This window comes from Nocardioides montaniterrae, assembly GCF_054782655.1.
Genome location: NZ_BAAGSB010000001.1, coordinates 168,478 through 275,786 on the forward strand (window position 1 = coordinate 168,478; position 107,309 = coordinate 275,786).

General features: G+C 69.6%; 131 protein-coding genes, 2 tRNA genes and 1 riboswitch (2 of these 134 only partly in view). Of the genes, 55 read left to right on the forward strand and 78 right to left on the reverse strand.

Going from position 1 to position 107,309, the window contains the following annotated elements:
* Positions 1-728: the 3' portion of a type IV toxin-antitoxin system AbiEi family antitoxin domain-containing protein gene (locus ACYVJ3_RS00805; RefSeq protein WP_460850578.1), read on the forward strand. The gene continues 232 nt to the left of window position 1, outside the view; only the last 728 of its 960 coding nucleotides appear in the window; its start codon lies beyond the left edge, outside the window; its stop codon occupies positions 726-728.
* A 61-nt stretch (positions 729-789) separates the two neighbouring features.
* On the opposite strand, the gene ACYVJ3_RS00810 is transcribed toward ACYVJ3_RS00805, so the two are convergent.
* From ACYVJ3_RS00810 to ACYVJ3_RS00825, 4 genes are read right to left on the reverse strand one after another with little or no spacing between them, the layout of a single operon-like run.
* Positions 790-1,935, reverse strand: a complete 1,146-nt coding sequence (locus ACYVJ3_RS00810) for an acyl-CoA dehydrogenase family protein (protein WP_460850579.1) — start codon at positions 1,933-1,935, stop codon at positions 790-792.
* A 20-nt stretch (positions 1,936-1,955) separates the two neighbouring features.
* Positions 1,956-2,408 (reverse strand): ribonuclease HI, encoded by a 453-nt coding sequence (gene rnhA / locus ACYVJ3_RS00815; RefSeq protein WP_460850580.1) that lies wholly within the window; start codon positions 2,406-2,408, stop codon positions 1,956-1,958.
* Complete coding sequence (locus tag ACYVJ3_RS00820; protein WP_460850581.1) at positions 2,405-3,025, reverse strand: VOC family protein; 621 nt, start codon at positions 3,023-3,025, stop codon at positions 2,405-2,407. The genes rnhA and ACYVJ3_RS00820 overlap by 4 nt, the downstream gene beginning before the upstream one ends.
* Before the next feature lie 18 nt (positions 3,026-3,043).
* A complete protein-coding gene (locus ACYVJ3_RS00825; protein ID WP_460850582.1) occupies positions 3,044-3,415 on the reverse strand; it encodes a cupredoxin domain-containing protein in 372 nt (123 codons plus the stop codon).
* A gap of 66 nt (positions 3,416-3,481) precedes the next feature.
* On the opposite strand from ACYVJ3_RS00825, the gene ACYVJ3_RS00830 reads away from it, so the two are divergent.
* Positions 3,482-5,281, forward strand: a complete 1,800-nt coding sequence (locus tag ACYVJ3_RS00830) for a glycoside hydrolase family 15 protein (protein WP_460850583.1) — start codon at positions 3,482-3,484, stop codon at positions 5,279-5,281.
* Here the strand turns inward: ACYVJ3_RS00830 and ACYVJ3_RS00835 are convergent.
* The 3 genes from ACYVJ3_RS00835 to ACYVJ3_RS00845 form a co-directional block, all read right to left on the reverse strand.
* Positions 5,226-5,684: a vitamin K epoxide reductase family protein gene (locus ACYVJ3_RS00835; RefSeq protein WP_460850584.1), complete on the reverse strand. Its 459-nt coding sequence runs from the start codon at positions 5,682-5,684 to the stop codon at positions 5,226-5,228. The genes ACYVJ3_RS00830 and ACYVJ3_RS00835 overlap by 56 nt on opposite strands.
* Positions 5,685-5,687: 3 nt before the next feature.
* Positions 5,688-6,728, reverse strand: coding sequence for an SDR family oxidoreductase (locus ACYVJ3_RS00840; RefSeq protein WP_460850585.1), 1,041 nt, complete (start codon positions 6,726-6,728; stop codon positions 5,688-5,690).
* A 91-nt stretch (positions 6,729-6,819) separates the two neighbouring features.
* A complete protein-coding gene (locus tag ACYVJ3_RS00845) occupies positions 6,820-7,251 on the reverse strand; it encodes a type II toxin-antitoxin system Rv0910 family toxin (protein WP_460850586.1) in 432 nt (143 codons plus the stop codon).
* Between the two features lie 146 nt (positions 7,252-7,397).
* Between ACYVJ3_RS00845 and ACYVJ3_RS00850 the strand changes: the two genes are divergently transcribed.
* Positions 7,398-8,168 carry a hypothetical protein gene (locus ACYVJ3_RS00850; RefSeq protein WP_460850587.1) on the forward strand — a complete coding sequence of 257 codons (771 nt, stop codon included), beginning with the start codon at positions 7,398-7,400 and terminating at the stop codon, positions 8,166-8,168.
* A 9-nt stretch (positions 8,169-8,177) separates the two neighbouring features.
* Positions 8,178-9,428 (forward strand): DUF6777 domain-containing protein, encoded by a 1,251-nt coding sequence (locus tag ACYVJ3_RS00855; protein ID WP_460850588.1) that lies wholly within the window; start codon positions 8,178-8,180, stop codon positions 9,426-9,428.
* A 12-nt stretch (positions 9,429-9,440) separates the two neighbouring features.
* Here the strand turns inward: ACYVJ3_RS00855 and rocD are convergent, their stop codons facing one another.
* The gene (gene rocD / locus ACYVJ3_RS00860; protein WP_460850589.1) at positions 9,441-10,700 is read right to left on the reverse strand and encodes an ornithine--oxo-acid transaminase; all 1,260 of its coding nucleotides are present in this window, start codon (positions 10,698-10,700) and stop codon (positions 9,441-9,443) included.
* A gap of 89 nt (positions 10,701-10,789) precedes the next feature.
* Between rocD and ACYVJ3_RS00865 the strand changes: the two genes are divergently transcribed.
* Positions 10,790-11,431: a dihydrofolate reductase family protein gene (locus ACYVJ3_RS00865; RefSeq protein WP_460850590.1), complete on the forward strand. Its 642-nt coding sequence runs from the start codon at positions 10,790-10,792 to the stop codon at positions 11,429-11,431.
* Between the two features lie 4 nt (positions 11,432-11,435).
* On the opposite strand, the gene ACYVJ3_RS00870 is transcribed toward ACYVJ3_RS00865, so the two are convergent.
* Both ACYVJ3_RS00870 and ACYVJ3_RS00875 read right to left on the reverse strand, forming a co-directional pair.
* Positions 11,436-11,723: a DUF1905 domain-containing protein gene (locus tag ACYVJ3_RS00870; RefSeq protein WP_460850591.1), complete on the reverse strand. Its 288-nt coding sequence runs from the start codon at positions 11,721-11,723 to the stop codon at positions 11,436-11,438.
* Positions 11,724-11,750: 27 nt separating this feature from the next.
* Positions 11,751-12,047: a hypothetical protein gene (locus ACYVJ3_RS00875; RefSeq protein WP_460850592.1), complete on the reverse strand. Its 297-nt coding sequence runs from the start codon at positions 12,045-12,047 to the stop codon at positions 11,751-11,753.
* A 130-nt stretch (positions 12,048-12,177) separates the two neighbouring features.
* Between ACYVJ3_RS00875 and ACYVJ3_RS00880 the strand changes: the two genes are divergently transcribed.
* Together ACYVJ3_RS00880 and ACYVJ3_RS00885 are read left to right on the forward strand one after the other, a co-directional pair.
* Positions 12,178-12,357 (forward strand): DUF1737 domain-containing protein, encoded by a 180-nt coding sequence (locus ACYVJ3_RS00880; RefSeq protein WP_460850593.1) that lies wholly within the window; start codon positions 12,178-12,180, stop codon positions 12,355-12,357.
* Positions 12,358-12,640: 283 nt separating this feature from the next.
* The gene (locus tag ACYVJ3_RS00885; RefSeq protein ID WP_460850594.1) at positions 12,641-13,591 is read left to right on the forward strand and encodes a hypothetical protein; all 951 of its coding nucleotides are present in this window, start codon (positions 12,641-12,643) and stop codon (positions 13,589-13,591) included.
* Between the two features lie 15 nt (positions 13,592-13,606).
* Here ACYVJ3_RS00885 and ychF read toward each other — a convergent pair whose 3' ends face one another.
* The 3 genes from ychF to ACYVJ3_RS00900 are packed head-to-tail and all read right to left on the reverse strand — an operon-like array spanning position 13,607 to position 16,112.
* A complete protein-coding gene (gene ychF / locus ACYVJ3_RS00890) occupies positions 13,607-14,680 on the reverse strand; it encodes a redox-regulated ATPase YchF (RefSeq protein ID WP_460850595.1) in 1,074 nt (357 codons plus the stop codon).
* Between the two features lie 51 nt (positions 14,681-14,731).
* On the reverse strand, positions 14,732-14,968 hold the full coding sequence (locus tag ACYVJ3_RS00895; protein ID WP_460850596.1) for a DUF6458 family protein: 237 nt from the start codon (positions 14,966-14,968) through the stop codon (positions 14,732-14,734).
* Positions 14,969-15,008: 40 nt separating this feature from the next.
* Positions 15,009-16,112, reverse strand: a complete 1,104-nt coding sequence (locus tag ACYVJ3_RS00900; RefSeq protein ID WP_460850597.1) for an oxygenase MpaB family protein — start codon at positions 16,110-16,112, stop codon at positions 15,009-15,011.
* A 111-nt stretch (positions 16,113-16,223) separates the two neighbouring features.
* Here ACYVJ3_RS00900 and ACYVJ3_RS00905 point away from each other — a divergent pair, with 111 nt between their 5' ends.
* The 4 genes from ACYVJ3_RS00905 to ACYVJ3_RS00920 all read left to right on the forward strand — a co-directional run bounded on the left by ACYVJ3_RS00905 (position 16,224) and on the right by ACYVJ3_RS00920 (position 18,531).
* Complete coding sequence (locus ACYVJ3_RS00905; protein ID WP_460850598.1) at positions 16,224-16,871, forward strand: TetR/AcrR family transcriptional regulator; 648 nt, start codon at positions 16,224-16,226, stop codon at positions 16,869-16,871.
* A 69-nt stretch (positions 16,872-16,940) separates the two neighbouring features.
* Positions 16,941-17,177 carry a hypothetical protein gene (locus ACYVJ3_RS00910; protein WP_460850599.1) on the forward strand — a complete coding sequence of 79 codons (237 nt, stop codon included), beginning with the start codon at positions 16,941-16,943 and terminating at the stop codon, positions 17,175-17,177.
* Positions 17,178-17,200: 23 nt separating this feature from the next.
* Entirely contained in the window at positions 17,201-17,977 is a 777-nt protein-coding gene (locus tag ACYVJ3_RS00915) for an exodeoxyribonuclease III (protein ID WP_460850600.1), read from the forward strand.
* A gap of 140 nt (positions 17,978-18,117) precedes the next feature.
* Positions 18,118-18,531, forward strand: a complete 414-nt coding sequence (locus ACYVJ3_RS00920; RefSeq protein ID WP_460850601.1) for a DUF6542 domain-containing protein — start codon at positions 18,118-18,120, stop codon at positions 18,529-18,531.
* A 130-nt stretch (positions 18,532-18,661) separates the two neighbouring features.
* Here ACYVJ3_RS00920 and ACYVJ3_RS00925 read toward each other — a convergent pair whose 3' ends face one another.
* The 36 genes from ACYVJ3_RS00925 to rpsJ form a co-directional block, all read right to left on the reverse strand.
* Positions 18,662-19,279 carry an L-threonylcarbamoyladenylate synthase gene (locus ACYVJ3_RS00925; protein WP_460850602.1) on the reverse strand — a complete coding sequence of 206 codons (618 nt, stop codon included), beginning with the start codon at positions 19,277-19,279 and terminating at the stop codon, positions 18,662-18,664.
* The gene (locus tag ACYVJ3_RS00930; RefSeq protein ID WP_460850603.1) at positions 19,279-20,271 is read right to left on the reverse strand and encodes a 4-hydroxy-3-methylbut-2-enyl diphosphate reductase; all 993 of its coding nucleotides are present in this window, start codon (positions 20,269-20,271) and stop codon (positions 19,279-19,281) included. Before ACYVJ3_RS00930 ends, ACYVJ3_RS00925 begins: the two co-directional genes overlap by 1 nt.
* A gap of 90 nt (positions 20,272-20,361) precedes the next feature.
* On the reverse strand, positions 20,362-20,907 hold the full coding sequence (gene rplQ, locus ACYVJ3_RS00935; protein WP_460850604.1) for a 50S ribosomal protein L17: 546 nt from the start codon (positions 20,905-20,907) through the stop codon (positions 20,362-20,364).
* 91 nt (positions 20,908-20,998) lie between these two features.
* Complete coding sequence (locus ACYVJ3_RS00940) at positions 20,999-22,024, reverse strand: DNA-directed RNA polymerase subunit alpha (protein ID WP_460850605.1); 1,026 nt, start codon at positions 22,022-22,024, stop codon at positions 20,999-21,001.
* 136 nt (positions 22,025-22,160) lie between these two features.
* Positions 22,161-22,769 (reverse strand): 30S ribosomal protein S4, encoded by a 609-nt coding sequence (gene rpsD, locus ACYVJ3_RS00945; protein WP_460850606.1) that lies wholly within the window; start codon positions 22,767-22,769, stop codon positions 22,161-22,163.
* A 23-nt stretch (positions 22,770-22,792) separates the two neighbouring features.
* On the reverse strand, positions 22,793-23,188 hold the full coding sequence (gene rpsK, locus ACYVJ3_RS00950; protein WP_460850607.1) for a 30S ribosomal protein S11: 396 nt from the start codon (positions 23,186-23,188) through the stop codon (positions 22,793-22,795).
* A gap of 5 nt (positions 23,189-23,193) precedes the next feature.
* Positions 23,194-23,568 carry a 30S ribosomal protein S13 gene (gene rpsM / locus ACYVJ3_RS00955; RefSeq protein ID WP_344772110.1) on the reverse strand — a complete coding sequence of 125 codons (375 nt, stop codon included), beginning with the start codon at positions 23,566-23,568 and terminating at the stop codon, positions 23,194-23,196.
* Between the two features lie 173 nt (positions 23,569-23,741).
* Positions 23,742-23,855: a 50S ribosomal protein L36 gene (gene rpmJ / locus ACYVJ3_RS00960; RefSeq protein WP_004008316.1), complete on the reverse strand. Its 114-nt coding sequence runs from the start codon at positions 23,853-23,855 to the stop codon at positions 23,742-23,744.
* A 39-nt stretch (positions 23,856-23,894) separates the two neighbouring features.
* On the reverse strand, positions 23,895-24,116 hold the full coding sequence (gene infA / locus ACYVJ3_RS00965) for a translation initiation factor IF-1 (protein ID WP_460851088.1): 222 nt from the start codon (positions 24,114-24,116) through the stop codon (positions 23,895-23,897).
* A 172-nt stretch (positions 24,117-24,288) separates the two neighbouring features.
* The gene (locus tag ACYVJ3_RS00970) at positions 24,289-25,335 is read right to left on the reverse strand and encodes an LLM class flavin-dependent oxidoreductase (RefSeq protein ID WP_460850608.1); all 1,047 of its coding nucleotides are present in this window, start codon (positions 25,333-25,335) and stop codon (positions 24,289-24,291) included.
* Positions 25,336-25,372: 37 nt separating this feature from the next.
* Positions 25,373-26,392, reverse strand: a complete 1,020-nt coding sequence (locus tag ACYVJ3_RS00975; protein WP_460850609.1) for a TerC/Alx family metal homeostasis membrane protein — start codon at positions 26,390-26,392, stop codon at positions 25,373-25,375.
* A gap of 165 nt (positions 26,393-26,557) precedes the next feature.
* On the reverse strand, positions 26,558-27,694 hold the full coding sequence (locus tag ACYVJ3_RS00980; RefSeq protein ID WP_460850610.1) for an isochorismate synthase: 1,137 nt from the start codon (positions 27,692-27,694) through the stop codon (positions 26,558-26,560).
* Positions 27,695-27,699: 5 nt separating this feature from the next.
* On the reverse strand, positions 27,700-28,527 hold the full coding sequence (gene map / locus ACYVJ3_RS00985) for a type I methionyl aminopeptidase (RefSeq protein ID WP_460850611.1): 828 nt from the start codon (positions 28,525-28,527) through the stop codon (positions 27,700-27,702).
* A gap of 16 nt (positions 28,528-28,543) precedes the next feature.
* Positions 28,544-29,119 (reverse strand): adenylate kinase, encoded by a 576-nt coding sequence (locus tag ACYVJ3_RS00990; RefSeq protein WP_460850612.1) that lies wholly within the window; start codon positions 29,117-29,119, stop codon positions 28,544-28,546.
* On the reverse strand, positions 29,116-30,423 hold the full coding sequence (gene secY / locus ACYVJ3_RS00995; RefSeq protein ID WP_460850613.1) for a preprotein translocase subunit SecY: 1,308 nt from the start codon (positions 30,421-30,423) through the stop codon (positions 29,116-29,118). Before secY ends, ACYVJ3_RS00990 begins: the two co-directional genes overlap by 4 nt.
* A gap of 117 nt (positions 30,424-30,540) precedes the next feature.
* Positions 30,541-30,981, reverse strand: a complete 441-nt coding sequence (gene rplO, locus ACYVJ3_RS01000) for a 50S ribosomal protein L15 (RefSeq protein ID WP_460850614.1) — start codon at positions 30,979-30,981, stop codon at positions 30,541-30,543.
* A gap of 2 nt (positions 30,982-30,983) precedes the next feature.
* Positions 30,984-31,172, reverse strand: a complete 189-nt coding sequence (rpmD, locus tag ACYVJ3_RS01005; protein WP_460850616.1) for a 50S ribosomal protein L30 — start codon at positions 31,170-31,172, stop codon at positions 30,984-30,986.
* A complete protein-coding gene (gene rpsE / locus ACYVJ3_RS01010) occupies positions 31,172-31,828 on the reverse strand; it encodes a 30S ribosomal protein S5 (RefSeq protein ID WP_460850617.1) in 657 nt (218 codons plus the stop codon). Before rpsE ends, rpmD begins: the two co-directional genes overlap by 1 nt.
* A gap of 25 nt (positions 31,829-31,853) precedes the next feature.
* Positions 31,854-32,237 (reverse strand): 50S ribosomal protein L18, encoded by a 384-nt coding sequence (gene rplR / locus ACYVJ3_RS01015; protein ID WP_460850618.1) that lies wholly within the window; start codon positions 32,235-32,237, stop codon positions 31,854-31,856.
* A gap of 2 nt (positions 32,238-32,239) precedes the next feature.
* On the reverse strand, positions 32,240-32,779 hold the full coding sequence (rplF, locus tag ACYVJ3_RS01020) for a 50S ribosomal protein L6 (protein WP_460850619.1): 540 nt from the start codon (positions 32,777-32,779) through the stop codon (positions 32,240-32,242).
* Between the two features lie 29 nt (positions 32,780-32,808).
* On the reverse strand, positions 32,809-33,213 hold the full coding sequence (gene rpsH / locus ACYVJ3_RS01025; RefSeq protein ID WP_460850620.1) for a 30S ribosomal protein S8: 405 nt from the start codon (positions 33,211-33,213) through the stop codon (positions 32,809-32,811).
* An 86-nt stretch (positions 33,214-33,299) separates the two neighbouring features.
* The gene (locus ACYVJ3_RS01030) at positions 33,300-33,485 is read right to left on the reverse strand and encodes a type Z 30S ribosomal protein S14 (protein ID WP_011757321.1); all 186 of its coding nucleotides are present in this window, start codon (positions 33,483-33,485) and stop codon (positions 33,300-33,302) included.
* Between the two features lie 9 nt (positions 33,486-33,494).
* Positions 33,495-34,070, reverse strand: a complete 576-nt coding sequence (gene rplE, locus ACYVJ3_RS01035) for a 50S ribosomal protein L5 (protein WP_460850621.1) — start codon at positions 34,068-34,070, stop codon at positions 33,495-33,497.
* Between the two features lie 2 nt (positions 34,071-34,072).
* Positions 34,073-34,435: a 50S ribosomal protein L24 gene (gene rplX, locus ACYVJ3_RS01040; RefSeq protein ID WP_460850622.1), complete on the reverse strand. Its 363-nt coding sequence runs from the start codon at positions 34,433-34,435 to the stop codon at positions 34,073-34,075.
* Positions 34,435-34,803: a 50S ribosomal protein L14 gene (gene rplN, locus ACYVJ3_RS01045; RefSeq protein ID WP_460850624.1), complete on the reverse strand. Its 369-nt coding sequence runs from the start codon at positions 34,801-34,803 to the stop codon at positions 34,435-34,437. Before rplN ends, rplX begins: the two co-directional genes overlap by 1 nt.
* A 65-nt stretch (positions 34,804-34,868) precedes the next feature.
* A complete protein-coding gene (gene rpsQ, locus ACYVJ3_RS01050; RefSeq protein ID WP_460850625.1) occupies positions 34,869-35,144 on the reverse strand; it encodes a 30S ribosomal protein S17 in 276 nt (91 codons plus the stop codon).
* The gene (rpmC, locus tag ACYVJ3_RS01055) at positions 35,144-35,377 is read right to left on the reverse strand and encodes a 50S ribosomal protein L29 (RefSeq protein WP_460850626.1); all 234 of its coding nucleotides are present in this window, start codon (positions 35,375-35,377) and stop codon (positions 35,144-35,146) included. Before rpmC ends, rpsQ begins: the two co-directional genes overlap by 1 nt.
* Positions 35,377-35,796 (reverse strand): 50S ribosomal protein L16, encoded by a 420-nt coding sequence (rplP, locus tag ACYVJ3_RS01060; protein WP_460850627.1) that lies wholly within the window; start codon positions 35,794-35,796, stop codon positions 35,377-35,379. Before rplP ends, rpmC begins: the two co-directional genes overlap by 1 nt.
* Before the next feature lie 3 nt (positions 35,797-35,799).
* Complete coding sequence (rpsC, locus tag ACYVJ3_RS01065) at positions 35,800-36,630, reverse strand: 30S ribosomal protein S3 (protein WP_460850628.1); 831 nt, start codon at positions 36,628-36,630, stop codon at positions 35,800-35,802.
* Entirely contained in the window at positions 36,630-37,037 is a 408-nt protein-coding gene (gene rplV, locus ACYVJ3_RS01070; protein WP_460850629.1) for a 50S ribosomal protein L22, read from the reverse strand. Before rplV ends, rpsC begins: the two co-directional genes overlap by 1 nt.
* Positions 37,034-37,315, reverse strand: a complete 282-nt coding sequence (gene rpsS, locus ACYVJ3_RS01075) for a 30S ribosomal protein S19 (protein ID WP_460850630.1) — start codon at positions 37,313-37,315, stop codon at positions 37,034-37,036. The genes rplV and rpsS overlap by 4 nt, the downstream gene beginning before the upstream one ends.
* Positions 37,316-37,320: 5 nt before the next feature.
* Positions 37,321-38,157 (reverse strand): 50S ribosomal protein L2, encoded by an 837-nt coding sequence (gene rplB, locus ACYVJ3_RS01080; RefSeq protein ID WP_460850631.1) that lies wholly within the window; start codon positions 38,155-38,157, stop codon positions 37,321-37,323.
* Positions 38,157-38,459: a 50S ribosomal protein L23 gene (gene rplW, locus ACYVJ3_RS01085; protein WP_460850632.1), complete on the reverse strand. Its 303-nt coding sequence runs from the start codon at positions 38,457-38,459 to the stop codon at positions 38,157-38,159. The genes rplB and rplW overlap by 1 nt, the downstream gene beginning before the upstream one ends.
* Positions 38,459-39,358: a 50S ribosomal protein L4, sunset domain variant gene (gene rplD, locus ACYVJ3_RS01090; protein WP_460850633.1), complete on the reverse strand. Its 900-nt coding sequence runs from the start codon at positions 39,356-39,358 to the stop codon at positions 38,459-38,461. The genes rplW and rplD overlap by 1 nt, the downstream gene beginning before the upstream one ends.
* Before the next feature lie 5 nt (positions 39,359-39,363).
* The gene (gene rplC, locus ACYVJ3_RS01095) at positions 39,364-40,014 is read right to left on the reverse strand and encodes a 50S ribosomal protein L3 (protein WP_460850634.1); all 651 of its coding nucleotides are present in this window, start codon (positions 40,012-40,014) and stop codon (positions 39,364-39,366) included.
* 19 nt (positions 40,015-40,033) lie between these two features.
* On the reverse strand, positions 40,034-40,342 hold the full coding sequence (rpsJ, locus tag ACYVJ3_RS01100; RefSeq protein WP_007078637.1) for a 30S ribosomal protein S10: 309 nt from the start codon (positions 40,340-40,342) through the stop codon (positions 40,034-40,036).
* 335 nt (positions 40,343-40,677) lie between these two features.
* Between rpsJ and ACYVJ3_RS01105 the strand changes: the two genes are divergently transcribed.
* From ACYVJ3_RS01105 to ACYVJ3_RS01130, 6 genes are read left to right on the forward strand one after another with little or no spacing between them, the layout of a single operon-like run.
* Complete coding sequence (locus tag ACYVJ3_RS01105) at positions 40,678-41,691, forward strand: AAA family ATPase (RefSeq protein ID WP_460850635.1); 1,014 nt, start codon at positions 40,678-40,680, stop codon at positions 41,689-41,691.
* 10 nt (positions 41,692-41,701) lie between these two features.
* Positions 41,702-42,598: a DUF58 domain-containing protein gene (locus tag ACYVJ3_RS01110; RefSeq protein WP_460850636.1), complete on the forward strand. Its 897-nt coding sequence runs from the start codon at positions 41,702-41,704 to the stop codon at positions 42,596-42,598.
* Positions 42,582-43,088, forward strand: coding sequence for a hypothetical protein (locus tag ACYVJ3_RS01115; RefSeq protein ID WP_460850637.1), 507 nt, complete (start codon positions 42,582-42,584; stop codon positions 43,086-43,088). Before ACYVJ3_RS01110 ends, ACYVJ3_RS01115 begins: the two co-directional genes overlap by 17 nt.
* Positions 43,076-44,110 (forward strand): VWA domain-containing protein, encoded by a 1,035-nt coding sequence (locus ACYVJ3_RS01120; protein WP_460850638.1) that lies wholly within the window; start codon positions 43,076-43,078, stop codon positions 44,108-44,110. The genes ACYVJ3_RS01115 and ACYVJ3_RS01120 overlap by 13 nt, the downstream gene beginning before the upstream one ends.
* Positions 44,107-44,979, forward strand: a complete 873-nt coding sequence (locus tag ACYVJ3_RS01125) for a vWA domain-containing protein (RefSeq protein WP_460850639.1) — start codon at positions 44,107-44,109, stop codon at positions 44,977-44,979. The genes ACYVJ3_RS01120 and ACYVJ3_RS01125 overlap by 4 nt, the downstream gene beginning before the upstream one ends.
* Positions 44,976-45,662: a hypothetical protein gene (locus ACYVJ3_RS01130; RefSeq protein ID WP_460850640.1), complete on the forward strand. Its 687-nt coding sequence runs from the start codon at positions 44,976-44,978 to the stop codon at positions 45,660-45,662. Before ACYVJ3_RS01125 ends, ACYVJ3_RS01130 begins: the two co-directional genes overlap by 4 nt.
* Positions 45,663-45,758: 96 nt before the next feature.
* Here ACYVJ3_RS01130 and groL read toward each other — a convergent pair whose 3' ends face one another.
* A complete protein-coding gene (gene groL / locus ACYVJ3_RS01135) occupies positions 45,759-47,393 on the reverse strand; it encodes a chaperonin GroEL (protein WP_460850641.1) in 1,635 nt (544 codons plus the stop codon).
* Positions 47,394-47,563: 170 nt separating this feature from the next.
* Here groL and ACYVJ3_RS01140 point away from each other — a divergent pair, with 170 nt between their 5' ends.
* Positions 47,564-48,133: a hypothetical protein gene (locus ACYVJ3_RS01140; protein WP_460850642.1), complete on the forward strand. Its 570-nt coding sequence runs from the start codon at positions 47,564-47,566 to the stop codon at positions 48,131-48,133.
* Here the strand turns inward: ACYVJ3_RS01140 and ACYVJ3_RS01145 are convergent.
* The 5 genes from ACYVJ3_RS01145 to ACYVJ3_RS01165 form a co-directional block, all read right to left on the reverse strand.
* Entirely contained in the window at positions 48,114-48,587 is a 474-nt protein-coding gene (locus ACYVJ3_RS01145) for an OsmC family protein (protein ID WP_460850643.1), read from the reverse strand. The genes ACYVJ3_RS01140 and ACYVJ3_RS01145 overlap by 20 nt on opposite strands.
* A gap of 4 nt (positions 48,588-48,591) precedes the next feature.
* Positions 48,592-49,848 (reverse strand): threonine synthase, encoded by a 1,257-nt coding sequence (gene thrC / locus ACYVJ3_RS01150; RefSeq protein ID WP_460850644.1) that lies wholly within the window; start codon positions 49,846-49,848, stop codon positions 48,592-48,594.
* An 11-nt stretch (positions 49,849-49,859) separates the two neighbouring features.
* Positions 49,860-49,988, reverse strand: a riboswitch (SAM riboswitch).
* Between the two features lie 77 nt (positions 49,989-50,065).
* Positions 50,066-50,923, reverse strand: coding sequence for a trehalose-phosphatase (gene otsB / locus ACYVJ3_RS01155; protein WP_460850645.1), 858 nt, complete (start codon positions 50,921-50,923; stop codon positions 50,066-50,068).
* 37 nt (positions 50,924-50,960) lie between these two features.
* Positions 50,961-51,488 carry a LytR C-terminal domain-containing protein gene (locus tag ACYVJ3_RS01160; RefSeq protein ID WP_460850646.1) on the reverse strand — a complete coding sequence of 176 codons (528 nt, stop codon included), beginning with the start codon at positions 51,486-51,488 and terminating at the stop codon, positions 50,961-50,963.
* 2 nt (positions 51,489-51,490) lie between these two features.
* Positions 51,491-51,784 (reverse strand): DUF3263 domain-containing protein, encoded by a 294-nt coding sequence (locus ACYVJ3_RS01165; RefSeq protein WP_460850647.1) that lies wholly within the window; start codon positions 51,782-51,784, stop codon positions 51,491-51,493.
* A gap of 93 nt (positions 51,785-51,877) precedes the next feature.
* Between ACYVJ3_RS01165 and ACYVJ3_RS01170 the strand changes: the two genes are divergently transcribed.
* The 5 genes from ACYVJ3_RS01170 (at position 51,878) to ACYVJ3_RS01190 (ending at position 57,311) form a co-directional block, all read left to right on the forward strand.
* Positions 51,878-52,876, forward strand: coding sequence for a Gfo/Idh/MocA family protein (locus tag ACYVJ3_RS01170; protein ID WP_460850649.1), 999 nt, complete (start codon positions 51,878-51,880; stop codon positions 52,874-52,876).
* A gap of 9 nt (positions 52,877-52,885) precedes the next feature.
* A complete protein-coding gene (locus tag ACYVJ3_RS01175) occupies positions 52,886-54,310 on the forward strand; it encodes an alpha,alpha-trehalose-phosphate synthase (UDP-forming) (protein WP_460850650.1) in 1,425 nt (474 codons plus the stop codon).
* 24 nt (positions 54,311-54,334) lie between these two features.
* The gene (locus ACYVJ3_RS01180) at positions 54,335-55,543 is read left to right on the forward strand and encodes an alpha/beta fold hydrolase (protein WP_460850651.1); all 1,209 of its coding nucleotides are present in this window, start codon (positions 54,335-54,337) and stop codon (positions 55,541-55,543) included.
* Between the two features lie 303 nt (positions 55,544-55,846).
* Positions 55,847-56,509 (forward strand): uracil-DNA glycosylase, encoded by a 663-nt coding sequence (locus ACYVJ3_RS01185; protein ID WP_460851089.1) that lies wholly within the window; start codon positions 55,847-55,849, stop codon positions 56,507-56,509.
* Positions 56,510-56,537: 28 nt separating this feature from the next.
* A complete protein-coding gene (locus ACYVJ3_RS01190) occupies positions 56,538-57,311 on the forward strand; it encodes a dioxygenase family protein (protein ID WP_460850652.1) in 774 nt (257 codons plus the stop codon).
* Here ACYVJ3_RS01190 and ACYVJ3_RS01195 read toward each other — a convergent pair.
* On the reverse strand, positions 57,299-57,571 hold the full coding sequence (locus ACYVJ3_RS01195; protein WP_460850653.1) for a MerR family transcriptional regulator: 273 nt from the start codon (positions 57,569-57,571) through the stop codon (positions 57,299-57,301). The genes ACYVJ3_RS01190 and ACYVJ3_RS01195 overlap by 13 nt on opposite strands.
* 112 nt (positions 57,572-57,683) lie before the next feature.
* Between ACYVJ3_RS01195 and ACYVJ3_RS01200 the strand changes: the two genes are divergently transcribed.
* The gene (locus tag ACYVJ3_RS01200) at positions 57,684-58,124 is read left to right on the forward strand and encodes an Hsp20/alpha crystallin family protein (RefSeq protein ID WP_460850654.1); all 441 of its coding nucleotides are present in this window, start codon (positions 57,684-57,686) and stop codon (positions 58,122-58,124) included.
* Positions 58,125-58,214: 90 nt separating this feature from the next.
* Here ACYVJ3_RS01200 and ACYVJ3_RS01205 read toward each other — a convergent pair whose 3' ends face one another.
* Both ACYVJ3_RS01205 and ACYVJ3_RS01210 read right to left on the reverse strand, forming a co-directional pair.
* Positions 58,215-59,777 carry a succinic semialdehyde dehydrogenase gene (locus ACYVJ3_RS01205; protein WP_460850655.1) on the reverse strand — a complete coding sequence of 521 codons (1,563 nt, stop codon included), beginning with the start codon at positions 59,775-59,777 and terminating at the stop codon, positions 58,215-58,217.
* On the reverse strand, positions 59,774-61,408 hold the full coding sequence (locus ACYVJ3_RS01210) for a GMC family oxidoreductase (protein WP_460850656.1): 1,635 nt from the start codon (positions 61,406-61,408) through the stop codon (positions 59,774-59,776). The genes ACYVJ3_RS01205 and ACYVJ3_RS01210 overlap by 4 nt, the downstream gene beginning before the upstream one ends.
* 114 nt (positions 61,409-61,522) lie before the next feature.
* On the opposite strand from ACYVJ3_RS01210, the gene ACYVJ3_RS01215 reads away from it, so the two are divergent.
* From ACYVJ3_RS01215 to ACYVJ3_RS01245, 7 genes are all read left to right on the forward strand, one after another.
* Positions 61,523-61,596: transfer RNA gene (locus ACYVJ3_RS01215), tRNA-Thr, on the forward strand.
* A 115-nt stretch (positions 61,597-61,711) separates the two neighbouring features.
* A complete protein-coding gene (locus ACYVJ3_RS01220) occupies positions 61,712-62,806 on the forward strand; it encodes a hypothetical protein (protein ID WP_460850657.1) in 1,095 nt (364 codons plus the stop codon).
* Positions 62,799-63,419: a class F sortase gene (locus ACYVJ3_RS01225; RefSeq protein WP_460850658.1), complete on the forward strand. Its 621-nt coding sequence runs from the start codon at positions 62,799-62,801 to the stop codon at positions 63,417-63,419. Before ACYVJ3_RS01220 ends, ACYVJ3_RS01225 begins: the two co-directional genes overlap by 8 nt.
* A gap of 4 nt (positions 63,420-63,423) precedes the next feature.
* Positions 63,424-64,515 carry an ATP-dependent DNA ligase gene (locus ACYVJ3_RS01230; protein ID WP_460850659.1) on the forward strand — a complete coding sequence of 364 codons (1,092 nt, stop codon included), beginning with the start codon at positions 63,424-63,426 and terminating at the stop codon, positions 64,513-64,515.
* 40 nt (positions 64,516-64,555) lie between these two features.
* Positions 64,556-65,074: a hypothetical protein gene (locus tag ACYVJ3_RS01235; protein WP_460850660.1), complete on the forward strand. Its 519-nt coding sequence runs from the start codon at positions 64,556-64,558 to the stop codon at positions 65,072-65,074.
* A gap of 51 nt (positions 65,075-65,125) precedes the next feature.
* On the forward strand, positions 65,126-65,755 hold the full coding sequence (locus ACYVJ3_RS01240; RefSeq protein WP_460850661.1) for a hypothetical protein: 630 nt from the start codon (positions 65,126-65,128) through the stop codon (positions 65,753-65,755).
* A gap of 9 nt (positions 65,756-65,764) precedes the next feature.
* The gene (locus ACYVJ3_RS01245) at positions 65,765-66,145 is read left to right on the forward strand and encodes a DUF1304 domain-containing protein (RefSeq protein WP_460850662.1); all 381 of its coding nucleotides are present in this window, start codon (positions 65,765-65,767) and stop codon (positions 66,143-66,145) included.
* Here ACYVJ3_RS01245 and ACYVJ3_RS01250 read toward each other — a convergent pair.
* Positions 66,138-66,713 (reverse strand): DNA-3-methyladenine glycosylase, encoded by a 576-nt coding sequence (locus ACYVJ3_RS01250; RefSeq protein ID WP_460850663.1) that lies wholly within the window; start codon positions 66,711-66,713, stop codon positions 66,138-66,140. The genes ACYVJ3_RS01245 and ACYVJ3_RS01250 overlap by 8 nt on opposite strands.
* Before the next feature lie 23 nt (positions 66,714-66,736).
* Here ACYVJ3_RS01250 and ppnP point away from each other — a divergent pair, with 23 nt between their 5' ends.
* From ppnP to ACYVJ3_RS01275, 5 genes are all read left to right on the forward strand, one after another.
* On the forward strand, positions 66,737-67,045 hold the full coding sequence (gene ppnP, locus ACYVJ3_RS01255; protein ID WP_460850665.1) for a pyrimidine/purine nucleoside phosphorylase: 309 nt from the start codon (positions 66,737-66,739) through the stop codon (positions 67,043-67,045).
* 12 nt (positions 67,046-67,057) lie between these two features.
* A complete protein-coding gene (locus tag ACYVJ3_RS01260; protein ID WP_460850666.1) occupies positions 67,058-67,468 on the forward strand; it encodes a (deoxy)nucleoside triphosphate pyrophosphohydrolase in 411 nt (136 codons plus the stop codon).
* 10 nt (positions 67,469-67,478) lie between these two features.
* Positions 67,479-68,183 (forward strand): hypothetical protein, encoded by a 705-nt coding sequence (locus tag ACYVJ3_RS01265; RefSeq protein WP_460850667.1) that lies wholly within the window; start codon positions 67,479-67,481, stop codon positions 68,181-68,183.
* Positions 68,184-68,288: 105 nt separating this feature from the next.
* Complete coding sequence (locus ACYVJ3_RS01270; protein ID WP_460850668.1) at positions 68,289-68,501, forward strand: DUF4332 domain-containing protein; 213 nt, start codon at positions 68,289-68,291, stop codon at positions 68,499-68,501.
* A gap of 64 nt (positions 68,502-68,565) precedes the next feature.
* The gene (locus ACYVJ3_RS01275; RefSeq protein ID WP_460850669.1) at positions 68,566-69,630 is read left to right on the forward strand and encodes a hypothetical protein; all 1,065 of its coding nucleotides are present in this window, start codon (positions 68,566-68,568) and stop codon (positions 69,628-69,630) included.
* A 3-nt stretch (positions 69,631-69,633) separates the two neighbouring features.
* On the opposite strand, the gene ACYVJ3_RS01280 is transcribed toward ACYVJ3_RS01275, so the two are convergent.
* Positions 69,634-70,395, reverse strand: a complete 762-nt coding sequence (locus tag ACYVJ3_RS01280; protein ID WP_460850670.1) for a DUF1206 domain-containing protein — start codon at positions 70,393-70,395, stop codon at positions 69,634-69,636.
* 34 nt (positions 70,396-70,429) lie between these two features.
* Here ACYVJ3_RS01280 and ACYVJ3_RS01285 point away from each other — a divergent pair, with 34 nt between their 5' ends.
* From ACYVJ3_RS01285 to ACYVJ3_RS01325, 9 genes are all read left to right on the forward strand, one after another.
* On the forward strand, positions 70,430-70,822 hold the full coding sequence (locus tag ACYVJ3_RS01285; protein ID WP_460850671.1) for a DUF2237 family protein: 393 nt from the start codon (positions 70,430-70,432) through the stop codon (positions 70,820-70,822).
* Between the two features lie 9 nt (positions 70,823-70,831).
* Positions 70,832-71,314 carry a phage tail protein gene (locus ACYVJ3_RS01290; protein WP_460850672.1) on the forward strand — a complete coding sequence of 161 codons (483 nt, stop codon included), beginning with the start codon at positions 70,832-70,834 and terminating at the stop codon, positions 71,312-71,314.
* Positions 71,315-71,433: 119 nt separating this feature from the next.
* On the forward strand, positions 71,434-72,549 hold the full coding sequence (locus ACYVJ3_RS01295; RefSeq protein ID WP_460850673.1) for a WD40/YVTN/BNR-like repeat-containing protein: 1,116 nt from the start codon (positions 71,434-71,436) through the stop codon (positions 72,547-72,549).
* 2 nt (positions 72,550-72,551) lie between these two features.
* Positions 72,552-72,854 (forward strand): MoaD/ThiS family protein, encoded by a 303-nt coding sequence (locus ACYVJ3_RS01300; protein WP_460850674.1) that lies wholly within the window; start codon positions 72,552-72,554, stop codon positions 72,852-72,854.
* A gap of 184 nt (positions 72,855-73,038) precedes the next feature.
* A tRNA-Arg gene (locus tag ACYVJ3_RS01305) sits at positions 73,039-73,112 on the forward strand.
* 38 nt (positions 73,113-73,150) lie between these two features.
* Positions 73,151-74,362, forward strand: coding sequence for an RtcB family protein (locus tag ACYVJ3_RS01310; RefSeq protein WP_460850675.1), 1,212 nt, complete (start codon positions 73,151-73,153; stop codon positions 74,360-74,362).
* Between the two features lie 223 nt (positions 74,363-74,585).
* Positions 74,586-75,782: a CorA family divalent cation transporter gene (locus ACYVJ3_RS01315; RefSeq protein ID WP_460850676.1), complete on the forward strand. Its 1,197-nt coding sequence runs from the start codon at positions 74,586-74,588 to the stop codon at positions 75,780-75,782.
* Between the two features lie 561 nt (positions 75,783-76,343).
* On the forward strand, positions 76,344-76,763 hold the full coding sequence (locus ACYVJ3_RS01320; protein ID WP_460850677.1) for a PPOX class F420-dependent oxidoreductase: 420 nt from the start codon (positions 76,344-76,346) through the stop codon (positions 76,761-76,763).
* A gap of 155 nt (positions 76,764-76,918) precedes the next feature.
* Complete coding sequence (locus tag ACYVJ3_RS01325) at positions 76,919-77,827, forward strand: HNH endonuclease (protein ID WP_460850678.1); 909 nt, start codon at positions 76,919-76,921, stop codon at positions 77,825-77,827.
* A gap of 112 nt (positions 77,828-77,939) precedes the next feature.
* Here ACYVJ3_RS01325 and ACYVJ3_RS01330 read toward each other — a convergent pair whose 3' ends face one another.
* Positions 77,940-80,798: a vitamin B12-dependent ribonucleotide reductase gene (locus ACYVJ3_RS01330; protein ID WP_460850679.1), complete on the reverse strand. Its 2,859-nt coding sequence runs from the start codon at positions 80,796-80,798 to the stop codon at positions 77,940-77,942.
* Between the two features lie 108 nt (positions 80,799-80,906).
* Positions 80,907-81,374, reverse strand: a complete 468-nt coding sequence (gene nrdR / locus ACYVJ3_RS01335) for a transcriptional regulator NrdR (protein ID WP_460850680.1) — start codon at positions 81,372-81,374, stop codon at positions 80,907-80,909.
* Between the two features lie 380 nt (positions 81,375-81,754).
* Between nrdR and ACYVJ3_RS01340 the strand changes: the two genes are divergently transcribed.
* On the forward strand, positions 81,755-82,024 hold the full coding sequence (locus ACYVJ3_RS01340) for a hypothetical protein (protein ID WP_460850681.1): 270 nt from the start codon (positions 81,755-81,757) through the stop codon (positions 82,022-82,024).
* 3 nt (positions 82,025-82,027) lie between these two features.
* Here ACYVJ3_RS01340 and ACYVJ3_RS01345 read toward each other — a convergent pair whose 3' ends face one another.
* The 4 genes from ACYVJ3_RS01345 to ACYVJ3_RS01360 all read right to left on the reverse strand — a co-directional run bounded on the left by ACYVJ3_RS01345 (position 82,028) and on the right by ACYVJ3_RS01360 (position 84,904).
* Positions 82,028-82,588: a hypothetical protein gene (locus tag ACYVJ3_RS01345; protein ID WP_460850682.1), complete on the reverse strand. Its 561-nt coding sequence runs from the start codon at positions 82,586-82,588 to the stop codon at positions 82,028-82,030.
* 194 nt (positions 82,589-82,782) lie between these two features.
* Positions 82,783-83,325 carry a DUF6318 family protein gene (locus ACYVJ3_RS01350; protein WP_460850683.1) on the reverse strand — a complete coding sequence of 181 codons (543 nt, stop codon included), beginning with the start codon at positions 83,323-83,325 and terminating at the stop codon, positions 82,783-82,785.
* A gap of 133 nt (positions 83,326-83,458) precedes the next feature.
* Complete coding sequence (locus ACYVJ3_RS01355) at positions 83,459-84,382, reverse strand: type IV toxin-antitoxin system AbiEi family antitoxin domain-containing protein (protein ID WP_460850684.1); 924 nt, start codon at positions 84,380-84,382, stop codon at positions 83,459-83,461.
* Positions 84,383-84,568: 186 nt separating this feature from the next.
* Positions 84,569-84,904 (reverse strand): LysM peptidoglycan-binding domain-containing protein, encoded by a 336-nt coding sequence (locus tag ACYVJ3_RS01360; RefSeq protein ID WP_460850685.1) that lies wholly within the window; start codon positions 84,902-84,904, stop codon positions 84,569-84,571.
* 258 nt (positions 84,905-85,162) lie between these two features.
* On the opposite strand from ACYVJ3_RS01360, the gene lexA reads away from it, so the two are divergent.
* The 3 genes from lexA to ACYVJ3_RS01375 are packed head-to-tail and all read left to right on the forward strand — an operon-like array spanning position 85,163 to position 89,267.
* Positions 85,163-85,900 (forward strand): transcriptional repressor LexA, encoded by a 738-nt coding sequence (gene lexA / locus ACYVJ3_RS01365; RefSeq protein WP_460850686.1) that lies wholly within the window; start codon positions 85,163-85,165, stop codon positions 85,898-85,900.
* Positions 85,901-85,954: 54 nt separating this feature from the next.
* Complete coding sequence (locus ACYVJ3_RS01370) at positions 85,955-87,613, forward strand: MXAN_6640 family putative metalloprotease (protein WP_460850687.1); 1,659 nt, start codon at positions 85,955-85,957, stop codon at positions 87,611-87,613.
* Positions 87,614-87,665: 52 nt separating this feature from the next.
* Positions 87,666-89,267: an MXAN_6640 family putative metalloprotease gene (locus ACYVJ3_RS01375; RefSeq protein ID WP_460850688.1), complete on the forward strand. Its 1,602-nt coding sequence runs from the start codon at positions 87,666-87,668 to the stop codon at positions 89,265-89,267.
* Here the strand turns inward: ACYVJ3_RS01375 and ACYVJ3_RS01380 are convergent.
* The 4 genes from ACYVJ3_RS01380 to hflX form a co-directional block, all read right to left on the reverse strand.
* Positions 89,254-91,149 (reverse strand): ATP-dependent DNA helicase, encoded by a 1,896-nt coding sequence (locus ACYVJ3_RS01380; protein ID WP_460851090.1) that lies wholly within the window; start codon positions 91,147-91,149, stop codon positions 89,254-89,256. The genes ACYVJ3_RS01375 and ACYVJ3_RS01380 overlap by 14 nt on opposite strands.
* Positions 91,150-91,291: 142 nt before the next feature.
* Positions 91,292-91,951, reverse strand: coding sequence for an SGNH/GDSL hydrolase family protein (locus ACYVJ3_RS01385; protein WP_460850689.1), 660 nt, complete (start codon positions 91,949-91,951; stop codon positions 91,292-91,294).
* Between the two features lie 49 nt (positions 91,952-92,000).
* A complete protein-coding gene (locus ACYVJ3_RS01390) occupies positions 92,001-92,786 on the reverse strand; it encodes a hypothetical protein (RefSeq protein ID WP_460850690.1) in 786 nt (261 codons plus the stop codon).
* Between the two features lie 104 nt (positions 92,787-92,890).
* A complete protein-coding gene (gene hflX, locus ACYVJ3_RS01395) occupies positions 92,891-94,384 on the reverse strand; it encodes a GTPase HflX (RefSeq protein WP_460850691.1) in 1,494 nt (497 codons plus the stop codon).
* 144 nt (positions 94,385-94,528) lie between these two features.
* On the opposite strand from hflX, the gene ACYVJ3_RS01400 reads away from it, so the two are divergent.
* A complete protein-coding gene (locus ACYVJ3_RS01400) occupies positions 94,529-96,484 on the forward strand; it encodes a S53 family peptidase (protein WP_460850692.1) in 1,956 nt (651 codons plus the stop codon).
* 115 nt (positions 96,485-96,599) lie between these two features.
* Here the strand turns inward: ACYVJ3_RS01400 and ACYVJ3_RS01405 are convergent, their stop codons facing one another.
* From ACYVJ3_RS01405 to miaA, 3 genes are all read right to left on the reverse strand, one after another.
* The gene (locus ACYVJ3_RS01405; RefSeq protein WP_460850693.1) at positions 96,600-97,376 is read right to left on the reverse strand and encodes an SDR family oxidoreductase; all 777 of its coding nucleotides are present in this window, start codon (positions 97,374-97,376) and stop codon (positions 96,600-96,602) included.
* Positions 97,377-97,437: 61 nt separating this feature from the next.
* A complete protein-coding gene (dapF, locus tag ACYVJ3_RS01410) occupies positions 97,438-98,292 on the reverse strand; it encodes a diaminopimelate epimerase (protein ID WP_460850694.1) in 855 nt (284 codons plus the stop codon).
* The gene (gene miaA, locus ACYVJ3_RS01415) at positions 98,289-99,221 is read right to left on the reverse strand and encodes a tRNA (adenosine(37)-N6)-dimethylallyltransferase MiaA (protein ID WP_460850695.1); all 933 of its coding nucleotides are present in this window, start codon (positions 99,219-99,221) and stop codon (positions 98,289-98,291) included. The genes dapF and miaA overlap by 4 nt, the downstream gene beginning before the upstream one ends.
* Before the next feature lie 65 nt (positions 99,222-99,286).
* On the opposite strand from miaA, the gene ACYVJ3_RS01420 reads away from it, so the two are divergent.
* Positions 99,287-99,460 carry an antitoxin gene (locus ACYVJ3_RS01420; RefSeq protein ID WP_460850696.1) on the forward strand — a complete coding sequence of 58 codons (174 nt, stop codon included), beginning with the start codon at positions 99,287-99,289 and terminating at the stop codon, positions 99,458-99,460.
* 54 nt (positions 99,461-99,514) lie between these two features.
* Positions 99,515-99,964 (forward strand): NUDIX domain-containing protein, encoded by a 450-nt coding sequence (locus ACYVJ3_RS01425; RefSeq protein WP_460850697.1) that lies wholly within the window; start codon positions 99,515-99,517, stop codon positions 99,962-99,964.
* A 45-nt stretch (positions 99,965-100,009) separates the two neighbouring features.
* On the opposite strand, the gene ACYVJ3_RS01430 is transcribed toward ACYVJ3_RS01425, so the two are convergent.
* On the reverse strand, positions 100,010-100,810 hold the full coding sequence (locus ACYVJ3_RS01430; RefSeq protein WP_460850698.1) for a DUF559 domain-containing protein: 801 nt from the start codon (positions 100,808-100,810) through the stop codon (positions 100,010-100,012).
* A gap of 142 nt (positions 100,811-100,952) precedes the next feature.
* Positions 100,953-102,455, reverse strand: coding sequence for a tRNA (N6-isopentenyl adenosine(37)-C2)-methylthiotransferase MiaB (gene miaB / locus ACYVJ3_RS01435; protein WP_460850699.1), 1,503 nt, complete (start codon positions 102,453-102,455; stop codon positions 100,953-100,955).
* A gap of 65 nt (positions 102,456-102,520) precedes the next feature.
* On the opposite strand from miaB, the gene ACYVJ3_RS01440 reads away from it, so the two are divergent.
* Complete coding sequence (locus ACYVJ3_RS01440; RefSeq protein WP_460850700.1) at positions 102,521-103,162, forward strand: hypothetical protein; 642 nt, start codon at positions 102,521-102,523, stop codon at positions 103,160-103,162.
* 8 nt (positions 103,163-103,170) lie between these two features.
* Here the strand turns inward: ACYVJ3_RS01440 and ACYVJ3_RS01445 are convergent, their stop codons facing one another.
* Complete coding sequence (locus ACYVJ3_RS01445) at positions 103,171-103,656, reverse strand: hotdog fold domain-containing protein (protein ID WP_460850701.1); 486 nt, start codon at positions 103,654-103,656, stop codon at positions 103,171-103,173.
* A gap of 67 nt (positions 103,657-103,723) precedes the next feature.
* Positions 103,724-105,316, reverse strand: a complete 1,593-nt coding sequence (locus ACYVJ3_RS01450; RefSeq protein WP_460850702.1) for a sigma-70 family RNA polymerase sigma factor — start codon at positions 105,314-105,316, stop codon at positions 103,724-103,726.
* Positions 105,317-105,467: 151 nt separating this feature from the next.
* Between ACYVJ3_RS01450 and ACYVJ3_RS01455 the strand changes: the two genes are divergently transcribed.
* Positions 105,468-106,295, forward strand: coding sequence for a hypothetical protein (locus ACYVJ3_RS01455; protein ID WP_460850703.1), 828 nt, complete (start codon positions 105,468-105,470; stop codon positions 106,293-106,295).
* A gap of 70 nt (positions 106,296-106,365) precedes the next feature.
* Here the strand turns inward: ACYVJ3_RS01455 and ACYVJ3_RS01460 are convergent, their stop codons facing one another.
* Positions 106,366-106,797, reverse strand: a complete 432-nt coding sequence (locus tag ACYVJ3_RS01460; RefSeq protein WP_460850704.1) for a VOC family protein — start codon at positions 106,795-106,797, stop codon at positions 106,366-106,368.
* A gap of 68 nt (positions 106,798-106,865) precedes the next feature.
* Between ACYVJ3_RS01460 and ACYVJ3_RS01465 the strand changes: the two genes are divergently transcribed.
* Positions 106,866-107,309: the 5' portion of a MarR family winged helix-turn-helix transcriptional regulator gene (locus ACYVJ3_RS01465; RefSeq protein ID WP_460850705.1), read on the forward strand. 51 nt of this gene lie beyond the right edge of the window; 444 of the gene's 495 nt are visible here — the first part of the coding sequence; its start codon is at positions 106,866-106,868; its stop codon lies beyond the right edge, outside the window.

Below are 107,309 nucleotides of genomic sequence, written 5' to 3' on the forward strand. Positions count from 1 at the left end.
CCTCGGCCCGACGGGCGGTCGACAGCCGCGGGCGCCTCGCCGCCGACGACGGCCTTCCCGTCCACGTGGCGATCGCCCACCGCCGGACCCTCCAGGCGCGGGACGGGATCGTGATCCACCGGGTCCGCGACCTGGCGCGACAGACGAGACTCTCCTCGCAGCCGCCTTCGCAGCGGACCGAGCACGCCACCATCGCGCTCGCCATCGCGGCCGCCGATCGACTCGACGCGGTCGCCCACATCGCCGACGTGGTCGGCGCCCGCATCACCACCACCGCTCTGCTGAGCGCCGCCTTGGCCGAGCGCTCGCGCGTGCCCGATCGCGCGTTCCTCACCGCCGTGCTCGCCGACGTCGGCGCCGGCACGTGCTCGGTGCTGGAGCACGGCTATCTCACCCTCGTCGAGCGACCGCACCGGCTGCCGACCGCGGAGCGGCAGTTCCGCGACAGCACCAAGGGAACGCTCTACCGCGATGCCGTGTACCTCGGCCTGAACACCATCATCGAGCTCGACGGGCGCCTCCACCACTCGCGCGTCCACGACCGCGACCGCGATCTCGAGAGGGACCTCGACGCCGCGATCAGCGGAGCCGTGACCGCCCGCCTCGGGTGGGGCCAGGTCTACGGCCGCCCCTGTCGTACGGCGGCCAAGGTCGGCGCGCTGCTCGCGGCCAACGGGTGGCGCGCATCGCCTCAGCGGTGCGCCCGCTGCTCCCTGTCAGGTGCTTGAGGCAGATCGGGTGGGGTGGGTGTCACGTGGTGACATCGACGCCACCCGATCCCGGCAAGGCTCAGGAGAGCTTGAGCGACCGGGCGATGATCTCGGTCATGATCTCGGACGTGCCGCCGTAGATCCGCTGGACACGGTTGTCGATGTAGGCCCGCGCGATGGGGTACTCGAGCATGTAGCCGTAGCCGCCGTGCAGCTGGACGCAGGCGTCGACGACCCGGCCCTGGACCTCGGTGGACCAGAGCTTGGCCTTGGCGGCATCGGCCACGGACAGGCCGCCGTCGTTGTGCTCGAGGATGCAGCGGTCGACGTACGTCTGGGTGATCTCGACCTCGGTCTCGAGCAGCGCGAGCCGGTGGCTGATCGTCTGCAGCGAGCCGATCGGCTTGCCGAACGCCTTGCGGTCACGGACGTACTGCTTGGTCCACTCCAGCGCGGCGCGGGCGCCGGCGATCGCACCGATCGCGATGTTGAGGCGCTCCTGCGGGAGGTTGTTGGTGAGGCCGAAGAAGCCCTCGCCCTCGTTGCCGAGCAGGTTGGCGGCGGGGACGCGGCAGCTCTCGAAGATGAGCTCGGAGGTGTCCTGGGCGTGCATGCCGACCTTCTCCAGGTTGCGGCCGCGCGAGAAGCCGGGCGTGCCGGCCTCGACCACGATCAGCGAGATGCCCTTGTGCGGGTGCTCGCCGGTGCGGCAGGCGAGGATCACCAGGTCGGCGTTCTGGCCGTTGGTGATGAAGGTCTTGGCGCCGTCGATGACGTACTCGTCGCCGTCACGGACGGCCTTGGTGCGGATGCCGGAGAGGTCCGAGCCGGTGCCCGGCTCGGTCATCGCGATCGCGAGGACCTTCTCGCCCGTGGCGACGCCGGGCAGCCAGCGCCCCTTCTGCTCGTCGGTGGTCAGCTCGAGGAGGTAGGGCAGGCAGATGTCGGAGTGCAGGGTCGGGCCGAGGATGGCGGGGCCCACGCCGGCGTACGAGCCCTCCTCGATGAAGATCGCGTTGTAGCGGAAGTCCTTGAGGTCCGCGCCGCCGAACTCCTCCGGCACCGCTGCCGTGAGGCCGAGCTCGGACAGACCGGTGAAGAGCGACTTCGGCACGATGCCGTCCTTCTCCCACTCGGCGTAGTGCGGGACGACCTCGCGCTCGACGTACGCGCGCACGCTCTTCCGGAAGTCGTCGTGCTCGGGCTCGAAGATGTTGCGCTCCATGCGGCCGATGTTAGCGATCGCTAACCGGAGACGCCCATCGCCTGCTGCATCCCCCGCGTCGCCAGCTGGTCGGCCAGCTCGTTGTCCGGGTTGCCCGCGTGGCCCTTCACCCAGAACCACTCGACCTGGTGCCGCGCGCACGCCTCCTCCAGGCGCCGCCACAGGTCCTCGTTCTTGACCGGCTGCTTCGCCGAGGTCTTCCACCCGTTGCGCTTCCACCCCGCGACCCACTGGGTGATCCCGTTCCGGACGTACGTCGAGTCCGTGTAGAGGTGCACGACCGACTCCCGGTTGAGCTTCTCCAGCGCCATGATCGGCGCGGTCAGCTCCATCCGGTTGTTGGTCGTCGTGCCGGGCTCGCCGCCGAACAGCTCGAGCACGTGGTCACCGAACCGCAGGACCGCACCCCACCCGCCGGGCCCCGGGTTCGGCGTACAACCGCCGTCGGTGTGGATGATGACCGGCGTGTTCACGAGCGCTCCGAGAGGAACGCGACCGCGACGCTGATGCCGAAGGACCGCCCGCGCAGGGTCGCGATCCGGCGTCCGGGCTGGACGGCGTCCTTCACCCGGCCGAGGCCCTCTCCGAGGTACGCCGCCGTGGCGTCGACGTCGCGCACCGTGAAGGTGATCCCCCACAGGCTCGCGGGGCCGTCGCCGCGCCCGTCCGGCTCGCCGACGACCTCGAGGACGGTCGGTCCGAGGCGGTAGAACACCTGCCGCATCGGCGTACCGAGCATCTCCGCGTCGCGGGTCCTGCGCGCCTCGAGACCGACGACGGCGAGGGCGTCGAGCGTGCGGGTCAGGTTCGGCGTCATCAGCACCACGTGGTCGACCCCCGTCACCCCGTTGGGCGAGTGGCCCGCGGCGCTGGTCGAGGCGGCGTCGAGACCGAGGACTGCCACACCATCGACATCGACGATGCCGTCCGGCAGCCCGGACAGCGCCCAGCCGACGATGCCGGTCCCGTCCCCGCCGAAGCGCAGCACCAGCGATCCGACGACGAGCGCGCCGTCCTCCACCGCGAAGCCGGCCGAGGCCCAGACCTCCGGCTCGTCCGCGACCAGCAGCCCCTCGAGTCTCACGCCCACGCGGAGCAGGCTAGGCGATCAACGGACCCAGACCGTGCCACGCATCGTGGGGTGGATGCCGCACTTGTAGCGGTAGCGGCCGTGCCGCTTGAACGTGTGCGAGAAGGTCGCGCCCGGCGCGATGCGGCCGGACTTGAAGAGCACCGGCCCGCTGGTGACGACGACGCTGTGGGCCATCGTGTCGCGGTTGGTCCAGACGACGGTCCGGCCCCGGTCGATGCCGATCCAGGTCGGCGAGAAGGCCATGTTCGCGATCTTCACGTGCGCGGCCACGGTCCGCTCGGCGGTCGGCCGCGCGCTCGAGCCGCTCGAGCCGCGCGACGCCGAGGCGGAGCCGAGCGCCAGCACGAGCGCGGTCAGCAGGGCGGCGAGGCGGGTCGGCGTACGCATGCCCCGAAGGTACGCCGATCCGGGCCCGCGAGGCAGCCTCCGGCGAAAGCTGGGTACCGGCGGTCCGTGACCAAGGACCCGACCCCCATCGAGGACTACGCCCTCCTCGGCGACCTGCACACCGCCGCGCTGGTGTCCCGGCGCGGCTCGATCGACTGGCTGTGCCTGCCGCGCTTCGACTCCGCGCCCTGCTTCGCCGCGCTGCTGGACGACGTCGACGCGGGACGGTGGCTGCTCGCCCCCACCGACGGGGACGCCCGACCGGAACGTGCCTACGTCGAGGACTCGCTGGTGCTGCGCACCTGCTGGCGCAGCCGGGACGGGGAGGTCGAGGTCACCGACCTGATGCCGCCGCGCGGCGAGGCGGCCGACGTGGTGCGCATCGTCGAGGGCCGCCTCGGCGAGGTCGAGATGGAGCTCGACCTGCGCTTGCGCTTCGACTCCGGGCACATCACGCCGTGGATCAGCCAGCGCGACGGGGAGACGTTCGCGGTCGCCGGGCCGGACGCCGCCTGGCTCACCAGCCCGGTGTCCGTCGAGGTCGAGGACGGCACGATCACCGCCCGCTTCACCGTCCGCGAGGGCGAGCGGCTCGGCTTCGTGCTCACCCACCAGGCCTCCCACCTCGACCCGCCGAAGCAGGCCGACCCCGAGCGGGCGCTCGAGGACACCCTGGCGTTCTGGGAGCGGTGGGCGGACCGGTGCACCTACGACGGCGAGTGGCAGGACGCCGTACGCCGGAGCCTGGTGCTGCTCAAGGCGCTGACCTACGCGCCCACCGGCGGCATCGTCGCCGCGGCGACCACGTCGTTGCCGGAGATGATCGGCGGCGTCCGCAACTGGGACTACCGGTTCTGCTGGCTGCGCGACGCCACGTTCACGCTCCAGGCCCTCCTCGGCACGGGGTACGTCGACGAGGCCAAGGCGTGGCGCGAGTGGCTGGTCCGCGCCGTCGCCGGCGATCCATCGCGGCTGCAGATCATGTATCGCCTCGACGGCGGCCGGCGGATGACCGAGGTGGAGATCGACTGGCTCAAGGGGTACGCCGGCTCCGGCCCGGTGCGTGAGGGCAATGCGGCCGCCGACCAGCTCCAGCTCGACGTCTGGGGCGAGGTCCTCGACGGCCTCAACCTCGCCCGCGAGGCGGGGATCGGCGCCGAGAAGCACGCCTGGGACATCCAGCTGGCGCTGCTGGACTGGCTCGAGGGCAACTGGGACCGCGAGGACAACAGCCTCTGGGAGGTCCGCGGGCCACAGCGCGCGTTCGTCTACTCCCGCGTCATGGCCTGGGCCGGCGTCGACCGTGCGGTGACGACCGTCGAGAAGCACGGGCTGGACGGCCCCGTCGACCGCTGGCGCGCGCTGCGCGAGGAGATCCACCGCGACGTCTGCGAGCACGGCTACGACGCCGACCGCGGGACGTTCACCCAGTTCTACGGCTCGCGCGGGCTCGACGCCTCGCTGCTGCTGCTCCCCCGCGTCGGCTTCCTCCCGTGGGACGACGAGCGCGTCGTCGGCACCGTCGACGCGGTCCGCGAGGAGCTGTGCCGCGACGGCTTCCTGCTGCGCTACGACCCGGAGGCCGACGGCGGTGGCGACGGCCTGCCCGGCCACGACGGCGCCTTCCTCGCGTGCACCTTCTGGCTGGCCGATGCCCTGCACGGCACCGGTCGCCGCAAGGAGGCGCGCGCGACGTTCGAGCGTCTGCTGGACCTGCGCAACGACGTCGGCATGCTCAGCGAGCAGTACGACGTCGAGCGGCGCTGCCAGCTCGGCAACACGCCCCAGGCGTTCAGCCTGGTCGGCCTGGTCAACACGGCCCGTCACCTGGGCGGTTCGAGCACCCGGACCTCGGGCGACGGCTGAGCCCGACCAGCAGCAGGATCGTCCAGGAGAGCAGCGCCGAGGCCAGGCAGAGCGTGCACCAGGCGTGCACCACGAACGCCTGCACCGCGACCAGGCCGAGCCCGGCCAGCGCGAAGCCGACCGTTCCCGCCTCGAGCAGGAGCGTGAGCCACCGGCGGCGGCCGAACCGGGTCACGGTGAGGACCAGCAGGGCCGCCTCGCCGGCGTACGCCACCGCACCGAGGAGCGCGTCCGGCACCGGCAGCAGCCCGGTCACCGAGGAGTGGAGGACCCGCTCGGTGCCGGTGCCGAAGAAGGGATCCCACGCGGAGCGGACGGTGTCGGTCTGCACGAGCGTGAGGTACGCCGCGAGGACGGACCCGGCCAGGGCGAGGCCGGCCGCCAGCAGGTGCCGGGCCCGCACCGGTCAGCTCCTCGACACCAGCGCGCGGAGGAACGGCAGCGGGTCGCTGAGCGCCATCCGCGCACCCGAGACGAAGAAGGCGACCAGGTTGACCAGCCACCCCACGAGCCACGGCGAGCGGTTCAACGAGGCCTGCAGGGAGCGCGGGGTCGCCCGGTCCCCGAAGGAGCCGTGGGTGCCGTGGTCGCGTCCCTCCGGACCGTCGGCCGGCTCCCACAGGTTGGCCGGGCGGCCCGTGGCGGGCAGGTCCGCGGTCTGCTGGGAGGCGTAGCCGGTCAGGCCGAGGTAGCGGTCCAGGAAGCCGGCAGCGAGCCGGTTGCCGAGGATGGTGGCGACGGTGCTGCCACCGACGACGTACTCGCGCCGGCGCGGATGGGCCGCGGCGTGCACGATGGTGTCCGCGATGACCTCGGGCTGGTAGATCGGCGGCACCGGCTGCGGGTGCTTCGGCAGCCGGCTCAGCACCCAGTCGAACTGCGGGGTGTTGACCGCGGGCAGCTGCACCATCGTGGTGCGTACGCCGCTGCGGTCGTGCAGCAGCTCGCAGCGCAGCGACTCGTGGAAGCCCTGGATGGCGTGCTTGGCGCCGCAGTACGCCGACTGCAGCGGGATGCCGCGGTAGGCCAGCGCCGACCCCACCTGGACGATCACCCCGCGGTCACGCGGCAGCATGCGGTCCAGCGCTGCCCGGGTGCCGTGCACGAACCCGTGGTAGCTGACGTCGGTCGTGCGGTGGAACTCCTCCATCGAGATGTCCGTGAAGGGCGCGAAGACGCTGCTGAAGGCGTTGTTGACCCACACGTCGATCGGCCCGAAGGTCTCCTCCGCCTGCCGCGCCGCCTCCTGCACCTGCTCGGGGTCGGCCACGTCGGTGGGCACGACCAACGCCTGGCCGCCCGCCCGGCGTACCTCCTCGGCAGCGCCGAGCAGGCCCTTGTCGCCCCGCGCGACCAGCACCACGCTGTCGCCGTGCCTGCCGAACGCGATCGCGGTCGCCCGCCCCACCCCGGCGCTCGCTCCGGTCACCACCACGACCCGACTCATCTGTGCGCTCCTGTCCCCTCGACGCCTGCCCCTCACGGAGCCGGTGCCCAGAGAGCGCCCGCGCACACCCGGGCACACCGGGCGGGTCGCCTCAGGTGGCGATGGCCACCAGCCTGCGCATCGAGGCCTCCAGGTCGCCCTTGATCGTGCGCGCCGCGACCGCACCCATCGGGCCGCGCAGCATCGGGTGCTTGAACTCGGCGAGCATCGCGACCGACGTACCGCCGTCGACGGCGGCGAGGTCGAACGTGAGCGTGACGGCCGTACCGCCGACGCCGACGCCCACGAGGGCGACGTGCGCCGGCGGCGCGAAGTCCTCGATGGTCCAGGCGATCCGGTTCCGGATGCCCTTGGCCTTCACGATGCTCTCGATCCGCTGGCCCTCGGCGAGCTCGGCCGGAACATCGCTGCGCCAGCCGTCGTGCAGGCTCAGCCACTCGTCGAAGCGGGACAGGTCGGAGACCGCGGACCAGGCCTCCTCGACGGAGGCGGGTACGACGGCGCTCACGCGGATCTCGGCCATGCGCAGAGATTAGCGAGGCCCGATGTTTGGTGGGCCGCCGATGACGAATCGGCCCAAAGCACCCCGCCATCGGTCCACGCGCCCCTAGGCTCGCGCAGTTCCGGCTCGCTCCCGAGCCCGACAGCACCGACCGAGTTGGAGTCGCCATGGCCTTCTGCACGTCCTGCGGGCACGACATCGGCGGCCTGTCGTTCTGCGGCGCGTGCGGGGCGCGCTCGACGATCAATGCCCCGGTCGTCAGCGCCCCGGCCGTCAGCGCCCCGGCCGTCAGCGCCCCGGCCGCATACGCGCCCCCGGCGCCCGTACCGGCCCCGCCCCAGCCCTTCGTCCCGCCACCGCCCCCGAAGCGCGAGCGGCGGTGGACCGCGCCGAAGCTGCTCGCCGCCATGCTGTCGATCATCGGGTTCGCAGCCGTGGGCTTCCTGGCGACGTACTTCCTCGCCCCGGAGAAGAAGGACTCCTCCATCCCGCCGGCGCCGCCGCAGCTGGCCGCCAGCTCCTCGCAGTCCGACACCGACGCGCCCGACCCCGGCACCGACGAGGGCAAGGCCTGGGCCGAGCTGACCCGGATCGCCGCCCAGGACCGGGCCGCCCTGCAGTCGAGCCAGCAGTGGCGCGCCCAGCTGGCGTCCTCACCGGCGACCGAGAGCGCGGCGAGCTTCCTGGCCCGCTACCGCACCACGATGCAGGAGCACCCGAACTCGCTCCTGGCCTGGAGCGGCGACTGGCCGCAGTCGTACGGCGACTCCTCCCGCCACTCGTGGGTCCTGCTCAGTGACTTCACCAGCGCGACGACCCGGCCGATCCTCGGCTGGTGCGCGAGCAACCACCTCGACTGCTGGGCCAAGCGCCTCTCCGACCTCGGCACCAGCGACGAGAACACCGACCACCCGCCCGCCGACCCGGGCAAGAACTGAGGTGCTGGCATGACCCGCTCCCCCGGCACCGGCGTGCTCTCCTCCCGCGGCGCGAAGGCCACCGCGGCCCTCGCCGCCGCCGCGGCGCTCAGCGTCGGCGGCGTGCTCGGCATCCTGGCCCGCCCCGACCACACCACCAAGGTCGTCCTCGAGCCGATCGCCAAGGTCGCCCGCGACAGCTGGATCCCCCACGGCATCGACCCCGCGAGCGGCAGCGAGGCCGAGATCGCCCGGCAGTACGCCCGCTACCACGCAGGCTCCGACGTCCCCGACTCCCGCGAGGACCAGGTCAGCGCGACGCTGGCCGGCACCACCGTCGACGGCGACTCCGCCGGTGTGTACGCCGGGTCGCGGGACACCCAGGCGTGCGACAAGGCCGCCCTCACGGCGTACCTCACCGCGGAGGACCACGCCGACGTCGCCCGCCTGTGGGCCGGTGTGCTGCAGATCGACCCGGCCCAGGTCACCAACTACATCTCCGGGCTGACCGGCGGCCGCCTGCGCTGGGACACCCGCGTGACCGACAGCGGCCTGCGCGACGGCCGGACGACACAGTGGCAGGCGCTCCTCCAGGCCGGCACAGCGGTGCTGGTCGACAACACCGGCGTGCCCCGCGTGAAGTGCAGCTCGGGCAGCCCCCTGCTCGCGCCGGCCGGCGTACGTTCGGCCTCGCACGACGACCTCTCGCTCCACGCCCTCGCCGAGAACCCCGGCGACGCCTGGGCCCACCTCGACACCAGCCACGCAGTCTCGATCGCGCCCGGCGAGCAGCCGCTGACCAACCTGGTCATCGTCGACGTCGACAGCGACGACCTGCTCCAGCGCGACGTCGGATCGGACGGCGCCAGCACGCGCGACGTCGGCAGCGGCGACGTGCAGTTCAACCTGCGCTGGACCTCGCGCGCCGACCTCGACATCCATGTCGTCGACCCGGAGGGCAACTCCTACGGCTACGAGGACGGCTACTACCAGGGCAGCACCTCGCCGAACGGTGGCCAGCAGGACGTCGACTCCAACATCGGCTGCCAGGACGAGCGCGACGACAGCGGCTTCGCCAAGGAGAACGTCTTCTGGCCGCCGGGCAACGGCCCGTCGGGCACCTACGAGGTCCACGTGACCGGGTTCCAGGTGAGCAGCTGCTCACCCGCCCAGTCGGGGTCCTTCACCCTCACCGCCACGATCGGGGGCCAGGTGCAGTCCTTCAACGGGGTCGTCACCGAGAAGGGCGACTCGCAGACCTGGACCTTCACCAAGCCCTGATCGACCAGGACGTCACGGTTGGGCGCTCCGCAGGCGCGCCTCGGAGAGCACCTCGGCCAGCGCGGCGAGCACACGGTCGATCTCGTCGTCGGTGATCACGATCGGCGGCGCGAACCGCAGGGTCGATCCGTGCGTCTCCTTGGCCAGCACGCCCCGCGCCATCAGCCCCTCACAGGCCTGGCGGCCGGTCAGCAGCACCGGGTCGACGTCGACGCCGGCCCACAGGCCCCGCGCCCGGACCGCGACGAGGCCATGGCCGAGGAGCTGGACGAGCCCCTCCTCGAGGCGGCGTCCCGCCTCCTCGGCACGCCGCTGGGGCTCACCGGTGCTGAGCATGCTGACGACCTCGTGGCCGATGGCCGCGGCGAGCGGGTTCCCGCCGAACGTCGATCCGTGCGCGCCGGGGCCGATCACGCCCAGGACGTCGCTGTCGGCGACGACCGCCGAGACCGGCATGATGCCGCCGCCGAGCGCCTTGCCGAGGATGTAGATGTCCGGCACGACGTCCTCGTGGTCGCAGGCGAAGGTACGTCCGGTGCGGGCGAGGCCCGACTGGATCTCGTCGGCGACCATCAGCACGTTGCGCTCCGCGCACAGCCGTCGTACGCCGCGCAGGAACCCCTCGGGCGGGATCACGACTCCCCCCTCACCCTGGATGGGCTCCAGCAGGACCGCGACCGTGTCGTCGTCGATCGCGGCGGCGAGCGCGTCGAGGTCGCCGTACGTCGCTCGCCGGAACCCCGGGGTGAACGGCCCGAAGTCGGTCGTGGCCAGGGGGTCGTCGGAGAAGCTCACGACCGTGGTGGTGCGGCCGTGGAAGTTGCCGCTCATCGTGACGATGTTGGCCTCGGAGGGCGCGACCCCCTTGACCTGGTAGCCCCACTTGCGGCTCACCTTGAGCGCCGTCTCGACGGCCTCGGCGCCGGAGTTCATCGGCAGCACCATCTCCTTGCCGCACAGCTCCGCCAGGTCGCGGACGAACGCGCCGAGCTGGTCGTTGTAGAACGCCCGGCTGGTCAGGGTGAGCCGCTGCAGCTGGTCGGCGGCCCGCTGCACCAGCCGTGGGTGCGCGTGGCCGAAGTTCAAGGCGGAGTAGCCGGCGAGGCAGTCGAGGTAGCGGTTCCCCTCGACGTCGCTCACCCACGCGCCCTCGCCCTCGGAGATCACCACCGGAAGAGGGTGGTAGTTGTGCGCGGCGTACATCTCCGTGAGCGCGATATGCTCGGCGGAGCTGGCCTGCAGGTCGGGACGGGCGGTTGCGGTGTGCGGCATCGGGTCCTCTCACGCGGGCTGTCCCCGGGCCCTGCCTCCTGCGCCGGACCCGGAGCGGTCGATGTCTTCGATGGTGCCACGATGTCCCCATGGCAGTCCGCGTCGACCTGAACATCTCCCTCGACGGTTTCGCGACCACGACGGATCAGACCCCCGAGAACCCGTTCGGCGACGACTGGCCCCGACTCACCGGGGCGTACGTCGCGACCCGCACCTTCCGCGAGCGCGTCTTCGGCGACACGTCCGGCGCCGGCACCACCGGCGTGGACGACAAGTACGCCGCGGCGTACTTCGAGGAGATCGGGGCCGAGGTCATGGGGGCCGGCATGTTCGGCCTGCACGACAACGCCGACGCCCCCGACTGGCGCGGCTGGTGGGGCGAGGAGCCCCCGTTCCACTGCCCCGTCCTGGTGCTGACCCACAGCGAGCGGGACCCGATCGAGTTCGCCAACGGCACGACGTTCGAGTTCCTCAGCGCCTCACCGCAGGAGGCGCTCGACCGTGCCCTCGCGCTCGCCGACGGCAAGGACGTCCGGGTCGGTGGCGGCGCTTCGGTGGCACGCGACTTCCTCAAGGCCGGCCTGGTCGACCGCCTGCACGTCGCGATCGCACCGATCCTGCTCGGCCGCGGCATCCGCCTGTGGGACGACCTGCGTGGCCTGGAGTCCGGCTACGCCGTGACCTCGGAGACCGCCGAGTCCGGCACCGTCCACCTGACCTTCTCGCGCTGACCCGTCAGCGGCTGCCGAGGCTCATCGCGACCCGCACGACATCGCCCACGTCGAGGTCCTCGGCCCGGCGTACGGCCACCCGCAGAGGCAGCGCGTGCTGCTCGCCGTACGGATAGGTGGCCGTCTTGAACTCCGTGGCGCCGATCGCAGCGACGACCGGGATCTGGCCCCAGTAGACGAGCTCGCGCCCGGCCTCACGCAGCTCGTCGGTGATGTCCGGCGGGATCACGACGAAGACGTACGGCGACGGGCCGCGCCACTCGATGACCTCACCCTCGAACGTCCACTCCACAACGGCGAGGGTAGCGGCCGCGCGCCCTCAGACCAGGCGGGCGACCAGGCTGAGAAGCACCAGCAGACCGATGACGACGGGAAGGCTGAACCGCTTCCACAGGTTCGGCTCGAGCTGGTGGCCACCGAGCACCTCGGCGGCCTGCTCGGCGGTGATCGCGCGATGGGCCCAACCGGACTCCGTCGCGGTCGCCAGCTGGTAGCTGCCACCCCAGGTGAAGCTGAGCACCCAGAACAGGTGGGCGTAGCGGTACATCCGCACGACCGCCGTCCCCGCGTCGATCTGCTTGGTGATCGACTTGCGACCCCAGCCGTAGAAGATCATCTGGTCCCCCTCGTCACGGCGCCCCCGGCGGGTGCCGGGGTGAGGCTACGCCAGCGCGCCCGGAACCGATCTATCCGCGCCGATCGCCCAGCACGCAGCTGGACCGGTGCACGGAACGTAGGCTCGCCGCATGAACGCCCCGCCCGACGGCCTGCCCCGCTACCGGGTCCTGACCGGCCCCGACGACGCCGCCTTCTGCCGGCGGGTCAGCGACGCGCTCGATCTCGGCTACGTGCTGCACGACGGTCCCGCGCTGACACACGACGGCGAGAACGTCATCGTCGCCCAGGCCGTCGTCTGGCCTTCCTGACCCTCGGCCGTATTCGGACGTACCCGTTGTGGCCCGTGGGAACAGTGGTGACAACGAGCCGCCCATCCGGGCCCATCCGTCCCCACCGGTACGTGCGGCTACGCCATCACCTCCGAGACCGCCGAATCCGGCGTCGTGCACCTGACGTTCAGCCGGTAGGACCGAGCTCGATCGGCGCTCCGTGCGGGGTCCGCGCCAGCCGTCGACAGGCACATCTGCCCGGCCGCCGCCGTCATCGGCGTGGGGCCGGTCGATCGAGCGCGACGGGAGCGATGATCACCTCGTGAGTCGGCGCGCCGAGGCGGATCCGTGGGGGGCGATCCTCACCATCCTCACCGTGCTGGCCATCGCGAACGCGTGGCTCAAGCCCTTCGACGACCATGGCTCGGCCGTGATCGTGGCGACGCAGGCGAGCAGCCCGTTCCAGAGCCTGGTCCGCCGGACGCACGGCTGGGCGCCGGTCGATCGCGCGACGGTGACGCCTGGCATCCAGACGTTGACCGGCGACGCGCAGTGCACCACGAACTTCGTCTTCACCGATGCCGACCAGCACGTGTACCTCGGCCAGGCCGCCCACTGCGCCTCGCTGAGCGAGGAGATGGACGGATGCAAGGCCAAGACCCGCCCGCTGGGGACCCCGGTGGCGTTCCAGGCTGGCGTCACGTCGTACGGCGCAGGCAAGCACCTCGCCGCGGGCAGGCTGGCCTACAGCAGCTGGCGCACGATGCAGCAGATCGGCGTGACGGATCCGGTGCTCTGCAGCTACAACGACTTCGCGCTCGTGCGGGTCGATCGCGCCGACGTCTCGAAGGTCAACCCGACGATGCCGTACTGGGGCGGACCGAACGGTGTCTCGGTCTTCCACCTCTCCACGCTCGACCGGGTCTACGGCTACGGCAAGTCCTCACTGCGTCGCGCCGACAGCACCGGCTCCCGCCAGGCCGCGCAGGCCGTCGGCGACCGCACGGAGGCACGCGGCTGGGCCCACGTGATCATCTCCCACTCACCCGGCATCCCCGGCGACAGCGGCAGCGGCTACCTGGACAAGAGCGGGCTGGCGATCGGCACGCTGTCCACCCTCGGCGTGAACATGGTCATGTACAACCGCCTCGGCGACCTGTTCCACGAGCTCACCTATGCGCGGAGGTACTCCCACATCCGCGGCCTCCGCCTCGAGCTCGGCACCGTCCGGTTCCGCCGCCAGCGCGCCGAGGACACCGCCGTCACCCGTTGACGCGGAGCCCCGGCGCTACACGTTGAAGCGGAACTCCACCACGTCGCCGTCGGCCATGACGTAGTCCTTGCCCTCCATGCGCACCTTGCCGACCTCGCGCGCCTTGTTCACGGAGCCGGCGGCCATCAGGTCCTCGAAGGAGATGATCTCGGCCTTGATGAAGCCCTTCTGGAAGTCGGTGTGGATGACACCGGCCGCCTCGGGCGCGGTCGAGCCCTTCTTGATCTCCCAGGCACGGACCTCCTTGGGCCCGGCGGTGAGGTAGGTCTGCAGCCCGAGGGTGTCGAAGCCGACGCGTGCGAGCTGGTCCAGACCCGACTCGGAGATCCCGAGGTCGTTGAGCATCTCCAGGGCCTCGTCGGCCTCCATCTCGATCAGCTCGGACTCGATCTTGGCGTCGAGGAAGATCGCCTCGGCGGGCGCGACGATCTCACGCATCCGCTCCTTGAGCGACTCGTCGGCCAGCTCATCGGTGTCGCAGTTGAAGACGTAGATGAAGGGCTTCGCGGTGAGCAGCGTCAGCTCCGCGATCAGCGCCCGGTCGATCTTCGTGGAGATGATCGGCGTACCGGCCTCGAGCGCCTCCTTGGCCTCGTTGACCGCGGCGAGCTTGGGCGCGGCCTCCTTCTTGACCCGCGCCTCCTTCTCCAGCCGCGGGATCGCCTTCTCCACGGTCTCCAGGTCGGCCAGGATCAGCTCGGTCTGGATGGTGGAGATGTCGTTGGCGGGGTTGACCTCGCCGTCGACGTGCGTGACGTCCTCGTCGCGGAAGACGCGGGTGACCTGGCAGATCGCCGCGGCCTCACGGATGTGCGCGAGGAACTTGTTGCCCAGGCCCTCACCCTGCGAGGCGCCGCGGACGATGCCGGCGATGTCGACGAACTCGACCGTGGCCGGCAGCAGCTTCTGCGAGCCGTAGATCGTGGCGAGCTGGGCCAGGCGCGGATCCGGCACACCCACCACGCCGACGTTCGGCTCGATCGTCGCGAACGGGTAGTTCGCCGCGAGCACGTTGTTCTTGGTCAGTGCGTTGAAGAGCGTCGACTTGCCCGCGTTGGGGAGACCGACGATTCCGATGGTGAGTGCCACGAGCCGCAATCCTAGGTGCGGGCGGGCCACCCGGACGATTCGGCCGAGGCCTCACTCCGGACGGTGCTCGACCACGACCTCACGCTCACGCTGGACCCGGCCGTCGCCGTCGACGTGGTCCTCCTGCACGACGACCTCACGCCGGCGTACGAGGCCGCGCGCGATGAAGGCCAGGCCGCCCAGCATGAGGATCGCGCCGACCGCGTGGATGTTCATCCACGACCCGTCGGACCGTACGGCGAAGGCGAGGACCGCGCCGATGATGAGCAGGACGATGCCGGTGGACATGCACCGGGCGGTACCCGGTGCACGTCGACCGAAACGGAGGTCAGCCGACCTTCGCCGGGTGGTGGACGTCGAGGGCACCGATGTGCGCCTGCGACTCGACGAGGCCCTCGTCGGACGGCTTCTCGCCCTTCTCGAAGACCCGCTCGTGCTGCTTCGCGCGGAACTCCTGGTGCGCCTCGGACGGGATGTCGAAGCCGAAGTGCTGCTGGGCCTCGCGCACCTCCCAGACCTTCTCCGACACCGGCGTGATGCCGAGGATCGCGGGAGCGGCGACCGGGACGGCCTGCGGGGCGATGAAGTTCATGAAGAGCATGCGCACAGCGATGTTGCTGTGGAGGAAGGCGTGGATCGCCTTCACGGGCAGGCGGACCGCGGCGTCGGTCAGCCGGCTCTGGCGGATGCCGGCCATGTCGCGCATGTACTTCGGGTAGGTCGCGATGACGGCCTTGGTGAAGAGGAAGATCGCCGGCTTGAGCGCCGCCTTCTGCCACGCAGCGGCGTCGACCGGGAGGGCCACGTCGATCGGCAGGATGAACTTGATCATGTCCTGCGCACCCTCGGAGGCGGCCAGGCGCGGGCGCCAGTCCTCGAAGTACTGGTGGACGGCCTCGCGGCTGGTCGGCACCAGGTCGGGGTCGATCGTCTGGAGCTTGGCGACCTCCTTCATCTCCGCCCAGAACTGGTTCTCCTCGTCCTCGCTCAGCTTGCCCGGGCCGAACATCTCGTAGCACTTGAGGATCGAGTGCCACGCGGTCACGTGGATCCACAGCTGCGAGTGGCCGGAGTTGGCGTCGTACGTGCCACCGGTGACGGGGTCGTGACCGATCGCCTTGGAGTGGACCTTGACCAGCACGTCGGCGGCCTTGCAGGTCTGCTCGGCGCCACCGAAGAGCTGGAGGCCGAAGTAGCGCAGCGTGCGCCCGTAGCGCGTCGCGGGGCGGTACTTCACGCCGCCGGACTGGATCACCGCGGCAGCCAGGTTGGGGTCGAAGTGCTCGATGGTCACGGCCCGCACGAAGCCGAGGACGTACGAGGTGGGATGGCCCCACACCTTCCACGAGACCGAGTCCGGGCCGAGGAAGCCGTAGTCGGCCATCGGCTCGTACTTCGCCAGCATCTGCTTGCGCGTCATCAACCCGAACAACGGGGCCTCCTTGGTCCGGCGCTGCCACGGTGGCTAGCGCTACACGGTGTCGCAATTCCTACGGTACTGAAGGTTCGCACAAATTGACACCGATGCATATTGTTGTCCGCTGTGACGGAGACCACGGAGGGCCGCAAGCGGCGCTACGCACCGCGGATGCCCGTCGAGCAGCGCCGCGAGCAGCTGATGGACGCAGCGCTCGAGCTCCTCGACCGTGAGGGGTACGTCGCCCTGACCGTGGAGGCGATCAGCCGCGAGGCCGGCGTGACCCGGCCGGTGTTCTACGCGGCGTACGACGACCTCAGCAACATGCTCGACGCCCTGCTCGACCGCACCCGCGACCGCGCGCTGGGTCAGGTGCTCCAGATGCTCAACACCTCCGGCGACCCCACCGACGTCGACGCCTGGATGACCCGGGCTGCGGAGGGACTGCTCGAGCTGGTGCAGGAGCACCCCTCGGTCTGGAAGCCGATCCTCGGGCTCACCCGGGGCGCCCCCGCCGCCGTCCAGGACCGGATCGAGGCGACCCGCGACCTCATCGCCTCCTACCTCGCCGCCGGCATCGAGGCCGGGCTCGACCTGCGCGGCGGGCCGTTCCTCGACGCCGAGCTCCTCTCCCGTGCCGCGCTCGCCACAGCCGAGGAGTACGGCCGCCTCGCGCTGCGGGACCCGGCGCGCTACTCCAAGGAGCGCCTGATCTCGGCCTTCGCGCAGATGCTCGCCGCCGCCCCGCCGACCGAGCCGCCTGTTGGCCTGTGAGAGAGATGTTCCCTGGGCGCCTTCGATCGGTGACGATCCCAGGAACGCGCGCTTCCTAGTGTCGTCCCCATGAGGAAGCACTACTGGTTCGCACGCAAGCGCACGTCGTACGCCGGCCTGCCGATCACCTGGCAGGGATGGGCCAGCGTCGTCGCACTGGCCGTGGTCATCGCGACCGCCGCCGCCCTGCTCCCCGTCCTCGCCTCCCTGCCGGTCGTCGCGCTGGCGATCGCCGCCTTCCTCGTCGTCTCGGTCGTCAAGGGCCCGATCCACGTCAGCTGGCACTGGGCCGGTCAGGACGACTGAGCACCGCGCACTAACCTCGACGGGTGCGCATCGCCACCTGGAACGTCAACTCCCTCCGCATCCGCATCGACCGCGTCGAGGCCTTCCTCGAGCGCAATGACGTCGATGTCCTGGCCGTCCAGGAGATCAAGGCCAAGGAGGAGCAGCTCCCGCTGATGGGGCTGCAGGCGCGCGGCTACGAGGTGGCTGCCGTCGGCTACGACCAGTGGAACGGTGTCGCGCTCATCTCCCGGGTCGGCATCAAGGACGTCACGGTCGGCTTCCCCGACATGCCGGCGTTCAAGGACGTGCACGAGGCTCGCGCGATCGGCGCCACCTGTGGCGGCGTACGCATCTGGAGTCTGTACGTCCCCAACGGGCGCAAGCCCGACGACCCGCACTACGTCTACAAGCTCGACTGGCTGCAGCGCCTGCGCGAGTCCGCCGGCACCTGGCTCGACCAGCCCACTGCGCTCGTCGGCGACTGGAACATCTGCCCGACCGACGACGACGTCTTCGACGTCACCCAGTTCCGCAACAGCACCCACGTGACGCCGCCCGAGCGCGCCTCCTTCCAGGCGTTCATCGACCAGGGCTGGGCGGAGGTCACCCGCGCCCACGCGCCGAGCTACACCTACTGGGACTACTACCGCCAGCGCTTCGAGCGCGACCGCGGCCTGAAGATCGACTTCGTCCTCGGTTCGCCCGCCTTCGCAGCGCGGGTCACGCACGCGTTCATCGACCGCGAGGAGCGCGACCCGTCCGTCTTCGCCGGCGCCCCCTCCGACCACGCCCCTGTGGTCGTCGACCTGGCTGACTGACCGACACACCGTTCGGCGCCCGGGAGTCGCTTCGAGGCGGCGCCAGGCCGAGCCGTGTGCCCGTCCGTCGGTATCGGCGATCCGGGAGCCATCGGCGCGCCGCCACGTCACACCAGCCCCACGCGTCCTACCTTGAACACGTGAGCCAGCTGGCACCCACGCATGCGCCGACGTTGTGGGAGCAAGGCCGCGAACCTGGGCGGGAGGTCGCGGCGCTGACGGCTGCGCTCCTGCTGACGGTGGCGGCGATCGAGATCCTCGTGGACGGTCGCCTGGGCCTCCTGACCGACCTGGTCTTCATCGCGCTCTGCGGGTACGCCGCCCTGTCCGTCCGGCCGCGCGACTTCTTCACCGTCGGCGTGCTGCCGCCGCTGGCGCTGGCCGGCATCGTCGCGCTCCTGGCGATCACGCGGCCCGGCGCCGTCGCCACGGCCGACGACAACGCATTCGCCGCGGTGGTCCAGGGCCTCAGCGCCCACGCCACCGCGCTGGTCATCGGCTATGCCGCGGCGCTGGCCATCCTCGCCGTACGCCGTCGCGTGCTGAAGTTCTGACCCGCCTGCAGGTTCCCCAAGGGATGCAGCCGAAGCGGCGCTCCCCCAGCGTTACAACCATGGGGAAGCGTCAGGTTCCCTGCATCCCTTGGGAAACCTGCAGCCGCACGAGCCGCCGCGTGCTGAAGTTCTAGAAGCGGTCCGGGTCCCCGGCACCGCGCCGCATGATCTCGGGCGAGCCCTCGGACCAGTCCACGACCGTCGTCGGCTCGGGGTGCACCTCACCGCAGTCGACGACGATGTCGACCTCGTGGTCGAGGTCCTCCTTGACGTCCCAGCCCATGGTGCGCGGCTCGGTCTCCCCCGGCAGGATCAGCGTCGAGGTCAGCAGCGGCTCGCCGAGCTCCTCGAGCAGTGCCTGGACGAACACGTGGTCGGGGATACGCACGCCGACGGTGCGCTTCTTGGGGTGCAGCAGCCGCTTGGGCACCTCGGGCATCGCCGTGAGGATGAACGTGTAGGGCCCCGGCGTCGCCGAGCGGATCGCGCGGAACGCCGAGTTGTCGACGTGCACGAGCTGGCCGAGCTGCGAGAAGTCGCGGCAGACCAGCGTGAAGTGGTGCTTGTCGTCCAGGCCGCGGATCTTGAGGATCCGGTCGCGGCCCTCACGGTTGCCGATCCGGCAGCCGAGCGCATAGCCCGAGTCGGTCGGGTAGGCGATCAGCGCGTCGTCCTGCAGCGCGGCGACGATCTGCTGCAGCGCGCGCGGCTGCGGGTTGTCCGGGTGTACGTCGAGGTAGCGGGCCATCAGCGCCCGGCCGCCTTGAGGTCGCGGTGCAGCTCCTTGGGCAGCGAGAACGCCAACGTCTCCTCGGCGGTCTGCACCGGCCGGGCGTCGGGATAGCCGCGCTCGGCGAGGTACGCGAGCACCTCCTGGACCAGGTGGTCCGGCACCGAGGCACCGGAGGTCACCGACACCGACGCGACGCCCTCGAGCCAGGACGGGTCGAGCTCGGTCACGTCGTCGATGCGGTACGACGCCTTCGCGCCGGCCTCGAGCGCGACCTCGACGAGTCGCACGGAGTTGGAGGAGTTGGCCGAGCCGACCACGATCACCAGGTCGGCGGCGGCGCCGATCTCCTTGACCGCCACCTGTCGGTTCTGCGTCGCGTAGCAGATGTCGTCGGACGGCGGGTCCTCGAGCTGCGGGAACTTCGCGCGGAGGCGACGTACGGTCTCCATCGTCTCGTCGACGGACAGCGTCGTCTGGGACAGCCAGGCCAGCTTGGCGTCGGACGGGAACTCGAGCGCGTCGACGTCGTCGGGGCACTCGACCAGGACGGTCTGCTCAGGCGCCTCGCCGGCGGTGCCCTCGACCTCCTCGTGGCCCGCGTGCCCGATCAGCAGGATCGTGTAGCCCTCGCGCGCGAAGCGGACGGCCTCGCGGTGGACCTTGGTGACCAGCGGACACGTGGCGTCGATGGTCTTGAGCGAGCGCTCCTCGGCCTGGCGGTGCACCGCCGGCGAGACGCCGTGCGCGGAGAAGACGACCGTCTCGCCCTCGGGCACCTCGTCGAGCTCCTCGACGAAGATGGCTCCCCGGGACTCGAGGTTCGCCACGACGTGCTTGTTGTGCACGATCTGCTTGCGCACGTAGACGGGCGCGCCGTACAGGTCGAGCGCCTGCTCGACGGTCACCACGGCTCGGTCCACGCCGGCGCAGTAGCCGCGGGGGTCGGCCAGCAGGACCTGCCGCTCGGAGTCGTCCATGAGACGGGGCGTGCCGAGGTCGATGCTCATGGGGCCAAGTCTAGGTGCGCGCCGCTCGTACGCCGAAGGCCCGCCCCCGACGTGCGGGAGCGGGCCTTCGTGCGTTGCTGAGCTGAGGGCTCAGGCCTCCTCGGTGGACTCCGCGGCGACAGCCGGGGACTCCTCGACGAGAACGTCCTCGGCCGGAGCCTCGGTCGTCACGTCCGCCTCGGGGGTCTCCTCGGCGGGGGCCTCGTCGGCGACCGGGGCGGCAGCAGCCGGCGCGGGCTTCGACTTGGCCGGGGCCGGAGTGAACGCCTCGGTCACGAGCTCGATGACAGCCATCGGGGCGTTGTCGCCCTGGCGGTTGCCGATCTTGGTGATGCGGGTGTAGCCACCCGGACGCTCCGCGACGAGCGGCGCGATCTCGGTGAAGAGCATGTGCACGACGCCCTTGTCACGGATGTCCTTGAGGACCTCGCGACGCTGGTGCAGCGGGTTCTCGCCGGCGTGCGCCTTCTTGGCCTTGGTGACCAGCTTCTCGGCGTACGGCCGCAGCATGCGGGCCTTGGCCTCGGTCGTGGTGATCCGGCCGTGCTCGAAGAGCGCGGTGGCCAGGTTCGACAGGATCAGACGCTGGTGGGCGGCCGAGCCGCCGAGGCGGTAACCCTTCTTGGGCTTGGGCATTGTTCTCTCTCTATCTCCCGAGCCGTGTCAGGTACTCGGGTAGTGGTCCGGCCGTGTCAGGTACCGGAGGTGGTCTGCCGGGTGGCAGGGATCAGAACTGCTCGTCCTCGAGAGGAGCGTCCTCGTCCTCGTCGTAGTCGTCGCCGTACGCCGCGAGAGCGGCGGTCGGGTCGAAGCCGGGCGCGCTGTCCTTGAGGGACAGACCCATCTCGACCAGCTTGGCCTTGACCTCGTCGATGGACTTGGCACCGAAGTTGCGGATGTCCAGCAGGTCCTGCTCGGAGCGACCGATGAGCTCACCCACGGTGTGGATGCCCTCGCGCTTGAGGCAGTTGTAGGAGCGGACGGTCAGCTGCAGGTCCTCGACCGGGAGGGCGAGGTCCTGGGCCAGCTGCTCGTCGACCGGCGACGGGCCGATGTCGATGCCCTCGGCCTCGACGTTGAGCTCACGGGCCAGGCCGAAGAGCTCGACCAGGGTCGAACCGGCCGAGGCGATGGCGTCGCGCGGCAGGATCGAGGGCTTGGTCTCGACGTCGATGACGAGCTTGTCGAAGTCGGTGCGCTGCTCGACACGCGTCGCCTCGACCTTGTAGCTGACCTTCAGCACGGGGCTGTAGATCGAGTCGACCGGCATGCGGCCGATCTCGTTGTCGCCGCCCTTGTTCTGGACGGCCGAGACGTAGCCGCGGCCACGCTCGACGACGAGCTCCATCTCCAGCGAACCGGTCTCGCCGAGGGTGGCGATCTTCAGGTCGGGGTTGTGCACCTCGACACCGGCCGGCGGCGCGATGTCGGCGGCGGTGACGTCGCCGGCACCGGTCTTGCGGAGGTACATCGTGACGGGCTCGTCGTGCTCGGAGGAGACGACCAGGCCCTTCAGGTTCAGGATGATCTCGGTGACGTCTTCCTTGACACCCTCGATGGTCGAGAACTCGTGGAGGACGCTGTCGATCTTGATGCTGGTGACCGCGGCACCGGGGATGCTCGAGAGCAGGGTGCGACGGATCGAGTTGCCGAGCGTGTAGCCGAAGCCAGGCTCCAGCGGCTCGATGACGAACCGCGAACGGAACTGGTCGACGGTCTCTTCCGAGAGGGTGGGGCGCTGTGCGATGAGCACTGTGTCTTTTCCTTTCCGGGCCGACCGCTATTTGAGGACCCAGATGTGGTGCGGATGGAGAAGAAGGAAGGTACGGCGGTGATCCCGCGCCGGGCGGGTCCAGCCTCTCAGCTGAACCCACCCGACGCGGCGGTGATCACTTCTTGGAGTAGTACTCCACGATGAGCTGCTCCTGGACGGGCAGGTCGATCTGCTCGCGGACCGGCACGCTGTGGATCAGGATCCGCATGCGGTTCGGGAGCGCCTGCATCCAGGCCGGGACGATCCGCTCGCCGTGGGTCTCACGAGCCACGATGAAGGGAGTCGTCTCGAGGGACTTCTCGCGCACGTCGATGATGTCGTACTGCGTCACCTGGAAGGACGGGATGTCGACCTTCTTGCCGTTGACCAGGAAGTGGCCGTGGCTGACGAGCTGGCGAGCGTGGCGGCGGGTGCGGGCGAAGCCGGCACGGTAGACCACGTTGTCGAGGCGGCACTCGAGCAGCTGGAGCAGGTTGTCGCCGGTCTTGCCCTGGCGACGGGCAGCCTCCACGTAGTAGCGGTGGAACTGCTTCTCCATCACGCCGTAGGTGAAGCGGGCCTTCTGCTTCTCCTGCAGCTGGTTGCGGTACTCGCTCTCCTTGATCCGCGCGCGGCCGTGCTGGCCGGGCGGGTAGGGGCGCTTCTCGAAGGCGGCGTCGCCTCCGATGAGGTCGACACCGAGGCGGCGCGACTTCTTGGTCAGGGGTCCGGTGTAACGGGCCATCTGGTCAGTCTCCTAACTCGGTGTCAGACGCGCCGGCGCTTGGGCGGGCGGCAGCCGTTGTGCGGGGCGGGGGTCACGTCCTGGATGGTGCCGACCTCGAGGCCGATGGCACCCAGCGAACGGATCGCGGTCTCGCGGCCCGAACCCGGGCCCTTGACGAAGACGTCGATCTTCTTCATGCCGTGCTCCATCGCCCGACGGCCAGCGGCCTCAGCGGCCATCTGCGCGGCGTACGGGGTGGACTTGCGGGAGCCCTTGAAGCCGACGGTGCCGGCAGAGGCCCACGAGATGACCGCACCCGTGGGGTCGGTGATCGTGACGATCGTGTTGTTGAACGTGCTCTTGATGTGGGCCTCGCCCTGAGCAATGTTCTTCTTCTCCTTGCGACGGACCTTCGTCGCGCGAGTCTTAGGAGGCACTCAGATCACTTCGCCTTCTTCTTGCCGGCAACGGTGCGCTTCGGACCCTTGCGGGTACGAGCGTTGGTCTTGGTGCGCTGTCCGCGGACCGGGAGGCCCATGCGGTGGCGACGACCCTGGTAGCTGCCGATCTCGATCTTGCGGCGGATGTCGGCCTGGACCTCGCGACGGAGGTCACCCTCGATCTTGAAGTTGGCTTCGATCTCGTCGCGGAGCTTGACCAGCTCCTCGTCGCCCAGCTCGTGGACGCGGAGGTCCGGGTTGACCCCGGTCGCGGCCAGCAGCTGCTGGGCGCGGGTACGGCCGATGCCGTAGATGTAGGTGAGAGCGACCTCGATGCGCTTGTCGCGCGGGAGGTCAACACCAACGAGGCGTGCCATGAATGGCGGTCCCTTCGGTTGTCACGGTGGTCTGGTCGCGATGCGTCCGGACCATCTGGGTCCAGCTCCGGCCATCCGCTCCGGAGGAGATCAGTGGGCACGTGCGCCCACCTAGCTATCGCGTTGTCGTCGTATTCAGTTGTGTGCTGCGGGCCCTGCCGCGGCGACGGGGCTCAGCCCTGGCGCTGCTTGTGACGCGGGTTCTCGCAGATGACCATGACGCGGCCGTGGCGACGAATCACCTTGCACTTGTCGCAGATCGGCTTGACGCTCGGGTTGACCTTCATGTCAGCCCTTTCTTCCTAGTGGCGGATGCGAGCCGAGGCTCACTTGTAGCGGTAGACGATCCGCCCACGCGAGAGGTCGTACGGCGAAAGCTCCACGACGACCCGGTCCTCGGGGAGGATCCGGATGTAGTGCTGGCGCATCTTTCCGCTGATGTGGGCGAGCACCTTGTGTCCGTTGGCCAGTTCGACCCGGAAAAAGGCATTCGGAAGGGCCTCCAGCACGGAGCCCTCCATCTCGATGACGCCTTCTTTTTTCGCCATGCCGTCCTTCTGGTTGGGGTGTCTTCCGTTGGTCCGGGAACCTCCGCCCGGCAAGCCGGAGCGGTGGACCTCGCCGGGTCCTTGCACCACACAAGGAAACCCACGTTGGACCGACACGCCAGTCTAGGGCGGCTTGACAACCACTTCCTAATCCGCGCATGAGCGCGGCTACTCATCCCGCAAGGTGCCTCAAGGTCTCCTCGCGGTACGCCGATGAGCGCGGATCCGAGCCGCTGCGGGCACCTGCGACGGGGTGGATCATCACCTCGTCGACGCCGTACGACGCCGCCAGCGAGCCGAGCTTCTCGCGCGACTCGGCCGGGTCACCGACCACCCACTTGCGGGCCATCCCGTCGACCAGGCCCTGCTGGACCTGGTCCAGCCCGGCAGCCTCGACGGCCTCGGCCTCCTCGACCGTGCGCTGGGAGCCCATCGGGCGGCCGGTCCGCAGCGCGGCCATCTGGAGCATCTGCGGCAGCGCGCGCCGACGCGCCTCCTCAGCGGTCTCGGCGACCGAGGCGTTGACGGTCAGGAAGGTCCGCGGCTCCTGGAGGTGCTCGGACGGCTGGAAGGTGTCGCGGTAGAGCGCGAGCGCCTCGCTGGTCCCGCGCCCCGAGAAGTGGTGCGCGAAGACGTAGGGCAGACCCATCTCGGCCGCCAGCCGCGCCGAGTAGTCCGACGAGCCGAGCAGCCAGGTCATCGGCACCGATGCTGCCGAGGGAGTCGCGACGAGCCGGTGGGTGCGTCCGTTGACGGCCAACCCGACGCCGGTCGGCGCCATCATCGCCAGCACGTTGCCGACGTACTCGGGGAACCGCTCCACGGCGTCGTCGCCCACTCCCCCACCTCCGTGGCGCAGCGCCCAGCTGGTCACCGGGTCGGTGCCGGGAGCGCGACCGATGCCGAGGTCGATGCGACCGGGGTACGCCGCCTCGAGCAGCGCGAACTGCTCGGCCACGACGAGCGGCGCGTGGTTGGGCAGCATCACGCCGCCCGACCCGACGCGGATCCGATCGGTCCGGGCGGCGATCAACGAGATCATCACCGGCGGGTTCGTCGCCGCGACGGCCGGCATGTTGTGGTGCTCGGCCACCCAGTAGCGCTCGAACCCGAGCCTGTCGGCGACCTGCGCCAGCGCGACCGATGCGGCGACCGCGTCGGCCGAGGTCTGGTCGGTGCGCACCGGCACCAGGTCGAGGACGGAGAGCGCGAGGGTCACCTCAGGACCAATGCCCCCACGGGGCGCGGCATTCCCGTCAGGCCCAGTCCGGGCCGGAGGTGTCGTCGACGTCCGTCGCCGGCGCTCGCTCGTCGTTGCGCGAGCTCCACAGGCTCACGACCGCCGTGACGACCAGCGTCACCACGATCACGGCCAGGCTCACCAGGGAGGAGATCTCCGGGACGTGCATGCCGTGACCGCCGTTGACGAACGGCAGCTCGTTCTCGTGCAGGGCGTGCAGGACGAGCTTGACGCCGATGAAGGCGAGCACGAAGGACAGGCCCAGCGAGAGGTAGACCAGCCGCTGGAGCAGGCCACCGAGCAGGAAGTAGAGCTGGCGCAGGCCCATCAGCGCGAACACGTTGGCGGTCATCACCAGGTAGGGCTCCTGGGTGATGCCGAAGATCGCCGGGATCGAGTCGAGCGCGAACAGCAGGTCGGTGACGCCCAGGGCGACGATGACGATGACGATCGGCGAGATGACCCGGCCCGCGGGGGTGGCGTACCAGGGACGCAGGCCGCGGAACTCGTCGCCGACGTTGAGGTGCTTGCGAGCCAGGCGGACGATCGCGTTGTCCTCGGGGTGCTCGTCCTCGCTGTCGCCGTACGACGTCACGAGCTTGACGGCCGTGTAGACCAGGAAGGCACCGAACAGGTAGAAGATCGCCGAGAAGTTCTCGACCAGCGTGTAGCCCAGCGCGATGAACACGCCCCGGAAGACCAGCGCCAGCACGATGCCGACGAGCAGCGCCTCCTGCTGGTAGCGCCGTGGCACCTTGAGGGCCGCCATCAGGATCAGGAAGACGAACAGGTTGTCGATCGAGAGGCTGTACTCGGTCAGCCACCCGGCGAAGAACTGCACGCCGTAGTCGTGGCCGTGGTCGGCGAAGATCCAGAGCCCGAAGGCGATCGCGCCCCCGACGTACGCCGCCAGCGCCAGCCCGCACTCCTTCATCGACGGCTCGCGCGGGTCACGGGCGATCGCGACGAGGTCGAAGACGAGGATGCCGACGGTGAGGGCGAGCGTGATGGCCCATTCGAGGGTGGTCACGTGCATGAGGAACTCCTTGAGCGGTCGTTGGTTCGCTCGAGGTCTCTTCCGCCGCCGGGCCATCGATCGGCCGGTGCGACCCACGGGACCGGACCCGGTGGAACCGGATCGTGATGACGAGCCCGCAGCGAAGGAGTACTCCCCTCGTACGTGGCTATCCTCGCACGCGGGTCAGGCGCCGCTGAACTCGGCGAGGCCGGTGACCCGACCCATCGTCGCGAGCTTGGCCCCGGTCTCGATCACCTCGAGCGCCGGGTCGGACCCTGCGACGATCCCGGCACCGGCGAAGAGCCGCAGCCGGTCGCCGTCGATCACGGCCGAGCGGATGGTCACGGCGAACTCGCCGTCGCCGTCGGCGTCCACCCAGCCGACGCATCCCGCGAAGTAGTCGCGCAGGTCGCCCTCGAGCGCCGCGATGGTCGCGCTCGCCGCCTCGGCAGGTACGCCGCCCACGGCGGGGGTCGGGTGCAGCAGCTGGGCCAGGCGCAGCGCGCTGGGCCCGGCCAGACCCGACGCGAGGCGCGCCCGGATCGGTGAGGCGAGGTGCCAGACGGTGTCGGTGGCGAGCAGCTCGGGACCGGTCGGAGCCTCGATCTCGACGCAGACGTCCTTGAGCGCGTGCACGATCGCCTCGACGACGAACGCGTGCTCGGCGAGGTCCTTGGCCGAGGCGAGCAGCGCCTGGCCACGCGCGGCGTCCACCTCGGGGTCGGCCGAGCGCGGCGCCGAGCCGGCCAGCGGGGTGCAGCTGATCTGCTGACCCTGGCGACGCACCAGGAGCTCTGGACTCGCACCGACCAGGAGCGGCCCGGCGAGCTCCTGCTCCTGCAGCGGGATCGAGAAGACATAGCGGCCGGGCCGGGTCAGCAGCAGCCGGTCGATGACCTCCGCCGCGACGAGCGGCGGATCGCTCACCACGTCGAGACAACGACCGAGCACGACCTTGTGCAGCCGGCCCGTCGCGATCTGCTCGAGCGCGGAGGCCACCATCTCGGCGTACTTCTCGGCGGTGGGGAACTCCTGGACGGAGTACGAGCGCTCACGCGGCCCGACGACGGGTCCCAGCAGCGCCCGCTCGCCACCCGACACCCGGTGGAAGATCCCCGGCGCACCTGCCGCGAAGGACAGCGCTCCCAGGGCCCGCTCCCCCGGCGCCAGCGAGGCGACCACCAGGTCGGCCCACTGCGGGTCGGCGCCATCGGGTGAGGTCAGCGTCTCGAGCACCTCGTCGGCGACGTACGCCTGCTCGCCGGAGGCGAACAGCAGGGGGCGCTCGGGGAGCGCCGCGGGGGTGATGAACTCGCCCATACCCCTCAGTCTGCCTGCCCTCCGAAGGGGACGCCGAGGGCGGTCAGCCGCTCCTCGCCGCCGTCGAGCGCGGTCAGCACCCAGACACCGCGATCGGTCAACGCGAAGGTGTGCTCGAAGTGGGCCGAGCACGACCCGTCCGCGGTCACGACGGTCCACTCGTCGGCCGCCACGCGGGTCTCGTTCGAGCCGAGGGTGACCATCGGCTCGACCGCGAGGGCGATGCCCTGCTTGAGCCGCGGGCCGCGACCGGGACGGCCGTAGTTGGGCACGTCCGGCTCCATGTGCATCGAGGTGCCGATGCCGTGGCCGGTGTAGTCCTCGACGATGCCGTAGCCACCCCGGCTCCGGACATAGCCCTCGACCGCGGCGGAGATGTCGCTGACGCGTCCGCCATCGGTGGCGGCCGCGAGGCCGCGCCACAACGACTCCTCGGTGACCACGAGCAGCTCGGCGACCTCCGGACGGACGGCGCCCACCGCGACCGAGATCGCGGCGTCGCCGTGCCAGCCGTCGACGATCGCGCCGCAGTCGATCGAGATGACGTCACCCTCGGCAAGGACCCGGGCACCCGGGATGCCGTGGACGACCTCGTCGTTGACCGAGGCGCAGATCGTCGCGGGGAACGGCGGTTCGCCGTACCCCAGGAACGACGGCAACGCACCGGCAGCGCGGATGTTCTCCTCCGCGAGCCGGTCCAGCTCATCGGTGGAGACACCCGGTCGTACGGCGCCCCGCAGCAGCTCGAGCGTCTGGCCGACCACCAGGCCGGCACGGCGCATCAGCCGTACCTGCTCCGGGGTCTTGATCTCGATCCGGCGCGAGGGGAACAACGAGCCGCTCAGGACATCAGCTCTCGGAGACGACGTCGAGCGCGTCGAAGATGCGCTTGGTGACGTCATCGACCTCGCCCATGCCGTCGACCTCGTGGACCAGGCCACGCTCGCGGTAGACGGAGATCAGCGGCTCGGTCTCCTCGAGGTAGAGCTCCTGGCGGCGACGGATCACCTCTTCGGTGTCGTCGGCCCGACCCTCGATCTGGGCGCGGTTGAGCAGGCGAGCGATGAGCTCCTCCTGGTCGGCCGTGATGACGACGACCGCGTCGAGCTGGTGGCCCGTGGCGGCGATCATCTGGTCGAGCTCCTCGACCTGAGCGAGGGTGCGCGGGTAGCCGTCGAGCAGGAAGCCCGGCTGAGCGTCCTCCTCGGCGATCCGGTCGCGCACCATCGAGTTGGTGACCGAGTCGGGGACGTACTCACCCTTGTCCATGTAGGACTTCGCCTCGATCCCGAGCGGCGTGCCGCCCGAGACGTTGGCGCGGAAGATGTCGCCGGTGGAGATGGCAGGAATGCCGAATTGGGTGGCAACGCCCTTCGCCTGAGTGCCCTTGCCGGCACCGGGCGGACCCATGAGTAGCAGCCTCATCGCAGGAATCCTTCGTAGTTGCGCTGCTGGAGCTGGCTCTCGATCTGCTTCACCGTGTCCAGTGCGACGCCCACCATGATCAGGATGGAGGTGCCGCCGAACGGGAACTTCTGGCTCGCCCCGATCAGGACGAAGGCCACGATGGGGATCAGCGAGATGAGTCCGAGATAGAGAGCGCCCGGCAGGGTGATGCGGGAAAGGACATAGGACAGGTAGTCCTGGGTCGGCTTGCCCGCCCGGATCCCGGGGATGAAGCCGCCGTACTTCTTCATGTTGTCAGACACTTCTTCAGGATTGAAGGTGATCGAGACATAGAAGTACGTAAAGAAGATGATCATCAAGAAGTACGCAGCCATGTGGATCGGGTGCGACTGGTCGACGAGGTACTTGTTGAGGTACTTGACCCAGACCGACGTGCTGCCCTGGTTGAACTGCACGATCATGGCCGGCAGGTAGAGCAGCGACGAGGCGAAGATGACCGGGATGACGCCGGCCTGGTTGACCTTGAGCGGGATGTACGTCGAGGAGCCGCCGTACATCTTGCGCCCCACCATGCGGCGGGCGTACTGCACCGGGATGCGGCGCTGCGCCTGCTCGATGAAGATGACGCCGGCCACGATGAACAGACCGATGACGATGACGATGCCGAAGGTCCACCAGCCGTTGGCCTTCTGGACCTCCCACAGCGCGGTGGGGAAGGTCGCGACGACCTGGGTGAAGATCAGGATCGACATGCCGTTGCCGATGCCGCGCTCGGTGATGAGCTCGCCGAGCCACATGATCACGGCCGTGCCGGCGGTCATGGTGACGACCAGGACGAGGAAGGTCTTGGTCGAGTCGTTGTTGTGCAGCAGGGGGTCGTTGCAACCGTTGAGCAGGTTGCCCGAGCGCGCGAGCGCGACGATGCCCGTCGACTGCAGCAGCGCGAGGCCGAGCGTGAGGTAGCGGGTGTACTGCGTGATCTTCGTCTGACCGGCCTGGCCCTCCTTCTTGAGGGCCTCCAGGCGCGGGATCACGACGACCAGCAGCTGCAGGATGATGCTCGCGGTGATGTACGGCATGATGCCGAGCGCGAAGATGGTGAGCTGGAGGAGCGCACCGCCGGAGAACAGGTTCACCAGGCTGTAGAGGTTGGCGTCCTTGCCGCTCTGCACGACGTCGATGCACTTCTGCACGTTGCCGACGTTGACACCGGGAGCCGGGATCTGCGAGCCGGCACGGAAGACGATGATGATGCCCAGCACGAACAGCAGCTTCTTGCGCAGGTCCGGAGTCCGGAATGCGTTCATAAACGCGGTGAGCACGCGGGTCCTCTCATCGATTGACCGGCCGCAGAGCCGGCCGCCGGGAAGCCTAACAGGGGGTGTGCGAAGGGCGCGGCCGCCAGGGACTGGCAGACCGCGCCCTTCACTTCACGCAGGTCAGAGGACCGTGATGGTCCCGCCTGCGCCCTCGATCTTCTCCTTGGCGGAGGCCGAGAACGCCGAGGCGCTGACGGCGACCTTGACGGTCAGCTCGCCCTGGCCCAGGACCTTGACCGGCTCGCCCTTGCGGACGGCGCCGACCGCGACGAGGGTCTCCGGGGTGACGTCGCCACCGTCGGGGAACAGCGCGCTGATCTTGTCCAGGTTGACGACCTGGTAGGTCACCTTGAACGGGTTCTTGAAGCCCTTGAGCTTGGGCAGACGCATGTGCAGCGGCATCTGACCACCCTCGAAGGCGACCGGAACCTGGTAGCGCGCCTTGGTGCCCTTGGTACCGCGACCAGCGGTCTTACCCTTGGATCCCTCACCGCGACCCACACGGGTCTTGGCCTTCTTCGCACCCTCCGCCGGGCGGAGGTGGTGGAGCTTGAGAGTCATTGTCACTCGCCTCCGACAACCTCGAACGTCACCAGGTGACGAACGGTCTGGACCATGCCCCGGATCTCGGGACGGTCTTCCTTGATGACGACGTCACCGATGCGCTTGAGACCGAGCGTACGCATGGTCTCGCGCTGGTTCGCCTTGCAGCCGATCGTCGACTTGGTCTGCTTGACCTTGAGCTGAGCCATCAGACAGACACCGCCTCGGTGCCGCCAGCGGCCTTGCTCTTCGCCTCTTCCTCGCCCAGGGCCTGAGCCTTGAGCAGAGCGGCAGGGGCGACGTCCTCGACCGGGAGGCCACGACGCGCGGCAACCGTCTCCGGCATCTCCAGCATCTTCAGGGCCTCGACGGTCGCGTGGACGATGTTGATCTGGTTCGACGAACCCAGCGACTTGCTGAGGACGTCGTGGATGCCGGCGCACTCGAGCACGGCGCGCACCGGACCACCGGCGATGACACCGGTACCGGGAGCGGCCGGACGCAGGAAGACGACGCCAGCCGCCTTCTCACCCTGGACCGGGTGCGGGATGGTGCCCTGGATGCGGGGGACGCGGAAGAAGTTCTTCTTCGCCTCCTCGACACCCTTGGCGATCGCCGCGGGAACTTCCTTGGCCTTGCCGTAGCCGACGCCGACCAGGCCGTCGCCGTCGCCGACGATCACGAGGGCGGTGAAGCTGAAGCGACGACCACCCTTCACGACCTTGGCGACGCGGTTGATGGCGACGACGCGCTCGACGTACTGGCTCTTCTCGGCGCCACCGCGACGGTCGTCACGACCGCCACGGCCACCGCGCTGGCCGCGCTCGCCGCCCGCGCGCTGTCCGCGCTGCTGGGTCTCACTCATGATGACTCCTTGGTCCTCTTCGCGATCAGAAGCTCAGGCCGCCCTCACGGGCGGCGTCAGCCAGGGCCGCGATGCGACCGTGGTACTTGTTACCGGCACGGTCGAAGACGACGGACTCGACGCCCGCAGCCTTCGCGCGGGCGGCGACGAGCTCGCCGACCTTCTTGGCCTTCGCGGTCTTGTCGCCCTCGAAGGAGCGCACGTCGCCCTCCATGGTCGAGGCAGCCACGAGGGTCTTGCCGACCAGGTCGTCGATGACCTGAACGCTGATGTGCTTGGTCGACCGGGTGACCACCAGGCGCGGACGCTCGGCGGTGCCGGAGATCTTCTTGCGGCCCCGGATCTGGCGGCGCAGCTTGGAGCTGGCGCGCTTGGACAGGTTCCGCTGGTGCTTGAGTGTGATAGCCATGATCACTTACCAGCCTTTCCGACCTTCTTGCGGACGATTTCGCCGGCGTACCGGACACCCTTGCCCTTGTACGGCTCAGGCTTGCGCAGCTTGCGGATGTTGGCCGCAACCTCACCGACGAGCTGCTTGTCGATGCCGACGACGCCGAGCTTGGTCGGGCCGTCCGTGGTGAACGTGATGCCCTCGGGGGCATCGAAGATGATCGGGTGCGAGTAACCGAGCTGGAACTCCAGCTGGACCGGGCTCTTGGGGAGCACGCGGTAACCGACACCGACGATCTCGAGCTTCTTCTCGTAGCCCTCGGTGACGCCCACGACCATGTTGTTGATCAGGGTGCGCGACAGACCGTGCAGCGACTTCGAGATGCGGTGGTCGTCGGGGCGGGCGACGTCAAGGACGCCCTCACCCTTCTCGACCGTGATGGGAGCAGCGACCGTGTGGGTCAGCGAGCCCTTGGGGCCCTTGACCGTGACGACGGCTCCGTCGATCTGGACATCCACGCCGGCCGGAACCGGGACGGGGAGCTTGCCAATACGCGACATCTTCTCTCTCCTTCCTCAGTGGTTCCGGGTCACCAGACGTAGGCGAGGACTTCTCCGCCCACGCCCTTCTGGTTCGCCTGGCGGTCGGTCAGAAGACCCTGGCTGGTGGAGATGATCGCCACGCCGAGGCCACCGAGGACCTTGGGCAGACCGGTGTGCTTGGCGTAAACGCGCAGACCGGGCTTGCTGATGCGGCGAACACCTGCGATGGAGCGCTCACGGTTGCGGCCGTACTTGAGAGTGATGGTCAGCGTCTTGCCAACGCCGTTCTCGTTGTCGGCGACCTCGAAGGAGGTGATGTAACCCTCCTGCTTGAGGATCTCCGCGACGCCCTGCTTCAGCTTGCTGTGAGGCATGGCAACCACGTCGTGGTACGCCTGGTTGGCGTTGCGCAGACGCGTGAGCATGTCTGCGATCGGGTCGGTCATCGTCATGATGTTTGTTCCTTCTGCTGCGGTTTCCGGCTGCTCTGCGGCGGCGGACCTACAGCTGTTGTGGTGGTGGTGCTAGCGGGCTCGGGTCACCAGGAGGACTTGGTGACGCCGGGCAGCTCGCCGCGGTGGGCCATCTCCCGCAGGCAGATACGGCACAGGCCGAACTTGCGGTAGACGGCCTTCGGGCGGCCGCAGCGCTGGCAGCGGGTGTAACCGCGGACAGCGAACTTCGGCTTGCGCGCGGCCTTGACCTTGAGAGCAGTCTTCGCCATGTCAGTTCCTCACTTCTCCGCGAAGGGGAAGCCGAGCTGCTTGAGCAGCGCGCGACCCTCGTCGTCGTTGGTGGCCGTCGTCACGATGGTGATGTCCATGCCCCGCTGGCGGTCGACCTTGTCCTGGTCGATCTCGTGGAACATGACCTGCTCGGTCAGACCGAAGGTGTAGTTGCCGCGGCCGTCGAACTGCTTGGGCGAGAGACCACGGAAGTCGCGGATACGCGGCAGAGCCAGGCTCAGCAGACGGTCCAGGAACTCCCACATGCGGTCGCCGCGCAGGGTGACGTGCGTGCCGATCGGCATGCCCTCGCGCAGCTTGAACTGCGCGATGGACTTGCGGGCCTTGGTCACGGCCGGCTTCTGGCCGGTGATCGCGGTGAGGTCCTTGATGGCACCCTCGATCAGCTTGGAGTCGCGAGCGGCCTCGCCGACACCCATGTTGACGACGATCTTCACCAGACCGGGGATCAGCATGACGTTCGGGATCTCGAACTCGGCCTGGAGGGCCGGCGCGATCTCCTCGCGGTACTTGGTCTTCAGACGCGGGGTCACCTTCTCGGTGACGGTTGCGGTCTCGCTCATCGTCAGAGCTCCTTGCCGGTCTTGCGGGAGACGCGGACGCTGCGGGTCGACTGGTACTCCGAGCCGTCGGGGCGTCGCTTGGTGACCTCGACGCGCTGGGAGCTCAGGCGGGTGGGGGTACCACCCTCGAGCAGCATCACGTTGGACACGTGGATCGGGGCCTCGGTGGTGATGATGCCACCGGCCGGACCACCCTGGATGGCCTTGGTGTGCTTCTTGATGCGGTTGACACCCTCGACGATCACGCGCGACTCCTCGCGGATCACCTTGATGACCTTGCCCTCGGCGCCCTTGTCCTTGCCCGCGATCACCTTGACGGTGTCGCCCTTCTTGATCTTCAGGTTGGGCTTCTGGCGGTCACTCATCACAGCACCTCCGGCGCGAGCGAGATGATCTTCATGAACTTCTTGTCACGCAGCTCGCGGCCGACGGGACCGAAGATGCGGGTACCGCGGGGCTCGCCGTCGGCCTTGAGGATGACGGCGGCGTTCTCGTCGAACTTGATGTACGAACCGTCGGGACGACGGCGCTCCTTGACGGTACGAACGACGACAGCCTTGACGACGTCGCCCTTCTTGACGTTGCCGCCCGGGATCGCGTCCTTCACGGTGGCGACGATGGTGTCACCGATGCCCGCGTAACGACGACCGGAGCCGCCGAGCACGCGGATGCAAAGGATCTCCTTCGCGCCCGTGTTGTCGGCGACCTTGAGTCGCGACTCCTGCTGAATCATTTCTTCTCCTGGTTGTCGTGCCGGTTCTCATCGCCTCGCGGGCGGCGAGCCTGGCCGAACGGGAATTACTTGGCGCGCTCGAGGATCTCGACGACGCGCCAGCGCTTGGTGGCGGACAGCGGCCGGGTCTCCATGATCAGGACACGGTCGCCGACGCCGCAGTCGTTCTGCTCGTCGTGGGCCTTGAGCCGCGTGTTGCGACGCAGGACCTTGCCGTACAGAGCGTGCTTGACGCGGTCCTCGACGGACACGACCACGGTCTTGTCCATCTTGTCGCTGACGACCAGGCCCTCGCGGGTCTTGCGCGAGTTGCGCTCGACGGTCTCGGTGTTCTCAGTCATCAGTTCTCCTCCTGGCCCGGCGCGGTCCGGATGCCGAGCTCGCGCTCGCGGACCACGGTGTAGATCCGGGCGATGTCCTTCTTGACCGTGCGCAGACGGCTGTGGCTCTCCAGCTGACCGGTCGCGGCCTGGAAGCGCAGGTTGAACAGCTCCTCCTTGGCCTCGCGAAGCTTGGCCTCGAGGTCGACGTCGTTGAACTCATCGAGCTCGTGAGCGTGAACGGCGTTGCTCATCAGAACTCACCGGCCTCTCGGGTGATGAAGCGGCACTTCATGGGCAGCTTGTGGATGGCCCGGCGCATCGCCTCACGGGCGACGTCCTCCGGAACACCGGACAGCTCGAACATGACGCGGCCCGGCTTGACGTTGGCGACCCACCACTCGGGGGAACCCTTACCGGAACCCATGCGGGTCTCGGCAGGCTTCTTGGTGAGCGGGCGGTCCGGGTAGATGTTGATCCAGACCTTGCCGCCACGCTTGATGTGGCGGGTCATGGCGATACGAGCGGACTCGATCTGACGGTTGGTGACGTAGTGGCCCTCGATGGCCTGGATACCGAAGTCACCGAACGCGAGCGAGGTGCCACCCTTGGCAGTACCCCGACGCTTGGGGTGGTGCTGCTTACGGTGCTTGACGCGACGCGGCATCAACATGGGTCAGCTCTCCTGGGTCTCAGTCGAAGGAGCAGACTCGGCGGCCACCGGCGAACCAGCCTCGGCCGAAGCCGGGGCGTCGGCGCCACGAGTGCCACGGCTCGGACGGTCGCCGCCACGAGTCGGGCGGTCGCCACCACGGGACGGACGGCCGCTGCGGCCGGGAACGCCGGCGCGGGCAGCCTGCTGGGCCTGGCGCTCGGCCTTGGTGCCGGCGACCTCGCCCTTGTAGATCCACACCTTGACGCCGATACGGCCGAAGGTGGTGCGGGCCTCGTAGAAGCCGTAGTCGATGTCGGCACGCAGCGTGTGCAGCGGGACGCGACCCTCGCGGTAGAACTCGGTGCGGGACATCTCGGCGCCGTTGAGGCGGCCGGAGCACTGGATCCGGATGCCCTTGGCACCGGAACGCATCGAGGTCTGCATGGCCTTGCGCATCGCACGACGGAACTGGACACGGCCGGACAGCTGCTCGGCAACGCCCTGGGCAACGAGCTGAGCGTCGATCTCGGGGTTCTTGACCTCGAGGATGTTCAGCTGGACCTGCTTGCCGGTGAGCTTCTCGAGCTCGCCGCGGATGCGGTCGGCCTCGGCGCCACGGCGACCAATGACGATGCCGGGACGCGCGGTGTGGATGTCCACACGAACGCGGTCACGGGTGCGCTCGATCTCGACCTTGGCGATGCCGGCCCGCTCCATGCCCTTGGAGAGCAGCTTGCGGATCGCGACGTCCTCGCCGACGTACGCCTTGTAGAGCTTGTCGGCGTACCAACGCGACTTGTGGTCGGTGGAGATACCGAGGCGGAAGCCGTTCGGGTTGATCTTCTGACCCATTACTTCACCTTCTTTGCGGCCGGCGCGACGACCAGCGTGATGTGGCTGGTGCGCTTGTTGATCCGGGTAGCCCGGCCCTGCGCACGCGGACGCCACCGCTTCATGGTCGGACCCTCGTCGACGATGCCGGCGGAGACGATCAGGTCGGCAGCGTTGAGACCCTCAGTGGTCTCCGCGTTGGCGACGGCGCTCTCCAGCACCTTGTAGACGGTCTCGGCCGCAGCCTGCGGCGCGAACTGCAGGGTGGTCAGCGCCTCGTCCACGGGCAGGCCGCGGACCAGGTCGACGACCCGGCGGGCCTTCATCGGGGTGATGCGCTGGTAGCGGGCGACCGCGAAGGCACCCGGCTGGTCACCCAGCAGGCGCTCGCGACGGTGGCTCGACTTGTTGCGCTCGGTCGTGGTCATCGACGGCGCCCCTTCCGGTCTTCCTTGACGTGACCCTTGTAGGTACGGGTCGGCGCGAACTCGCCGAGCTTGTGACCGACCATCGAGTCGGACACGAAGACCGGGATGTGCTTGCGGCCGTCGTGGACGGCAATGGTGTGACCGATCATCGACGGGATGATCATCGACCGACGCGACCAGGTCTTGATGACGTTGTGAGTGCCCTTCTCGTTCTCGGCGTCCACCTTCTTGAGGAGGTGGCCGTCGATGAAGGGACCCTTCTTCAGGCTGCGAGGCATGTCAGTTACTTCCTACCCTTGCCGGACTTGCGACGACGGATGATCTGGGCGTCGGAGGCCTTGCGCTTGCGCGTGCGCCCCTCGGGCTTGCCCCACGGGCTGACGGGGTGGCGACCACCGGACGTCTTGCCCTCACCACCACCGTGCGGGTGGTCGACCGGGTTCATGACGACACCGCGGACGGTCGGGCGAACGCCCTTCCACCGCATGCGGCCGGCCTTGCCCCAGTTGATGTTCGACTGCTCGGCGTTGCCGACCTCGCCGATCGTGGCGCGGCAGCGGACGTCGACGAACCGCATCTCGCCGGACGGCAGGCGCAGCGTGGCGCGGCTGCCCTCACGGGCGACGAGCTGGGCGCTGTTGCCGGCCGAGCGGGCCATCTTGGCGCCGCCACCCGGACGAAGCTCCACGCAGTGGATCGTCGAACCGACGGGGATGTTGCGCAGCGGCAGGTTGTTGCCCGGCTTGATGTCGGCGTTGACGCCCGACTCGATGACCGTGCCCTGCTCGATGCCCTTCGGCGCGATGATGTACCGCTTCTCGCCGTCGGCGTAGTGCAGGAGCGCGATGCGCGCGGTGCGGTTGGGGTCGTACTCGATGTGAGCGACCTTGGCCGGCACGCCGTCCTTGTCGTAACGACGGAAGTCGATGATGCGGTAGGCGCGCTTGTGGCCACCACCGATGTGGCGGGTGGTGATGCGGCCCTGGTTGTTGCGGCCACCGGTCTTCGGGAGCGGACGCGTCAGCGACTTCTCCGGGGTGGTCCGGGTGATCTCGACGAAGTCGGCCACCGAGGAGCCACGACGGCCCGGGGTGGTCGGCTTGTACTTGCGAATAGCCATCAGGCCTGACCTCCGAAGATGTCGATGCGGTGACCCTCGGCCAGGCTGACGATCGCGCGCTTGGTGTCCTTGCGCTTGCCAAGACCGTTCTTGGTACGACGGGTCTTGCCGTTGCGGTTCATCGTGTTGACCGAGGTCACCTTGACGTTGAAGACCTTCTCGATCGCGATCTTGATCTCGGTCTTGTTCGCGTCCGGGCGCACCAGGAAGGTGTACTTGTTCGCGTCGAGGAGCGAGTAGCTCTTCTCGGACACGACCGGTGCGATCAGGATGTCGCGGTGGTCCTTGTGCAGGGTGCTCATCAGTTGCTCTCCTCAGCCTTCGGAGCCTTCTTGCCGGCCTCCACGAAGCCCGCGGCGATGGCGTCCTCGGCGGTCTTGAACCAGAACTCGGCGACGGTGGCGTCGTACCAGCGGCCGCCCGGGCAGTGGAACTTGCCGGAGTCGGCGTTGCCCTTGACGTCGTAGCCCTCGGGCGCGGAGCCGTCGGCGAGCGGCGCGACAGCGCCGGCCGGCAGGTCAGCAGCAGCCTCGGCAGCCGGAGCGGCCTCGACCAGCTTGGCGGCCTTGGCAGCCTTCGCCGGCTTCGCGGCCTTCGCCTCGGCGGGTGCGCCGCCGATGAAGGCGTCGTACGCGGCCTTGGAGAAGACCAGGTCGTCGGAGGCGAGGACGTCGTAGGTGTTGAGCTGGTCGACGGCCACGAGGTGGACCTCGGGCGCGTTGCGCAGCGAGAGCCAGGTGACGGTGTCGTTGCGCTCGAGCACGACGAGGAACTTGCGACGCGTGGTCAGCTCGAACAGAGCGGACAGCGCGGACTTGGTGGACGGCTTGTCGCCACCCACCAGCGAGTCGACGACGTGGATCCGCTCGTTGCGGGCCCGGTCGGAGAGGGCACCGCGCAGGGCGGCGGCCTTCATCTTCTTGGGGGTGCGCTGGCTGTAGTCACGCGGCTGCGGGCCGTGGACGACGCCACCGCCGGCGAACTGCGGCGCACGGGTCGAGCCCTGGCGGGCGCGGCCGGTGCCCTTCTGCTTGTAGGGCTTGCGGCCACCACCGCGCACGTCGGCGCGGGTCTTGGTGGCGTGCGTGCCCTGACGCGCAGCAGCCTGCTGGGCGACGACGACCTGGTGGATCAGCGGGACGTTGAGCTCGACGTCGAAGATCTCGGCCGGGAACTCAACGGCAACAGTCTTGGTAGCCATGGTGATCAGCCCTTCTTCGCAGCCGTGCGGAGGACGATGACGCCACCCTTGGGGCCGGGAACGGCGCCCTTGATGAGGATCAGGCCCTTCTCGACGTCGACCGCGTGCACGGTGACGTTCTGGGTGGTCACGGTGTCCGAACCCATGCGACCGGCCATCCGCATGCCCTTGAAGACGCGACCGGGGGTCGCGCAGGCGCCGATGGAACCCGGCTTGCGGTGGTTGCGGTGCGCACCGTGGGAGGCGCTCACGCCGGCGAAGCCGTGACGCTTCATGACACCGGCGAAGCCCTTGCCCTTGCTCGTGCCGGTGACGTCGATGACCTCGCCGACCTCGAACAGGTCGACGGGGAGCTCCTGGCCGATGGCGTACGTCGACGCGTCGGCGGTGCGGATCTCGACGAGGTGGCGGCGCGGGGTCACGCCAGCCTTGGCGAAGTGGCCGGTCTGCGGCTTGTTGACCTTGCGGCCCTCGATCTCGCCGAAGCCGATCTGGATGGCGTTGTAGCCGTCCGGCTCGGGCTGGCGAACCTGGGTGACCACGTTGGTCGGAGCGGCGACGACGGTCACCGGGATGACCCGGTTGTTCTCGTCCCAGACCTGGGTCATGCCGAGCTTGGTCGCAACCAGGCCCTTGACGTTACGTTCGAAAGTCATGTCGATCTACCTCAAACCCTCAGAGCTTGATCTCGATGTCGACACCGGCCGGGAGGTCGAGACGCATGAGCGAGTCAACCGTCTTCGGCGTGGGGTCGATGATGTCGATGAGGCGCTTGTGCGTCCGCATCTCGAAGTGCTCGCGCGAGTCCTTGTACTTGTGGGGCGAGCGGATGACACAGAAGACGTTCTTCTCGGTCGGCAGCGGCACGGGGCCGGCGACCTTCGCACCCGTACGGGTGACCGTGTCAACGATCTTGCGCGCCGAGGTGTCGATCACCTCGTGGTCATAGGCCTTGAGCCTGATGCGGATCTTCTGTCCCGCCATAGGTCTCTCTCGTCCTTACTCGTCGTACAACCGGAACTTGTGGGGCTCTCTCCGACCCCCGAGGTCGGGCGTGTCGCGCTAGCGACAAGCTCAAGAGCGTGGATCAGAGGGAACTTCTTGTTGCGTCCGAACCGGTCTCCCTGTGATGCGGCACAGCACAACCACCGCACACGCCCACGGCGACGACGAACGTCGCACCAGAGACACGATTCAGTAGTCAAGATGTTCCGCACCCCGGCAAACCCGCCGGAGCAACCTGGATATCTTGGCAGAGATCTCAAGGCCCGACCAAATCGCTGGATAGGTTTGCCCCGGGGCTGGGTAGGTTCGTCGCCGTGACCGACCTGCAGACCGCCGACGGCCCCCTCACCAGCGACGAGATCGCGCGCGCCACCGAGCTGATCGGGAACGTCAGCGCGAGCTTCGCGAGCCGCGTCGTCGGTCAGGAGAAGGTGCGCACCGCCCTCCTGGTCACGCTGCTGTCGGAGGGCCACATCCTCCTCGAGAGCGTTCCCGGCCTGGCCAAGACGCTGGCCGCCTCCACGCTCGCGCGGTCGGTCAACGCCCACTTCTCCCGGATCCAGTGCACGCCCGACCTGCTCCCGAGCGACATCATCGGCACCCAGGTCTACGACCCCCGCCGGCACGAGTTCGAGACCCAGCTGGGCCCGGTGCACGCGAACTTCGTGCTGCTCGACGAGATCAACCGGGCCAGCGCCAAGACGCAGTCGGCGTTGCTGGAGGCGATGCAGGAGCGGCAGACCTCGATCGCGGGCACGGTCCACCCGCTGCCCGAGCCGTTCATGGTGCTGGCCACCCAGAACCCCATCGAGGAGGAGGGCACCTACGTCCTCCCCCAGGCCCAGATGGACCGATTCCTGATCAAGGAGATCGTCGACTACCCCTCGGAGTCCGAGGAGCTGCAGGTCTTGGACCGCTTCGACGACGGCACCCTGGGTCAGCACATGACCCAGCTGCGACCGGCGATCACCACCGAGGAGGTCGCCGACCTCCAGAACCTCGCCCGCCGGGTGTACGTCGACCCGGCGATCAAGCGTTACGTCATCACCGTCATCCGTGCGACCCGCAACGCCACCGCGCTGCTCGGTCCCGAGATGGGTGACTACGTCGAGATCGGCGCGAGCCCACGCGGCTCGATCGCGTTCTTCCAGGCGGCCCGCGCCATGGCGCTCGTGCAGGGGCGCCACTACGTGATCCCCGAGGACGTGCGCGAGCTGCGGCACGGCGTACTCCGCCACCGGCTGCACCTCAGCTTCGAGGCGCTGGCCGACCGCGTGGCGCCCGAGACGATCATCGACGCGCTGTTCCGCGCCGTCCCCACGCCCTGACGTCCCTTCCATGACCCATCTCCAGAAGGTCCGCGCGCGGGTCTCGATCCATGCGCACCGCAAGGTGCTCGGACTGCTCGAGGGCGAGTACGCCGCGGCGCAGATCGGCCGCGGCATGGACTTCAACGACCTGCGCGAGTACGTCCGTGGCGACGACGTGAAGGACATCGACTGGAAGGCCTCGGCCCGCGGACGCCAGCTCCTGGTCAAGCGGTACGTCGCGGAGCGCAAGCACACCGTCCTCCTCTGCGTCTCCACCGGGCGCTCGATGGCCGCGCTGAACGAGCTCGACCAGGGCCATGCCGTGCCCAAGCGGGACCTCGCGGTGTTCACGGCCGGCATGCTGGGCTACCTCGCCGTGCGTCACGGCGACCTGGTCTCGCTCATCCACGGCGACTCGACCGGCAAGCACTCCCTGCCGCGCGAGTCCAGCGAGATCCACCTCGAGCGCCTGCTCACCGCCATCCACGACTCGACGACGCCGTCGTCCGGCGCCAGCGACCTCGTCGGGCTGCTGCACTACATCGCACGCGTCGTACGCCGGCGCACCATCCTGGCCGTGATCAGCGACGAGACCGCCGTGTCGAAGCCGCTCGCCGACGTGCTGCGCCGGCTGGCCGTCCAGCACGAGATCCTCTTCGTCACCATCGGCGACCTCGACCCGACCGGCGCGCCGGCGGACGCGTCCCTCTACGACATCGACGAGGCGGCCGAGGTCCCGTCGTGGCTGCGCCGCGACCGGCGCCTGCGTCGCCAGTACGCCGCGTTGGTGGGCGCCGAGGAGGTCGGGCTGCGGCGCCGACTGGACCAGCTCGGCATCGTCCACGAGCGCGTGCGCGACATCGACGGCGCGATCACCGCTGTCTTCCGGCTCCTGGAGAGGCATCGACATGCTCGCCGTCGCTGACCTGCTCCCGCTCACGGTCGACCTGCCCAAGGAGTTCCGCGGGCCGTTCGACTACTCCGGCCGCTGGGTGTGGCTCGCACTCGGAGCGCTAGCCCTGGTGGCCCTCTACTACGCCCTCGCGCTGTGGTTCACCCGCACGCCGCCCCCGCCTCCTCCCCCGCCCGTGCCGTTGCCGCCCGACACCCGCTCCAGGCACCTGGCCCGCATCGATGCCATCGAGGCCTCGGTCCGGGAGGGCCGGACCTCGCTGCGCGAGGGTCACCAGCAGCTGAGCGAGGTCGTCCGCTCGTACGTCGAGGAGATCACCCCGCTCTCCGCGACGAGGATGACGCTCGCCGACTTCCGGCTCCGCGCGCCACGCCCGCTGACCCAGATCATCGAGGTCGTCTACCCGCCCGAGTTCGCACCCGACGGCGAGGCCCAGCCGGCCGAGCGGTTCGCCGAGGCGCTGCGACAGGCACGAGGCCTGGTGTCGACATGGCGTCGCTGAGCCTGCACTGGCCCTGGCTGAGCATCGGGCTGGCGGTCGCGCTCATCGCCCTCCTGGTGCGGTGGACCAGGACGCGAGGCGGACGGCCCGCCGGCGAGGCGGCGTACGTCGCCCACGCCGCGCGATTGCGCGCCCTCCCCCGCTACCGCGCACTGCTGCGCCGCCGGATCGCGCTCGGCGCGGCGATCAGCATCGCGGCGCTCATCGCGTGCACCGGCGCGATCCTGCTGGCCGGACGCCACCAGGAGACGCGCACCATCGACCAGGACGAGAGCTCGCGCGACATCATGCTGTGCCTGGACTCCTCCGGCTCGATGATCACCATCGACAGCGAGGTCCTCGCGCAGTTCCAGCAGATCGTGCAGGGTCTCAAGGGAGACCGGGTCGGCCTGACCATCTGGAGCGGGAGCGCCGTGACGGTCTTCCCCCTGACCGACGACTACGACTTCATCCTCGACCAGCTCGCGCAGGCCCAGGACGCGTTCTCGAGCCCGGACACGATCTCCGACACCTACCTCCGGTTCACGTCCGGGACGATCGTCGACTCCCACGTGCAGTCGCAGGCCGGCGACGGCCTCGCCTCCTGTGTCCAGCGCTTCGACCGGTCCAGCGAGCACCGCTCGCGAGCGATCGTGCTGGCCACCGACAACGAGCCCTACGGCAAGGGCGTCTTCACGCTCCCCCAGGCGGGCGCCTACGCCAAGGAGCACCACATCGTCGTGCATGGCATCGCCGCCCCGACGACCGCGAGCCGCCCCAACGCCCTCGATGAGTTCCAGCGATCGGTCCAGGTCACCGGCGGCACGTTCTCCCTCCTGGGGGCGGACGGGAGCGTGGCGACGGTCGTCGACTCGATCGAACGCCTCGAGGCGACCCGGATCAAGAAGCCGCCGCTGCTGCAGACGATCGACCAGCCGCACCTCGGCACCGTCATCACCGGGATCGGCGTCGGCCTGCTCGTGGTCGTCTGGCTGGTCGAGGGCCTGCTCGTGCTGATCGACCGGGACGAGGTGGACGCATGATCATCGCCCGCCGGATCGCGATCGTGATCGCCCTGATCCTGGTCCTCGCCGATCCTGGCTTCGGCTCCGCCAAGGTGCCCTCGAAGGTCGCCGACCTCCAGCTGCTGGTCGTGGTCGACCGGACACGGTCGATGTCCGCGCTCGACGGCGAAGGCGGCCAGCCGCGCATCACCGCGGTCCGCCACGACCTCAAGGCCTTGGCCGACGCGATGCCCGGAGCACGCTTCGCGCTGCTCACGTTCGGCTTCGACGCCCGGCTCGAGCTGCCCTTCACGACGGACGCGAACGCGTTCCTGGCCGAGGCCGACACCCTCACGCTGGAACGCCCGACCGCCGGCATCGGATCGATGCTCGACAAGCCCAAGACCGAGATGATCCAGGTCCTCCAGGCCGCGCACGAGCAGTACCCGACACGCCGCCAGCTGGTCGTCTTCATCAGCGACGGCGAGCAGACCGGCACCCAGACCGCGCCGCCGACCATGCAGGAGGTCGGGTCGTACGTCGACGGCGGCGTCGTCCTCGGCTACGGCACCAAGGCCGGCGGCCCGATGCCGATGGCCGAGGACCTCAGCCGCTCGCAGGGCTACCTCATCGACCCGACCACGCACCGGACCGCCGTGTCCCACGAGGACCCCGAGACGCTCAAGACGCTCGCCGGCCAGCTCGGCGTCCCGTTCGTCCAGCGCGGCGCCCCGGGCGGCATGGACCGGATCGCTGCCGACCTCAAGAAGGGTTCGGTGGCTGTCGCCGGCGGTCCCCCGGGCACCCATGCGCACGACCTGACCTGGCTGTTCGGGCTGATCCTGCTCGGCCTGGTCCTGCTCGAGCTGCGCGACGGCTGGCGGATGTGGTGGAGGTCGGAGCGATGACCCGTCAAAGGCTCCGTGGCTACCTTCTGATCGGCGGGGTGCTGCCGCTGGTCCTGGTGCTCTGCTTCGCCGTGCTGGTCGGTCGGATGCTGGTGCTCCAGCAGTCCGCCGACCGGGCGTACGCCGAGGGCCGGCAGCCTGCCGCCATCGACCGCTACCACTCGGCGGGCCGCTACCTCCCGTTCGAGAGCTGGATCGCCCTCTTCGACGTCGGCACCTCCCACCACGCGGCGGGCGAGTACCCGGCGGCCATCAGCGCCTACGAGGCCGCGCTGCGGGCCGGCGTACCGAAGCAGCACGAGTGCGAGGTGCGCACCGATCTCGCGCTGGCGCACGAGGCGACCGGGGACGCGGCGGGCCAGCAGAAGAAGTACGACGACGCCGACAAGTCCTATCGCGCGGGCATCAAGGTCCTGGAGGACACCGACTGCGACCAGCGGAGCAAGGACGCCAAGACCGTCGACATCCGGCTGCACCAGAAGCTCGAGCGCAACCAGCAGCAGAAGCAGAAGCAGCAGCACAAGAAGAAGCCCGACAAGAAGCAGCAACAGCAGCAGGACAAGCAGAAGCGCGAGCAGAAGAAGCGCGAGCAGAAGCTCCAGCAGCAGAACCAGCAGGGCGCCAAGGAGCGGAAGAAGGAGCAGCAGGACCAGGAGGGCTTCGGCTACCAGCCGGCCTGGTGAGCCGAGTCGTCCCACGGCAAAGGGCCGCAGTCGTTGTCGACTGCGGCCCTTGCCGTTGGCGACGACCCGATGGTCGTCGGTGACGCCTCGGCTGGATCAGAAGTCCATGCCGCCCATGCCGCCCATGTCACCGCCGCCGGCAGGCGCGGACGCCTTCTCCGGCTTGTCGGCCACGACGGCCTCGGTGGTGAGGAACAGCGCGGCGATCGACGCGGCGTTCTGCAGCGCCGAGCGGGTGACCTTGGCCGGGTCGATGATGCCGTTGGCCAGCATGTCGACGTACTCGCCGGTGGCCGCGTTGAGGCCCTGGCCGGCGGGCAGGTTGGCGACCTTCTCCGCGACGACGCCGCCCTCGAGGCCGGCGTTGATGGCGATCTGCTTGAGCGGGGCGGTCAGCGCGACCTTGACGATGTTCGCGCCGGTGGCCTCGTCGCCCTCGAGCTCGAGCTTGTCGAACGCGACCGCGCCGGCCTGGACCAGCGCGACACCGCCACCGGGGAGGATGCCCTCCTCGACGGCCGCCTTCGCGTTGCGGACGGCGTCCTCGATGCGGTGCTTGCGCTCCTTGAGCTCGACCTCGGTGGCCGCGCCGACCTTGATGACGGCCACGCCGCCGGCCAGCTTGGCGAGGCGCTCCTGGAGCTTCTCGCGGTCGTAGTCGGAGTCCGACTTCTCGATCTCGGCGCGGATCTGGTTGACCCGGCCCTCGATCTGGGCAGCGTCGCCGTTGCCCTCCACGATGGTGGTCTCGTCCTTGGTGATGACGACCTTGCGCGCCTGGCCGAGCAGCTCGAGACCAGCGGTCTCCAGCTTGAGGCCGACCTCCTCGGAGACGACCTGGCCACCGGTGAGGATGGCGATGTCCTGGAGCATGGCCTTGCGGCGGTCACCGAAGCCCGGGGCCTTGACGGCGACGGACTTGAAGGTGCCACGGATCTTGTTCACGACCAGGGTCGACAGCGCCTCGCCGTCGACGTCCTCGGCGATGATGACCAGCGGCTTGCCGGACTGCATGACCTTCTCGAGCAGCGGCAGCAGGTCCTTGACGTTGCTGACCTTGGAGTTGGCGATGAGGACGTAGGGGTCCTCCAGCACGGTCTCCATGCGCTCGGGGTCGGTGACGAAGTAGGCCGAGATGTAGCCCTTGTCGAACCGCATGCCCTCGGTGAGCTCCAGGTCGATGCCGAACGTGTTCGACTCCTCGACCGTGATGACGCCCTCCTTGCCGACCTTGTCCATCGCCTCGGCGATGGCGTCACCGACGGTGGTGTCGCCACCGGCGGAGATGGTCGCGGTGGCCGCGATCTGGTCGCGGGTCTCGACGTCCTTGGCCTGGGCGAGCAGCTGCTCGGTCACGGCGGCCACGGCGGCCTCGATGCCGCGCTTGAGACCCATCGGGTTGGCGCCTGCGGCGACGTTGCGCAGACCCTCCTTGACGAGCGCCTGAGCAAGGACGGTCGCGGTCGTCGTGCCGTCACCGGCGACGTCGTCGGTCTTCTTCGCGACCTCCTTGACCAGCTCGGCGCCGATCTTCTCGTAGGGGTCCTCGAGCTCGATCTCCTTGGCGATGGAGACACCATCGTTGGTGATCGTGGGGGCGCCCCACTTCTTCTCGAGAACGACGTTGCGGCCCTTGGGGCCCAGGGTGACCTTGACGGCGTCGGCGAGGGTGTTCATACCCCGCTCGAGACCGCGACGGGCCTCCTCGTTGAAAGCAATGAGCTTCGGCATAGCCTGGCGATCCTTCGCTGGGAAGTTCGGTGGAAAAGTGGCACTCTCCTCATGAGAGTGCCAGCGTCATGTTTAGCACTCGACCCAAGCGAGTGCAAGGACGGGGTCACCGCTCGGCGACTTCGCCGCATTCGCCAGCAACCGCCGTCGCCACCACCTAGCCTGCCCTCATGCGAAGCCGCCTCCTCCGCTCCCTCCTGGCGACCTGCGTCGCGCTCGTGCTCGCGACCGGGATCGGCACCCGGGCCGACGCGGCGAACGGCTCGGCCACCGATGCCACCGGCGAGAACGCGTTCGAGAGCAGCAGTCGGTTGCCGGCGTACCTGGACATCCGCGCGGTCGTGGCGCGGTACGGCGACGCCCGCGCGATCATCCGCACCAACCTGGTCCAGGTCGGATCACGCACGCACGTGACCGCGTCCTTCCACCCCACTCACCGCAGCGGCGCCTGGGTCTACTACACGGTGACCGTGCAGCCCGGCCACGCCGCCCACCTGGTCAAGCACACCAGCACCGACAGCCGCTACTACGACGAGACGCGGGTGGCGTGTGGCGGCCTCCGGAAGGCGGTGGACACGGGCTGGCACGGCAGCATCACGGTCACGATCCCGTCGGCATGCCTGCGCGGTCACCTCACCGGGTCAGCCGAGCTCGACGCCATGTCCTGCGCGGTGACGCACTGCGTGGAGTACTACGAGGTGGCGGACACCGGGACGGGGCTCACGCTTCGCCGCGGATGAGGATCGTCGGCTCGTGGGTCACCGGGAAGGCGACGGACGCGGCGATGAAGCAGTTCTCGCTCGCCTCGTGATGGATGGCTCGCGCCACCTCGACCATCGAGGCATCCGCCACCGTGACCCGCGGCCGCAGCAGGACCGAGGTGAACCGGCCTCCCTGACCGACCTGCTCCATGGTACCGACCGGCTCGTCGTCGTACGCCGTCACGACGACGCCGTGGTTGACGGCCGAGTGGAGGTAGGACAGGAGGTGGCACTGGGCCAGGGCTGCCAGCAGCAGCTCCTCGGGGTTCCAGCGGCTCGCGTCCCCACGGAACGTCGGATCGGCGGAGCCCAGGAGGTCCGGCTTGCCGGCCGCGGTCACCAGGGCGTCGCGACCGTAGTCGCGGTAGCCGCTCGTCCCGCTCCCCCGGTTGCCCTGCCAGCTCAGGGCCAGGGCGTACCGGTGCTCGGTCACCGACTCAGGCGAGGATGCCGGCCGCGACGAAGGCGTCGTACGACGGCTTGATCGTGGCTGCCGGGCCGACCTGGCCGGAGATCGCGTCGAGCGTCTTCAGGCCGTGACCGGTGTTGATCACGACCGTCTCCAGCGACGGATCGAGCACGCCGGTCTCGACCAGCTTCTTGGTGACGGCGAGCGTGGTGCCACCGGCGGTCTCGGTGAAGATGCCCTCGGTGCGCGCGAGCAGCACGATGCCGTCGCGGATCTCGTCGTCGGTGACCTCCTCGACCGCACCGCCGGTGCGGCGGGTGATGTCGAGGACGTAGATGCCGTCGGCCGGGTTGCCGATCGCCAGCGACTTGGCGATGGTGTCGGGCTTGACCGGGCGGATCGCGTCGACGCCGGCCTTGTAGGCGGTCGAGACCGGGTTGCAGCCGGTGGCCTGGGCGCCGAAGACGCGGTAGGGCTTGTCCTCGACGAGACCGAGCTTGATGAGCTCCTGGAAGGCCTTGTCGACCTTGGTCAGCTGGGAGCCGGAGGCGACCGGGATGACGATCTGGTCGGGCAGCCGCCAGCCGAGCTGCTCGGCGATCTCATAGCCCAGGGTCTTGGAGCCCTCGGCGTAGTAGGGGCGGACGTTGACGTTGACGAACGCCCAGCCGTCCTCCTCGGCCGCGATCTCCTGGGCGAGCTTGTTGACGTCGTCGTAGTTGCCGTCGACGGCGACCAGCTTCTCGGTGAAGATCGCGGAGTTGACCTGCTTGGGCTGCTCGAGGTTGCTCGGGATGAAGACGACGGTGGGGATGCCGGCGCGCGCGCCAGCGGCCGCCACGGCATTGGCCAGGTTGCCGGTCGAGGGACAGGCGAAGACCTTCGCACCCAGCTCGGTCGCGGCCGAGAGGGCGCAGGCGACCACGCGATCCTTGAAGGAGTTGGTGGGGTTGGTCGAGTCGTCCTTGACCCAGATCTTCTCGATGCCGAGGGCCTTGCCGAGGTTCTTGGCCTCGAGCAGGCGGGTGAAGCCGGGCTCCATGTTGGGCGACTGCGCGATGTCGGTGGGCACGGGCAGCAACGCCTGGTAGCGCCAGATGTTGCGGGGCCCGGCCTCGATCTCCTCGCGGGTGATGGCCGGGAAGTCGTAGGCGATCTCGAGCGGACCGAAGCACTCCGGACACGCGTAGTGGGGGCCGAGCTCGATCTCGTGGCCGCACTCGCGGCAGCTCAGGGCGGTGGCGTTGCCGAACGCTCCGGCTCGCGGGGTGACAGTGGCGCTCATGGGGGTCCTCTCTCTCATCTGCCCTGACCGCCCGTGTGGCGGCCTGGCCGGAATTGGCACCGTTTCCACGACCAACGGTTCGGTTCGTGGCGGTTGCCGGGACGTCTCAGGGCCGTTCCCTCAGTCCCTCTGGATGAGCACGCTCAGGTTACGGGCAGCCCGCGGGCGTGACCGAATCGAGATTCCGGGATGCGGGACGGCTGTCCACATGTCGGGATCAGGCAGGGGCGGTGAGCCTCGCCCGGCGGGCGTCGACGGTGAAGGAGCGCAGCAGGTCCAGCACGCCACGGGGGCCCGGGACCACCAGATCGGAGACCGGGACGAGCGCGCCCTCCTCGTCCGAGCCTGAGCAGACCCGCAGCACGGCGAGCTCCTCGCTGGCCAGACGACCCAGCATGTCGAAGGCATCCATGTCGCCGAGGTCGTCGCCGGCGAACAGGAACCCGCGCGGCGAGAAGCGGTAGACGAGTCCCTCGACGACCAGGCCCTTGTCGGCGCCGGGCGATCGGATCTCGACGACGTTGCGGCCCGGCTCGACGGTGAGGCCGTACTTCTCGGCGAGCGCGAGCAGGGGCGGCAGGATCCGGTCGTACGCCGCACGCGGGTCGGCCATGCGCCGGGTGTGCACCGCGACGCCCAGGCCCTTGTCCTCGACGTAGGCGTCGGCGGCATCGTGCTTGCGCAGGACGCCGGGCAGCTCGCGGTCGAAGGAGGCCATGCCACGAGCCGGGCGCGGGGCGATGATGCGACGGTCGCGGGTGCTCCAGCGTTCGTTGCCGTACTGGCCGAACAGCAGCAGCTCCTTGCCGAGCGCGGAGATCCGCTCACCGACCTCGGCCAGGCCGCCGAGCTGCATCACCTGGCGGGCGGGCCGCCCGGTGATGATGGCGACCGCGGCGACCTCGGACGCCAGGTCGACGAGCACGTCGTGCGTGTCGGGGTGGATGAAGGCGCGGGTGGGGTCGTCGACGATGGGCGCGAGCGTGCCGTCGAAGTCGAGGCCGACCACGGTGCCCGCCGCGACCTGGACGAGCGCGGCGTACGCCTGTTCACCCTCGGGCGAGGAGAAGTCCACGCCCCCATCCCACCATTTCCAGGTGAGGACGGATCCTTCAGCCCAGCGGGCCGGTGAGGATCAGCGTCAGGTTGTGGGTGCTCATGTCGCTGTCGACGTCGGCCGGCATGACCCGCTGGACGCCGAGGTCGAGGGCCAGCTGCTTGGCGGCCGGACGCATCCCCTGGGGGAAGTACACCGTGGTCGCCGGGACCGTGCCGTACCAGTTGTCGGCGGTGACGAACTTCCAGCCGAGCTGGGCGACCTTGGCGCCGACCTGGCCGGCCAGGCCACTGGTGGAGGTGTTGTTGAAGACCACCACGCCGACCTTGCCGCGCACGACGACGTGCGGCTTCTTGGTGGGCTGCTCGGTCGGGGTCGCGGTCGCGGAGGCGCCACCTGTGGACGGCGTGGTGACCGTGGAGGTCGCCGACGGAGGCGTCGCCTGCGGAGTGACGTCCTTCTCCTTGGGCCCGTCACCCCGGGTGACGAAGAAGGTGATGGCGGCGAGCGCGACGGCGACGATCGAGAGGATGACGACCGGGGACGGGAGGACCGCTCCCCGCTCGGTGCGAGTCGAGCGCATGCTCAGATCTCGAAGCCGAGGCGGCGGGCCGAGCGCTGGCGCTGGCGCTGCGCGCGCAGGCGACGCAGGCGACGGACCAGCAGCGGGTCGGCCTCGAGTGCTTCCGGACGGTCGATCAGGGCGTTGAGCACCTGGTAGTAACGCGTCGAGCTCATGTCGAACTTCTCGCGGACCGCGGACTCCTTGGCGCCGGCGAACTTCCACCACTGGCGCTCGAACTCGAGGATCGCGCGGTCACGCTCGGTGAGGGCGTCGCCGAGGGCCAGCTCGGACTGCGTGCTCAGCTCGGCGTTCATGTCATCCACTGTAGACGGCGAATCACAACGATGTCATTCCCACGCCGGAACCCGAACACGGGTCCCGCAACACCAGTCACTAGAGTCACAGATGTGACGCAGAGCACCATCAAGTGGGGCATCCTGGCCCCCGGATCGATCGCCGCCAAGCTCGCCACCGACCTGCGCCTCGTGCCCGGCGCGGAGCTCGTCGCGGTCGCCTCGCGCACGCTCGCACGAGCCCAGGCCTTCATCGACGAGCACTCCCCCGGCGCTCACGCGTACGACGACTACGCAGCTCTCGTCGCCGATCCCGGGGTCGACGTGGTGTACGTCGCCTCGCCCCACTCGCTGCACGCCGAGCATGCCGGGCTCGCGCTGGCCGCGGGCAAGGCGGTGCTGTGCGAGAAGCCCCTGAGCCTGGACCGCGCGTCCGCGGCAGCGCTGATCGACCGGGCGGGCGACACCTTCCTGATGGAGGCCATGTGGGCCGCGTGCAACCCCGTCTGGCGCGACCTCGCCGCGCGCCTGCGGGCCGGTGACTTCGGTACGCCGCGCCAGCTGACCGCGGACTTCTCCTTCCTGGCCGCGGTCGGGCCGGAGCACCGCCTGCTCAACCCCGACCTCGGCGGCGGCGCGCTGCTCGACATCGGCATCTACCCGCTGACGTTCGCCCACCTGATGCTCGGCGAGGCGCTCGACCTCCGGGCGACCGGCTACACCGCGACCGCGGGCGCGGTCGACCTGGACGTCGCCATCGCCGGGCGCTACCCGGGCGACACCGTCGCGGCGCTGCGGACCAGCCTGACGTCGTACTCCTCGAACAGCGCGCTGATCGCCACCGACCAGGGCTGGATCACGATCGACGGCAGGTTCCACTCGCCCACCCACTTCACCTTCCACAAGGTGACCTACCGACACGACGAGGCGGAGCCGATCCGGTTCGAGCCGCCGACGCCGCTCATCGGCACCGGGCTGGGCAACGAGGTCGCGCACGTCGGCGACTGCCTGCGGCAGGGGCTCACCGAGTCGCCCTGGGTGCCGCACGCCCAGACCCTCACGATCCTGGGACAGATCGACGACCTGAAGCGCCAGCTCACGGCGGGTCGATAGGCTGACCGCGTGGCCCACGACCTGGTCATCGTCGCCAACCGACTTCCCGTCGACCGAGTAGCCGGACCCGACGGGAAGATGACGTGGCGCGCGTCGCCGGGCGGGCTGGTCTCCGCGATCGAGCCGGTCATGCGCGCTGGCGACGGTGTCTGGATCGGCTGGCCCGGCGGGACCGAGCAGCACCTCGAGCCGTTCGAGATCGACGGGCTGCACCTGGTGCCGATGTCGATGACCGCCGAGGAGATCGCCCGCCACTACGAGGGCATGTCCAACGGCACCCTCTGGCCCCTCTACCACGACGTGGTGGCCAAGCCGGAGTTCCACCGCGAGTGGTGGCACGAGTACGTCGAGGTCAACCGGCGCTTCGCCGAGAAGGCCGCCGAGCTGGCCAACCCCGGCGCGACCGTGTGGGTGCACGACTACCAGATGCAGCTGGTGCCGCAGCTGCTGCGCGAGATGCGGCCCGACCTGCGCATCGGCTTCTACCTGCACATCCCGTTCCCGCCGGCCGAGCTGTTCCAGCAGCTGCCGTGGCGCCGCCAGATCCTCGAGGGCCTGCTCGGCGCCGACCTGATCGGCTTCCAGCTGCCGGGCGCCGCGCAGAACTTCATCCGACTGGTGCGCCAGCGGGTCGGGCACAAGACCCACCGCGACACCGTCTACCTGCCCGACGGCCGCGCCGTCCGCGCGAAGGCGTTCCCGATCTCGATCGACGCCGCGGGCTTCGAGGAGCTCGCCGAGTCCTCCATCGTCGAGGCTCGCGCCAAGACGATCCGCGAGCTGCTCGGCAACCCCAAGAAGATCTTCCTGGGCATCGACCGGCTCGACTACACCAAGGGCATCTACGCCCGCCTGAGGGCGTTCGGCGAGCTGGTCCGCGACGGCGAGATCGATCCCGACGAGGCGGTCTTCGTGCAGGTCGCCGTGCCGTCGCGCGAGCAGGTCGAGGAGTACCGCCTCCTGCGCGACGAGATCGACCGCCTCGTCGGTCGGCTCAACGGCGACCTCGGCCGGATCGGCCGGCCGGTGATCAGCTACCTGCACTCCTCCTACCCACGCGAGGAGATGGCGGCCTTCTACCGCGCAGCCGACGTCATGGTGGTCACCCCCTACCGCGACGGCATGAACCTGGTCGCCAAGGAGTACGTCGCCTGCCGCGTCGACGACGACGGCGCCCTCGTGCTCAGCGAGTTCGCCGGTGCCGCCGACGAGCTGCGCCAGGCGTGGCTGGTCAACCCGTGGGACATCGACGGGATGAAGCAGGCGCTGCTCTCGGCGTACCGCGCGGAGCCGGGCGAGCTCACCAAGCGGATGAAGGCGATGCGCAAGCAGATCCGCCAGCACGACGTGGCGGCGTGGGCCGACAGCTTCATGACCGAGCTCGACGACGAGTTCGTGCACAACAAGACGGTGCGCTCGGCTGACGCGGAATGAGCGGCGCGGAGTAGGTTTCCGCCCATGGACCTCGTTCCCGTCCGCTCCCTGGCCACCGCACCGGCATCGCTGGTCGGCAAGGTCCTGCCCGTCCCCGGCCCCGACCAGGTGGTGGCTGCGGCCAGCAACGTCGCGCACAAGGTCCTGTACGGCGGTCTCGCCGACCTCCGTCCGATGCCGCGCACGCTCATCGACGAGGGCCGGCTGCGCGAGGTCTACCACTACCGCCCGGTCGCCGGCGTCAAGGAGCAGGGCGACCCGGTCCTGTTCGTGACGCCCCTCGCGGCCCCGGCGATCTGCTACGACCTGCGCCGCGGCTGCTCCCTGGTGGAGCACTTCGTCGGCGAGGGGCGTCCGACGTACCTCCTGGAGTACGGCGAGGTCTCCTTCAAGGACCGCAACCTCGGCATGGAGCACTGGATCGACGAGGTCGTGCCGGCCGCGGTCCGTGCCGCCTCCGAGCACGCCGGCGGCCGACCGGTGCACGTGGTGGGGTGGAGCCTCGGCGGCATCTTCTCGCTGCTGACGCTGGCCGACGAGAAGTCCGGTGACCTGCCGGTCGCCTCGCTGACCGTGGTCGGCTCCCCGATCGACATCACCCAGGTGCCGCTCATCGCGCCGCTGCGGCCACTGCTGAACTGGTTCAACGGCAAGGGCCCGATCACCAAGGGCTACCAGTGGATGGGCGGCGCGCCGAAGCCGTTGGTCAAGTGGGCGTTCCAGCTGTCGGCCGTGCAGAAGATGGTCACCAAGCCGCTCGCCCTGGCCACCCACATCGACGATCGCGAGTTCCTCGCCCAGATCGAGGCCGTCGACCGGTTCACCGACAACATGATCGCCTACCCCGGTCGCACGTTCGGGCAGCTCTACCACCGCTTCGCGAAGGGCAACCAGCTCGCCGGCGGCGAGTTCGAGCTCGACGACCGCACCATCTCGCTGAGCGCGATCGACGTCCCCGTGCTGGTCTTCGCCGGGGCGACCGACGGGATCGCGCCGATCGGTGCGGTACGGGCCGTCGTACCTCTCCTGACGTCCTCCCCCGAGGTCCGCTTCGAGATCGTCCCCGGTGGGCACCTCGGCATGCTGACCGGGCGCGCGGCGCGCCACACGACCTGGGTCGTGCTCGACGAGTGGGTGGCCCAGTGGTCGGACAAGACCGTCAAGCCTCCGGCCATCGGCACCAACCGCAAGCGCAAGCACTCCTCGGCGGCATCCCGCTCGCTGGGGAAGTAGACCTCGCCCGGCATCTAGTCATTTGTGACTAGATGGACTGACCGGCCGACCGATTCACAGCCGTTCCCAGGCCCGTAGATTTCTCATCACCGACGCGGATCCCCCTGAAGCTGGAGGGAGCCCCACCGGCCGGCCCCGTCACGGAGTGCCGCCGGAGGACCAGCGGAGCCTGGGATCCGCGTCGGTAGCTACGACCGGCGTCCACCTACCCCCCAGGGCGCCGGTAGTGGCATTTCCACGGCGGCGCCCCTGGACCCGGGGAGGGAGCGGGGGCGCCACCGAGGCACTAGCCTCGGCGGCGTGATGGCAGCCGACTGGGCCGAGGCGCTCGCACCGGTGGCCGCCCAGCTCGCGGCGGTGTCGGCGTACGTCGACGCGGAGCGGGCCTCCGGACGCACCGTCCTCCCGGCGCCCGAGCACGTCCTGCGCGCCTTCGAGCGACCGCTCGCCTCGGTGCGGGTGCTGCTCGTCGGGCAGGATCCCTACCCCACTCCGGGGCACCCGATCGGCCTGAGCTTCGCCGTCGACCGCGGGGTGCGGCCGTTGCCACGGTCACTGGCGAACATCTACCACGAGCTGCACGACGACCTCGGCGTCGTACCTCCCGAGCACGGCGACCTCACCGCATGGGCCGACCAGGGTGTCCTCCTGCTCAACCGGGTCCTGACCGTGGAGGCGGGCCACGCCGGGTCCCACCGCGGCCGCGGCTGGGAGGCGGTCACCGAGGCAGCGATCGATGCGGTCGTACGCCGCGCACGGGCCGGTACGCCGATGGCGGCGGCCCTCTGGGGCGCGGATGCGCAGAAGCTGGCGCCGCGCCTCGCGCCGGTCCCCTCGGTCATGAGCGCGCACCCGTCGCCGTTGTCGGCGTACCGCGGATTCTTCGGCTCCCGGCCGTTCTCTCGAGTCAATACGCTGCTGTCGGATCAGGGCGCTCGGCCCGTCGACTGGTCACTCCCGGAATAAAGTACAACTTTCAATCATTGGAGTCGTCATGACGGATCGGATGCCCTCGCTCTACATCGGCCACGGCTCGCCGCTGCTGCTCGACGACCGACTCTGGACCAGCCAGCTGGCCTCCTGGGCGAGCGACCTGCCGCGGCCCACGGCGATCCTGATCGTCAGTGCCCACTGGGAGGCGGCGCCGGTCTCGTTGACCGCCAACCAGGCTCCCCTGGTCTACGACTTCGGCGGGTTCGACGCGAAGTACTTCCAGATGACCTACGAGACGCCCGACTCGACCGCTCTGGCGGCGCGGGTCGCGGCGATGATGCCGGACAACGAGCCCGTGCACCAGCACCGCCGACGCGGCCTGGACCACGGCGCCTGGGTGCCACTCAAGGTGATGTACCCCGAGGCCGACATCCCCGTCCTGCAGATGTCCATGCCGACCCACGACCCGGGCCGGTTGATGGAGCTGGGCCGCCGCCTGCGCCCCCTGCGCGACGAGGGCGTGCTGATCATCGGCTCCGGCTTCCTCACCCACGGCCTGCCGTTCCTGACCGACTGGAGCCCGGGCGCGAAGGCGCCGACCTGGTCCAGCGAGTTCGACGCATGGGCCGCCGAGGCGATGGCGCGCGGCGACGTCGACACGCTCGCGTCGTACCGCTCCGTCGCGCCAGGCATGCCGTACGCCCACCCGACGGTCGAGCACTACACGCCGCTGTTCATCACGCTCGGCGCCGCCACCGATGCGGCGGTGCCCGGCGAGCAGCGGATCGACGGGTTCTTCAGCGGGCTCTCGAAGCGGTCGCTTCAGGTCGCCTGAGCCAGGCGCCTCTCCAAGCGCCTGACCGTCGCCTCGAGCTCGAGCACACGGGCGATGCCGGCCAGGTTGAGTCCCTCGGCGAGCAGGTCGCGGATGCGGTGGAGGGTCTCGATGTCGGCGTGGCTGTAGAGCCGGGTCCCGCCGGCGGACCGGCCGGGCGTGAGCAGCCCGCGCCGCTCGTAGACCCGCAGGTTCTGCACCTGCATGTCGACGATCTCGGCCGCCACCGAGATGGCGTACACGCCGCGCTGCCCTGCCATCGTCCGACCTCCTTCAGGCATCACCCTACCTTGAATGGACGAATCAGATGATCTATAACAACTGATACAGATCAACTCTCGCCCCCGCGCGAGCTGCAAGAAGGAGGAAGCCATGTTGCTGCGCACCACCGACCCGTTCCGCGACCTCGACCGCCTGACCAACCAGCTGCTCGGCAACAGCGGCACCACCAACCGTCCTGCCGTCATGCCGATGGACGCCTGGCGCGAGGGCGACCGGTTCACGATCGAGTTCGACCTGCCCGGCGTCTCCCCGGAGAGCATCGACATCGACGTCGAGCGCAACGTCCTGACCGTCCGCGCCGAGCGCCTCGCCGGGAACGGCGACTGGCAGCGCCTGGCCTCCGAGCGGGTGCACGGCCAGTTCAGCCGTCAGCTGGTCCTCGGCGACAACCTCGACCTCGAACGGATCGAGGCGTCCTACGACGCGGGCGTCCTGCGCCTGGTCGTGCCGGTGGCCGAGAAGGCCAAGCCGCGCAAGATCCAGGTCGCGGGCATCGAGCCGGCCGAGCACCACGAGGCGATCGGCGCCTGACGGGCCCTTCGACGGGCCCCGACCACCGCCGACGGTCGCGCGGTCCGGCCCCCTTCACGCAAGGCGGGCCGGGCCGGCGTACGTCGGGCGTCAGCGGATGCCGAGCCTCTTCATGATCTTGAGGGAGCTCAGCATCTGCTTGACGTAGCCGTCGTAGTCCTGGCCGGGGCGCGCGCCCATGACCTGCTTCTTGAGGACGGCGACGTTCTTGGCGTCGGTGTACTTCAGCAGCCCCTGGTCACCGTGGCGCGCGCCGACGCCGGACTGCTTGACGCCGCCGGACGGCGAGCCCTTCGAGGCGTACGCCGTCGCGAGCGCGTCGTTGATGTTGACGTTGCCCGAGTCGATGCGGGCAGCGACCTGCTCGGCGCGCTTGACGTCGCCGCTCCAGACCGACGCGTTGAGGCCGTAGTCGGTGTCGTTGGCCAGCTTGATGGCCTCGTCGACCGTCCGGTAGCGATGCAGCGCGACGACCGGACCGAAGGTCTCGGTCGATCCCGCGAGCATCTCCTTGGTGACGCCCTCGAGCACCGTCGGCTCGAAGAACGCCGGGCCGATGTCGGGACGTGCCCTCCCACCGGTCAGCACCGTCGCACCCTTCGCGACGGCGTCCTCGACATGGCTCGCGACGCGCTCCATGTGCTCAGGACTCACCAGCGAGCCGATCTCCGGACCGAAGTCGTACGCCGCCCCGATGCGCAGGTTCCTGGCGCGCTCGACGAAGGCGTCCTTGAGCTCGTCGTAGCGGCTCTCGGGCAGGTAGATCCGCTCGATGTGCATGCAGATCTGGCCGGTGTTGCCGAAGACGCCGAACGTCGCGGACTCGACCCAGTCGTCGACCGGGGCGTCGTCCAGGACGACCATCGGGTTCTTGCCGCCGAGCTCGAGGCAGCAGCCGATCAGGTTGCGTCCGGCGCGCTCTCCGATGACGCGGCCGGTGGCGGTCGAGCCGGTGAACATGACGTAGTCGGCGTTGTCGATCAGGGTCGGCCCGACGTCCGGGCCCTCACCGCAGACCACCTGGAACAGGCCCTTGGGCAGGCCGGCCTCCTCGAGCAGCCTGATGCCGAACAGCGGCGAGAGGGCGGTCTTGTTGTCCGGCTTCACGACGACGGCGTTGCCGGCCATGAGCGCGGGGATCGCGTCGGAGAGACCCGTGGCGAACGGGAAGTTCCACGGCGCGATGATCCCGACGACGCCCTTGGGGACACGCACCTCGGTCGAGGACGAGACGATCGGGACCGGCCCGGCGTGCTTCTGGGGAGCGAGCAGCTTGGGTGCGCGCTTGAGGTAGTGGCTGATGATCATCGGCGGATCGCAGGTCTCCTCGATCGCCATCCGCCGGTTCTTGCCGCTCTCGGCCTGGATCAGGTCGGCGGTCGTCAGCGCGTTGTCGAGGAGCAGCGCGTGCGCCCGGTCGAAGACCTCGAGCCGCTTCTTCACCGGCCACCGGGCCCACAGCTCCTGCGCCTTGCGGGCCTCGGCGAACGCATCCGCGATGTCCTCGGGCGTCGACTGCGGCAGCTCGACGAGGACCTCGCCGGTGTAGACCTCGGTCAGCTTCCAGGTCGCCCCGGTGCGGCCCGGAACCCGGGCGACCAGGCCCTCGAGGAGCTCGTCGGTCAGCGTGGCCGGCCGGGTCGGCGTACTCATGCGCGACCCAGGATGAAGTCGACCGCGCGCTCGCCGATCATGAAGCAGGGCGCGTTCGTGTTGCCGCCGGTGATGCTCGGCATGATCGAGGCGTCCGCGACGCGCAGACCCTCGATGCCGCGGACCTTGAGGTCGGGACCGACGACCGCTCGGTCGTCGACACCCATCCGGCAGGTGCCGACGCCGTGGTAGACCGACGTCGAGCGCTGCTTGAGGGCGGTGCGCAGGGCATCGCCGGTCAGGTCGGCGGGCGGGTGGATGGCGCCCTTGATCGCGTCGCCCATGCCGGCCGAGCCCATGATCTCGCGGATCATCTCGGTGCCCTCGGCGAGCACGCTGATGTCGTCGGGCTCACGGAGGTAGCCGTAGTCGATGAGCGGGCTCGCCAGCGGATCGGTGCTCGCCAGTCGCAACGTGCCCCGGCTGCGCGGGTAGATCAGCGTCGAGAAGACGGTCATCGAGGGTCGCGGGTCCACGTTGTGCCGGATCGGCTCGTCCTGGTTGGGCGTCGGGTAGGCCCACGGCAGCATGTGCAGCTGGAGGTCCGGCGGGCCGTCCCCGGCGTACGACGTCCGCACGAAGCCGACCGACTCGAAGACCGAGTTGGCGAGGAACGAGCCGCCGCGGGTCTTCTCCTTGAGCAAGCCCTTGGCGAAGTAGAACGGCGTGCCCTTGTGCTGGACCGACGGCGCGTGGAACGTCAGCGCGTGGAAGAGGTGGTCGTGCAGGTTGTCGCCGACCGGCAGGTCCGCGACGACGTCGATGCCGAGGCTGGCGAGGTGGTCGGCATGACCGATCCCGGAGAGCATCAGCAGCTGCGGGCTGCCGATGAAGCCGGCCGAGACGATGACCTCCTTGCCGGCCCGGATGAAGCGGTGGGTCGTCGCCTTCTTGCCGGCCTTGTCGAGGTCCACGACCTGTACGCCGGTGGCCCGGCCGTTCTCGACGACGATCTTGGTCGCCTGCACCCTGGTCTGCACCTCGAGCGTCGGGGGCGCGAGGTGGTGCACGTAGCCGCGGGCCGAGGAGTAGCGCAGGCCGTCGACCGCGTTCTGCTGCATGAAGGCGATGCCCTCCTGCTCGGCCGCGTTGTAGTCGTCGAGGACCTTGACGCCGAGGGTGTCGGCGGTGGCCTGGATGAACTGGCCGGTGATGGCCTGCGGGGTCTTGTTGCGGCCGATCCGGATCGGGCCGCCGGCGCCGCGGAACTCGTTCTCGCCGTCCTCGAAGTCCTCGTAGCGCTTGAACGCCGGGTTGACCTCGTCGGCGCTCCAGCCGGTGTTGCCCTCGGCGGCCCAGGAGTCGTAGTTGGCACGGTTGCCGCGCACGTAGACCATCCCGTTGACCGAGCTCGAGCCGCCGAGCACCTTGCCGCGGGGAGCGGGCATCCGGCGGCCGTCCATGTTCTCCTGCGGCACCGAGTAGAGGCCCCAGTCGTTGAGCCTCTTGATCTTCGGCTCGGCATGCATCGGGCCGATCATCCCGGGGACCTTGGTCAGGATCTGCTCGTCGGACCTGCCGGGCTCGATCAGGATCACGGACGCGCCGGACTCGGCGAGCCGTCCCGCGATGATGGATCCGGAGCTGCCGGATCCGACGACGACGTAATCGGCTTCGTTGCTGTGGGCCACGCCCGAACTGTAACGCGTTCTAGTTTGAATACGAAAGGGTTTCGTATTGGTGACCTGATGCCGTCGCGCCCGGTCCGCGCTGGCTACCATGTCGTCGCGTTCACGCGAGCGCATGCCGCGTTAACTCAGTTGGCCAGAGTGTCGCTCTTGTAAAGCGAAAGTCGTCGGTTCGAATCCGACACGCGGCTCGTGGACCGACGCCGGCACGGCGTCGTACGACATCTGCAGAACTGTTCGAGTTTGCGTCTCACCGCTCCGGGAACCGGGCGTCACGGGGAGGGCCCCAGCGAGACGGAGAAACTGATGTCCACGTCCTTCCGCACCATCTCGGCAGCGGGTGCTTCAGCAGCAGCGGTCCTGGCCATGGCAGTCGCGCCGGCGGCGTACGCGACTCCCTCGTCCGGACCACACCACACCTCCCAGGGCAAGCACCTGGGACCGACCACGAGCAGCGCCGCGCAGGTACGCCACCCCCACCCGCACCACCCCAACGCGCACGCCGGAACCGGCGGCCGGGCGCCCACGCACGCCCATGGCGCCGGCGCGGGCGGCGCCGGGGGTGGCACCGGGGGCGGCACCCACCATGCGCCGCACCAGGCGCCCGCCGGCCCGCCCAAGGATCCGGCCGGCGACCCTCCCGGCAACAACGGCACCGTGAAGATCGCGGTGGTCGGCGACGCTGACGGCATCCCGAACAACGCACCGCACCCGGGCTGCACCGTCGAGGTCCAGTGGTTCGGGTACGACGCAGGCTCCGACGTCATCTCGACCGTGACGTTCTCCCCGCAGGCGCCCACCAAGGGCGTGACGATCGGCGGTGTCGCACCGACGACGGTGGCGGTCGGCGGGGACCCGGCCAGCGGCGCGGGCACCAGCACGGGCCTCGACGCGGTGCAGGACTACGCGCTGACCTTCAGCGGTGCGGCACCCGCGAAGCAGGGCTACCACGTCCGGGTCACGGTGCACACGCCCCACTCGCTCGGCGCCGACACGAAGACGAAGGTCTTCTGGATCTCGCCGTGCACACCGACGCCGACCCCCGTCACCCCGACGCCGACCCCCGTCACCCCGACGCCCGTCACCCCGACGCCGGTCACCCCGACGCCGGTGACACCGACGCCCGGCACCGTCGTGCTCCCGGGGACGCCGACTCCCGGCCACGTGTCGTTCCCCGTCATGACGCCTCCGGTCGTCGTCGGCCCCCAGCCGGCGGGAATCGACCTCGCCAGCGCCGGCCTGCCCTCGGTGAACGGGTCCAGCGTCCCGACCGCGGTCGACGCGGGCAGCTCGCGGAGCCTCCTGGATCGCTGGGCGCACTCCCCGTGGGCCCTGGCCGTCACGGGTCTCGGCGTTCTCCTGACCGCCCTCGGGGTGGCTCGGGCGCGCCGACGTGCCTGACCGGACGGGTGGGCGGGTCCGGCCAGCACTGACGGTGCTGGCCGGGCTCGTCGTCCTCGCCGCCGGCGGCCTGTGGTGGACGCACTCGTCCACGGCCGTGCCCACGAGCGCGGCGGACACAGCGACGGCAGGGCCGAGGGCACCCGTCGCCCATGAGGTCCCCCGCGTCCCGGGTGCGCCGCGCCGGCTGCGGATCCCGGCGATCCACGTCGATGCGCCGGTCGTGGCGGTGGCGGCAGCAGGGCGCACCCTCGTGCCACCGAGCGACCCCATGACGCTCGGTTGGTGGGCCGCCGGCTCCGAGCCGGGCGCGGCACGCGGCACCACCCTGATCGCCGGCCACACCGTCCACAACGGGCCGGGAGCCCTCAACGACCTGGCCGATCTCGACGTCGGGCGGCCGCTCGTGATCACCACCTCGCACGGCGCCGACCGCTACCGCGTGACCCGGGTCCACACGTTCGCCAAGGGGATCGTGGCGGCCGACGCCGAGCGGTTGTTCCGCCAGACCGGACCGCCTCGGCTCGTCGTCGTGACGTGCTCGGACTGGAACGGCACCCGCTACCTCAGCAACACGATCGTGACCGCGCGGCCGGTGGTACGCCTAGGGTGATCCCGTGGATCTCCCGGTGATGCCGCCGATCAAGCCGATGCTCGCGAAGCCGGTCAAGGGGGTGCCGACCGACGGGACGCACGCCTTCGAGCCGAAGTGGGACGGGTTCCGCTGCCTGGTGTTCAAGGACGGCGACGAGGTCGAGCTGGCCAGCCGCAACACCAAGCCGCTGACCCGCTACTTCCCCGAGCTCGTCACGGCGATGCGCGAGCAGCTGCCCGAGCGCTGCGTCCTGGACGGCGAGATCTTCGTGGCGCTCAACCGTCGCGACGGGGTGCCGCGCCTGGAGTTCGAGGTCCTCCAGGAGCGCATCCACCCCGCGGCATCGCGGATCAAGATGCTGAGCGAGACCACACCGGCGTCGTACGTCGCCTTCGACCTGCTCGCCCTGGGCGACGACGACCACACGGCGGCGTCGTACCAGGAGCGAAGGGCGCTGCTCGAGCAAGCCCTCGCCGACCTGCCTGCCGAGGGGCCGTGCCACCTGACCCGGATCTCGACCGACCCGGCGGTGGCCGAGGAGTGGTTCCACATCTTCGAGGGCGCCGGCCTGGACGGCGTGATCGCCAAGCCGCTCGGGGCGGCGTACCAGCCCAACGTGCGCAGCATGCTCAAGATCAAGCACGAGCGCACCGCCGACGTGGTGCTCGCCGGCTACCGCGAGCACAAGACCTCCACGGCGGAGCGGCCTCTGATCGGCTCGCTGCTGCTGGGCCTCTACGACGGCGACGAGCTCCAGCACATCGGCGTCTCCGCCTCCTTCACCGAGGCCCGCCGCGCCGAGCTGTGGCAGGAGCTGCAGCCGCTCGTCTGCCCCATCGAGGAGCACCCGTGGGGCCGTTGGCAGGAGTTCCTGGTCGCCAACCCCGGCCGTCAGCCGGGCACGCAGAGCCGGTGGAGCTCCGGCAAGGACCTCTCCTTCACTCCCCTGCGCCCGGAGCGGGTGATCGAGGTGAAGTACGACGCGATGGAGGGCCGGCGGTTCCGCCACACGGCGCACTTCAAGCGGTGGCGCGACGACCGCGACCCCGAGAGCTGCGGCTACGAGCAGCTCGAGCAGCCGGTCAGGTACGACCTCGACAAGGTGCTCGGCTGAGCCTCTTCTCCCACGCCTGCCACGGGTGTAGACCTGATACATGGAGACCGATGCAGAGCGGTACGACGTCGTCCTCCTGATCGAGCAGCAGCTCGGCCCCCAGGACGCCCAGCTCGTCCGGGACCTCCACGAGGGCCTGGACGACCAGCAGGTCGTCTACCACCTCATGCTGCCGATGGCCGATGCCGCCGCCGCGGTCGAGGCCTCCATGACCGCCGTCGGTGCCGGAGACCTGGTCGTGCCCTCGCCCACCCTGGCGGCCAGCGACGTCGCGGCGTTGCGCGACGAGTGCCGCAGTGACGCGCAGCAGGCGCTCGATGCGTCGATGCGGTGCCTGTCCGATGCCGGCGGCGTCGCGGGCACCTCCTCGATCATCGAGATGTCACCGATCGAGGCACTGCAGGCGGAGGTTCGCCAGACCGACGCGCAGGAGGTCATCATCCTGACCCGCCCGCACCTCGTGGCCGAGTTCTTCCACGTCGACTGGACCTCGCGCGCTCGCCGGCACCTCGGCGTACCCGTGCTGCACCTCGTGGAGCATTCCGCCGGTGACCAGTAGCACGTCAGCGCCCGTTCACGCCGGGTTAGGCGCGCCCGCTAGGTTCGGAGTGTGATCACGGAATCGCTCGCGTCCGTCGTCGAGGCCCTCGAGAGCGAGGAGTACGTCGTCACCGAGCCGGTGCCCGGCACCCTGCTCGTGACGGGTCGCTTCTCGAACCCCGAGCGCATCGCCCTTCAGGCCGCCGCCCTCGCCGGCGACCAGCGGATCGCCGTGTGGGCACGCAGCCACCGCGACGACTGGGCGCTGGTCTGCTGGGACCGCCCGCAGCTGGTGACGATCACCTGCCGCGAGCTGTCGCCGCTGCGCTGGCGCCACCGGGTGCTGCCGCCGACCCTGCAGCCGAACGCGCAGACGTTCCTCGAGGGGGCGTCCTCGTCGTACGACATCGTGACCCGGCCCAAGCACCAGCCGACCGCCGCCGCCCGCGAGATCCTGGCGAGCTTCGACATCACCGAGCCCGCGCCGCCCGGATGGGTCGCCCCGACGCCGGTGGTCGAGGCCGTGCGGGTGGTGCGGACGACGGTCCCCGTGGCCGGTGCCAAGAAGGTGGCGGCGCCGCGCGCCCCGCGTGCGACCACCGCGCGCGAACCGAAGGCCCAGCCGCAGTCGACCGTGAAGATCTGCCAGACCTGCTTCATGGCGATCCCTGCCACCGGCATCTGCGACAACTGCGGATAGCGTTCCTGCATGCTCACCATTGCGCTGGTGCTGGCCGCCCTGGCGGCGCTGATCCACTACTACATCTTCTGGCTCGAGTCGATCGCGTTCGAGGGCCCGGGCCGCAAGGTCTTCGGCATCACCCGCGAGGAGGCCGCCGCGCTCAAGCAGGTCTTCTACAACCAGGGCTTCTACAACCTCTTCCTGGCGATCGGCACGACCGTCGGCATCGTGCTGTACGCCGCCTCGCACACCGCTGGAGGCGCGCTCGTCACCTTCGGCTGCTCGTGCATGCTCGGCGCCGCACTGGTGCTGGTCTCCGACGACCCGACCAAGCGCCGCGCCGGACTGGTGCAGGGCCTGGCGCCCGCGCTCGCGCTCGCCTTCCTCGGGCTCGCCGCCGTCAGCTGATCCCGGGCGCCCGCGGGCTCCTCCGGTACGCCGACACGCTCGGCTCACCCGCCAGCCAGAACCGCCACGGCACATCCGCGGCCTTGGAGACGCCGACCCGCGGGCCCTGCACGATCTCGTGGTCCCCGAGCCCGATGGCCGGGCCGACCGTGACCGCGCTGGACGGGTCGAGCACGTCGGTGCCGAGGTCGTTCAGCGTGATGCCGAGCGCCTGGGCGAGGTTGCCCGGCCCGCGGGCCAGGTTCCTCTCGGTGCCGCGTCGTGCCTGCGCGACCTCGATCCCGTCGACCACCTCACCGGCCCGGATCAGCACCGCCGCGCCGTGCTCGGTGGGCCCGGTGACGATGTTGGCGCAGAAGTGCATGCCATAGGACCGGTAGACGTACAGCCGCCACGGGTCGCCGTACATGATCTCGCTGCGCCTGGTGCGCGTGAACGCGTGGCTGGCCGGGTCGAGGTGGCCGCCGTACGCCTCCACCTCGGTGATCCGCACGCTGACACCGTGTCCCCTCAGGGTGCGCCCGAGCAGGCTCTTCGCCTGCGTCACCACGTCCTCGACGTCCGCCATGTCGCCCACCGTAGGATCTCGCCGTGACTTTCGAGAACGTGACGCTGGACCCGCAGGCGAACATCTACTTCGACGGCAAGTGCGTGAGCCACACGTTCTTCACCGCGGACGGCGAGAAGCTGTCGGCGGGCGTGATCTTCCCGGCCAGCCTGAACTTCGGCACCGCGCAGCCCGAGATCATGGAGCTCAACGCCGGCACGTGCCGCGTGCGCCTCGCCGGCTCCGAGGAGTGGACCTCCTACGCCGCGGGCGACTCGTTCGACGTGCCCGGCGACTCGAGCTTCGACATCGAGGTCACCGAGACCCTCGGCTACGTCTGCCGCTACGGCTGACCTCACTCACTGATGAGTGAGCCGATCCAGGTCGTCGGTGCCGTCATCGTGCGCGACGGGCTGATCCTCTGCGCCCGTCGGGGCCCCGGCGGCGAGACCGGTGGGCTCTGGGAGTTCCCGGGCGGCAAGCTCGAGCCCGGCGAGACCGCTCAGCAGGCGCTGGCGCGCGAGATCCTCGAGGAGCTCGGCTGCGCGGTCGCCGTCGGCGAGCACCTCACCACCACGACACATGCGTACGCCGGCGCGACGGTCGTGCTGTCGACGTACCACTGCACGCTCGGCGACGGCGCGCCCCACGCCACCGAGCACGACGAGCTGCGCTGGCTGGCTCCGGCCGACCTCGGCGAGGTCGCGTGGGCGCCGGCCGACGTACCTGCCGTCGAGCTTCTCCATTCGGCCGCGGGCGACGCGGGATCGCAATAGCCTCCGCGGCATGCGCATCCGTCAGACCGCTGTCGCCGCCGTCCTCGCCGTCTCCCTGACCTCCTTGGCCGCCTGCGGCTCCGGCTCGGACAAGGCCGACACCGTCGGCGGCGGCCACCACGACGAGAAGGCCGCGAACGCGTTCGGCCACGCGGGCGACCTGCTGACCCCGGCTCGGATCGGCGCCGTGCTGCCGTCGGCCAAGGACGTCGGCAAGGGCTGGACGCGTGACCCGAGCGAGGAGAACAACGACGAGCAGAGCAGCGACAAGGTGACGCCGAAGTCCTGTGAGTCGTTCAGCAACTCCGACGACTGGACCGGCAAGCCGGATGCGAAGAACGAGCACTACTTCAAGAAGGACGACTTCGGGCCGTTCTTCTTCACCTCGATCGAGTCCTACAAGGAGCCGGTGACCGAGGCCGCGATGAACAAGGTCGTCGACATGCTCGGGCGGTGCAGCACGACGACCTCGATCGACAAGGACGGCAACAAGTCGACGATGAGCCTGACCCCGCTGGACTTCCCGAACCTGGGGCAGCAGAGCTTCGCGATGCACATGGACGTCAAGGCGATGTTCCCCGTCGCCGCCGACATCGCGGTGATCCGGATCGGGCACAACATGTACACGGTGGGCTACATGGCCATCGGCGCCACCGCCAAGAACACCGCCGTGATGGAGAAGCTCGCACAGCAGACCATCGACCGCCTGAAGTAGCCCGAGGGTTCACCGCCGCGCCCCTAGCCAGGAGGCAGGCCCGGGCCTACTCTCCGAGAGAAGCGTCGGAGGACGGGCCCTCGGCCCACTCGGAAGGAACCCGCCATGGGTGTTGAGAACGACCTCGCCGACGTCAAGGGCATCGGCCCCAAGTACGCCGAGCTGCTCAAGGAGATCGGCGTCGACTCGGTCAAGGAGCTGCAGCACCGCAACGCGGCGAACCTGATCAAGGCGCTGGAGGACAAGAACGGCGAGCTGCCCGTCAACGAGAACACCGTCGCGGGCTGGATCGCCCACGCCAAGGAGATCTACTCCTGATCGCCCGCGCGCTGGGAGCCCGGACCGGGCTCCCAGTGCCGGCCGCATGCGCCATCATGTGCGCATGAGCCACGCCGGGGACGACGTCCAGCGCATCCGCAAGATCAAGAAGCTCGGCATCGCGATCGCGATCGGCGGAGCGCTGATCCAGCTGCTGCTGGGCCTGTACTACCTCTCGATGGCGCACTCCCCGCACCCCCATCAACTGCCGATCGGCATCGTCGGCAGCAGCGCCCAACGCGCAGCCCTCACGCCCCAGCTCGAGCAGGACGACCAGTTCCAGGTCGCGTCGTACGCCGGCTCGGCGGCGCTCACGACGGCGATCAAGCAGCGCAAGGCGTACGGCGGCGTGGTGTTCACCGGCAACATCCCCACCCTGTACGTCGCCTCCGCGGCCGCTCCGTCGGTCGCCAACCTGCTGCGCGCCACCTACACCTCGGCGTACGAGGCGCAGGTCGCGAAGGACACCGCCGCGCTGGTGAAGGCGGGCAAGCCGGTGCCGGTGCGAACCACCGCCGCGCTGGCGCAGCCGCCCAAGGTCGTCGACGTCGTCCCGCTGCCCAAGGACGACAGCGCCGGCAGCTCGCTCGCCTTCATCATCCAGGCGATCTGCCTCGGCGGCTCGGTCGCCTCGCTCGCGCTCGGCCGGCTCGGCGGGCTGACGCGCCGCTCGGCCCGCCGCGGCTTCGGTCACGTCGGCCTGCTGCTCGTGTACGCCGCCGCGTCGGCTGCGGTCTCCCTCCTGGCCATGGCGGTGCTCGGCGTGGGCAAGGGGGCCGACCACTGGACGCTGTTCTGGGGCCTGGGCCTGATCTCGCTCGCGGTCACCGCGTCGACGGCCGCGGCGGTGGCGTTGCTCGGCCCCGCCGGCTCGTTGCTCGGCGGCCTGTACTTCACGCTCGGCCTGATCATCTCCGGCTCGTCGACCGCACCCGAGATGCTCCCCGAGGTCGGTCGCCACCTGGGTCAGGCGTTGCCGCCGGGCGCTGGTGCGACGGTCGCGCGTGACGCCCTCTACTTCCCTGCCGCCTCGACCACCTGGCCGTTCGTGGTGCTCGCGATCTACGCCGGTCTGGGCATGCTGATCGTGATGGTGACGAACGCGGTCGCCAAGGAGCCGACCGCCTGAGGCTCACCGCGACAGGTGCCGGGCCTGCGCGAAGCAGAACAGCCCGTACGCCGCGATGCCGGCGGCCACCGCGCAGAGGAGCACCGGCCCGTACGGCTGGTCCCGCACCGTCTGCAGCGCCTCGTCGAGACCGCCCGACTTCCGCGGCTCATGGGTCAGCCCGGCGTACGCGACGAGCACGCCGGCGAGGCCGATGACGACTCCCTTGGCGGTGTAGCCGACCTGCCCGAGAACGATGTGGACCGTGCCCGACTCCCCCTCTTTGCCTCCCTCGGACAGCTCGTCGAGGAAGTCGCGGGTCAGTCCGCGGTAGACGTGGCGCAGCCCGACCCCGAGCACCACCAGGCCCACGACGGCGACCACGATGCCGCCACCCGGCACGTCCATCACCCGCGCCGACAGCGAGCGCTCGCGGCCACTCCCGCCACCCCCTGAGCGCAGGGCGATCCCGGTGGCCGAGGCACTCACGGCGGCGTACACGCAGGCCTTGGCCCAGGCCCTGGCCCGGTGCCGGCCGACGCAGCCCTGGACCACGCGGCGTACGCAGAAGGCGGCCATCGCCACCGCGATCACCCACACCAGCGCGCGACCGAACGGCTGGGCGGCCAGCTCGCGCATCGCCCCCTGCCCCGAGGAGTCGCGCCGCCCGTCGCCCAGGGCGAGCTGGACGGCGACCCACGCGACCAGGAGGTGGAGCAGGCCGTACGCCGCCAGCCCGGCCCGGCTGGAGGCGTCCAGTCCCTTGCGCGTTCGCTCGCTCGCCATTCCTGTGCAGTACCCGGGCGCCTAGGCTGATCACATGACGGAGCGCAACGTCCTCGGTGGCGAGCTCGAGCCCTGCGGGACCGACCCGATGACCGGGTTCTACCGCGACGGCAGCTGCTCGTGCGGCCCGCAGGACGCGGGGCTCCACGCGGTCTGTGCGGTCATGACCGAGGAGTTCCTCGCCCACCAGAAGGCCGTCGGCAACGATCTCTCCACCCCACGCCCCGAGTGGTCGTTCCCCGGGCTGGTGCCCGGCGATCGCTGGTGTGTGGTCGCCGTCCGCTGGGCGCAGGCGTACGCCGACGGCGTACCCGCTCCCGTCGTGCTCTCCTCCACCAACCAGCGGGCGCTGGAGCTGATCCCGCTCGAGGCGCTCCGGGCACACTCCGTCGACGTACCCGACGATCCGAGTGCGCTCGATCGCTAACGTGGGCGCATGGCACATGTCGTCGACTACGTGAACGTCTCCACCGAGGGACTCGAGTCCTCCCCCGTCGCCGAGGCGCTCGCCGGGCTGCGGGCGAACGAGGCGCGCTACTTCGCGAACAAGTACAAGCACACCTACACGACGGTGCCGGCCGCTGAGGCCCCCGAGCTGGTCGAGTGGGTCACCCGCATCCTGCGCGAGGAGCGCGGCATCGAGTTCGCCTCGCCGATCCTCGAGGTGGCCGACATCGTCGTCGAGGATGAGAAGGCCGGCACCATCAAGTGGCCCGAGTTCATCTACGAGTCCGGCCTGGTCCTCAACGTGCTCTGGACCGTCGCCGAGGGCGGCAAGCGCGCCATCGGCTTCAAGCTCTCGCAGGGCATGGAGGTCCCGGAGGAGCTCGCCGCGGCCGGCTTCAAGTTCGCGCGCCAGAAGTCCAAGCTGGCCGGGGAGATCCGGGGGTCGTTCTTCGTGATCAAGGGCGACTACTGATCGACCCGATCGGGTTGTGAAGCACAGCGAGGCCGATAGCCCTCGCGGTGCTTCACAACCCTCTGTCCGATGTCGGCGCTCGGGCGTAGCGTCGGCCGGAGACGGCGAAAGGGAGCACCATGGGTGGCACACGGGTCCTGGTCGGCACGCGCAAGGGCGCGTTCGTCCTCACCTCCGACGAGGCGCGCGAGGAGTGGCAGGTCGACGGGCCGCACTTCCCGGGCTGGGAGATCTATCACCTCAAGGCCTCGCCGCTGAACCCGGATCGGATCTACGCCTCGCAGAGCACCGGCTGGCACGGCCAGGTCATCCAACGCTCCGACGACGGCGGCAGGACATGGGAGCCGGTCGGCAACGACTTCCGCTACGACGGCGTACCCGGCCAGCACCAGTGGTTCGACGGATCGCTGCGACCGTGGGAGTTCAACCGCGTCTGGCACCTCGAGCCTTCGCTGCACGACGCCGAGACGGTGTACGCCGGCATCGAGGACGCCGCGCTCTTCAAGTCGACCGACGGTGGCGTGACCTGGAGCGAGCTGTCCGGTCTGCGCGAGCACGACACCGGCCCGCAGTGGCAGCCCGGCGCCGGCGGCATGTGCCTGCACACGATCCTGCAGCACCCGACCGACCCCGATCGGCTGTACGTCGCCATCTCGGCGGCCGGTGCCTTCCGCACGACCGACGGTGGTCGGACCTGGCAGCCGATCAACAAGGGCCTGCGGTCGGGCGAGATCCCCGACCAGGACTCCGAGGTCGGCCATTGCGTGCACAACCTCGCTATGCACCCGAGCAACCCCGACGTCCTCTACATGCAGAAGCACTGGGACGTCATGCGCACCAAGGACGCCGGCGACTCCTGGCAGGAGATCAGCGGCAACCTGCCGACCGACTTCGGCTTCCCGATCGCGGTGCACGCGCACGAGCCGGAGACGATCTACGTCGTCCCGATCACCAGCGACTCGCACCACTTCCCACCGGACGGTCGCCTGCGTGTCTATCGCAGCCGCACCGGTGGCGACACCTGGGAGCCGCTGACCGAGGGCCTGCCGCAGGAGAACTGCTACGTCAACGTCCTGCGCGACGCGATGAGCGTCGACCGGCACGAGTCGTGCGGCCTCTACTTCGGCACGAGCGGCGGCCAGGTCTACGCCTCGAACGACTCCGGCGACACCTGGAAGGCGATCGTGCACGACCTGCCTCCGGTGATGTCGGTCGAAGTGCAGACGCTGGACTGATCATGGCCACCGTCCGCGTCGTGCTGCCGGCCCACCTCCGGGCCCTGGCGAAGGTCGAGCACGAGGTCCCCGTGTCGGTCGACGGCGCGGTCACCACCCGCAGCGTCATCGACGCCGTGGAGGCGGCGTACCCCATGCTCCGCGGGACGATCCGCGACCAGGCCACCGGCCAACGGCGTTCGTTCGTGCGGTTCTTCGCCTGCTCGGAGGACCTCTCCCACGACGACCCCGACGCTCCGCTCCCCGACGAGGTCGCCTCCGGGAAGGAGCCCTTCCTCGTGATCGGCGCGATGGCCGGGGGCTGAGCCCTCGGTTATTCGGTGGCGGTACCGGCACCCGTGCTCCTAGCCTCGTGCCGCACCCACCACCCGATCCGGAGCAGGCACATGAACCAGCGAGAGCGCATCGAAGCGCCGCTGACGCCTGCCCGAGGTCGGTCCCTGCTCCAGCCCGGGTTCTGATCCGTCGGCGCGTTCCCGCGCCCACCTCACCCCGTTGGCTCAGCTGGACAGAGCGCCGCGCTACGACCGCGGAGGTCCCAGGTTCGACTCCTGGACGGGGTACGCCACACCCATCGATGCCTTGAAGGAGGCTGAACAAGATGAACACCCTGCCCGTGCGCCTGCCGGGCGCCCAGGCCGAGACCCTCATGTGGGCCCAGGTCGAGGACGTCGAGCCGCAGGCGCTCGACCAGCTCCGCAACATCTCCCGGCTGCCCTGGGTCGAGGGTCTGCGCGTCATGCCCGATGTCCACCTCGGCAAGGGAGCAACGGTCGGCTCCGTCGTCGCGATGCGCAACGCAGTGTCGCCGGCCGCCGTCGGCGTCGACATCGGCTGCGGCATGCAGGCGGTACGTACCTCGCTGACCGTCGAGGACCTGCCCGAGTCCCTGAAGTCCATCCGCCGGGCCGTCGAGCGGGCCATCCCGGTCGGCTTCAAGTCGCACCGCGACGCTCCCGACGTACGTCGTCTCGGGCTGACGCACGGTCAGCACGCCGACTGGGACGGCTTCTGGAAGCGCTTCGGCGACCTGCACGAGAACGTGCAGGACCGCGAGCGCAACTCGATGCGGCAGATGGGCTCGCTCGGTGGCGGCAACCACTTCATCGAGCTGACCTCCGACGAGACCGGTCAGGTCTGGCTGATGCTGCACTCGGGTTCGCGCAACATCGGCAAGGAGCTCGCCGAGCGGCACATCAGCGAGGCCAAGGGGCTGGACCACAACCTCTCGCTGCCCGACCGCGACCTCGCGGTGTTCCTGGCCGGCACTGTGCAGATGGACGCGTACCTCCGCGACCTCTGGTGGGCGCAGGAGTACGCCGCCCGCAACCGCGCCGTGATGATGGCGCTGTTCTGCGAGGCGGTGCGCGCGGAGTTCAGCGGGCGCGGGGTCGAGGTGGAGTTCGGGGAGCAGATCTCCGCGCACCACAACTACGTCGCGCAGGAGACGTACGACGGCGTCGACCTGATCGTCACCCGCAAGGGCGCGATCCGGGCCGGCGCGGGTGAGTACGGCCTGATCCCGGGCTCCATGGGCACCGGCTCGTACGTCGTCCGCGGCCTCGGCAACGAGGCGTCGTACTGCTCCGCCTCCCACGGCGCCGGCCGCCGGATGTCCCGCAACGCGGCACGTCGCGCGTTCACGGTCTCCGACCTGGAGGCACAGACCGCCGGCGTGGAGTGCCGCAAGGATGCCGGGGTGCTCGACGAGATCCCCGGCGCCTACAAGGACCTCGAGTCCGTGATCGACGCCCAGACCGACCTCGTCGAGGTCGTCGCGAAGCTCACCACACTGATGTGCGTGAAGGGCTGAGCTCGACAGGTCCTGAGGGTGTGCTGCGCCTGCACCACGTGCAGGCGCAGCGCATCTCAAGTGGCCGTCATGATCGGCATCAAGGCCCGCGGGTGCAGACGTTCCTGAACGCTCGCGTTGACAAGGTGCGCTCCGCGGGCCAAGTCGCTCGCACGCAGCCTGGGCACGGCCCCGATTCGTCGAAAGCCGGATTCCGCCGGGCGCGCGTCACTAGCATCACGACATGAACGAGGACCTCCAAGGCGAGCTCAGCGAGGATGAGCTCACGGTCACGTGGTGGTACCCCGACGGGACGGTCTCCTCCGGCGCGGTCGCGACACAGGAGGACGCGCTTGTCTGGGTAGACATCAGCGCGGCTTCCAACGCACTCGGGCGGGCGGCGGCGTTGCTCGCTCAGCTCGAGCCGCTGTGCCCCGGCCTCACGCTCGAAGTCCTCACCGACCTGCTGGTCCCGGACTCGATTCCCGGTACTGAAGACTACGAGGGATCCACCGGCACGACGCTTCGCAAGGTCTCGACGTTCTCGATCGAGTCGCGGAGCTTGCAACCTGCCGCGGACCGCGACGACTTCGAGCGCCCCGGCCTGATCGTTCTCGAGCCGACGGAGCTCGTCAGCGGCGAGGGATGGCTCCTGAGCTGCTGGCACGCCCGCACGGTCTACAGCGGGATCGACATCTGCGGTGACGAGCCGTCGTCGGGACCCCATGGCACGCTTCGCGCCGTGCGCGGCAGGTGGGCGTCCCACACCGGGACCCCGAACCGTAGCGCCGCCGACCTGGGACTACTCGCCGTCGAGGAGCTCGCGCTCACCTACGTGCCGACCATGCGCAAGTTGCGGGAGTGGCTGGAGGCGTGGGAGATCAGCCTGTTCGTCGGCCGCCGGACGGAGCGGCAGCCCGTCGCGCAGCTGTGGGGTTCCATCGCACTTCTCCGTCGCTGGCTGACGCCGCTCAACCCGGCTGGTCTTCGCAAGGACATCAACAAGGCATGGCTCATCCCCGCCACGGACGCCGAGCTCTGCCACAGCATCGACGACCGGATCGATCGGGCCCTCGAAGCCGGCGGCAAGCTGTCCGACACTCTCCGCTCGTCATTGCCCATGCTCCACAGCGAGATCGAACAACAGGCCCGCAAGACTCACGAACGAGGCCAGCGCGTCGTGGAAGTGCTGGCGGCCGTCTTCCTGATCCCGACCTTGATCGTCGGCTTCTTCGGGGCGAACACCTGGCTGCCCGGCCAGCATTCGACGGCTGACAGCATGCACGCGTTCGACTTCATGCTGGCAACGATGGGCGTGCTGACGTTTGCAGCGGTGGTGGTCCTGTGGATGTGGCGTGGAGCGCAACGTCGGTCGGACCGGCAGGTCGAGGAGGAGCTCGCCGAGATGCGGCGCATCCTCGGCTTCCGCAACCTCGGCTAGATGCAGGGCCACACTCCTGAGCGCCCGGCTCAGTCCCGGCTCAGCCCGCTACGTCGAGCCTGATCGCCACGGGCAAGGGCGGTCCGCGCCGGCTCCGGTGGGTACGGCTGAGCGTTGCTCGTCCCCGTGCGGGTGATCCATCGATCGCCCGCACGGGGACGACATCACGCGTAGTGCCAATGCGGCGGGTTGCCGCCGTAGCACTTCAGACGATTGCCGTGGGCGTCCCAGCCGTAGTGGCCCCGGCTGGCACTGGGACAGAACTGACCGGCGCGAACGCAGTGATGCGTGCTGGTCAGGGTGCACCGCTCCAACGGCGGTCGCGTGCTCGCGTGCGCCGCCGGCGCGATCGCGAACAGTGAGCAGATGATGAGAACAGCGCCCGAGACCGCCGACTGAAGGCGAGTCATGCGTTGACACTAAGCAGCGCGGCACTGACCCGCAGACGAATCCTGATATTCGCAGCACCCGATTCCTGTTGGACGCAGACCTGTGCGGCAGCTTGCGTCACTCGACGTACGTCGACCGCGAGCGCCACGCCTCCGGGTGCACCATGTCGTCATGGACCTCGACCAAGCCCTCGGAGCCGCACGAGCCACCCACCAGTCGGTGCTGACCACGATCAAGCGCGACGGCCGACCACAGCTGTCGAACGTCATGCACGCGGTCAACGAGATGGGCGTCGTACGCGTCTCGACCACCGCCGACCGCGCCAAGGCCCGCAACCTCGGCCGCGAGCCGTGGGCCGCCCTGCACGTCAACGGCTCGACCTTCTTCTCGTACGCCGTCCTCGAGTGCACCGCCGAGCTCTCCCCCGTCGCCGCAGACACCCACGACGCGGTCGTCGATGAGCTGGTCGACCTGTACCGCGCGATCGGCGGCGAGCACGACGACTGGGACGCGTACCGCCGCGCCATGGTTGAGGACCGCCGCCTCGTCGTACGTCTCACGCCCGAGCGCGCCTACGGGATGCTGAGCTGATCCGGCTCCGATCAGGACAGGCCGGAACGTCACGAGAACGCCCGTTAGGTGGCGATTTGCCGGCACCTGGTGCCGGCAAATCACCACCTAACGCCTCATCCCAGAGCACAACAGAAGCGCTGCGAAACGGGCCAGGCGGATGCCAAGCTAGCGACGTGCCGGATATTGGGCGGGAACTCAGCAAGCGCGAAGCGTTGATGCACGCCCTCGCCGCGGAGTTCGCCGGCCACCCAACGCTGACTCGCGAGTGGCTTAGTCGTGTCGACTTCGGGTGGGGACCCGAGCGCATCATCGATACCTCGAAGGGCATCTGGAATCCGCAGGCCTACGCCGCGACTCTCACGATCGTCAGCGATCCGGACAGCGAGTACGACGACGGCGACCACGGTGCGTCGCTCTACCGCTATTCGTACGAGCGCCGGCCACCAGGCCAAGATCCGCGGGGAGGCTCCAATGCCAAGCTGCGGGAAGCGATGCGACTGCAGCTACCCATCGTGATGCTGCGCAAGATCGCTGGCGGCCACTTCGTTCCGGTCATGCCGGTCTACGTGGTCAAGGAAGAGCCCGAACACCGCCGGTTCCTGCTCGCGCTGGACCAGAGCCTGCGATTCCTTCCCGACCCGGCCCACCTCACGGATGTTCAACGCCAGTACGTGGACCGCGTGGTCCGAGCACGGATGCATCAGCCCGAGTTTCGGGCCCGCGTGCTCACGGCTTATCAGGAGCGATGCGCCGTGTGCGTTCTCAAGAAGGTCCGCCTGCTCGACGCTGCCCACATCACTGCGGACACCGACGAAGACGGTCTCCCCGTCGTGACCAACGGCCTGACCCTGTGCAAGATCCACCACGCGGCGTACGACGAGAACATCCTGGGGATCTCACCCGACTACATCGTGAGGATCAATGAGCAGGTCCTGACTGAAGTCGACGGCCCGATGCTGAAGTACGGGCTTCAAGAGATGGATCGTCGACCGCTCTGGGTGCCGAGTCGGCGCAGCGACAGACCCGATCCCGATCGGCTCGCTCTGCGCTTCGAGGCGTTCAACGAAGCCGGCTGCGCCTGATTCAGACACCGGGTGGATCTACGGCCACCAGCTGACCACAAATCCACACGATGACGTCGAAGGGGCAGCCATCCAGCCGGGTGACCGCCCCTTCGGCGTACTTCGTTATGGCTCAGCTGCAGCCGGAGGTGGAGCCGCAGCCCTCGCAGACGTAGCAGGAGCCGGCGGGGCGCATCTTGGTGCCGCAGGTCATGCAGAGCGGGGAGTCGACGGCGTGGCCGGTGATCTTCTCCAGCAGCTCGGCGGAGGTGCGGGCCTCGACCACGGGGGCGCCGGCGAGCGGGTCCTCGTCGGCGTCGACGACGTCCTCGACCACGGGCGAGCCCTTGGCGGTCGGGGCGTGCTCGACGAGCTCGGAGGCGTTGCCGGTCTCCTCGATGGGCTCGTAGGAGCCGGTCTCGAGGTGGCGCTGGCGCTCCTCGGCGGAGTAGATGCCGAGCATCGACCGCTCCTCGAAGGACAGGTAGTCCAGGGCGAGGCGGCGGAAGATGTAGTCCATGATCGACTGCGCCATCCGGATGTCGGCGTCGTCGGTGAGGCCGGCGGGCTCGAAGCGAAGGTTGGTGAACTTCGCGACGTACGTCTCGAGCGGTACGCCGTACTGGAGACCGATCGACGTGGCGATCGAGAAGGCGTCCATCACGCCGGCCAGCGTCGAGCCCTGCTTGCCGAGCTTGAGGAAGACCTCGCCGAGCGTGCCGTCCTCGTGGGCACCGGAGGTCATGTAGCCCTCGGCACCGGCGACGGTGAACGACGTGGTGCGCGAGACGCGCGACTTCGGCAGGCGCTTGCGGGTCGGGGCGTAGACGACCTTCTCGACAACCTTCTCGACGACCTTGGCCTCGGCCTCCGCCTTGTCGGCCGCGTCCTTCTTGGCCTTGCCGCCGCCGTCGGCCAGCGGCTGGCCGACCTTGCAGTTGTCGCGGTAGATCGCGGTCGCCTTGAGACCGAGCTTCCACGACTCCATGTAGATCTGCTCGATCTCCTCGATCGTCGCAGTCTCGGGCAGGTTGACCGTCTTGGAGATCGCGCCGGAGAGGAACGGCTGGCAGGCCGCCATCATGTTGACGTGGCCCATCGGCTTCAGGGACCGCGCACCCATGGCGGTGTCGAAGACCTCGTAGTGCTCGGTCTTCAGGCCCGGGGCGTCGATGACGTGGCCGTGCTCGGCGATGTACTCGACGATCGCCTCGACCTTCTCCTCGTCGTAGCCGAGCTTCTTCAGGGCCCGCGGGATCGTCTGGTTGACGATCTGCATCGAGCCGCCACCGACCAGCTTCTTGAACTTGACCAGCGAGAAGTCCGGCTCGATGCCGGTCGTGTCGCAGTCCATCATGAAGCCGATGGTGCCCGTGGGCGCGAGCACCGAGGCCTGCGCGTTGCGGAAGCCGTTGGTCTTGCCCAGCTCGACGACCTTGCCCCACTCCTCGGTCGCCAGCTTGTGCACCTGGGCGTCGGCGATGTGCAGCGTGCGGACCTGGTCGTTCGCGGCCTGGTGCTTGCGCATGACCCGGTTGTGCGCCTCGGAGTTGCGGGCGTAGCCGGCGTACGGGCCGACGATCGCGGCGAGCTCGGCCGAGCGGCGGTACGACGTACCCGTCATCAGCGAGGTGATCGTGGCGGCCATCGAGCGTCCACCGTCGGAGTCGTAGCCCAGGCCCATCGCCATCAGCAGCGCGCCGAGGTTGGCATAGCCGATGCCGAGCTGGCGGTAGTCACGGGTGGTGACGCCGATCGGCTCGGTCGGGAAGTCCGCGAAGCAGATGGAGATGTCCATCGCGGTGATGATGAACTCGACGGCCTTCGCGAACAGCGGGGCGTCGAAGGTGTCGTCCTCCTTGAGGAACTTGAGCAGGTTCAGCGACGCGAGGTTGCACGAGGAGTTGTCGAGCGACATGTACTCCGAGCAGGGGTTGGACGCGGTGATGCGCCCGGTCTCGGGGTTGGTGTGCCAGTCGTTGATCGTGTCGTCGTACTGCAGGCCCGGGTCGGCGCAGGCCCAGGCGGCCTCGCTGATCTTGCGGAACAGGCTGCGGGCGTCGACGGTCTCGATGACCTCGCCGGTGGAGCGGGCGCGGAGACCGAACTCCTTGCCCTCCTCGACCGCACGCATGAACTCGTCGGAGACGCGGACCGAGTTGTTGGCGTTCTGGTACTGGACCGAGGTGATGTCCTTGCCGCCGAGGTCCATGTCGAAGCCGGCGTCGCGCAGGGCGCGGATCTTGTCTTCCTCGCGCCACTTGGTCTCGACGAACTCCTCGATGTCCGGGTGGTCGACGTCCAGGACGACCATCTTGGCCGCGCGACGCGTGGCGCCACCGGACTTGATGGTGCCGGCGGAGGCGTCGGCACCACGCATGAAGGAGACCGGGCCGGAGGCGGTGCCGCCGGACTTGAGCAGCTCCTTGGAGGAGCGCAGGCGGGAGAGGTTCAGGCCGGCGCCGGAGCCGCCCTTGAAGATGAAGCCCTCCTCCTTGTACCAGTTGAGGATCGAGTCCATCGAGTCGTCGACGGAGAGGATGAAGCACGCGGAGACCTGCTGGGGAGCGGTCGTGCCGACGTTGAACCACACCGGGGAGTTGAACGAGAAGTACTGGTTGACCAGCAGCCAGGTGAGCTCGTGCTCGAAGATCTCGGCGTCGGCCTCGGTCGCGAAGTAGCCGTGGTCGATGCCGCCCTTGACGTACTGGCCGACGACGCGGTCGATCAGCTGCTTGAGGCCGGACTCGCGCTGCGGCGTACCGACAGCTCCGCGGAAGTACTTCGTGGTGACGATCGTGGAGGCGTTGACGCTCCAGAAGTCGGGGAACTCGACACCCCGCTGCTCGAAGACGGTCTCGCCGGTCTTCCAGTTGGTCTGGACGACGTCGCGTCGCTCCCAGGTGATCTCGTCGTAGGGGTGGACGCCCTCGGTGCTGAAGATCCTCTCGATCTTCAGGCCGGTTGCCTTGCTGCTCACCGTCTCGGTCATGTGCTTCCTGTTCCCCCTCGGGCTGCGGATTCCGGCGTACTTCATCTTTGTTCTCTGCTGGTTGCCCGGGCAGGCAGCTTCCCCACTGGCTGCCCGGGCGGTCTTGGGTCAGCCCGGAAGGGGCTGAAGCTCGCGCTCGGCGCGAAGAAGGGCGATCTCGGACTCGAAGTCGGCGGCCGACTCGAAGCTCCGGTAGACGCTCGCGAAGCGGAGGTAGGCGACCTCGTCGAGCGCACGCAGAGGAGCGAGGATCGCCAGACCCACCTCGTGTGCTGCGATCTCGGGACTGCCGGCGAGGCGGAGCTGGTGCTCGACCTCCTGGCCCAGGCGCGCGAGCGCGTCCTCGTCGACCGGACGGCCCTTGCACGCCTTGCGTACGCCGGCCACGGCCTTGTCACGGTTGAACGGCTCACTGGTGCCGCTGCGCTTGAGCACGGTCAGCTGCATCTGCTCCACCGTGGTGAAGCGCTTCTCGCAGTCCTGGCAGACGCGACGGCGGCGGATCGAGGTGCCGTCGTCGGCGACCCGGGAGTCGAGGACCTTGGTGTCGTTGTGCTTGCAGTACGGGCAGTGCATCGCCGTGGTCCTCCTCTCCGGAGCTGTGGAGAAACGGTGGAGCGACCGCTTCTGCCTGTGGATATCCCGCAGTGACCTGTGCAACTCCACGCTCGTCCTGTGAACTAGATGTGGAGAACTACACCGTTGTAACTACTAGATGTAGTGGTAACCGTACGACGTCGGTACAAGCGCTGGCAAGGCCGGTCACCCACTCATTTCTGTGACCACTGGTGCGGGTGACGTTTGCGCAGGTCAGGGCGTTGCAGCCCGAGCCCGGTCGGATCTCGACGCGGCGTGTCGCCCCCTGTCGGGGCTGGGGTCGATCCGTCACAATTGCCCTCGTGGCGGGTGGAAAACGGGCCGGGGCGCGGCCGAAGCGGCAGCTGCGGCCTGTCTTCTTGGCCCTCGCGGTCGCCATCACGGGCTGCGTCGTGGCCTGGGGCTACCTCGTGTACGCCGCCATCGACTTCGGCGCCTCGGCCCGACGCGGCTCGGGCGGGGCCTGGTTCCTGCTGCTGCTCGCCGCCCTCGGTGCCGTCGCGTGCCTGTTCCTCGGGCTGATGCTGGTCGTCCGGCTCTCACGCGCCCTCGGGCTCACCCACGCCCCCGAGCCGCGCCCCAAGCGCGACCCCTCGCTGCCTCCCGGCGGGAAGCGCTCCTCTCGCTAGTCGCTAGTAGGCGTGGTCGTACGGGTCCACCAGGACCGGTGTCGCCGTGGTGACCTCGAGACGCTGGGGTGGCCCGGTCGCCGTGACGGTGCCCACGACGTCCTGCCATGCGCCGCCGCCCACGCGGTAGCGCGCCTGCCACGTCGTGCTCAGGCTCGGATGCACCACACCCTTGCGGAGGTACTCGTGGGTGTTGACCAGCCGCGGGTACTTCCCACCCGGCTGCGCGCTGACCAGGTCAGCACCGTCGCCGAAGCGGAAGTCGTACTCCTCGACGCTGATACGGAGCTGCACGCGCTGACCGAGCAAGGTCAGCGTCCGCGTGTACGCTGCTCCCCCGGTCGCGTAGAAGTTGGTCCTGAAGTTCACCAGGGTCCGGCCCTTCACGGGCTGGATGTGCAACGCAGGCGTCGGTACGCCGATCCGCCGGAACGCGTTCGCCACCGCGGCCGCCGTCAGGACCGTCTTGTGGCCCAGACAGGTCTGTGCCGGCGTCCCGAGATCGCCGTAGCCGATCACCGACAGGTTCGCGTAAACCGGCGTCTGGCCCGGGGCGCACTGCACCTCGCAGAACTTGTCGCAGGGGTAGTAGGTCGCAACGACATTCTGACTCCCGTCGTGCGGCTGAGAGGGCCCAGACGCCGGTACCCCCGGTTGGCCGTGGTGCGCGTGGTTGCCGGTGACCAAGAAGCCCGCGTGGCCGGGATCGACGCTGGTACCCGAGAAGAGGATCAAGGCGCTCAGCAACGCGGCGACGCTCACAGCACGCGCCAATCCGTCACCCGCCACACAGCGGCATGCTCGTTGATGGCCATGGAGATCGTGTCGGCGCCGCCGCGCCACTTCCGTGACATGTCCCCAGCGTTCGCCACCACCTGGGTGGTCGTCCTCATCCGCAGGACGACACCGGCTCCCGTCGCCCGGAAGTACGGGATCGAGCTGCCAACGACCCTGTGACCTCCACCGTCGATCGACCCATGACGACGATAGATCTTCTCGATCCATTCGCGACCGGCCTTGCACGAAGCGCAGTGGTACTCGAGCGTCCTGAGCGTCGTCGTGTCGCCGGTCTTCTGGGCGTAGTCGACGACAGTCCAGTAGTACTTCGCGAACTTGATGACACCGGCCTTGGTCCGGTCGTACGTCCCGACCGGCGGCGTGGGCGCGACAGGCCCGGTCGTTGGCGGCGACTGCGGAGCGCTGGTCGGCGACGACGGCGGGTCAACAGGATCCGACCCGCCACCGCACCCGGCGAGCGTGAGCGACAGCAGCAGGGCAAGCGCAGCGACCAAGGACTTCATGGAGCCTCCCGAGAATGAGGTACTCGGAACCTACGCCGGGAGGCGTGGTCGCGCCACCGGGCCGATGTCCGCCTGTGGACAACACCGTCCGGGAGGATCTGAGCCACCAGGTGCACCAGATCCTCCCCGTTGTTCAGCCACAGCGCGGACACCGCGCCGCTTCGCCGTTCCAACCCCTCGACACGAACACCCCACCCAGCCGTGCCGCCGTCACGCAGGGCGTGCGGAACACCTGTCCGTAGGTGAGCCGGACCGTCACGTCGCCGGACCGTGCGAGGGTCGACAGGTCCTGACCGGCATCAGCGTCGCGGGCCCGGGCGGAGCCGTGCCAGGCGTAGCCGTCGAGCTGCACGACCAGCCCGAGGTCGTCGTACCGCAGGTCGTGGCGACCCCGACGGCCGTCGTGAACGTACGCCGCCTGACGCTCGCCCACCGGCAGGCCGTGCGGGCGCAGCACCTCGGTCACGAAGCCCCGCTCCAGCACGGAGTGGGTCCCGCCGGCGACATCGTCGAGCATCGCGTCCAACAGCGCGCGACCCGCGACCCGCGAGCGGCGCCGGAGGGCCGAGCGCATCCTCCCGACCGGCGCCCGATCCCGACCGCGGGCCAGGATCGCAAACGCCTCAGCGGCATCCCCCGCGCGCAATGCGTCTGACGCGAGGTCCAGCACGGCCTCCTCGGGCAGGAGCCGCGGCGGCGCATTGGGCGACACCCGCGCCGCGAGATCGACGACCCGCGACAGACGTACGCCGGAAGGTGCGGCCACCCGCCGGCTCCAGTCGACCGCGACCTCGACGATCCCTCCGTCGTCCCATCCGAGCGCCGATCGCCCAGCGAGCGCGGCCGGCCAGAGCGCGAGCACCGCCGCCCACTCCCGCTGGTCCCGGGATAGCGGCCCGCTGTGGTCGAGATAGACGGCTCGACCGAGCGGCGTCAGCACGCGGCGACGTACGAGCCGCGCGATGTCGTGAGGCGCGGCGCCCACGGCGATCAGCTGACGCCGCGCGATCACCCCGCCCTGCCAGCGCAGCAGGCGCGCCAGCTCGTCCTCGTCCACCGCCCGACGCTCACACGCGACCACCCGGCGATCAACAGCGTCGGCCTGCCCCTGTGGAAAAACCGCGAGAGCCCGGTCCAGGGGAAATCTGGACCGGGCTCTCGTCTTCCCCAACGCCTGCCGGGGTCGAGGCGGCAGGCGAAGTCTGTATTCAGTTGTGAACCGCGCCGTCCGGGGCGCGGAGTCCTAGTTGTTCGGGACCCGGAGGTCCTGGCCGGCGTACACCATGCCGTCGGTGACGTCGTTGAGGTCGGTGATGCGCTGGACCATCTCGCCCGTCGTGACGCCGACCGACCCCGCGGCCGTGCCGGCGATGTCCCACAGGGTGTCGCCGGGGTGGACGGTCACGACGTGCACGTCAGCGTCGCCCGCGTGGGCGCCACCGGCGGAGGCCGAGGCGACCGCCAGGCCGATCGCGAAGATCGCGATCAGCGCGAGGGCGAGGACGACCAGCCGGCCGCGGCGCGTGAGGCGCAGCTGCGGGCGGTAGTCGTAGGTGGGGCTGAAGCTGATGGTGCTCATCGTGACCTCCGGGGAAGTGGGTCTGGTCCGTGTTCGATCAGAGTCAAGCGGAAGGCACCGACACAACCCTCGGTGAAGGTCCTGTCCGTATCTCGATCAGACGTTCGATCGAACACATGGACGATGTTAGAACACCCATTCGAACAATCCCGTGCATTTCATCGCAAACTTGTTCGACGGCGTGTCGTACGCCGCCGCGACACGCCCACCTCGAACACCTGTTTGATCACGGGAGTGATCGGGGTTACGGTCGGAGGCATGACGAAGAAGGCGATCCGCCCGGTCAGCGAGCTCCCCGACGGTCCCCCGGACGGCTCCGGCCTGACCCCGCGCCAGCAGCGCATCCTGACCACGATCAAGAAGGCCATCGACTCCCGCGGCTATCCGCCCTCCATGCGCGAGATCGGCGAGGCCGTCGGCCTGACCAGCACCTCCAGCGTCGCCCACCAGCTGCGTGCCCTCGAGGCCAAGGGCTTCGTACGCCGCGACCCGCACCTGCCCCGCGCGATCGAGGTGTTCCTGCCCGAGAGCCTCCAGAAGCGCAAGCCCCTCACCGGCGCGGGCCCGACCGACGACGCCGAGTCGAGCTTCGACGAGACCGGCATCAACGACGCCGCGCCGACGCCGAGCAACGTCCCGCTCGTCGGCCGCATCGCCGCCGGTGGCCCGATCCTGGCCGAGGAACGCGTCGAGGACGTCTTCCCGCTGCCCAAGCAGCTCGTCGGCGACGGCCAGCTGTTCCTGCTCGAGGTCAGCGGCGAGTCGATGATCGAGGCCGCGATCTGCAACGGCGACTACGTCGTGATCCGCCAGCAGAACACCGCCGAGAACGGCGAGATCGTCGCCGCGATGATCGACGGCGAGGCCACGGTCAAGACCCTGAGCCGCAAGGACGGCAAGGTCTGGCTGCTGCCGCACAACCCTGCCTTCGAACCGATCGACGGCACCCACGCCACGATCCTGGGCAAGGTCACCGCGGTGCTGCGGAAGGTCTAGTCCACTAGGCCGCGGAGCGCGGGAAATCCGCGCTCCGCACCTAGTCTGGCGCGCATGCTCAGCACCCGCGCCAGGTCGTACGCCGGCGTCCTCGTCCTCGTCCTCGGCACCGCGTTCGCGAGCCCGCTCAGTGCGACCGCCACGCCTGCCCCGCCAGCCGCGCCCGGCCACGGGCGCGCTCTGCCTTCCCACGCACAGGCCACCGCCGCTCTCGAGCGGGCCGAGACGCTGTTCCACGGCACCCGTCGCGAGGCCCGCGCCATCCAACGGACGACGGACGCCTCGATCGTGCTGTCGGACCTGCGCGTCGCCTACCGGTCGCTGAGCAAGGACCAGCAGGTCCAGGCCGACCGCCTCTTCGCCCGCCCGAGCGCGACCAGCGACGGCTCCGGCGACCCGGTGTACCGCACGAACGCGCACTACGTCTGCTCCACCCCTGACCGCATCTGCGTCCACTACGTCACCGCGGCGGAGGACCCGACCAACGGCGTCAGCGCACAGGACGGCCCCGACGCCAACACCACGCCCGACTACGTCGACATGGTCCTGGCCATCGTGGTGCACGTCCGCTCCGTCTACGCCGCGGCCGGCTACCGCATGCCGCTCGATGACTCCGGCAGCACCAACCATGGCCCCAACGGGTGGACCGACATCTACCTGGCCAACCTCGGCCCGAGCACCTACGGCTACTGCACCAGCGACGACCCGGACATGACCGACTACGCGGTGTCGGCGTACTGCGTGCTCGACAACAACTTCTCCCAGGCCGAGTTCCCGACGAACACGCCCATGGAGAACGTCCAGGTCACCGCCGCGCACGAGTTCTTCCACGCCGTCCAGTTCTCCTACGACATCGGTGAGGACGACTGGATCAAGGAGGCGACGGCCACCTGGGCCGAGGACCAGCTCTACACCGACGTCAACGACAACCTGCAGTACCTGCGCTACAGCCCGATCTCCAACCCGGGCCTGCCCATGGACGTCAACAACAGCCACTGGTACGGCACCTGGATCTTCTTCCGCTACCTCACCGAGCGCGTCGCTCCGCAGATGGATGCCAACAACGCACTGCCCGTGGTGATGTTGAACCTGTGGCAGCACATGGACGCGAACAAGGCGGCCAACCCGGCCGCGCAGGACATGTACTCCACCCAGGCGATCTCGGCCGTGCTCGCGTCGCGCGGCACCAGCCTCTCCAAGGTGTTCAGCGGCTTCGCCCTCGCGGCCCGCCACCCCACGAAGTTCTTCCGTGAGGCTGCGGCCAACCACTACCCGAGCGCACCGGTCGCCGTGAGCACCCGCGTGGGGCCCGGCAAGAAGGTGGTCAAGGTCCACGGCACCCTGAAGCACCTCAGCTACGTCGCCATCCGGCTGAGCACCATCCGCGGCATGGCCAGCAGCTGGCGCCCGCGGCTGCACTTCGACCTGCCCAACCGGGCGCGGGGCGCGGCGGCGACGCTGTGGACCAACTACCGCTCCGGGTCGCACGCCATGCGGTTGATCAAGCTGGACGCCAGCGGCAACGCGACCGTCAGCATCAAGTTCGGCTACCAGCTCGTGAAGAACGTCGAGGTCGAGCTCCTCAACACCTCGACGCGCTTCTCCTGCTGGGACCAGCCGAACCCGAACCAGCTGCAGTACAGCTGCTGGTCGAGCCACAGCTACGACGACAACACCGCCGACAGCCTGGTCGCGACGGCGTACAAGAGCTGAGACGGGAGCGGTCGTTCGCCGGTCCGGCGGACGACCGCTTAGGCTCGAGTGCATGTCTCGGACCCGGACCCTGACCCTTGCACTGCTGATCGCGCTGGGCCTCACGCTCACCACGCCATCGGCGTACGCCGGAACGACACCGCCCTCCCCGGGGGCGAACGGCCTCAGCCGGGCGCTGCTGCACGCCCAGGCGGCGCTGCAGTCGGTGCAGCAGATCCTGGCCGGCAACGGCAGCAACGGTCACCCGGACCTGACCATGGCGCTGCGCAACCTGGCCGTCACCAAGAACAGCCTGCCGCCGGCCCAGCGCGCGGTCGCGGAGCGCTACTTCGCCCGGCCCTCGCAGCCCTCGACCTGCTCCAAGGCCGACGGCGTGTGCTGGAAGAGCGGTGCCAAGCAGCACAAGCTCTGCACGAGCCGGATCTGCATCCACTACGTCAAGAAGTCCCAGGACGCACGCAACGGCGTACCTCGCGAGGACGACGGCCGCGGTGGGACCTGGAGCGGTCGGGCGCACAACGGCATCCCGGACGTCGTCGAGTTCGACCTCAAGCAGCTCTCCCGGATCGACCGCGTCTACCAGCGGGCGGGCTACCGCTCGCCGCGCGGTGACGGCGGGCGCGGCGGTGACTCGCGCCGCGACATCTACCTCGCCGACGTCGGCGACAACGGCGTCTACGGCTTCTGCACCACCGACGACCCCAAGCTGAACGACGACAACGACGGTTCCAAGCACTACGCGGTCTACGCCTACTGCGTGCTGGACAACAACTACTCCAAGACGAAGTTCCCCGCGCACACCCCCGAGCAGAACCTCGAGGTGACCGCGGCCCATGAGTACTTCCACGCGGTGCAGTTCGCCTACGACATCGACGAGGACCAGTGGTTCATGGAGGCCACGGCTACGTGGGCCGAGGACCAGCTCTACACCACCATCAACGACAACCGTCAGTACCTCAGGCTCGGCCCGATGGGCCGCCCCGGCCAGGCGCTCGACCTGTTCAACAGCGACGGGCACCAGTACGGCACGTGGATCTTCTTCCGCTTCCTCACCGAGAGATACGGCGCCAAGCAGGGCATCATGCCCAAGCTGGTCAAGCGGATGTGGCAGCTCGCGGTCGGCCGCCGCTACTCCATCGTGGCGATCCGCACCGCACTCAACGAGGTCGGTACGACGTTCGGCAACCAGCTGCGCAACTTCGCCGTCGCCAACCTGCACCCGGGCCAGCACTACCGAGAGGGCGGCGCCTACAAGCCCGCACCGCTGACCGGTACGACGAGCCTGCCGCAGCTGCTCGGCAACAAGGCGACCTGGAAGCCGAGCCTGGCGCACCAGTCGTCGGCGACGTACCAGGTCACGCCGGCGGCGAGCGCCTCCCAGCTCAGCGTCACGTTCCACGCCAACCCGGGTCACTGGGTGCTCGACACGATCGTCGTGCACACCACCGACGGCCACACCAAGCGGGTGAACCCGGCACTCGGCGCGACCACCACGCTCCCGTTCACCAAGGCCTCGGTCGCCTGGGTCCAGCTCACGATCGTGAACGCGGGCGTCGGCTACAACTGCTGGCAGTACCTCGGCTTCGACCACACCTGCATGGGCACCTCCACCGACGACAACCCCGGTGCGTCGGTGCAGGTCATCGCGAGCTGAGCCGCTTCAACGCCTGGCGGGCCACCTGCGGGTCTGTCGTCGACCACATCGGCGGCAGGCTCGCCTTCAAAAAGCTGCCGTAGCGGGCGGTCGACAGCCGTGGGTCGAGCACCGCGACGACACCACGGTCGGTGTGGGTGCGGATCAACCGCCCGGCGCCCTGCGCGAGCAGCAGCGCCGAGTGGGTCGCGGAGACCTGCATGAAGCCGTTGCCGCCGGCCTTGTCGGCCGCCTGGGCGCGGGCGCTCATGAGCGGGTCGTCGGGCCTCGGGAACGGGATCCGGTCGATGATCACCAGCTGGCAGGTGTCACCGGGTACGTCGAGCCCCTGCCACAGGCCGAGGGTGCCGAACAGGCAGGTGTGCGGATCGTCGACGAACTGCCGCGCCAGCTCGGGCAGCTGGGCGTCGCCCTGCGCCAGCGTGGTCAGGTGCGGCAGCTTGATCCGGACGTGCTCGGCCGCGGCCTCGGCGGCACGCCGCGAGGAGAACAGGCCGAGCGTGCGCCCGTCGGCCGCGTCGATGAGGTCGACGATCTCGTCGAGCTGCGCGGGGCCGAGACCGTCGCGTCCGGGGGGCGGCAGGTGGCGGGCGACGTACAGGATCCCCTGCTTGCCGTAGTCGAACGGGCTGCCGACGTCGACACCGACCCACGGCTCGCGATCCTTCTCGGTCTTCTCGGTGGGGGTGCCGGGCGCGATGCGCTCGGTCGGCTTGAGACCGACGGAGGTCGCGATGGCGTTGAAGTCGCCGCCGAGGGTGAGGGTGGCGGAGGTGAGGACGGCCGTCTTCTCGGCGAGCAGCTTGTCGCGCAGCTGGCCCCACACCTGGAGCGGCGCGATCGCGAGTCGTGGGGGCAGCCGGTCGGTGCCCTCGCTCAGCCACAGCACGTCGTGCTCGGAGTTGGCAGCCATCCGCTCGGCGACCGCGAAGACGTCCTGCACACCGGCCTTGGCCTGCGCGAAGGCCGCGTCGGGCTCGGAGCCGGACTCCTGCTTGGGGAAGGCCGAGATGCACGCCCGCGCTGAGTCGCGGACCAGCGCCAGCGCGTCGGCCAGGTCGGCCGGGAGCGTCTCGATCCGGCCGGCGTCGGTGTCGTTGACGGCCGCCCGCAGCGTGTCGGCGGCGTCGGCGAGGTCGTGCGCCTGGTCGCCCTGGACATGTCGTACGGCGCGCCGCGCCGACCGCTCGACCTCAGCGACCCACAGCTCGGCGGTGGCCGCCTGGGTCACCCGTGCGACGAGCTCGTGGGCCTCGTCGACCACCACGGCGTCATACTCCGGCAGCATCGGGATGCCCTCGATCGCATCGATGGCGAGCAGGGAGTGGTTGGTCACGACGAGGTGCGACTTCTGCGCCTTCTCCTTGGCGCGCTCGGCGAAGCACTCCTGGCCGAACGCGCAGCGCGCGGCCCCGAGGCACTCGCGGGCGCTGACGCTGACCTGCTTCCACTCGCGATCGGTGTGGCGCGGGGCGTTGTCGCGCTCCCCCGTGCCGCCGTCGGACGACTCGGACTCGGCCCACTCGCGCAGCTCGAGCACCTTCTTGCCGAGCGCGCCGAGGGCGTCCTCGGCCTGGATCAGCTCACCCTGGTCGTCCGGTGCGCCCTCGCGGATGCGGTGCAGGCAGGCGTAGTTGGAGCGGCCCTTGAGGACGGCGTACGACGCGTCGACGCCGGGCAGCTTGCCGACGGCCTCGACCAGGCGCGGGAGGTCGCGCTCGACGAGCTGGTGCTGCAGGGCGAGGGTCGCCGTCGCGATGACGACGCGGTCGTCGTGGAGCAGGCTTGGCACGAGGTAGCCGAGCGACTTGCCGGTGCCGGTGCCGGCCTGGACGAGCAGGTGCTGGTGACCGCTCAGCGCCTGGCCGACGGCCTCTGCCATCTGTGCCTGGCCCTCACGGGGCTGACCTCCGAGCGCCTCGACCGCCGCCGCGAGGGTGGCGCGGACAGGAGGCTGCTCGGCTGATGACACCCGAGAACCTTAGAGGAGCCGACCGACGAGTCGGGCGGCTCCTCCACAGGGTTCATGCCAGGGCGAGCGCGACGGCGTCGCCGAACATCCGGTGGCCGTCCGGCGTGAGGTGCAGGCGGTCCGGCAGGTAGGGCAGGTGCAGCCCGATCGTGGAGACGTAGGGGACGCCCGCGGCGGCGCACAGCCGCTCGAGGAGTACGTCGACCCGCGCGGCCGATGCCGCCCGCGACGGAGCCGGTGGCGGCCCGACGACGACCAGCTCGTGGCCCTTCGTGGCGGCGAGCAGCCGACCGAAGCCGGCCTCGACCGCGGTGTCGGACACGTCGTGGTCGTTCAGGCCGCCCTGGACCACCACGAGCGCGTGCCCGCCCTCGCGCCGCAGGTCCCGGCCGGCGCGGGTCGCGAAGTCGACGCCACGACACACACCTGCCTGGGTGCTGAAGCCCGACCCCGGGAAGCCGTCCACCGCGACCCGGCCCTCCAGGCGGGTCGGCCAGCTCTGGGCCGGAGAGGCCAGCCAGCCCGCGGCGTACGAGTCACCGATGACGAGGACCTTGCGGCCGCTCCCGGTCACCAGCGCCGCCCGCGAGTGCTCAGCGGCGCGGTAGGTGCCGCACGCGTTGCCGTGGCGGGCGTGCGCCCAGATGGGCGCGGCGATGCCGAGCATCGCCAGGACGACGACGGCACCGATGAGGATCCTGCTCCGAGACACGGATAGATGATCGGCTCATCCACCCGGTCTCGGAGCAGAATCGGAAAACTCAGCAGGCCGAGGTGGAGAGGTTGAGCGCCTTCACGACACCGCCGGCGCGGTAGTGGAAGAGGCCACCGAGGTGGTCGCAGCTCGTGTTGCTGATCAACTTCAGCGCACTGCCGGCGGCGCTCCAGGCGGAGCCACGCGCCTTGCCGTCGAAGTCAGTGGTCTTGGTGATGTACTTGACGGTCGTCGACGGCGGCACCGTGTAGTGGATCGCGATGCGGGTGTCCTCCGGCGCGATGGTCCGACCCGAGGCCGGGGTCAGCGAGCCGCGGGAGCGGAAGTAGATGCCGTTCCACCGGGCCTGCGCCCACACCGAGACGCACGCCTTGCCCTGCGTGAACGTCGTGCACTTGATGCCGCGCTTGGCCCACTCGCTCCAACCGGCGGCCACCGTCAGCTGGGTCGTGTCGCTCTTGACCAGCGCGGACACCACCATGGTGCGGCCGTCCTGGACGGTCCAGGTCTTGGTGTACGCCGACGTCACCTTCGCGGGGCAGCCGTTGCCGCTGTAGGTGTCGTCGCAGACCAGGCCGCCCGCGTTGTACTGGCTGGAGGCGACGGACGTGATCTTCAGCCAGTGGCCCGAGGCGGGCACCAGCTGCACGGTCTCGCGGAAGCCGTAGCTGCTCGTGTAGGTCGCGACGCACACCTGGCCGCTGGTGTTGCTCGCACAGCGCTTGTCGACCTGGGTCCAGGTGACCGCCTGGGCGGAGCCGGCGACGGCGGCCAGGCCGAGGACGAGGGTGACGAGCGCGAGGAGCGCGGTCAGGACACGGCGAAGTGACATTTCGTGGGACCTTCTCGAGAACAGGGCCCGCGGCGCGGACCGATGGTGCTGACACCCAACAGATGCGGTGTGCCCGCGGTTGGTTGCAGCAAACCACGTATTTCTCAGATGGCGTACGCCGAGAGGTCCCCCGCGAGTGCCTCGGAGGCGAGCCCGACGACGTGGGTGCCGTCCCCGGTGTGCTCGAGCGAGCTGATCTCGCCGTCGCGGTGGATGCGGTCGATCAGGTCGCCGCGGGAGTACGGGATGAGCACGTCGAAGGCGACGCCCGGGCGGGGCAGGTCGGCCTCGACCGCTCGGATCGCGGCCTCGATGCCCTCGCCGGTGCGTGCGGAGACGGCCACCGAGTGCTTCTCGTTGCGCAGCAGGCGCCCCACGACGAGCGGGTCCGCGGCGTCGATCTTGTTGATCACCACGAGCTCTCGGACCTCGGAGGCGCCGATGTCGGCGAGCACCTCACGCACGGCGGAGAGCTGGCCTTCGGGATCGGGGTGGGAGCCGTCGACGACGTGCACGATCAGGTCGGCGGCAGCGACCTCCTCGAGCGTGCTCCGGAACGCCTCGACCAGCTGGTGCGGCAGGTGGCGGACGAAGCCGACGGTGTCCGACATCGTGTAGACCCGGCCGTCCTGCGTGGACGTGCGACGGGTCGTCGGGTCGAGCGTGGCGAACAGCGAGTCCTCGACGAGCACGCCGGCACCGGTGAGCCGGTTGAGCAGCGAGGACTTGCCGGCGTTGGTGTAGCCCGCGATCGCGACGGAGGGGATCTCGTTGCGACGGCGCTCCTGGCGCTTGACGTCGCGGGTCCCCTTCATCTCCTTGAGCTCGCGGCGCAGCTTGGCAATCCGGTCGTTGATCCGACGACGGTCGGTCTCGATCTTGGTCTCACCGGGGCCACGGCCACCGATGCCGCCGCCGTCGGCGCCGACCCGGCCACCGGCCTGGCGGGACAGGTTGCCACCCCAGCCGCGAAGGCGCTGCTTCATGTACTGCAGCTGGGCGAGCTCGACCTGCGCCTGGCCCTCCTTGGACTTGGCGTGCTGGGCGAAGATGTCGAGGATCAGCGCGGTCCGGTCGACGACCTTGACCTTGACCCGGTCCTCGAGGTTCCTCAGCTGGGAGGGCGCGAGCTCGCCGTCGCAGATGACCGTGTCGGCGCCACTGGCCTTGACGATCTCGGCCAGTCCCTCGACCTTGCCGCGCCCGATGTACGTCGCGGGGTCCGGCGACTGCCGCCGCTGGTAGATCGCGTCGAGGACCTCGGAGCCCGCGGTCTCGGCGAGCAGTGCCAGCTCGGCCATCGCGTTGTCGACGTCCTGCTGGGTGCCCTCGGTCCAGACACCGACGAGGATGACGCGCTCGAGCCGCAGCTGGCGGTACTCGACCTCGGTGATGTCCTCGAGCTCGGTGCGCAGACCGGCGGTACGGCGCAGCTCGTGGCGCTCGACCAGGTCGAGTGCACCGGTCGTCGGGTCGGCGTACCCGCTCTCCCAGGGGTCGTCGAGGTCCTCGGGGTCCAGCGGCTCCCACGCCTCGGTGGCGGAGAGCTCGGCGTCGAGGGTGAAGTTCGGGTCGGTGTCGGGGGCAGGTTCAGTCATGGGCTTCCCCAAGGCTAACCACCCGCACGCAGGAAGGCTTCCCGGTTTTGCCCACCGAACCCCTCGACCGATCAAGTCGAGAGGCGTAACTTCCGGATATCGGACCGTTCCCCAGCGTCCGTCTCTCGGAAGGACCCCTTTCTCATGGCAAGTGCTCGTACCCGAGCTGTCGCAGCGGTCGCCTCAGGAGCCGCTGCTCTCGCCCTCGGTGTCGCCGGTCTCCCCGGCAGCGCCGAAGCCGCCTCCCGGCACACCCTCGCCGGCAGCGTCCCAGCGTGGGCCACCCCCGCCCATCGCGTCTCGTCCACACCCGGATCCGAGCAGGTGACGTTCCGCGTCTACCTGCCGTGGCGCGACCCGGCGGCCGCACAGGCGCTGGCCGTCTCGGTCTCCACGCCCGGATCGGCCGACTACGGCAAGTTCCTCACACCCGCGCAGTTCCGCTCCCGGTTCTCGCCGTCGAGCGCCTCGGTCTCCCAGGTCCAGACCTGGCTCAAGAGCCAGGGCTTCGCCGTGGGCAGCGTCCCGACGAACAACAAGTACGTCGAGGCCACCGGCACCGCCGCTCAGGCGGCCGCCGCCTTCTCGACCTCGTTCGCCGACTACAAGGTCGAGGGCCGCACCATCCGGAGCAACACGAGCGCGCTGAGCGTCCCGGCTGCCGCGGGTGACGTCCAGGCCGTCGTCGGTCTGGACGAGTCGCAGACGCTGGTCCACCGCGACCAGGTCACCCCGCCGGCTCCGGCGTTCGTCAACGCACAGCCGTGCTCGGCGTACTGGGGCGAGAAGACCGTCCAGAACACCCCGACCCCCGACGGCACCGCCCTTCCGGCCTCGCCGTCGGCCTTCGCGCCCTGCGGGTACGCCGGCGCTCAGCTCCAGGGCGCCTACGGCATGAGCGGCGCGATCGCCTCGGGCAACGACGGTCACGGCGTCACGATCGGCGTGATCGACGCCTACGCCTCGCCGACCATCGCCAGCGACGTCGAGACCTACTCGGCCGCGCACGGGCTGCCCTCGCTCAAGGGCCACTTCCGCCAGGTGATCACGCCCGGCTCGAAGAACATGCCGATCAACAACAAGCAGGACCCCGCCGGCTGGGCCGGTGAGGAGACCCTCGACATCGAGGCCGTCCACACGATGGCCCCGGGTGCGGACATCGTCTACATCGGCGCCAACAACAACTACCGCGACATGGACGCGCTGATGAACAAGGTCGTGGACAACCACTACGCCGACATCATCAGCAACTCCTACGGCTACGGCGGCGAGTCCCTGCCGACCGGCTACATCAAGCCGCAGCTCGACACCCAGGTCCAGGCCGCCGCCGAGGGCATCTCGCTGCTCTTCTCCAGCGGCGACAACGGTGACGAGACCGCTGGCGTCGCGGGTGCCGCGCCGTCGCCGGACTGGCCGGCCTCCAGCCCGTTCGTCACCGCCGTCGGTGGTACGTCGATGGGCGTCTCGGCCGACAACAGCCGGATCTTCGAGACCGGCTGGGAGACCGCCAAGAGCACCCTGGCCGCCGATGGCACCTGGAACCCGGCCAAGTACCAGTACGGCTCGGGTGGCGGCACGTCCCGCCTGTTCGCGCAGCCGTCCTACCAGGCCGGCGTCGTGCCGTCCGAGATCTCGCAGACCTACGGCGGCGCCCCGATGCGCTCGGTCCCGGACGTCTCCGCACTCGGCGACCCGACCACCGGCATGCGGGTCGGCCAGACCCAGCTGTTCCCCGACGGCACGTCGAGGTACAGCGAGTACCGCATCGGCGGCACCTCGCTCGCCTCGCCGCTGTACGCCGGCATGCTGGCCCTCGCGGTGCAGAAGGCCGGGCACCCGCTCGGCCTGGCCAACCCGACGCTGTACGCCGCCGCCGGTGCGGCGTACGACGTCGACGGGTCCTCGGACGCGACGTACCCCGGCGCGGTCCGCACCGACTACGTCAACGGCATCGACGCGGGCAACGGCTACGTCTACTCCGCCCGTTGGTTCGACCGCGGTGACCTGATCACCATCCACACCCGCCCGGGCTACGACGACGTCACCGGCGTCGGCTCCCCCGACGGTCAGGGCTGGTTGGACGCGGTCGCCGGGCAGTAGGTCTCGGCAAGCTCGACCTCCGGAAAGCGAAGGGCCCCGCCGTCGGCGGGGCCCTTCGTCGTGGTTTCGACACGCCGCTCGCTGGCGCTCGCGGCTGCTCAACCACCGAGGAGAACTACTTCGGGGGCATCCGGATGCCGCCGTCGACGCGGATGACCTCGCCGTTCATGTACGAGTTGGTGATGCACTCGAGCACCATCGAGGCGAGCTCGGCGCCGGTGCCGAGGCGCTTGGGGAACAGCACGTTCTGGCCCAGGTTGGCCTTGAACGCCTCCGGGTCGGGGAAGGCGTCGTAGATCGGGGTGTCGATCAGGCCGGGCGCGATGCAGTTGACGCGTACGCCGGCGGCGGACAGGTCGCGGGCGATCGGCAGGGTCATGCCGACGACGCCGCCCTTGGAGGCCGAGTACGACGCCTGACCGATCTGGCCGTCGAACGCGGCCACGGAGGCGAGGTTGACGATGGCGCCACGGCAGCCGTCCTCGTCGGCCTCGTTGCGGCTCATCACGGTCGCGGCCTGGCGGGTCATGTCGAAGGAGCCGATCAGGTTGATCTCGACGACCTTCTTGAAGGCGTCCAGCGAGTGCGCCGACTCGATCTGGCCGTCCTTGCCGATGGTGCGCTGAGCCCAGCCGATGCCGGCGGAGTTCACGCACGCCTTGAGCGGCGCGATCTGCGCGGCCTGCTCGACGGCAGCGGTGATCTGCTCGGTGTTGGTCACGTCGACCTGGGCGAAGACGCCCTTGATCTCGGCCGCGAGGGCCTCGCCCTTCTCGGCGTTCAGGTCGGCGATGACGACGGTGGCACCGTGGGCGGCGAGGGCGCGGGCGCACGCGGCGCCGATGCCCGAAGCGCCGCCGGTGACGATGGCGGAGGATCCGGTGAGTTCCATGGTTCGGACTCTAGGGCAATCGACGCGACCGTGACACTGGTGGTGTCACGATCCGGGTCGGTCAGAGGTCGGTGGTGCCCTCGGCCACGACGACGGCAGGGCCGGTCATCAGGATGCGGTCGTCGGCGGTCCAGGTGATGCTCAGCGTTCCACCGGGCAGGTCGACGCGGTAGGCACGATCGCGCACCCCTCCGGTCGGGTCGTCGGCCAGCGCGGCCGCGACCATCACCGCGCAGGCACCGGTCCCGCACGACTGGGTCTCCCCCGAGCCGCGCTCGTGCACCCGCATCGCGACGTGGTCCGGGCCCCGGCGTACGACGAACTCGATGTTCACGCCGTGCGGGAACGCGATCGGGTCGTACGTCGGCTGGTCGGTCAGCGAGCCGACGACCTCGAGGTCCTCACCCTCGTCGAGGAAGGCCACGGCGTGCGGGTTGCCCATGTCGACGTGCAGCGCCGACCAGGTCTCGTGCTGGCCCTCGACGCTCACCCCGACCCGGGTCTCGTCGAGGATCTCGGGGGTCCCCATGTCGACGGTGATGTCGCCGCCGTCGGCGTACGTCAGGGTCTTGATGCCGTCACGGGTCGCGATCGGGACCGGGCTGCTCGGGTCGGCCAGGCCGGCGTCGGCGAGGTGGCGCCCGAAGACGCGGACGCCGTTGCCGCACATCTCGGCGATCGAGCCGTCGGCGTTGCGGTAGTCCATGAACCACTCGGCGTCCTGGCCGGCGCCGGCTTCACCGATCGCGGCGGTCCTGATGACGCGGAGCACCCCGTCCCCGCCGATGCCGCCGCGGCGGTCGCACAGCGCGGCGACGCGCTCGTCCGACAGCTCACCGTGGAGGGTGCCGTCGTGGTCGGGCAGCAGCACGAAGTCGTTGTGCGTGCCGTGACCCTTGAGGAAGGGGTAGCTCACGAGTTCCAGCGTAGGGCGTGGGCCTGCACGGCGGCGAACGCGTTGTCGAGGCGCCGCGGATCGTCCCACTGCACCCAGGCGATGCGTACGTCGTCCTTCCACCAGGCCATCTGGCGCCGCGCGAACTTGCGGGTCGCGGTGATGGTGCGGTCGACCGCCTCGTCCAGGGTGAGCTCGCCCTGGAGGTGGAGGAGGACCTGGCGGTAGCCGATGGCCATGCTCGCGGTCCTGCCCTCGGCCAGGCCCTCGTCGAGGAGCCGTTCGACCTCGGCGACCAGGCCCTCGTCGAACATCCGGTGCACCCGCTGCGCGATGCGCTCGGCGAGGAGCTCCCGCTCGATGTGCACGCCGATCTGGAGCGTGTTCGGGTCGGCGTGCTCCTGCACCGGCAGGCGCGCGCTGAACGGCATGCCGGTGAGCTCGATGACCTCGAGCGCACGGACGATGCGGCGGCCGTTGAACGGCTCGATCCGCTCGGCGCTGACCGGGTCGAGCGCCGTGAGACGGGCGTGGAGCGGTGCCGGGCCGTCGGCCTCGAGCTCGTCCTCGAGCCGGGCACGAACCGTCGCATCGGTGCCGGGGAAGTCGAACCGGTCCACGATCGCCCGGGTGTAGAGGGCCGAGCCGCCGACGAGGATCGGCGTCCGGTCACGACCGCGTACCTCGGAGATCAGGTCGCGCGCCCAGCCCTGGAAGGCGGCCACGTTCGCCGGCTCGCGCACGGTGAGCGTGTCGATCAGGTGGTGCGGCACGTCGCGCCGCTCGGCGGGGGTCGGCTTCGCCGTACCGATGTCCATGCCGCGGTAGAGCGCCATCGCGTCGGTGTTGATGATCTCTCCGTCGAGGCGTTCGGCGAGGTCGACGGACAGGGCGGTCTTGCCGCTCGCCGTCGGTCCCACGATGGCGACGATGGGACGCTGGTCGGGCACCCGCCCATTTTGTAGGCTGCGGATGATCCGGCCCAACCGGGGCCGACAAGGCATGGGGGTATCTCGTGGGTTTTCTCGACGACGCCAAGGACAAGCTGACCGACGCCGCTGCTGACGGCAAGCTGGACGGTGCCATCGACAAGGCGGCCGACCTCGCCGACGACAAGACCGGCGGCAAGTTCTCCGACCAGATCGAGGGTGGGGCCGACAAGGCCAAGGACGCCCTCGGCAACCTCTGAGCAGCCGGTAGCGAGCGAGCCCCGGAGATGGCGATCACCGATCCCGTCTCCGGGGTGACTCGTTTTTCGATCGTGCCGGCGGCGTACGTCCTGCTGACGCGGTCGGGTCCTGCCGGCCCCGAGGTGCTGCTGCAGCTGCGCCAGAACACCGGCTACAGGGACGACCACTGGGCGTCTGCCGCGGCGGGCCACATCGAGCGCGGCGAGACGGCGGTGGCAGCGGCGGCGCGGGAGGCCACCGAGGAGCTCGGTGTCACCGACGTGGCGCTCGAGTTCGTGACCGCGATGCAGCGGACCGCCGCCGGTCACGACATCGACGAGCGCGTCGACTTCTTCTTCACCGCCGCCTCCTGGACGGGTGAGCCGCACATCGTCGAGCCCACCAAGTGCGCGGACCTGCGCTGGTGGCCGCTGGCGGGCCTGCCGGATCCGCTGGTGCCCCACGAGCTGTGGGTGCTGGAGCGTTGGGGCGCGGTTCCCGCGCTCAGCTCCTTCGGCTTCTAGCGGACCTATTGGGGCTCACGGGACCAGCGTGAGCAGTCTGCTGGATCACGCTGCTCGCCAGCCCCAACCGCCCCAACAGGTCCGCACTTCCGGCAGCCCGAGCTCGGATCGGCGCATCGCGACGGCACGGGAAATCGTGCTGCGGACCCAGTCCGGGTCGTGAACGACCTGCGCCCAGGTGAAGCGAAGAACGAGCCAGCCATGGACGGTGAAGGTGTCGTAGCGGCGTGAATCACGATTGATCCCTCCGACCGTCGCGTGGAACTCGGCGGAGTCCGCCTCGATCACGATGCGGAGGGTCTCGTCGACGAGGTCCGGCCGCCCGAGGAACAGCGCGTCCGCGTAGAGCGGGACCTGTGGGACCGCCTTCAGACCAGGCACCGACAACGTGATCGCCCTCGTCGCCGACTCGAACGCATTCGCCGCCCGGCCGTCGGCGACACGAGCGATCAGCTTGACCCGGCGGGCATTCGGACCCCTGGCTGACGCCGCGAGCTCGGCCAGGTCGACAGGATGGAATCCGGCGCGGAGCGCCGAGTCGGCGACACAGAGGCCTTCTCGTGGCGGGTAGTAGCGCAGACAGTCGACGAGGGTCCGACCACGCGTGGTGACACCGTCGACGACCTGGTCGGGCGACAGGTTCAGCTTGCGCAGCTCGACGTCCGAGAGCGGCAGCCGCGCGGTCCGCTTGTTCTTGGGGATCGTGATCTGGGGCCTCGGAGGCAACACGAGGAGCTGCCAACCATGGATGAGCGCCGCGCTCCCCCGGCAGACGACACCGCCACACTGAGCCGCCGCCTGCACGGCGTCCTCGAGTGCCTGGCGGTGCCGACGGTCGAAGTCCACGCGAATGAGTGTGCCGTCCGATCGGACCACCATGCGGCGCTCCTCCACAGGCGTGCGGACCTATTGATGCAGAGCGGACGCATGAGCTGATCGGGGCGTCATTGTGACCACACGGATCAGAGGCGCCCCAATAGGTCCGCGGTCACGAGCAGGCGGGAGCGTCCGGCAGCGGAGCCGGTACGCCGACCATCGGCATGCCCAGGCCGACACCGCCACCGGATCCGGTGGTTGAGCCTGTCGAAACCCCCTGGCGGGCCTCCCAGGCATCGCCCGAGCGGGTGCGGCGTACGGACAGGACGGCGCCGTCGGCCTCGAGGTAGTGCGGAGCGCCGCGGGTGATCGTCACGGTGACCATGTCGCCGGGGCGCACGTCGACGCCGTCGACGTTGAAGTGGACCAGCCGGTTGTCCGGCGCCCGGCCGGACATGCGGCCGGTGTCGGTGTCGCGGCGGCCCTCGCCCTGGGAGACCAGCACCTCGAGCGTGCGGCCCTCCTGGGCCTGGTTCTCCTCGAGGCTGATCCGGTTCTGCACCTCGACCAGCCGGCGGTAGCGGTCGGCGACGACCTCTGGCGAGATCTGGTCGGGCAGCGTCGCGGCCGGGGTGCCGGGTCGCTTGGAGTACTGGAAGGTGAACGCACCCGAGAAGCGCGCCTCACGCACGACCTTCAGCGTCTCGAGGAAGTCCTCCTCGGTCTCGCCGGGGAAGCCGACGATGATGTCGGTGGTGATCGCGGCATCCGGGATGGCGGCCTTGACCTTCGCCACGATGCCGAGGAACTTCTCCTGGCGGTAGGACCGCCGCATCTCCTTGAGGAGCCTGGAGGAGCCCGACTGCAGCGGCATGTGCAGCGACGGCATCACGGTCGGGACCTCGGCCATCGCCTCGATCACGTCGTCGGTGAACTCCGCGGGGTGCGGCGAGGTGAAGCGGATCCGCTCCAGGCCCTCGATCTCCCCACACGCGCGCAGCAGCTTGGAGAACGCCTGACGGTCGCCGAACTCCACGCCGTACGCGTTGACGTTCTGGCCGAGCAGCGTCACCTCGGTGACGCCCTCGGCGACCAGCGCACGCACCTCGGCCAGGATGTCGCCCGGGCGACGGTCCTTCTCCTTGCCGCGCAGCGACGGGACGATGCAGAAGGTGCAGGTGTTGTTGCACCCCACCGAGATCGACACCCACGCGGCGTACGCCGAGTCGCGCTTGGTCGGCAGCGTCGACGGGAAGATCTCGAGCGACTCGAGGATCTCGACCTGCGCCTCCTCCTGGACCCGCGCGCGCTCGAGCAGCGCCGGCAGCGAGCCGATGTTGTGGGTGCCGAAGACGACGTCCACCCACGGCGCCCGCTGGGTCACCGTGTCGCGGTCCTTCTGCGCCATGCAGCCACCGACGGCGATCTGCATGCCCGGCTTGCCGGCCTTCACCGGCGCCAGGTGGCCGAGGTTGCCGTACAGCTTGTTGTCGGCGTTCTCGCGCACCGCGCAGGTGTTGAACACGACGACGTCCGCCTGCTCCCCCTCGGGGACCGCGGTGTAGCCGGCGTCCTCGAGCAGCCCGCCGATCCGCTCGGAGTCGTGCACATTCATCTGGCAGCCATAGGTGCGGACCTGGTAGGTCCGGGTGGTCTCGGTCGGCGCGGCAGTCATAGCCAGAAAAGAGTACGGCGACACGGTGCTCGCCACCTAAGCGAGCCGTGGGCCACAATCCAGCCATGCGCATGACTCTCGGGACCCTTGCTGCCGCATTGCTCGCCCTCTCCTGTGCCGCCTGCGGCAGCGGCGGCGGCTCGGCCCTCTCGAAGAGCCCGAGCAGCCCGAGCGGGCCCGGCGGCGAGAGCACGAGCACGACGGGCGACGACACCGGGCTGACGGCCAAGCTCGTCGCCGGCGTACCGCCGAAGGACCTGACCTGGTCGGTCCCCCGGGAGGTTCCCGCCGACTGGCACCAGCTGCGGACGGAGACGGGCACCCTCCAGTGGCAGATCGGCACCTCGCGCTGCACCGTGACCCTCAACCAGCCCTCGGGGCTGGGGACGAGGAAGGCGCCCGACTCCGACCAGATCGCCTCGGACTACGCCGCGGACGCCGGCCGCAGCCTGAAGATGAAGCTGACCATCAGCACCCCGACCCAGCGGATGTTCGCCAACCACGTCAACAAGGGTGCCGCGGAGGCACAGTCACAGCTCAGCGTCGTGGAGCTCCACTCCGCCAGCGGCGTCGAGGGCGAGGCCCTCGGCTATCGCGCCGGTGACTACGCGCTGCGCGCACTCGGCGTGTGTGGCACCGACTGGGCCGAGCACCGCTCGGCGATCGAGCAGTTCTTCAGCGCACTCGGTGCGAACACGACGTACTGACGAGGGGTTCAGGCCTTCGTCGGCTTGTTGCTCACCCACAGCTTGATGACGCCCTCGAAGCAGACCTTGTCCTCGACGGTCAGCGCCTTGACACGTACGTCGAGGTCGCCCTCGACCTGCCACTGCTCGGCATCGGTCTCGGCGACCACCGTGACGTACGGGCCGTCGGCCTTGGCCGTGTAGCGGATGTCCATGCCCTTGGGGATCCAGCGCTTGTCGGCCGGGACGGTCGTCTCGGCGAGCGCGCCCATCGCCATCTCGGCGCCGTTGCACAGCGCGATCGCGTGGATGGTGCCGATGTGGTTCTTCACCGAGCGACGAGCCGGGATCCGGACCTCGGCGTGGTTGGGGCGGCACTCACGCACGGTGGCGTGGATGGAGGCGAAGTACGGCGCCTTCTGGCTGAACATGAAGGAGAAGACCTTCTTGCCGAGCGTGTCGCCGACGACCGGTACGCCGGTGGTGGTCTTCCAAAGCTGGTGCAGAGCGCTCATGCCACGAACGTTACTGGTCGGTAACTAGTCCGGTCCATGGCACCGGGGTGTGATCCGTCGGACGCCCTCAGCTGGAGTGCAGCGCGTTGCTGTCGGCGCCGGAGGTCACCTTGGCCCAGTAGGGCAGCGAGCTCGGCGCCGGGCTGGGGTCGACGTCGTCGGCCTGGACGGTGAGCACCGGCGGGGCCGTGCCGGCATAGCTGAACGTGCAGGTCACGATCGTGGCGCTGCCGTTGAGGTGGCTGGGGGCCGCACCCGTCGGGTCGACGCAGCTCCACCCCGCGCCTGAGATCGAGGTGACGTCGAGGCGGCGGTTGAGGGAGAACTGCAGCTTGATGTCGCGGGGGTCGCCGCCGGACGTGGTGACCGTCAGGTTCGCGGTCCACTTGCCCGAGCTGCCCTGCTGCGACGAGGTCACCGATGTCAGCACCGTGCACGGCCCGCACGCGGGAGTCGGCGTGGGCGTCGGGGTCGGCGTCGGCGTCGGCGTCGGAGTGGGCGTCGGGGTGGGAGTGGGCGTCGGCGTCGGCGCGGCCGAGGTCGGCACGACGACGGCAGGTGCCGGCGCAGGGGCCGGCGCAGGCGCCGGCGGCGCAGGCGGCGTCACGCGCGGCGCGACCTTGGCGGGCGCTGCCGCGTCGGTCTTCGCCTTGCTCACCGTGCGGGCGGGCGTGGCGTCGGGAGCCGCGGAGTGCCCCTGGTGCTGGTTGGTCAGCGCGAACGCACCGGCGACGACGGCGACGATCGCCGCAGCAGCGGCCACGCCGCCGACGACCGGACCACCGAAGCCGCTCGAGCCGGAGGCGGCACCACCCGAGCTGCCACCGGCCGCGCCCGCGGTTCCACCGACCACCGCTGCGCCACCAGCGGCCGCGCCGAGCCAGGCGGCGACCTTGCCACTGGAGACCACACCGAGGAGGACGATCGGCAGGACGTACGCCGCGAGCTTGCTGTTGAGCTGGCCCACCACCAGGAACGCGGCGGCGCAGTCGTCGCAGGTGTCCAGGTGCCGGTCGAGCTTGGCCTGGGCGCGGTCGCTGAGGTCGCCGCGAGCCGACTGGCTCATGCGCGCGTGCACCCAGCGGCACTCCTCGGCGGTCGGCTCAGGGCCGGTGTGGAGATCGAGGTAGGCCCGCTTGAGGCCCTCGCGGGCGCGGTGCGCCAGGGAGGAGACGGTGCGCGGGGCGATGTCGAGCAGCTCAGCGACCTCGGCCGGCTTGCGACCCTCGACCTCGACGTGCCACAGGACCTGCCGCCACCGCTCGGGCAGCGTGGCGAGCGCGTCGACCGCGACGCTCTCGTCGAGGCCCTCGACCATCTCGTCGACCGCCGGTTCGGTCTCGTCGAGGAGCCAGGGCTGGTCGGAGACCGGGGCCTCCTGGGTGCCGCGCAGCGAGTCGCGGTAGCCGTTGCGGATCGTGACGTGGAGGTAGGACCGGAAGTTCTCGGTCGGACCGCCACCGTTGCGCAGGGACGCGAGCACCCGCGCGAAGGACTCCGAGACCAGCTCGTCGGCGTTGTCGTTGCCGACGAGGATGCGCGCGAGCTTGGCCGCGTCGTCGACGTGGTCGCTGTAGAGCTGCTGGTAGGCGTCGTTGTCGCCGGCGCGCACACGCAGGAGCAGCTGCTCCTCAGGCGTGGTGGTCGCGTCGTACGACATCGGAAATGCCCCCAGTTCGTGGTCGTGTCCTACCGAGTCTGCCATTTCCCAACTTTTTTCGAGATTTCCCGAAAACCGCGTGATGTTCCGCGACAACGCACGTCTTGGTAGGTGACTGGCCCGCCAGGGCCAACGGCGAAAGGAGCTCGAAGTGACGCACCGCGGCACCTCGAACCTCCGCGTCATCGACCTGCGACCGCGCGCGATGGCCCGGAGGGCCACCGCACTGCGCGAGCAGGTGGTCACCCGGCGGCGGAGGGTGGCGCCGGGCCATCAGAGATCCCTCGAGGTCATCCTCGAGGCGCTCGACCGCACCGTAATCGTGCCGAGTGAGGACCTGGACGCCTGGGAGCGGCTCCTGGACTTCATCGAGGCCAACGACGGCATGCACTCCGTTCCGGCGTGCGCGGCGACGGCCAACCTCTTCGGGTTGGCGATCTTCGACGACGTCCTCGACCACGCGGCCCTGGCTGACCTGTCCGACCTCCTGGGGGGCAAGCGGCTGGCCAAGCTGCAGCACCGGCACGGCGCTCCGTTGGAGAGCCACGCCGGTCTGCCGCTGGCCACCCGTGCCATCCGCCGGATGGTCGCCTCGGACCTTCGGGACCGGCTCGCCGCCGACCCGATGACCGAGCAGGGCGCCGAACGGATCACCTGGGCCTCGCTGCGTGCAGCGCAGGCACTGATGGTCCAGGGCGTCGACCGCACCTGGGCGGTGCCCGTGCTCGACTCGGCCGAGGAGCTGGCCGACGTCGCGTCCCGGGGGACCATCGTCGAGTGGCGCCACCAGCTCGCGCTGGTGATGGGCGACCCGTGGTCGCCGTACTCCACACGACTCGTGGAGATCGCAGAGCTTGCGGGCAAGTCGTACGCCGCCGCCGTCATCGCGGCGTTCGTCGACCTGTGCCGCGAGGAGGCTGCCGAGGCCGGGCATGACCCGTTGCCTCGGGAGATCGGGGGCCTGGTGGCCGTCGGCTAACAGACTCGGGGCACCTGCGGGTGCCGTTCCGACGTGCCTGGGGGGGACGACGGGACGGCAGAAGGATGAGCTACATCTCGGGTTCGCTCATCCGCCGCAGGTCCCCGGTCTGGTTACCGGTGACTGTCAGGATCTCGACGCGGTTCCCCGCACCGTCGAAGGTGTGGAACCGCTCGAGCCCGTCGGCGTTGTGCCGCTGGCTCCAGTCGATCGCGAAGCCCTGCTCCTCGAGGCGGGCCGCGACCTCCTCCAGCTCGGCCACGTCGTCGAGCTGCAGCGCCGGGTGCGCCTTGGCCGCCGGGGCCATCGGATCCTCCACCCCGACGTGGAGCTCGGCCGTGACGTCGCCCGCGGCGTCGTACGACCGGAACCAGGCGCCGCCGCGCCGGGCGAGCTCCTCGGGCTTGGGCACCTCGGTCATGCCGAGGCCGGCGCCGTAGAAGGCACGCGCCGCGTCCTCTCCTCCGGGCGGGCAGGAGACCTGGACGTGGTGCAGTCGCATGGAGGCACCGTACGTCGACCGCATGTCTCGACGTCAAGATTCTTTGTCGCTCGCGTAAAGTGACGAGCATGCGGGACGAGGTCGACGAGCTGATCGAGGCGTGGGCGCGTGAGCGCTCGGACCTCGACCTCTCCCCCGTCGCGGTGTTCAGCCGGATCTCCCGGCTCGCGCACCACCTCGACCGCGAGCGGCGTACGGCGTTCACCGCCCATGAGATCGAGGGCTGGGAGTTCGACGTGCTCGCCGCGCTCCGCCGCGCGGGCGCACCCTACGAGCTGTCGCCCGGGCGGCTGCTGCGCGAGACGCTGGTGACCTCGGGGACCATGACCAACCGCGTCGACCGGCTCACCCAGCGCGGCCTGGTCGAGCGCCACCCCGACCCGGCCGACCGTCGCGGCGTGCTGGTGCGACTCACGCCCGAGGGCAAGCAGGCCGTCGACGGCGCCTTCGCCGCGCTGCTCGAGGCCGAGGCGGCCCTGCTCGCCGACCTGTCCCCTGCCGAGCGCGAGGCG

Bases quoted from the DNA above. Each gene is read 5' to 3' on its own strand.
- ACYVJ3_RS00930 (WP_460850603.1), bottom strand. From the start codon at position 20,271: ATGAGCATCGACCTCGGCACGCCCCGTCTCATGGACGACTCCGAGCGG.
- ACYVJ3_RS00980 (WP_460850610.1), bottom strand. From the start codon at position 27,694: ATGGGCGAGTTCATCACCCCCGCGGCGCTCCCCGAGCGCCCCCTGCTG.
- rplV (WP_460850629.1), bottom strand. From the start codon at position 37,037: ATGACCACGACCGAGCGCAACAAGTCGAGCCACCGTCGCGAGCGCCTG.
- infA (WP_460851088.1), bottom strand. From the start codon at position 24,116: ATGGCGAAAAAAGAAGGCGTCATCGAGATGGAGGGCTCCGTGCTGGAG.
- ACYVJ3_RS01200 (WP_460850654.1), top strand. From the start codon at position 57,684: ATGTTGCTGCGCACCACCGACCCGTTCCGCGACCTCGACCGCCTGACC.
- ACYVJ3_RS01185 (WP_460851089.1), top strand. From the start codon at position 55,847: ATGGCAGCCGACTGGGCCGAGGCGCTCGCACCGGTGGCCGCCCAGCTC.
- ACYVJ3_RS01195 (WP_460850653.1), bottom strand. From the start codon at position 57,571: ATGGCAGGGCAGCGCGGCGTGTACGCCATCTCGGTGGCGGCCGAGATC.
- rpsQ (WP_460850625.1), bottom strand. From the start codon at position 35,144: ATGACTGAGAACACCGAGACCGTCGAGCGCAACTCGCGCAAGACCCGC.
- rplD (WP_460850633.1), bottom strand. From the start codon at position 39,358: ATGGCTACCAAGACTGTTGCCGTTGAGTTCCCGGCCGAGATCTTCGAC.
- ACYVJ3_RS00865 (WP_460850590.1), top strand. From the start codon at position 10,790: ATGGCAGTCCGCGTCGACCTGAACATCTCCCTCGACGGTTTCGCGACC.
- ACYVJ3_RS01140 (WP_460850642.1), top strand. From the start codon at position 47,564: ATGCGAAGCCGCCTCCTCCGCTCCCTCCTGGCGACCTGCGTCGCGCTC.
- ACYVJ3_RS01320 (WP_460850677.1), top strand. From the start codon at position 76,344: ATGGACCTCGACCAAGCCCTCGGAGCCGCACGAGCCACCCACCAGTCG.
- ACYVJ3_RS01235 (WP_460850660.1), top strand. From the start codon at position 64,556: ATGGAGACCGATGCAGAGCGGTACGACGTCGTCCTCCTGATCGAGCAG.
- ACYVJ3_RS00925 (WP_460850602.1), bottom strand. From the start codon at position 19,279: ATGGCCCGCTACCTCGACGTACACCCGGACAACCCGCAGCCGCGCGCG.
- ACYVJ3_RS00895 (WP_460850596.1), bottom strand. From the start codon at position 14,968: ATGTCCACCGGCATCGTCCTGCTCATCATCGGCGCGGTCCTCGCCTTC.
- rocD (WP_460850589.1), bottom strand. From the start codon at position 10,700: ATGCCGCACACCGCAACCGCCCGTCCCGACCTGCAGGCCAGCTCCGCC.
- ACYVJ3_RS01275 (WP_460850669.1), top strand. From the start codon at position 68,566: ATGAGCCACGCCGGGGACGACGTCCAGCGCATCCGCAAGATCAAGAAG.
- rplB (WP_460850631.1), bottom strand. From the start codon at position 38,157: ATGGCTATTCGCAAGTACAAGCCGACCACCCCGGGCCGTCGTGGCTCC.
- ACYVJ3_RS01190 (WP_460850652.1), top strand. From the start codon at position 56,538: ATGACGGATCGGATGCCCTCGCTCTACATCGGCCACGGCTCGCCGCTG.
- hflX (WP_460850691.1), bottom strand. From the start codon at position 94,384: ATGACTGAACCTGCCCCCGACACCGACCCGAACTTCACCCTCGACGCC.
- ACYVJ3_RS01160 (WP_460850646.1), bottom strand. From the start codon at position 51,488: ATGCGCTCGACTCGCACCGAGCGGGGAGCGGTCCTCCCGTCCCCGGTC.
- ACYVJ3_RS01295 (WP_460850673.1), top strand. From the start codon at position 71,434: ATGGGTGGCACACGGGTCCTGGTCGGCACGCGCAAGGGCGCGTTCGTC.
- thrC (WP_460850644.1), bottom strand. From the start codon at position 49,848: ATGAGCGCCACTGTCACCCCGCGAGCCGGAGCGTTCGGCAACGCCACC.
- rplO (WP_460850614.1), bottom strand. From the start codon at position 30,981: ATGACTCTCAAGCTCCACCACCTCCGCCCGGCGGAGGGTGCGAAGAAG.
- rpmD (WP_460850616.1), bottom strand. From the start codon at position 31,172: ATGGCTCAGCTCAAGGTCAAGCAGACCAAGTCGACGATCGGCTGCAAG.
- ACYVJ3_RS01445 (WP_460850701.1), bottom strand. From the start codon at position 103,656: ATGAGCGCTCTGCACCAGCTTTGGAAGACCACCACCGGCGTACCGGTC.
- rpmC (WP_460850626.1), bottom strand. From the start codon at position 35,377: ATGAGCAACGCCGTTCACGCTCACGAGCTCGATGAGTTCAACGACGTC.
- ACYVJ3_RS01220 (WP_460850657.1), top strand. From the start codon at position 61,712: ATGTCCACGTCCTTCCGCACCATCTCGGCAGCGGGTGCTTCAGCAGCA.
- ACYVJ3_RS01315 (WP_460850676.1), top strand. From the start codon at position 74,586: ATGAACGAGGACCTCCAAGGCGAGCTCAGCGAGGATGAGCTCACGGTC.
- ACYVJ3_RS01130 (WP_460850640.1), top strand. From the start codon at position 44,976: ATGACCCGTCAAAGGCTCCGTGGCTACCTTCTGATCGGCGGGGTGCTG.
- rpsE (WP_460850617.1), bottom strand. From the start codon at position 31,828: ATGAGTGAGACCCAGCAGCGCGGACAGCGCGCGGGCGGCGAGCGCGGC.
- ACYVJ3_RS01285 (WP_460850671.1), top strand. From the start codon at position 70,430: ATGACGGAGCGCAACGTCCTCGGTGGCGAGCTCGAGCCCTGCGGGACC.
- rplW (WP_460850632.1), bottom strand. From the start codon at position 38,459: ATGAGCACCCTGCACAAGGACCACCGCGACATCCTGATCGCACCGGTC.
- ACYVJ3_RS01360 (WP_460850685.1), bottom strand. From the start codon at position 84,904: ATGAGCACCATCAGCTTCAGCCCCACCTACGACTACCGCCCGCAGCTG.
- ACYVJ3_RS00880 (WP_460850593.1), top strand. From the start codon at position 12,178: ATGAACGCCCCGCCCGACGGCCTGCCCCGCTACCGGGTCCTGACCGGC.
- ACYVJ3_RS01110 (WP_460850636.1), top strand. From the start codon at position 41,702: ATGACCCATCTCCAGAAGGTCCGCGCGCGGGTCTCGATCCATGCGCAC.
- rpsJ (WP_007078637.1), bottom strand. From the start codon at position 40,342: ATGGCGGGACAGAAGATCCGCATCAGGCTCAAGGCCTATGACCACGAG.
- ACYVJ3_RS00825 (WP_460850582.1), bottom strand. From the start codon at position 3,415: ATGCGTACGCCGACCCGCCTCGCCGCCCTGCTGACCGCGCTCGTGCTG.
- ACYVJ3_RS01125 (WP_460850639.1), top strand. From the start codon at position 44,107: ATGATCATCGCCCGCCGGATCGCGATCGTGATCGCCCTGATCCTGGTC.
- ACYVJ3_RS01300 (WP_460850674.1), top strand. From the start codon at position 72,552: ATGGCCACCGTCCGCGTCGTGCTGCCGGCCCACCTCCGGGCCCTGGCG.
- rpsC (WP_460850628.1), bottom strand. From the start codon at position 36,630: ATGGGTCAGAAGATCAACCCGAACGGCTTCCGCCTCGGTATCTCCACC.
- ACYVJ3_RS00845 (WP_460850586.1), bottom strand. From the start codon at position 7,251: ATGGCCGAGATCCGCGTGAGCGCCGTCGTACCCGCCTCCGTCGAGGAG.
- ACYVJ3_RS01280 (WP_460850670.1), bottom strand. From the start codon at position 70,395: ATGGCGAGCGAGCGAACGCGCAAGGGACTGGACGCCTCCAGCCGGGCC.
- nrdR (WP_460850680.1), bottom strand. From the start codon at position 81,374: ATGCACTGCCCGTACTGCAAGCACAACGACACCAAGGTCCTCGACTCC.
- ACYVJ3_RS01460 (WP_460850704.1), bottom strand. From the start codon at position 106,797: ATGCGACTGCACCACGTCCAGGTCTCCTGCCCGCCCGGAGGAGAGGAC.
- ACYVJ3_RS01400 (WP_460850692.1), top strand. From the start codon at position 94,529: ATGGCAAGTGCTCGTACCCGAGCTGTCGCAGCGGTCGCCTCAGGAGCC.
- ACYVJ3_RS01330 (WP_460850679.1), bottom strand. From the start codon at position 80,798: ATGACCGAGACGGTGAGCAGCAAGGCAACCGGCCTGAAGATCGAGAGG.
- rpsH (WP_460850620.1), bottom strand. From the start codon at position 33,213: ATGACGATGACCGACCCGATCGCAGACATGCTCACGCGTCTGCGCAAC.
- rplE (WP_460850621.1), bottom strand. From the start codon at position 34,070: ATGAGCGAGACCGCAACCGTCACCGAGAAGGTGACCCCGCGTCTGAAG.
- ACYVJ3_RS01245 (WP_460850662.1), top strand. From the start codon at position 65,765: ATGCTCACCATTGCGCTGGTGCTGGCCGCCCTGGCGGCGCTGATCCAC.
- ACYVJ3_RS01350 (WP_460850683.1), bottom strand. From the start codon at position 83,325: ATGAAGTCCTTGGTCGCTGCGCTTGCCCTGCTGCTGTCGCTCACGCTC.
- ACYVJ3_RS01310 (WP_460850675.1), top strand. From the start codon at position 73,151: ATGAACACCCTGCCCGTGCGCCTGCCGGGCGCCCAGGCCGAGACCCTC.
- rplX (WP_460850622.1), bottom strand. From the start codon at position 34,435: ATGAGTGACCGCCAGAAGCCCAACCTGAAGATCAAGAAGGGCGACACC.
- groL (WP_460850641.1), bottom strand. From the start codon at position 47,393: ATGCCGAAGCTCATTGCTTTCAACGAGGAGGCCCGTCGCGGTCTCGAG.
- lexA (WP_460850686.1), top strand. From the start codon at position 85,163: ATGACGAAGAAGGCGATCCGCCCGGTCAGCGAGCTCCCCGACGGTCCC.
- ACYVJ3_RS01165 (WP_460850647.1), bottom strand. From the start codon at position 51,784: ATGAACGCCGAGCTGAGCACGCAGTCCGAGCTGGCCCTCGGCGACGCC.
- ACYVJ3_RS01370 (WP_460850687.1), top strand. From the start codon at position 85,955: ATGCTCAGCACCCGCGCCAGGTCGTACGCCGGCGTCCTCGTCCTCGTC.
- rplC (WP_460850634.1), bottom strand. From the start codon at position 40,014: ATGACTTTCGAACGTAACGTCAAGGGCCTGGTTGCGACCAAGCTCGGC.
- miaB (WP_460850699.1), bottom strand. From the start codon at position 102,455: ATGACTGCCGCGCCGACCGAGACCACCCGGACCTACCAGGTCCGCACC.
- ACYVJ3_RS00975 (WP_460850609.1), bottom strand. From the start codon at position 26,392: ATGCACGTGACCACCCTCGAATGGGCCATCACGCTCGCCCTCACCGTC.
- ACYVJ3_RS01405 (WP_460850693.1), bottom strand. From the start codon at position 97,376: ATGGAACTCACCGGATCCTCCGCCATCGTCACCGGCGGCGCTTCGGGC.
- ACYVJ3_RS00840 (WP_460850585.1), bottom strand. From the start codon at position 6,728: ATGAGTCGGGTCGTGGTGGTGACCGGAGCGAGCGCCGGGGTGGGGCGG.
- ACYVJ3_RS01250 (WP_460850663.1), bottom strand. From the start codon at position 66,713: ATGGCGGACGTCGAGGACGTGGTGACGCAGGCGAAGAGCCTGCTCGGG.
- ACYVJ3_RS01375 (WP_460850688.1), top strand. From the start codon at position 87,666: ATGTCTCGGACCCGGACCCTGACCCTTGCACTGCTGATCGCGCTGGGC.
- ACYVJ3_RS00910 (WP_460850599.1), top strand. From the start codon at position 16,941: ATGAGGAAGCACTACTGGTTCGCACGCAAGCGCACGTCGTACGCCGGC.
- ACYVJ3_RS00850 (WP_460850587.1), top strand. From the start codon at position 7,398: ATGGCCTTCTGCACGTCCTGCGGGCACGACATCGGCGGCCTGTCGTTC.
- rpsM (WP_344772110.1), bottom strand. From the start codon at position 23,568: ATGGCACGCCTCGTTGGTGTTGACCTCCCGCGCGACAAGCGCATCGAG.
- rplF (WP_460850619.1), bottom strand. From the start codon at position 32,779: ATGTCGCGTATTGGCAAGCTCCCCGTCCCGGTTCCGGCCGGCGTGGAT.
- ACYVJ3_RS01440 (WP_460850700.1), top strand. From the start codon at position 102,521: ATGCGCATGACTCTCGGGACCCTTGCTGCCGCATTGCTCGCCCTCTCC.
- rpsS (WP_460850630.1), bottom strand. From the start codon at position 37,315: ATGCCTCGCAGCCTGAAGAAGGGTCCCTTCATCGACGGCCACCTCCTC.
- ACYVJ3_RS01380 (WP_460851090.1), bottom strand. From the start codon at position 91,149: ATGGCAGAGGCCGTCGGCCAGGCGCTGAGCGGTCACCAGCACCTGCTC.
- ACYVJ3_RS00990 (WP_460850612.1), bottom strand. From the start codon at position 29,119: ATGAGGCTGCTACTCATGGGTCCGCCCGGTGCCGGCAAGGGCACTCAG.
- rpmJ (WP_004008316.1), bottom strand. From the start codon at position 23,855: ATGAAGGTCAACCCGAGCGTCAAGCCGATCTGCGACAAGTGCAAGGTG.
- rplR (WP_460850618.1), bottom strand. From the start codon at position 32,237: ATGGCTATCACACTCAAGCACCAGCGGAACCTGTCCAAGCGCGCCAGC.
- ACYVJ3_RS01120 (WP_460850638.1), top strand. From the start codon at position 43,076: ATGGCGTCGCTGAGCCTGCACTGGCCCTGGCTGAGCATCGGGCTGGCG.
- rplQ (WP_460850604.1), bottom strand. From the start codon at position 20,907: ATGCCCAAGCCCAAGAAGGGTTACCGCCTCGGCGGCTCGGCCGCCCAC.
- ACYVJ3_RS01450 (WP_460850702.1), bottom strand. From the start codon at position 105,316: ATGTCGTACGACGCGACCACCACGCCTGAGGAGCAGCTGCTCCTGCGT.
- rplP (WP_460850627.1), bottom strand. From the start codon at position 35,796: ATGTTGATGCCGCGTCGCGTCAAGCACCGTAAGCAGCACCACCCCAAG.
- rpsD (WP_460850606.1), bottom strand. From the start codon at position 22,769: ATGGCCCGTTACACCGGACCCCTGACCAAGAAGTCGCGCCGCCTCGGT.
- ACYVJ3_RS00875 (WP_460850592.1), bottom strand. From the start codon at position 12,047: ATGATCTTCTACGGCTGGGGTCGCAAGTCGATCACCAAGCAGATCGAC.
- ACYVJ3_RS01180 (WP_460850651.1), top strand. From the start codon at position 54,335: ATGGACCTCGTTCCCGTCCGCTCCCTGGCCACCGCACCGGCATCGCTG.
- ACYVJ3_RS01030 (WP_011757321.1), bottom strand. From the start codon at position 33,485: ATGGCGAAGACTGCTCTCAAGGTCAAGGCCGCGCGCAAGCCGAAGTTC.
- ACYVJ3_RS01270 (WP_460850668.1), top strand. From the start codon at position 68,289: ATGGGTGTTGAGAACGACCTCGCCGACGTCAAGGGCATCGGCCCCAAG.
- ACYVJ3_RS00855 (WP_460850588.1), top strand. From the start codon at position 8,178: ATGACCCGCTCCCCCGGCACCGGCGTGCTCTCCTCCCGCGGCGCGAAG.
- ACYVJ3_RS01390 (WP_460850690.1), bottom strand. From the start codon at position 92,786: ATGTCACTTCGCCGTGTCCTGACCGCGCTCCTCGCGCTCGTCACCCTC.
- ACYVJ3_RS01260 (WP_460850666.1), top strand. From the start codon at position 67,058: ATGAGTGAGCCGATCCAGGTCGTCGGTGCCGTCATCGTGCGCGACGGG.
- rplN (WP_460850624.1), bottom strand. From the start codon at position 34,803: ATGATTCAGCAGGAGTCGCGACTCAAGGTCGCCGACAACACGGGCGCG.
- ACYVJ3_RS00810 (WP_460850579.1), bottom strand. From the start codon at position 1,935: ATGGAGCGCAACATCTTCGAGCCCGAGCACGACGACTTCCGGAAGAGC.
- ACYVJ3_RS01205 (WP_460850655.1), bottom strand. From the start codon at position 59,777: ATGAGTACGCCGACCCGGCCGGCCACGCTGACCGACGAGCTCCTCGAG.
- ACYVJ3_RS01265 (WP_460850667.1), top strand. From the start codon at position 67,479: ATGCGCATCCGTCAGACCGCTGTCGCCGCCGTCCTCGCCGTCTCCCTG.
- ACYVJ3_RS01290 (WP_460850672.1), top strand. From the start codon at position 70,832: ATGGCACATGTCGTCGACTACGTGAACGTCTCCACCGAGGGACTCGAG.
- ACYVJ3_RS01115 (WP_460850637.1), top strand. From the start codon at position 42,582: ATGCTCGCCGTCGCTGACCTGCTCCCGCTCACGGTCGACCTGCCCAAG.